The following is an 83,595-nucleotide window of genomic DNA, read 5'->3' as shown; positions in this document are numbered from 1 at the left end:
GGGGATCCGGTGGCGTGGGGGTTGGCTGGCTCGGACCATCCGCTGGTTGGTGCGGTGGTGCATTCACCGGATTCGGGTGGGGTGACTGTGACGGGTCGATTGTCGGTGGATGCGCACCGGTGGCTGGCTGATCATGCGGTGTCGGATGTGGTGTTGGTGCCGGGGACCGGGTTTGTGGAGTTGGTGATGCGTGCCGCGGATGAGGTGGGGTGCGTGGTGCTGCGGGAACTAACCTTGTTGGCTCCGTTGGCGTTGCCTGCCAGCGGTGGTGTGCAGGTGCAGGTTGTGGTTGCCGGGGTGGGTGAGCAGGGTGAACGCGCTGTCGCGGTCTACGCCCGCCCCGAAGCCGAGCGCAGCCATCCGGGTAGCGGTGCGGACTGGACTTTGCACGCCGAGGGCGTGGTTTCGTCAGGTGGGAATGTCTTCGGTGCGGAACTGCCCGCCATGTCCGCTGAGCTGGCGCAGTGGCCGCCGGTGGGTGCGGTGGGTGTGGATTTGGCGGGGCTGTATGACCGGCTGGCGGATGCCGGGTATCGGTATGGGCCGTCGTTCCGGGGTTTGCGGTCGGTGTGGCGGCGGGGTGCGGATCTGTTCGTCGAGGCCGCTCTTCCCGAACCCGGCGCGGAGGTGGCTCGGTACCGGTTGCATCCAGCTCTGCTGGATGCTGTGTTGCACGGCATGGCGGCCGCCGCGGAGACCGAGGTCGACCGCGGGGGCCAGGGGCCGAGATTGCCGTTCGCATGGCAGGACGTGGTCTTGCACGCAGTCGGCGCCACCTATCTGCGAGCCCATATCGCGCCCAGCGCGGGGGATGACTCAGCTTCGGGTGCGGTGCGGATCCACGCGGTGGACGAGTCCGGGCAGCCGGTTGTCACTGCGGGATCATTGACTACCCGGCCGATGCGACCCATCGCCGCGATGACGGATCGACTGCTGGGCGTGCAGTGGAACGGGCAGGCTACTTCGCCACGCGCACAAAGCATTTCGGAATCTGTGTCGTTTATCGGGATCGAGTCCTCTCTCGATCTGGCCGACCCGCCCCGCGATCTGCCGTCCGCAGTTGTGTTCGATATGCGTCGCATCGGAGCGGCCGACGCCGAAGTTGCCGTGGTGGAGCGGGTGCATGCTGTTGCAGCCACCGCCTTGGCGGTGGTGCAGGCGTGGCTGGGTGATTCTCGGTTTGGTGAGGGTCGTTTGGTGGTGTTGACCGCGGGTGCGGTTTCGGTTGCGGGGGAGAGGGTTAGCGATCTGGCGGGTGCGGCGGTGTGGGGGTTGGTGCGTTCGGCGCAGTCGGAGGATCCGGGTCGGATTGTGTTGGCCGACGTTGACGATGCGGGTGATGTGGGTGGTCTGGTTGGCGGGATTTTGGCCAGTGGGGAGCCGCAGGTGGCGGTGCGTGGCGGTCAACTGCATGTTGCACGGTTGACGCGGCTGTCGGTTGCGGCAGGTGTGCCGGTGCCGGTGTTGTCGGGGTCGGTGGTGGTGACCGGTGGTACTGGTGGTTTGGGTGCGATTGTTGCGCGGCATCTTGTTGTGGCTCATGGTGTTACGTCGTTGGTGTTGGGGAGTCGTCGGGGTCTGGACGCTGCGGGTGTGGCGGATCTGGTGGAAGAACTGACGGGGTTGGGTGCCATGGTGCGGGTGGTGGCGTGTGATGTGTCTACCCGTGTAGGGGTCGATACCCTGTTGGGTGCGGTTCCGGTGGAGTTGCCGTTGGTGGGTGTGGTCCATGCCGCGGGTGTGCTCGATGATGGTGTGATTGCGGCGTTGACGCCGCGGCGGTTGGATGCGGTGTTGGCGGCGAAGGCGGATGCGGCGTGGTATTTGCATGAGGCCACTCGTGACGTTGATTTGGCGTTGTTTGTGTTGTATTCCTCGGTTGCTGGTGTGTTGGGTGGTGCGGGGCAAGGTAATTACGCTGCGGCGAATAGTTTCTTGGATGCGCTGGCTGAGTTTCGTCGCGCTGAAGGGCTTGTGGCGGTGTCGATTGCGTGGGGTTTGTGGGATTCGGGTTCGGGGATGGGTGCACGGTTACGTGATGAGGACACTATCCGGCTCTCCCGTGACGGTGTGTCGGGTATGTCGGTCGAGCAGGGTTTGGTGTGGTTCGACGCTGCCCTGATCGCGGACCGGGCGACGGTCACCGCGACCCACCTCGACCTCGCAGCCCTGCGACGGACCACAACAGTCCCGGCAATTCTACGAGAACTCGAGCCACGCAACGCCCGACCCACATCGACGGCCATGGCGAAACGCTCTCTGCCCGAGCAACTGCAGGGTCTCAATACGACGGACCGGGAAAAGCTGGTGGTCGAGTACATCCACCGAGCTGCCGCGAAGGTGCTCGACTATCCGACGGCAGACAGTATCGGGCAAAACCTTGCCAGCGCAGGCTTCGACTCGCTGACTGCCATCGAGATGCGCAACATGCTCAACGCCGTAACCGGGCTTCGCCTACCTGCCATGGTTGTGTTCGATATTCCGGAAACCGCAGAGTTGGCTCGCCATATTCTCGATGCGCTACCTCGAAGCCTTGCCCCGGCTCCGGGAATCACGCCCGAGGCCCACGGACGATCTTCCGAGGCGACAACGCCTTTCGCAGCCGAGGACTCGATTGTCGCCTTGTACAAGCAGGCGATCGGCTCGGGCAAGTTGAGTATCGCCGATGACCTCTTGCGAAGTGCGTCGAGCCTACGACCAGTGTTCGACATCGCGCAGCGTGATTCCGGAGTCCTGAAGGGCGTGACCTGGAGTTCGAACGGGCCCCTTCCCTACCTCGTTTTCATCTGCACGCCGGTGTTCACCGGTGGCGTCCACCAGCACGCGCATATAGCGCGCGCGTTCCGTGGCCGGCGTCCAGTGCTCAGCATTCCATTGTCGGGGTTCGCCGCCGACCAGCCGCTACCGGCGAATGCGGAGATTGCCATCGAGGCGGTATCCGCCGCTGTGCTGGCGGCGGTCGGCGCGGAACCCTTTGTGCTGGCCGGGTACTCCTCGGGCGGAAACCTGGCGTACGCCGCGGCCCAACACCTCCTCGAAAACGGATGCGCAACGGTGCGGGGTGTGGTCCTCCTCGACTCGTTCAAGCTCTCGGGGGAAGGGCAAACGGACCTTCCCGTTGAGCAGCTGCCGCAGCAGATGCTGACCAAGGAATCAAGCTTCGGCGACTTCAGTAGCGCCCGGCTGACTGCGATGTTCAGCTGGTGTGACCTGCTCCCGGAGTTGTACTCGGGCGATCTCGATACCGAAGTGCTGTTCGTGCAATGCGGGAAGCCAGTCCTCTACAACGTCGATCATGAGACCGGGCGCAGGGAGGGAGCCATTGCACAACCCTGGTCGCCCACCCATCGTGTTGTGACGGTATCCGAGGATCATTTCTCGGTGGTTATCGACGGCTCGGTCGGCGTAAGCAATGTCATCGAGGGATGGATGGAGGAAACCCTATGACGCGCTAGTCGTTCCTCCCGTCACACACAGCCGCAGTAGCCGCAAGGAATATGTATGTCATTGAATTTCGTTAGACCGCTGGCGCCAAGCGAGGCAAGATTTGTTACCCCGAGCTTCTTCGTCGGATACTCCGCCCGGGTGCGCGGAAAATTGAACGTCGAGAATGTTAACCGCGCATTCGAGGCTCTCCAGCAAAAGTACCCTGTGCTGGCGGCACACTTGGAACGGAAAGGTGGCGACTTTGTCATCGTCGGCCCGACTGCACCAACGGCAGGTGTTGTCGTTCTGCACGGCGACATCGAAGACCCGATGGCCGGTGCCGAGCTGAACCACGGATCTGCCCTGTCCGCTCTGCGCCTAACCCTGGATGGCGATTCGGCTGCGGTGACTTTCATAGTTCACCACAGCATCGCCGATGCCTACCACGCGCTGGCGGTTTTCGATGACTTCTGGCGTATTTATGCGGACCTGCAGAAGGCGCGCCGGACCGACGTGGTTCCGCACCCATACCCGGAGCCCTTCGAGAAGCTGATGGCCGACCGCGGCGTAGGCGAGTACGCCGAACCTACTTCCGGAACCGCCGAGACTTCCGAGAGTCTCGCCGGTGAGCACCCGAACGGTTTCACGGCTCCCGTGGTCCGATGCACACTCTCAGAAGCGGAAACCAATGCCTTACTCGACTACGGCAGGCGTAACGAAACAACAATCCACGGTCTCGTCTCGGCCGCGATACTTCGCACCGAATCCGATGTGCAGGCCAAGCCCCTGACGTCGATTCCATTTGCGTACTCTGCGGACCTGCGAGGCCGCGTCCAGCCTCCCATCGAGGCGACGGCCGGAACAAATGTGCTGGGCTACACCTTGTTTCTCGGCACCGACGAGTCCGCCAGTGTCACGGAGCTGGCCCGGGAGATCAACGCGACCCTTCGGGCCGGCCTCGAGGACGGTTCCGTCATTCACTCGGGCCTGCATTCCGCGGAGATGGGATCGTTGGACGCTTCCGCCCCGGACTCGGCAGCCGTATCGGCGCCGATGGGGTTCCCTGTGATAGCAACAAACTGGGGGTCAATCCCGTCGTTCGATGTGGCCGAGGAAATCGTTTTCAAAGATTTTGTCGGATATGCGCACGTGGTTTCGGACGCTCCCGCTCCCGCCTTGGCCTCGAATACCTACCTGATCAGCACATTTCGTGGCCGGTTGAGCATCACCATCGGTGTATTCGATTCGGCCAGTGCGGAGAAGCAGGTGTCGGCAATAGGGTCGTATTTGCGCGAGTTGATCTAGCGCTTGGCGGTATTCGTTCGCCGGACATCATCTATCCCGCTATCAGAGAAAGGCCCTATTGCATGAGCGACAGCCCCGTGCGTTCGTACCCGTTCGGAACGCAGCACACCATCGACCTGGAATCAGCCTATTATGCAGTCCCGGTCAGCCGGGTGGAACTTCCGCTCGGCGGTACCGCTTGGCTGGTCACCAGCCATGAGCTGGTCAAACAGGTCCTCGCGGATCCGGTGTTCTCCCGGTCGGCGGCAAATCGGCCCGACATTGCCCGAATGTCGGATGACGTACTGCCGCCGACGTCGATCCTGGCTGCTGACGCACCCTGGCATACCGAGTTGCGTCAACGTATAGCGGGCCTATTCACGCCGCGTCGAGTGGAGGAGTTGCGGCCAGCGGTCGAAAAGACAGCGGGTGAACTGCTCGACGAGTTCATGTCCGGCGGCAACCGCGGTGACCTGACGACGGGCTTTATCGAACCGTTGGCCGTTGCGGTGGTGTGCGAGCTGTTACAGGTGCCGAAGGCCCTGCGTCGCAAGGTATCCGAGCTCAGCGAGCTGCTCGAAAGCAGCGAGGGGACACCCGAGAAGCTGATCGCCGCGGTGGTCGATTTTGCGGAGTTGATTCGCGAGATCGCTGCCGCCGGCACCAACGACCTGGTCGTGAAACTCGACGGGTTGTCGGATCAGGACATCGAGATCATGTTCGTCACGTTGCTCACGGCGGGGCGCAACTCCCCGACGACCTTCTTGTCGAGTGCGATCTTTGCCTTGCTACGCGAGCCCGGCAAGTACGGGCACCTGGTTGACCACCCCGAAACGATCGACAACGCAGTGGAGGAACTGCTGCGCTACACACCGGTGCGAGTCGACGGCGGCTTCAGCCGGGTGGCGTTGCAGGACACGAAGCTGGGCAGCGTGGAGATCCGGGCCGGCGAGGTGGTGGTTCCCGCGATGCATGCCGCCAATCGGGACGCTGCCGTCTTTGCGCGGCCCGAAGAATTGTTGCTTGATCGTACGGTGAGTCAGCATTTCGGGCTGGGGCACGGAGCGCACTACTGCGTAGGCGCGGCGCTGGCCAGGTTGGAGATCGGAATCGCTGTGCACTCCCTGACCCAACGGCTGCCGGCACTGCGGTTGGCGACCCCGGCGGCGGATATTCCGTGGCGGCCCGGACCTTTCCGGGTGCTCGAAAGCCTGGAGGTGATGTGGTGAGAACCCTGCGAATTGCTCCCACCCGCTGCTGGAACGCAGGCGTCTGCCTGAGCATTGCGACCTGCCAGACGCGAACCTACGGCGGCGTTGCCCGCCCGATTCCGGGCACCGAAGTGAGCGAGCAGGGCACACGATCGGCGGCAGCGTGCTGCTCGAACGAAGCCATCACGGTGCTCGAGGGAACCGAGACCGCCCAACACTGAGGCCTCGGAGCGAAGCGTGACGCTCCCGGTCGCGCCGGAAGCGTCACGCAGCCAGGTAATTCAGTGCGCGAGCATGTGCCGTACAGCCAGGTGACTGAACAACACCGAGGCCCCGATCGGGTTGCCGCCTCCTGGGTAGGTGGTGCCGCTTACCGCCGCCATGGTGTTGCCGGCCGCGTACAAACCGGGAATGGGCTCGCCGTCCCTCCTCAGCACCCTGGCCGCACTATCGGTGCGCAATCCACCCTTGGTACCGAGATCGGAGATACCGAATGCGGCCGCGTGGAAGGGGCCCTGCTCGATCGACACCAGCGGGGGCTTTCCGCCGGAGAATGCGCGGTCATATGCCTCGTCGCCGCGGCCGAAATCGGTGTCGACGCCCGCCGCGACCATGGTGTTGAACCGTTCCACCGTGGCGACCAGCCGATCGGCCGGAACTCCGATCTGCTCGGCGAGTTCGGGAAGGGTGTCCGCGGTGTGCCACAGCCCGGCCGCGACATACTTCTCCGACTCGACCATCGACACGTTGGGTGCTTTGACGGGCGGCACCTCGCCCTCTTTGTCGTCGTAGATCATCCAGTAGGGGAGGGTGAGCGATCCCGCGTCCAGTTTGCTGATCACATCGCGGCCGAGCCGGTCATAGGGTGCGGACTCGTTGACGAACCGTTGCCCATTCTGGTCGACAAAAATGCCACCGGTGAACCACAGCGCGAATGCCGAGCGCCCGTCCGGGTGCGTCAGGCCCGGCGACCACCACGCCTGATCCATCAGGTCGGTGTCACCGCCCACGGCGATCGCCGCCTCATGCGCTCGACCCTGGTTCCCCCACGGTCCCATGGTGTCTCGGGCGGCCCCCGGCACACCGTATCGGCGCCGGAGTTCGTCGTTGTGCTCGAAACCGCCCGAAGCGAGCACAACGCCCTTGCGCGCCCGGATGGCAAAGGGCGCACCGTCGCGTTCAGTGATCGCGCCCACCACGGCACCGACTTCGGTAATCAGTTCGACCAGAGGCGTGTTGCGATACAGCCGCACATCGGGGTAGCTCGACAGCGCGAGCAGGAATCGGCCGACGAGCGCCCGTCCGCCGATCAATATTTTCGGTGGTGGTGCGCCGAGGCGTTCGGTGTCGAGGGGTCCGCGCACGTGCTCGCCCAGTTCGCCCAGTTCGGCGGCGGGTAGCGGTGACGGAATGATGTGGCGTTGCCCGTCGAGCCGGGCCTTCGGTGCGTGACCGAAATAGTCCGGCCACGGCAACATTTCGAAGACGAAGCGGTCGTCGGCTTCGAGGTATTCGATGAGATCGGCGCCCCGGCGGACATAGGTATCCTGCAACTCCCACGGCGTTCGTTCACCGACGACGGCATGGTAGTAGGTGAGAGCGTCGTCGATTGTGTCGTCGGTGCCGGCCCGGCGTAACACGGGATTGCAGGGAAACCACATCCCGCCGCCAGCGGAGTACGCGGTCGTACCGCCGAACTTGTCGGTCGCCTCGACGACGGCAACGCTCAGCCCTTCTCGGATCGCGGTATAGGCGCCGGCCAGGCCGCCGCCCGACCCCGCGACCAGCACGTCCACTTCGTCGTTCCAATTCACCACTGTTACCTCCTGTGCTCGGCATCACGCTAGGCCGGGCCGGGTGGCTGGACGCACGGTTGCTCCCGCTCATCGGGAACGCAGCCAGCCTTTGTCATCTCTCGGGTGTATCAGGCGCGACGCCAACTCCGGTAGTCGGGCGGCGAAGCAGTCGTTCGCGGAGATCTCGTCGCTGGAAGGTTCAGTTCCCGATCCGGCGAGGACGACGGAGGAGGCGCCGCATGTCAAAGTCCGACACAGATCAACACCACTGGTTCGTCGTTTCGAACTGTGTTCGGAGGGAACGGCCCTACGCTCACCGCCTTCACCGGCGAAAACTGCTGTTCGTGGGTCGATGTCTCGAAGGAGTGGACGAGGGGCGCTGCTGGATGGCGACATATGAACATATCCATGCGAGTCGAGCTTGGTCGTTGACCTCGCCGGGGCGATGGATTGGCAATCGGCCAATGGAGCTCGTCTGGGTCGCTCGGAGTGTGTGGGGCCTGGATTGAGCTTCGGCTACGAGCCAAATATCGAATTGCCCACTGGTGTGCCGGACGCACGGAAGGCGGATAGGATATGCCGAGATGTGGATCTATGTGTGAGTGGGGACTTCGCCACAGATCGTGAGCATTCCTGTGTAAGGAATGTGCTCATGCGCACTAGAATACGCGGTCCAACGGCGTCGATGTCAAGCGGCTATTCGCAATCCCGATCGGGTGAGGCTTCGAGTATTGCCGCGCGGTTGAAACGGCTGCAGAAGTCGACATGAGTGCTCGCGACTCCGACCCGGTTAGTTATTTGGAAATGTCCAGCTGCCCAGGACGGGGTAATGCGAGTTCCAGGATGTCGTAGCGAAGGGCTTCCTGCGGGATCCGGCGCCCGTCGATGAGTAACGCAGCTGCCCTGTCTCGCGTTTGCTCGGGCAGCCAGGACACTAGTTGGCGTGCGCGGGTTTCGTTGACTGCACGCCCGGGTCGGGAAGCCTGTTTGATCAGAAGGTCCCAAAGATCGGTAGCGGGTCCGGCCGGCACACCGACTCGTTCTGATGTCATACAGGCGGCTTCGGCGATTTCGAGGCCAGCGGGGTCGAGATCACCGATGTAGTCCAGCCTTTCGACTATGAAGGGCATGTCGACGAGGGATTCCAGCGGGGCGGTATTGCGACCCTGTATCCAGGCAACGGCTGTCCACGGTGGGGTGGGGTGGCTGCGGAGAATTCGTAGCAGGGTGCGGAATGTCGCATGATTCTCCACGCAAACGATCGCTCCAGCTTCGGTCACAACTTGAGTTGTGGGCTCCCATGTCAGCGGGGTGGGAGTGCGTTCGCAGCGAAGAAGTTGGAATGTGAGGCGGTCATCCCTCCATAGGGATTTGCCGCCGAGTGGCGGTACGGTGTCGAAGGCTTTTTCGTCGTTTAGTAGTTGGTACGCGCGTTCGGCTGCGGCAACGATCGGTGTATTGCCACCGGTCTGTCTGAGCCAAGCGTTGACAGCGAGCAGCACCCGGCGTTGGGCTGCAAGCAGCGGCAGAGTAGCGGCCCAGGGTGCCAGTTCCGGGCGGAGTGGAACATCGACTGGTCGGCGTTGGTCTGTAGTCACGTCTTTGCGGGTGAGCGTTATTGATTTCGGCAGCGTGATGCGTCCACGGCGAACGGTTGTGGTCCGCGCAGGTGACCAGTAGCCAGCCGTTTCGCCGTGTTGAATGGTTTCCAGAAGGAGGTCAGGGAAGGCCGCCGAATCCAGATTCGGAGTTATTTCGCGCAGCGCTACGGCGACGTCGTCTATGTGTCGACGACCACCGTGTTTAGTGGGATCGAGTGCGGCGACTAGTGCTTCGATATCTACGGTGGTCATTCGCCGAGCACCGCGAGCACGTCGTTTTGCACCAGCATGAGGTCGGTGATCTGTCGTTTGCCATCGTCGATGACGATGACTTTTTCTCCAGAAGACGGGCGTGAGCGCCGGGCGAGGGCGATAATCCGATCGAACATCGAGAGGGCTCCCTTATCCTTCGGCGCGGCAGTGAAGACGAGTTGCAGGCCCAGTTTGTCCGCGGCCAGGCGCATTGTCCGGATGAATTGGTCAGCAGATGCCTGCCCGAAGGGGTTATCGAGCCAGAGCCAGCCGATGGAGCTGGCATCGCCGGCGGCACGAACTCGGGTCATGGTGGCGTACATGAGCACTCCGGCAGTTACTCGTTGTCCACCGGAGAAGTTCTTCAGCTCCGCAACGTCGACCCGATCCAGCGCCAGGTCGATGTGTGGTTTGAGCAGTTTGACACGAAATGGCGCGTCGACGAGCGCACGTGTGGCCGCGAATAGCATGGCCTGGGCGTCGGAGCGTCCGGCCCCCGGAATCAGCAGGGCATGCACGATGCGAGCAACTCGGTCCACCGCGACGGATTCGTCGGTGGGGACTGGATCGTGTTCGATCACGACGAATCGTTGGCCGGACCACTCGCCGAGACCCTCGGGCAGGCGTGACTGGTTTTGGTAATGGCGTAGTTTCTCGATTGCAGTTGCGGCTTGGATGTGGAGCATCTGTGCGCACATCCGTACGCGCCTATCGTGGTCTGCCAGGTCATCGCTCAAGGTCGCGGCACGCTGTTCGAGTTGCATAGCGAGCCGTTCGGCGTCGGCAGGCAACTGTTGGTCGGCGCGTAGGCGGCGGATCAGGTCGCCAATACGAGAATCCTCTCGGTCTTCGACGGCGCGAGCGTCGGAGCTGTTGGCGTGGGCGTGAACGGTGTCAGATGCTGTCCGCTGTATGTTCTCGTCAGCGGAGAGGGAATCTCGTGCCGAGCGAACCTCGTCGGCAATTCGATTGAGGTTATTGACGAGTTCGTCGACATTCTCGGCAGCACGTCCCATGAGGATCGCGCTGGCGAGATGTCGCAGCTGCTTCGCGGAGGTCTCTATGAGCTTGGCTGACGCTTCGGTTTGCTGTGCTGTCAGCTCAGCTTCTTTGGCCAGTCGTTCCTCGGTTCCGCGCGTCTCCAGTAGCTGCTGCGCCAGCTCATCGAGCTGTCGGGCAAAGCGGTCGGCGTCAGTCGAAGTTGCAACCCGTGCGGCCGGGAGGAATCCTTCGACGTCAGCAGCGGATCGATCCGCGCGGTCCTCGACACGCTGCCGATGCACGTTTTGTGCGTTTTCGGCCGCCGCATCGGCCTTCCCGCAGGCTTCCCGAGCTGTTGCTTCTCGTTCTTCAGCGATGCGGACCGATTCGGTGACTGCGACGGGATGACGCGCACCTTCACTGGCCGCGAAACTCTCGGCCAGTTCGCGACGTTCGGCATCCACACCGAGTACGGCTTCCACATCGGACAAGTCCTGACGTGTGCGCCGAATGTCTTCGTACAGCGCGGGATCCACGGCAGCGTCAGCGAGAGCATCCTCGATGCTGGTCAACCGTGCACGAATCGTCTCGTGGTCGCCGACCGGTACTGGACCGTCGGTCACAGGTGAAAGTCCTGCCTCCCGCAGCTGTTCGGTAGCGTTCTCGACGGCCCGACGATGCGTGCCGACAAGATCGTTGGCATCGGAGACCTCGCCGGTCAGTCGAGGCATATCAACTCGGAGTTCCTGTATACGGTCGCCGAGGTCAGCGACCGTGTCGCGCAGGGTCGGCAACAGCCGATATGCGCGGGCCGCGGTGTCAGCGGCCGAAATGACTGGGACGAGAAGCCTGCGGTCTTCGGCTGCGTCGTCGATGATCTGTTGTGCTGCAGTGGCGATCTTGTCCTGTTCTTTGCGAACTTGCTCGAGCTCGACGAGTCGGTTGTCGGCGGATTGTTCGTCGGCTTTCGCGTCTAGGTGTCTCTGCTGCGCGGTCGTGATTGCGTCCTGTAGTCGCGAACGTGGATCCGTGGAGTTGTCAGACCACAGTTGCTGCAAGGCGGCAAGGACGGCTCTAGAGTTCCCACCTTGGCTGGTCGCCTCGGTGAGGTTGCGGTGTGCCTGGGTGCGAGCGTCCGCGGCGGCACCGACCATCCGTTCGGCGGCTTCGCGGTCGTAGACTCCGGCTGGTGGAAGTAGGATCTGCGCCCGCGTGCTGGTGGGTTCTCCCGGTCTTGTCTGAGCGGTATCCGGATCGACGACAGCACCGACCCACAAGGCGACGTCCAGATCAAGGCCGATGATCGCCGAAACCGCCGGGTCGAGGAGATCCGGGTGCGCAATGACTACACCAGAGGCAATCTCGGGGCGTGCTTCGGCAAATTCCGCGGCTTCAGTGGCAGTCATTGTGTCGGCCAGCCATTTCCACCCCGACCATGCTCGAATTTCTTGAGTCGCACAGCGATTGACAGCTTTTTCGACCGTTGCTGACGGTGGCAGCAGTCGATCGGTGCCGACAGAGTCGATCACGCGATTGGCTTCGGTGATCGCCTTACGTGCTGTAGCCGCGTTGGTGTCGGCGTTGCCGGCATACGTATCCAACGCATCTGTCAGCGCTGTGCGTTGGACCCAGAGGTTGACGTCGGTGTTTGCGATAACGTCCTGGAAACGGCTGTCGTTGATGAGTGCGGTGAGCCGATTTACGACGGCAGTGAGGTCTCGTTCATCTCGGTTGGCGTCGTCGAGGGCGACCTGGGCACGTTGTTGCGCGGACTGGGCCTCGCGCCGGGCCTCGCGTTCCTCGTTCGCAATGCGGCCGCACACTTCGTCGGTCCTCGTTCGAGTGCCGCGCGCAGTCGATATCTGATCGGCAAGAACAGCATCACGTTGGGAGGGATCGGCGCCTTCGGCGAGAAGGCCAGAACTGACTGCGTCGGCGATCTTCTGCTCTGAAGCTCGAAGGGCGGCCTCAGACCCCCTCATCTGTTCGGCGGATTGTGCGTGTGCAGCTATGCAGGTTTGCAATTCTTTATCTGCATCGGCCAGTTCCTTCTTGAGGCGGACCAACCGCCGTTCCGCTGCGAGTAGGGCTCCGGCAGCGGTATCCCGATGGTGGGTCAACAGACGCGCCAGGTCGTGGCGGTGCTGCCGCTCAGCTCCGCGCAGCTGCTCGGTTTCCTGCTCGGCAGCTTCTCGCCGCTCTTCCAATCCGGCCAATGTGCTTGTCAACTTCTTGCCGTGCAGCACGTCAGAGACCAGCCGCCACGCCATCAGCGCCCGTACCGCGGTGTCCTTGTCGGCTTGTTTAGCGGCTGCGACACTCTCGGCTTGTTGGACGCGAAGTTCGGCCGCTCGCAACTGCATGCGAAGCCGGTGGGCCTGCGCTCGCCGCGCGGTTGTCCCGGCGTCGCGCCGCGCCTGATCGTGGTGCTCGAATAGCTTTGTCGCGGTCGAGCGTTTGTCACGGAGGATTGTCAGGGTCGCGTCGGCGTCCGCGACAACTGAGGTGGCATCTGCTTCAGCGGTTCCAAGCGTTCGCCGGGCACCGGCAACGCGTTCGTACGCGATCGCCAGTCCCAGCAGCGGATCGATAATCCGTTGCCATAGATTCAGTTCATCTTCCCAGTGCGGCCGTGCGGTCGCGTTCCGTCGCAGCGTATCGATACTGTTGGTGATCTGCTCAACAGTCGAGGTGGGCATTGTCGTGCCGATGAGCCACCGGACGAAGTCGTCGGAGTCTGCGAATCGCATGACTCGGTCGACCCCGCCTTCGGACGCATTCATGACGGCCTGGAAGCGAATCTGATCGAGATCGACACCCGCCGCTGCCAACCATGTGTGCCACTCGCCCTGACGATTCGAAGGCGGATGCGGGGGTGCAGCGCCGCCGTGTGGAAGCAGAGCGCGCACTGCTTCGACAAACTGTGCGCGCGTTGCCCATCGCCCGATCGGGGTACGAAATGGGAGGTCATCTATTGTCGGCCCGTGGTCGTCGGTAAGCCATCCGTAGAACACACGATGCAGCCGGGAGGGGTTGTCGAGGTCTTGAGTTCCGCCGTCCGGCCAGTCGGCGACCATGCCGACCACGATGCGCTGGTGTTCACCGTTGACGAAGCGACTGGCTTGTTCGATCACATGGCAGACATCGCGAGATTGGACCAGCTTGGCTAGCGAGCGGTCGGAATCGCCACGTATGAAGTCCCGAGGATGCGGCAAGTACAACGCATAGCGCAACGCGGTGATCATCGTCTTGCCAGTGCCATTGTCTGCCCACAAGGCCGCATGCGCGGTCGACTCCAGCGGGTCGGACCAGGTGATATCCAACCCTTCGAGACGAGACTCGTCCAGGCCTGCCCCAGTAAGAAAGGTTCGCTCCAACCGCCACTCGGTCTGCATCAGGCGTCATTTCCGTTGTCTTGATCCGCGACGATCTGAGCGGAGATACCGGAATGAGCGATCGTCTGCCACGCGAGAGGTCCACCGCTGGCCGCCACATGGGCGCGGAACCGGTCGGTGGAGCGCCACACCTGTAAGTCGGTGCGAGGTGGGGAAACTGTCTTGTCAACGATTACGAGACCGAACACAGACAACATCACCAGCACGTCCTCGCACATCCGCACCGTGGAGTAACGCTTCAGTTGCCCGCCGTCGGTCAACTCAACTTGTTTGCGACGAGTGCTGTACTCCAGCCAGGCTGGGCCCAGCCCGTCATCGAGGCCTACATCGCCGACTTCGACGGCAGCGGCATGCTCACGGATGAGGCGGTCCACGTCGACGGCAGTGACCCTGCGTGTACCGGGCTCTCGGACCGATCGCGCTGTCGGATAGCACCACGCTGCGACGCCTCCGAGCGCAACCCCATACACCATGCGATCGGCTGATCCTCTGATCTTTAGCCAGCGGCTCGTATCGGTCACCGCCAGGGGTGATTCGGCTTCTGCAGTCAGCACCAGTCCGGTCATTCGATCGGCGGTCAGCACACGAACGCCGAGCCCTGCTGCGGTTTCGTCGAATGCCGACCGCAATTCGGGATCGGTGTGATAGCGATCCAGCAAGTGGCTATAGGTGTCGTGGCGAGACGGGGTGAGCGTGTGGTCGAGCGCGTAGCGCAACAGGAACCCAACGTCTCGGCTGGTATCACGAGTGGACATCAGTGCTTCTCCGATAAACAAACAGGTCGGGAACGTTGAGATCGGGCAGAGCTGCCCGAACGTTGTCGTCCACCGCCCACCAGTCGTTGTGCGGGTCTGGAGTGCCGTCGGGTTGCCACAGCATCATCGCGTCCAGCGCTAGGAGGAGTCGAAGTCGCAGACGTGCGGTCCGTGCTGCGCCCACCAGCGCCGTGAGGGCGGCCACTAGGGGCGCTTCTGTGTGCACGAACAGGCGGTCGACGTCCGAAAGCAGATCCGAAAGCCGCGCTTTCGTGCCGGGAAGGATCCTCCGAACGCGCAGGAGATTGGCTGCGTCGTGAAACTCCTGCGGAAACTGCTCGTACACGCCGTCGGTTTCCAGTAAGGCCTCAACCGTGACCGGTTGGCCGGACACATCGATAACTTGCCTTGGTGGAGCAATCAGACGATTGGTTAAAGCGGTGAAGCTCAACACTTTCGCCGTTGCCGGTGGCGAACTGTCCGAACCGGACGGCAGCGCCCGCCCACTCAACAGAGCCGAAAGCACGTCGGCGCTAGGGTCCAATTCGGTCACCGGCGCGGCCGTAAATGATTGGGCGGCTTGGGCATCACGCCAGCGCGGGGTGGCCCCGACGATTTCGGTATGGAGTTCGGCAAGCGTCTCGACGGCACCGCCGAGGCGAGATATTGCTCGGGTTAGCTGTCGGACTTCTGTGGGGCTCTGCTTCTCCGACGCGTCCGCTCGCATGTTCTCCAGGTGCCGCAACAGAGTCCCATCGACCTGGATCCTCCGCTCTAAATGCCTTGATGCACTGGTCAACTCAGGGCGAAGCGTGTTGATGTAGTCCACACGCGTAACGTCACGCTCGGCCTCAATTATCAAGCGGCGGACGTTCGCTGAGTACGTGCGTGACAAGGTAAAAGCATCCTCGGCCGAGTCGATAGCCGCATCGAGACGACCGCTGTCGGTCTGTGCACGCATGACTGCGATCACCGCTTCGTGCTCGTCCTCCAAGGACCGGTTCGTCGCGATTAGCAGCAGGGTTACGGCACTATGGTCGACGTTCACCTGCACGGTCGATCCGTCGGCAGCGAGTGTTTCGTAGAGGACGCGGACCGGAATGCTCTGCGCCGCCCAACCAGCGTCCGCGTTTGCGTAGTCGACCGTGAAATACGGTGTCGGCTCTCCATGACGCAGCAAGTGATCAAGCACAAACCCTGCGACATGCGCGTGCTCACTTGGCGGGCGCTGGGGAGCCATTCCCGTTGCTGTCCGAGTCATTTCGTCGATGACAACGTCGCGCGGCGCGCCAAGATTGCCGTCTAAGCCCGAGGACAACGCGATGGTATCCACGGTGAGTTGGATCAGGGCGATGAAGTCGTACGAAGTCCACTCGACTTCGGATGGGTTGCGCGCACGGTTGAGGTGCAGATCGAAGATCGGCGACAGATGGGCGAGGGTTCGGCGCCGTCGCGTTGCGCTTCCGGCAAGCGCGGGCATCCCTGACGCGTCGGTCACCGTCGCGACCCCCGGTTGAGGCAACGTATGCGGGGTAGTACTGCCAGGGCCGTAGTCGCCACCGTCAAAACGGTACGCGTCACCACTGACAGCTCCGAGCTATTCAGCACGACCGATGCAGAGATAAGACCAAGAACTCGCTGGTTGTGGAGGCTGTCGACGTGAGAGCTGAATCGTGTCCGAGGAACACGGCCTGTCGCTGCCCGCTGACGGCGGAGTGATCAGGCACGCCGGAGCCGTTGGGCGGTAGGCACATTCGATCGCTACGGCGAGCGTGGCCGCTCGCGCAGCGAGGGGTGATCGGGTAACGCCCGATGTAGCATTCACCGCTACTGCGTCAGTCGGTCGAGGACGGCTTCGTAACGCGGAATCATAGCCAGATTGGTGGGATGACTTCCGTCCCGGGTGAATCGCAGGAATATCAGCCCGTTCAGGTGGCCGCTGGGGAATGCGTTGGCGACCTTCGTTGCCTGGGTGGTGTCATCGAACTGATATACCGAAAACTGGTCTGTGGTGATGAGTTGTACGCAGCCCCAGTTGTTCTTGCGTAGCTGGGCTGTCGTGTCGCGAGGGTTCAGGACAGAGAGCCCTTCGGCTGCGATCGCATCAACGACTGCTCTGGCGGTGAGCGCGACTGCTGTGCCGGTTGTCGGAGCGACCGATGACTTGGTAGCCGAGCTGGCAGTGATCGCCGTGGTTGTCGTAGGCGCAACGGAGGTCGCTGACACAGCGGGTTCAGGCTTGTCGGCCGTTGAACCTCATCCCGCCACCGCGAGTACGGTAGCGACGGCTATGCAGCCAGTGAATGCTCGCATGATTCCCCTGGTCTGCTGGGGCCTTTGTCGCACCCTGTCGCGGGCCGGGGCGCTTACCGCTTGGCTGTGAGTTGCCTTCTATCCCAAAATCTTTCGTGTTGAGTCGATCAGTACGAAATGGATCCATCGTTCGCCGGGCCCACTGCGCTCTACTCGGGAATTTTAGCTCGGTTCGTGTGAGCACTCCGCCGTTGCCAGCGGGTGAGATTCGCCGGTCATCGCGGCGATGGCTTGAGCCAATTCTTGGAGGGTGGGGCGGATATAGGTGATGGTTGCACCGACTCGGGATGAGATGTCTGCGTGGCCGGCGAAGGCGTGGGCGATGGCGAAGCCGAGGTTCCGTTCGAGCCAAGTGAGCGTGGTGTGGCGGAGCCAATGTGCAGTTATCTGCTGACGATTGACCCACGGGAGGTATCGGCCGATGCGATCCCAGATGTGGTCGTAGTGGCGGCCGGTGACTGGTCGGCCGTCGCGATAGCGGAAGACCGGCGCAGTGCCGTTTGCATCGGTCGGTGCTCGCTGTGTGACGAGTTGGGTGAGGCCTCGCATGAGAGTGGGGGAGACGGGCAGCCAGTGAACGGTTTCGCCCTTTTGGCGAAGTCGAACGCAGCAGAGCTCTTCGTCGCGAGGTCTTCGGTTCGTAGTGCGAGAGCTGCGCCGCGGCGGGATGCGGTTTCGATATGGAATCGGAGGAGGAGTGAGTCGAGTTGTGGGTCGTCGCCTGTGGTGGCTGCAACCTCGAGGATCTGGGTTAGTTGGTTATGAGGGATCGCGTGGCGGGGGCTGGATAGTCGGCGCGGTTTGTAGACTCGGGCGGCGGGGTTGTCGGCTGCGGTGATGATCTGGTCGCGTTCGGCGTGTTTGTAGATGCACCGTATGGCGGAGATCATCGTTTCGGCGGCACCGCGGCCGTTGCGGGTGTTTCGACGGATGACTGCCTGCGCGCGGGCGTCCTGGGCGAGCCTGTCGATCTCTAGTGGTGAGGGTTCGGTGAGTGGTCGATCGGACCAACAGCGGAGGATCTTGCGCCAGTAGGGTCTGTAGGCGCGGACGGTTGTTGCAGGGAGCGAACCCCTCAAGCTGCTCAATGTATTCGCGGAAGGTCGGAGGATCCATCACAGTGTCGAGAAGTTGATCAGGAGTTACTCCGAGTTGGGCCAGTAGCCTGTGAGCGGTTCGGATGGATTCCTGGTCGGTCATGGCGCCACCGGCGGTGCGACTACAGGGAGTTCGGCCAGGAGCATTCTGGCGAGTGCTTGGGGGGTGTAGGCGAAGAGTGCGTGGTGTGCCGTCGACGCAGCGAGTAGAACCCGATCACGATCGTGAATGCCGCACCGATGACAAACGGTTGCCGGCAGGTAGACGTGGCCGCCTTGGGTAATGGTGTCTGGTCCATCAGGGGCGGTGCGAACGATGAGGACATCGTCGTTATGAACTTCAACCGAAATTGCTTGTCCTGGAGCCCATCCCAGAATTTGGCTGGGGAGTCGTGAACCGAGCCTGTTGCGGTAGATCGTGGTGACTGTGAATCGGAGATGATCTAAACTGGGCACGTCGAGGGGGTGTAGGGTCGGCACTGGCTTGATCCGCTGGGGGACCGAGAAGTTGGCGTTAGCGGCAGGTAAGGGGGCTTCGTTGGTGCCCCCAGTTCTGACGTAAGTTTCGGATCCGGGGTCTGATGAGGTCCGCATTGCCCGAAGTGCAGTCATTCGCGTTGGGGGTATTCGGAATAGTGGATACATGAGCACCTCCCGGTTATTCGTCGACCCGTCAGTGAATTGGTCGGAGGCAGGATTGGGTGAATTCGGAATCCCCTCGTTGGCGAGTGCGACGGACCGCACGGGCCAGTCATCGGATTAGCAAGTATCTGTTCCGATTTGGAGGAAGGGGCCGAGTTCGGCCTGCAGTTGGCCTCCGTGACGGTAACAATCCGTCGGTTCCGAGTTCTTACTCCGAAACCGGCGTCGGACCATCAGGAAGGCGACGGAACCATCATCGGAAGGGCGACACCGAGCCTCATGGGGATGCCAGCCGCTGTTGACGGTCCTAAGGCCGGTTTTCGGATGTCTGGTCGTTGAAACGGCCACCAGCAAGACGCAAATGATCGAAGACCCGTTGGCTGGCGCTACGTCCGGCTCCGCTGGTGCGGTTACCGGGAAACCCCGACAAATGAGGGTGCTCTAGCAGGGTAAGCCTCGCGCGCCGGTTTGGGCAACTGTCTGGCATCGTCGGTGGGGTAGAGGCCATTGCCTGGCATCAGAATGGCTGCCGATGTGTGCAGCACTCTTAGACAACCGTTCGATCTGCGCCGAGGAGCCGCTGGCCGCACCTGTTGCCACGGCGTGCCCGGCGGCGGACAGCTGGTTGAGACGGACGTGCCGTGTCGCCTGGCCCGTATCTAAGACTTGAGTCCGAGCACTGGCAAGCACAGCGGCGTTGTCTTTCTGGTGCCTACGCCTGGCGGTCGCTGCTCGATCAGGGAACGATCAACGCCGCAGGAAGTGACTTCCCGGTCTCCTCACACCGTCCATTCGACGGCATACACGCCGCTGTGACCCGGACGGACCGCGACGGGCAGCCCGTCGGCGGCTGGCACCACGAGCAGGCGATGACCGTCACTGAAGCGCTGCGCGCATACACCCTCGACGCCGCCTACGCCTCTCATCAGGAACGAATCCTGGGATCCATTGAGCCGGGCAAACAGGCCGACCTCTTGCTGGTCGATCAGGACCCGTTCTCACCGCAGAAGTCCTTGTGGCAGACCGAAGTGCTTCAGACCTGGGTACGCGGCAGATGCATCGGTGAATACGGCCAACTCTGAAAGCTGAAACACGATGGCGTGTTACGAGGGCGGAACGCTACCGCCCGAGAGACATTGCGTCGCAGTGGCTGCACGGGAGGCGGGTGGCGGATCGGTGGTGGGTGTCAGGCGAGCCGGTGGTGTAGTTGTTCGGGGTAGTCGTTGTAGGCGGCGGCGACTTCGTCGAGGTATACCAGTGTCGGGAAGTCGAGGACGGGTTGGTGTTCGACGAGGAAGGCCGCGGTGTGTTGTACGACGCGGTGTTCGTCGGCGGGGGTGAATCCGAGGTCGGCGAGGACGTCGAGGGCAACGATGATCTCGCATTCGGCGGTGTCGCCGTGTTCGTCTGTGATGCGGACACGGTATTCGTGATCGACGATGGGGTCGATGGTGATGGTTGGGGTCATCGCGTTACTCCGTCCGTGAGGCTGCGGCGTCGGTGAGCGGCATGGTGGGGTCGGCGAGTCTTGCGGTGTCGATCGGGGTGCGCTGGCGGATCAGTTGTGTGATCGGGTCGGTGACGTCCCAGACGTTGACGTTCATTGCGGCCAGCACCCGCTGCTCACGCACCCAGAACGCGATGAACCGCAGCTGGTCGGGATTGCCGCGAATGACGACTTGGCTGGTGGCGCCGGGTGGGGAGTAGCCGGTGTACTCCATGCTCAGCTCGAATTGGTCGGTGTAGAAATAGGGCAGCCGGTCGTAGCGGGCGGGGCGGTCGAGGATCGAGGCGGCGGCAGTGGCGGGCTGGTGCAGTGCGTTGGCCCAGTGCTCGACGCGGATACGGGTACCCAGCAGGGGGTGCTCGGCGCGGGCGATGTCACCGACGGCGTAGATGTGCGGGTCGCTGCTACGCAGAGAGGAGTCGGTGAGAACTCCATCGTCGACGGCGAGTCCGGCCTGTTCGGCGAGGCTGGTGTCGGGGACAGCGCCGGCGGCGATGAGGACGGCGTCGGCGTCGACGTGGGTTCCGTCGTCGAGTCGTAGCCCGGACGCGGCGCCATCGCGGGTGGTGATTTCGGTGGCGTTGCGGTGCAGACGCAGATCCACGCCGTGGCTGCGGTGCAGGTCAGCGAAGATCTGCGCGATTTGCGGGCCGAGGATGTGGACCAACGGCAGGGGTGCGCGGACGACGACGCTGGCCTCGACCCCGGCGGCGCGGGCGGCGGCGGCGACCTCGAGCCCGATCCAGCCGCCACCGACAATCGCGATCTGTGCCGCTGTGGACAGGGTGTCGCGAAGCTGGTCGCTGTCATCGACGCTGCGCAGATACCGCACCCCTTGGGCGTCGGCGCCGGGCAGTGGCAGTCGGCGCGGGGTGGCGCCGGTGGCGAGCACGAGCCGGTCATAGGCGATTCGCCCGCCGTCGGCGAGGACGACCTGGTGGGTGGCGCGGTCGATCGCGCTCACGCAGGTGTCGGTGCGCAGGTCGATGTGGTGGCGGGCGTAGTAGCCGGGTTCGTGGACGTCGAGGCTGCCGCGATCGACCTTGCGCTGCAAGTAGTCCTTGGACAGCGGCGGCCGCTCGTAGGGGCGGTGGGCTTCGTTGCCGATGAGCGTGATTTTCCCGTCGAAGCTGTTCTCACGCAACGCTTGTGCGGTTTTGGCGCCGGCCAGACCGGCGCCGACGATCACGATCTCGTTGGGAGTGGTCATTGCTGCTCGCCGTCTTGTTCCTGTGGTGCTGGTGGGGCGGTGAGACTGCGGGCGAGGTCGGTGCCGAGCCGGTCCCAGCTGGCGTCGAACTTGGCGACACCGTCGGTTTCCAGAGTGGTCATGACATCGTCGTAGTCGACGCCGAGCCCGGCCAGCTCGTCGAGAACCTGGCGGGCTTGCCGGTAGCTGCCGTGGATGCTGTCGCGGGGCGCCGGGCCGTGGTCGGCGACGGCGTGCAGGGTGGATTCGGGCATCGTGTTGACCACCCCGGGCGCGACGAGCTCGATAACGTAGCGGGTGTCGTCGTAGGCCGGGTCTTTCACCCCGGTCGAGGCCCACAACGGGCGCTGTGGCCGTGCCCCCGCCCGGGCCAGCACCCGCCACCGGTCGCTGTCGACGAATCGTTCGTAGAGCCGGTAGGCCAGCCTGGTGTTGGCGATCGCCGCGCGGCCGCGTAGCGCGGCGGCCTGTGCGGTGCCGAGCTTGTCCAAGCGCTGATCGACCTCGGTGTCGACCCGGGACACGAACAGTGACGCCACCGAATGGATCGCGCTGATGTCTTTACCGTTCGCCAGGGCCTGTTCCAGCCCGGTGGCGAAGGCGTCGAGCACATCTCGGTAGCGGGCCAGCGAGAAGATCAGCGTGACGTTGATGTCGATACCCTCGGCCAGGCACGCCGTGATCGCCGGTAAGCCCTGCTTGGCAGCGGGGATCTTGACGAAAAGGTTCGGCCGGTCCACCAGCCACCACAGGGCGCGGGCTTCAGCGATAGTGCGATCGGTGTCGTGGGCGATGCGCGGGTCGACCTCGATCGACACCCGACCATCCACACCGGCGGTGCCGTCGTAGACCGGGCGCAGCACATCGCAGGCCCAGCGCACATCGTGGGTGGTCAGCTCCCGCAATGCGGTGGCGACATCGACCTGGCGGCGCGCGAGATCGCGGATCTGCTCGGTATAGCAGTCGCTGCCGGTGATCGCCTTGGCGAAGATCGTAGGATTGGTGGTCACCCCCACCACATGCCGGTCATGGACCAGGCGTTGCAGGCTGCCGTCGGTCAAGCGCGCGCGGCTGAGGTCGTCGAGCCATATCGAGACCCCCGCCTCGGTGAGCGCGGTCAATGAGTCGCTCATATTTCCTCATCTCTGTTCAGTGGGTCGCCCTCTGTTGAACGGCCGGTGTCGTGGTTGCCAGAGCGCGCTGCAGAACGTCGCGGAGCATGGCGCCGGTCAGGGTGCCGGTGGATACGTTGCGCTGGCTGGGGTGGTAGCAGCCGTAGAGGTGCAGCTCGCGTCGAGTTGCCTGGTTGGTGAGCAGGATGTGGCGGCCGTGACCGAAAGTGGGGCGTGGTCTCGGTAGTGCCCAGCCAGCCTCGGCGAGCACCGGAAGCAGGGTGCGCCAGGAGAATCCGCCGAGCGCCACGATCGCGGACAGGGGGGGTTGCAGAAGCTGGAGTTCGCGGGCCAGCCACGGTCGGCAGGTGTCGCGTTCGATGGTGGTGGGCTGGTTGTCGGGCGGGGCACAGTGCACGGGGACGGTAATGCGTACTCCGTGCAGGGTCAGGCCGTCGCCGCGGTGTGTGGCGGTGGGCTGGGACGCGGCCCCGATGGCGTGCAGGGTTGCGTAGAGCAGGTCACCGGAGGGGTCGCCGGTGAAAATACGACCGGTGCGGTTTCCGCCATGTGCCGCGGGCGCGAGGCCGATGATGGCGAGGGTGGCATCGGCGGGCCCGAAGCCGGGTACCGGTTTGGCCCAGTAGTCCCAGTCGCGGAAGGCACTGCGTTTGGTGGCGGCGACGCGTTCGCGCCAGGTGACCAGGCGCGGACAGGCCCGGCACCGGGTCAGCAGGTCGTCCAACTCGGCTGTCGTAGCGGCGCGGGCGGCCTGGCTGCGCGGGAAGTCACGAGCGTTCGGGTTCGCCGCGGATGCCGCAGGGCCAGCGGGTTTCATCGCGCTTTCTTCTCGAGCCAGTGCGCCAGCACCGCCGCCTGGCTGTGGTCGACATCCTTGGTGGCGGTCAACAACGTCACATCTCCGCGAGCAGCGATCTGTTCGAGGCGATCAACGGCCGCGCGGTACCCCGGTTCTTTCAGCTCGGCCAGATACCGGCGGCGGAATTCGGCGAATCGTTCCGGTTCGTGGTTGTACCACCGCCGCAGCTCGGTCGATGGTGCGATATCGCGCAGCCATTCGGTCAGATCGAGGCGGTCTTTGCGCATTCCGCGCGGCCAGACTCGATCGACCAGCACCCGCGCACCATCGGACGGCGAGACCTCGTCGTAAACCCTGTGATAGGTGATGTGGCTACTCATATCTGCTTACCTCCTGACCTGTCATGACAGCAGCGGCTGCGCTGCCATTGCGATGTGCCGGGCTCAGATACCCGGCGGCGGCGAAGGTCGCGGTGTGTCGGGCCGCGTCGCGCGCGGTACGTGTGGGTGGGTTCCGGCCGGGTGGTGGTGTCGGTGAGGACGCGTCGCGGTCGTCGTAGTGATCTGCTGGTGGTTCCACGCACGGTCGAGGTAGTCCAGGACAAGCCCGGCGCTGTCGACCGTGGTGAAATAGCCTCGCTGCCAGGGCTGTTCACTATGGCCAGTGCTGGATTCACATGCCTCACCGGAACTGATCATCGATGACCTCGCGTGGCAGTTGCTGGGGAGTCGGATGTGTGATCAACACGCGAATACCGTCCGGGTCGACACCGTCGACAAATGTGATTCCGTTGCGGGTGTAGGTGTAGGTGGAGGGGTAGTGGATGCGCAGGCGCTGTTCCATCCGACGCAATTCCGTCTCACTGTCGGCCGACCAGACAATTTGCTCGACACCCACGCCACGCATCCCAGATGCAGCATGATGTTGGGCCAGGCACAGATACAACTGGAAACCCGAAGGCGACAAAATCAGCGCGGCGTCCGACTCACGGATCGCCCCGGAACACTCGAATACGTCGCGGTAGAAGCGCATCGAACGATCCAGGTCCGATACACGAAGCACACAAGATGTCACCGTCACCGAAGCCATCCGAAACCACCCTTCACGAACCCGGTTCGATTCCCACGGGGACAATGAGCTCACTGTCGTCGGTCAAGCGCGCGCGGCTGAGGGCGTCGAGCCGAATCGACACCTCCGCCTCGGTGAGTGCGGTCAATGGATCGGGCACAATGAACTCCCTTCTCGTGATGGGCAATCCTCGGCTTCGAGTGTCTTGCACACCGAATCACTGGGTGGGCGGGATCGTAGGGGGGTATGAGAACGGGGTGTTGACGGAAAGGGGTTGCGGTGGAGAAGTTTTCGTTGGAGGCGATCGCGCGTGAGCAGCTCGAGCGGGCACGGTCGGTGTCGGCGCGGCGCAGTGCGACCACGGTCTACGGCGGGCACGAGCATCGGCTGCGCCAGACCGTGATCGCACTGGTCGAGGGTGCGTCGCTGGGTGAGCACGAGAACTCCGACGAGGCGACGCTGCAGGTGCTGCGCGGACGGGTACGCCTGCACGCCGCGCCCACCGTCTGGGAGGGCCGCACCGGTGATCTGATCGTGGTCCCGCCCGTCCGGCACAGTCTCGAGGCCGTCGAGGACAGCGTGGTGCTGCTGACCGTAGCCAAGTGAGCTGGCCCGGCAGGTCGCGGTGACGGGCTCGTGGTTCACCATGGTCCTGCCCACTCCGGGTACCCGGGGCCGGGGATGTGGTTGCACCGACAGGTACCGCGGGGCCGCAACCGCGTCGGTCTTGTTGATCTGGCGCAGCATCGTCACATCACATACCGGCTCGGTCATCCCAGGTCCTGCTGAGGATCGGTTTCGGCACCGGCAGTACTGGGCCCGCTGGCGGCTGGGGCGGCGGCGAGGACCGGTGTGGGGTGGTGGTTGCGCCGCGCTGCACCCCACCCGACGTGGGATTCGGTGCGCATGCGTTCGACCATGTGCGGGTAGTGCAGCTCGAACGCCGGGCGTTCGGAGCGGATGCGGGGCAGTTCGTAGAAGTTGTGCCGCGGCGGCGGGCAGGTGGTCGCCCATTCCAGGGAGTTGCCGTAGCCCCACGGGTCGTCCACGGTGACGACCTCGCCGTAGCGGTAGCTTTTGAACACATTCCACACGAACGTGATCATCGAGAACCCGAGGATGAACGAGCCGATGGTGGCGATGGTGTTGAGCGTGGTGAATCCGTCGCTGGGCAGGTAGTCGGCGTAGCGGCGCGGCATGCCCTCGGCGCCGAGCCAATGCTGCACCAGGAACGTGGCGTGGAAGCCGAGGAACGTGGTCCAGAAGTGGAGTTTGCCGAGGCGTTCGTCGAGGAAGCGGCCGGTGAATTTGGGGAACCAGAAGTAGATGCCGCCGAAGGTGGCGAACACGATCGTGCCGAACAGCACATAGTGGAAATGCGCCACGATGAAATAGCTGTCGGTGATGTGGAAGTCCAGCGGCGGGCTGGCCAGAATCACTCCGGACAGGCCACCGAACAAGAAGGTGATGATGAACCCCAAAGCCCACAGCATGGGTGTTTCGAACGTCAACTGCCCTTTCCACATGGTGCCGATCCAGTTGAAGAACTTCACTCCGGTCGGTACCGCGATCAGAAATGACATGAGGGAGAAGAACGGGAGCAGCACCGCGCCGGTGGCGAACATGTGGTGCGCCCACACCGCAGTCGACAGTGCCGCGATGGCGACCGTCGCATAGACCATATTGGTGTAGCCGAAGACTGGTTTGCGGCTGAACACCGGGATGATCTCGGTGATGATCCCGAAGAACGGTATCGCGACGATGTAGACCTCGGGGTGACCGAAGAACCAGAACAGGTGTTGATACAGGATCGGGCCGCCGTTGGCCGCGTCGTAGATGTGCCCACCCAGGTGTCGGTCCACCTCGAGGCCCATCATCGCGGCGGTCAGGATCGGAAACGCCCCGAGGACAAGCACGCTGGTGATGAAGATATTCCAGGTGAAAATCGGCATCCGGAACAGGGTCATGCCTGGGGCGCGCAGACAGACGACAGTGGTGATCATGTTGACCGCCCCCAGGATGGTGCCCACACCGGAGACCGCGACGCCCATGATCCACAGATCGGCACCGACGCCGGGGGAATGCAGGACATCGCTCAACGGGATGTAGGCCGTCCACCCGAAATCCGCGGCGCCACCGGGAGTGATGAACCCGGCGGTAGCGATGCTGGCACCGAACAGATATAGCCAGTAGCTCAACGCGTTCAACCGTGGGAACGCCACGTCGGGGGCACCGATCTGCAGCGGCAGCACACAATTGGCGAAGCCGAACACGATCGGGGTCGCATAGAACAACAGCATGATCGTGCCGTGCATGGTGAACAGCTGGTTGTACTGCTCGTTGGACAGGAACTGCAGACCGGGGCGCGCGAGTTCGGTGCGCATGAGCAGCGCCATCAGCCCGCCGATCAGGAAGAACGACATCGCGGTGAATACGTACATGACCCCGAGCAGTTTCGGGTCGGTGGTGGTGAGGATCTTCCAGATCGCCGCCCCCTTGGGCCCCATCCGCGCGGGGAACGGGCGCAGCGCCTCGACCCGGGTCACAGCAGGTGCAGCCACAGAATCCTCCTCGACAAACCCATCTCGACGACAAGCACGGCCGGTGCTGGCCAGTCAGGGACGACGTGTCCGGGAACTATCTGGTCGGCCTCCCGAGGCGCGCGGCGGTTGTGCCGGACATCGCTGCGGGGTGCGTCACCGTAGCCCTTAGTTTATCCGAAGATTCGTTGTATAAATAGGGTATGGCGTATGTGATCGGTGAACCGTGTGTGGATGTGATGGACCGCGGTTGTGTCCAGGAGTGCCCGGTGGATTGCATCTATGAGGGCGCCCGGGCCCTCTACATCCACCCCGACGAGTGCGTCGACTGCGGGGCGTGTGTGCCGGTATGCCCGGTCGAGGCGATCTACTACGAAGACGATCTGCCCGCCGAGCTCGAGGCGTACCGCGAGGACAACGCCGCGTTCTTCTTCCAGCCCCTGCCCGCCCACGAGGATCGGATCGGTTCTCCTGGGGGTGCTACGAAACTCGGTCCGCTCGGGGTAGACGCCCCACTGGTGGCCGGGTTGCCGAAACGGAGTATCCGATCATGACCACACCACCGACACCTCCGGAAACCTCGCCTGCTGGGCGCGGCACTGGTCGCCGCGCCGACGTTCTGGCGAGCTTGCGGGCATCGCCGGTGCCGTTGAGCATTCTCGAACTGGCCGCGCAGCTGGATCTGCACCCGAATACGGTGCGCTTCCACCTCGATGCGCTGGTATCGGCCGGGCAGGCCGAACGCGTCCAGTCCGACCGGAGCGGGCCGGGGCGTCCTCCGCAAATGTTTCGCGCCTACCCGGGCATGGACCCAGCCGGGCCGCGCAACTACCGGGTGCTCGCGGAGATCCTCACCGCCCAGCTCGCCACCGAACCTGACCCCGCCGCCCACGCGAGCCGCGCGGGCCGAGGCTGGGGACGCCAGCTGATAAAGCCCGCGCCCTCAGCTGGTGTGGTGCCATCGGCGGCACAAGCGGTCGGGACCCTGGTGGAGGTGCTCGACCACCTGGACTTCGCCCCGCACTTCGACGAGGCCGCCGAACCGACTCGAATCCGGTTGCGGCACTGCCCATTCCTGGACATGACCGGCGGGCCGCCGGGATCGGCCGGGGTGCGCCCCGATCTGGTGTGCGCGGTGCATCTGGGCCTGATGCAGGGCGTGCTGGAGTCCCAGCATGCGCCGGTGACTGTCGATCGGCTCGAGCCGTTCGCCGAACCGGATCTGTGCCTGGCCCACCTGAGGGCCACCGGCGCACGCTCGGCTACCACAACAGCGACAGGAACCACGCCATGAGCACCGCCGGGGCCGTGATCACCGCGGTCGTGTTCGTCTGGCTCGGCATGGTCGTGGCGATCTCGTTTGTGGAAGCGCCGCTGAAATTCCGGGCACCCGGTGTCAGCGTGGCGATCGGGCTCGGTATCGGCCGCCTGGTCTTCCGTGCCCTCAACAGTGTCGAAATCCTGCTCGCGGGCGTCGTGGTGGCCGCTCTGGTCATCGACCCGCCCGCTCGCGCATCTGTTGTCGCGGTCGCGGTGGCCGTGGCGATGCTGCTGGCTCAGCTGGTGTTCGTGCGGCCGCGACTGACCCGGCGCAGCAACGCCGTTCTGGCTGGGGACGACGCGCCTCGCTCCCACGCCCACTACGCCTACGTGGGACTGGAAACCGTGAAGGTCGCCGCGCTGCTCACCGGCGGCATTGTCGTGCTGGCCGGGGCGGTCGGCTGACCCGCTACCCGCCGAACACCCGTATGACGTGACAACACACGGTGAGACCATTGACCACCCCGATAAGGAGAGTGCCCAGATGAACGATCCGGTCTATCCCGTCGCGACGCGCGAACTCGCCGAGCAGCGCCGCCGCTTGGCTCCCGAGATCCATGCCGCGTTCGACGAATTCAGTAATCGCGTGTTCGCACCCGGCGCGCTGCCCACCAAGACCAAGCAGCTCATCGCGGTCGCGGTCGCCCACGCCACCCAGTGTCCGTACTGCATCGCCGGGCACACCACACTGGCCCGACGCCAGGCCGGCGACGACGAGATCATGGAGGCGATCTGGGTCGCAGCCGAGATGCGCGCCGGTGCCGCCTTCGCTCACTCCACCATCGCGCTGCACACCCTCGACACCCATTCCGCGCACTCGCAGCCGACACCCACGCCGGGCACCGACCGCTGACACGACCCACTGCGATGACCGAGCAAATCCAGCCGCGCCGCGGGCAGCGCGAACACACCCGCACCCCGGTGATCGTCGTCGGGTTCGACGCCTCCCTGCCCGCCGAGCACGCCTTGGCCTACGCCGCCGGAGTCGCGTGCCGCCTGCACGCCACGCTGGATGTCACCCACGTCAACCGAGTCGCCACAGGCGCCTCGTTGGCCGGTCTGGCCCCCGGTATCGTCACTGTCACCGAACTCGCCGACGACGACGCTCGCGTCGCCCACGCCGCGGCTGCGGCCGCGGCGATCCTGGATGGACTCGCCGTGTCATGGACGTTCATCAGTCGCACCGGGGATCCCGCCGTCGAGCTGGCTCGCCTGGCCCAGGAGCATGGCGCCGACATCGTGGTCGTCGGCCAGTCGAGCCAGTGGTGGCATCGCCTGGCCGGATCGGTGCCGGTCCGGCTCACCCGCCGGTCGGGCTGCCCCGTCACCGTCGTGCCGTAACAAACCACCTCGCACGCCGCAGGGCCAGCAACATCCACTGCACCTGTGTCAGCGGTCGCCGATCGGATCCAGCACGAGCCCCTGTCGGCGCTGGTGCACCGTGAGATACCGCAACCCGTCCGGTCCTGCGGTGAAGGCCCGTTGCGATCGGCGCGGCAACCACACCAGCACCCCAGGGGCGAGGTCGAGCTCGCCGGTCTCGGTGTTCAGCGTGCCCGAACCGGCCAGCACGTGCACCAGCACATCCGCATCCGGGCCCCGGTGGGTGTCGATCCGACCCTGCGGGGCGAGCCGGATGATGTTGGAGTCCAGATCCCGGTGCCGCATCGGCAGCGTCCATACCGCACCCGTGGTCGCGGGTTGCCCAGGATCGGCGGTAGCGGTGTCGGTGAGGATCCGCGGCAACGGCGTCGAGGCGGTCTTGGCGATCCGCACCCGCCACACCCGTGGCCCGTCCTCGACCACCTCCCACCCATAACCGCCCGGGTACTCGACCTCGAACTCCTCGCGAAGATGCCGCGGATAATGGTTGTTCACCAGCACAAACGACTCTGTGACCGCCAGCGCGTCGAATCGCACGAAGATCGCCGGATGTTTGTCGGGCTTGCGAATCTCGCGCACATCCAACTCCGCAGCCAGCTCCGCCTCGGACATCGTCCACCTCCACGAATAGATAAATACAATCTAGTCTTGTAAAAATAGACTGGAGGGGTCCTCGCGCGCAGCCCTTCCTCCGATGAGATCGGTCACGGCGCGGCACCGCTCGCCTGATGGCACCGCCGGGCCAGCTCGAACGCAGCGAGTCATCTACCTGCGCGCGGTAGCCCCGCGGGTCAGGATTCTGGGCGGTCGATGACGACGCAGCAATGACCGGGGCGGGGGGCAAGATGGGCCATGCTGGGGTCGTGTGCGGCGTCGATCATGCCGGTGATCAGCGACAGATTGAGTCCGCAGACCAGGTCGCGATGCCGACAGGCGAGCCGGTGGAACGGGCAGTTGCGCAGTTCGATGCGAGCGCCGTCGCGGTGGGGCTGATAGCCGCACGAGCGCAAAGCGGCCAGCAGCTGCTCGGCGGTGTCACCGCCACCGGACTCGGCCTCCTGGGCCGCAGTGCGACCGGCTTCGCGGGCCGCACTCGCGAGTGCGGCCCCGACGGCGCCGTCGGGCTCGCTGGAGACCGCGTCGGCCAGTAGCCGCGCGAGCAACTCGTAGTCACGGAGCGGCACGCTGGCGGTGACCTCCTGTTCGGCCCGGCGGTACAGCTTGGCCGGGCGCCCCGCTCCGGGCCCGCCGCGTCCCGCCGGGCGCGCGTAGTCCGCGGCCAGGAGCCCATGCTCGATCAGTTTGTCCAAGTGATAGGCCGCGGTGGCACGCGCGATCCCGGTCGCCTCGCCGACCTGGTCACGCGAGACCGGCACACCGTAGTTGCGCACGAACTCATACAGGCGTCGGCGCAGCGGATCAGCCAGTGCGCCGATCTGGTCCACCGCGTCCATCGGCGATCCAGGGTTGTCGATCATGAACTCGATTCTATCGCAAAACTATCTTGACTAAATCACCGCAGGGTGCGAATCTAAAATCAGGATTTCTTCTCGATACAGGAGGTGGTGACCATGACCGTCGCGTCCCAACACGCACCCGCGGTCGGACAGTTCAGTGAGGCGTTGCACCGGATCCGCACCGACCCGGCCTACGGCGCGTACGCGCTGCTACGCGCGGGTTTCATCGTGTTGCCGGTGTGGTTCGGCATCGACAAGTTCACCGGTGTGCTGACCAACTGGGATCAGTATCTGGCGCCGTGGATCGCGGACCTGAGCCCGCTGACCGTGCACCAGAGCATGTTCGTGGTCGGGGTGATCGAGATCGTCGCGGGGGTCGCGGTGGCGATCAAACCGCGCTACGCCGCCTACATCGTCGCGGCCTGGCTGGCAGGCATCGTGATCAACCTCGTCAGCTACCCCGGCTACTACGACATCGCCCTGCGCGACGTGGGATTGCTGTTCGCCGCACTCACTCTCGCCCGCCTGGCCTCGGTCTACGATCCCCCCTGGCGTCGTCGCCGAACCGGCGTCACCGGCTGATCTCCGTCGACTCCCGCCCATAGGACCTCGGGCCCCGCACTCAGCAGTGCGGGGCCCGTACTGCTGCCGCTGCCGCTGCGGTGGTCGTGGCGGATCTGCATGTGGGGCAACCGATCGCGATGGGCGTCGCCGCTCGAATTCGCACCCCGGCCGAGCACGTCCCGGCTGCCACCGGGCATCCCGGGCACTTGGCACAGCCGGTCGGCCGCTACGTGAAACTCGTTGAAACTGGGCGTCTTCGGTCCGCAAGGTCAACTCCTGGGATGTGACGCTCCTCCTATTCTTACAAGCCATCGTTGTATAAAATAAGTTGTGTGAGGTTCGCCGAGCCGTAGGGGCTGTAGCACGCACCAGCGCAGCGCAGTCCACCGTCTTCGGCCGGAACCAGCCCGGGCGACTCCACAAGCAGGATTCATTATCAGATGACCCCGAGGAGAGCGCGATGACTGCCGCGACCCTGCCCCCGCCCGCCGCCCACCGGCCCGCCGAGAACCGGCCCCCTACGGTCAGCGCGATCACCCGAATCCAGAACGCGGTATGCGCGCTACCCGCTCCGACGCTGCCACACGACAGCGTCGCCGCCACCACCGTGAACGATCTCGCCACCATCGACATCATCGACGCGCACACCCTCGCCGTCGTCGCCCGCCGCGACCGACACATTCAGCCGATCGCGACGATGATCACCCACCACCTGGCCGGGGTCAGCGTCACCGTCATCCACAGCGCCATCACCGTCACCATCGACTGACCGATCCCGCCGCGACCAGCCACCGCCTGGCAGGCCGAAGCCGCCGATCTGATCGGCTTGTCCGCCATGGGGTTTCACCTGTGCCGCTGCCAGCACCGGGGCCGCGAATGCTGGCCGGCTCGACTGGCTGTGCAGCGATCCGTGAGCCACTTACCGGTGAACCCCGACACCGGTTGTCATCGGAAGCTGTTGGTACAGGTAGCTTTTGACATCACCGACGCGGTTGTGGTGCAAGACCTTCGGTACTGTCCACAATCCGGGGACCCACGAGTCGATCGTGCCGCCGCGTTACGCGAAGGTGGAGCTGTCTGCCGCGATCCGGCGCGAGTCGCGGTTTCGAAGCTCTCAGACTTGGATCGACGTTCCTTCGTTGCCGGGTCCTGCCAACGCAGTCGCGCCCGGAAAGGCTTGCCGCCCCTTTTGGTTTGGAGGGTTTCGATATCGGGGGTCAGTTTGATCCCGATGGGGGTTTCGACGGCGCCACTCATCGCGTGGCACCCCCTTCGATGCCAGCCGGGACGTTGCGCGGTCGGAGACTCCTCACGCCACCGGCTTGATGTGGCGCGCCTCCAGGTAGGCCTCCAGATCGCTCTCTGGATACTTGGCCACACGTTCGGAGATCCGAACGAATCCTGGCCCCTCGACCGGTGTTCCGCGTCGCCATCGTCGCAATGTCGACGCGTCCACACCCAGGATCCGAGAAACCTGCCCCGTCGTGTACATCCGCTGCTCGAGCAGTGACAGAGGTTCGTGATCCGACTCGGCCATGGCATACCCCCTCGCATGATCGGGCAGGGCACCGAGAGCCGAAGACACCGATAGTCTTGGGCGAATGTCCACGCCGATCGACGCTGGATACCAGTTCTCCCGCAGACATCCGGCCGCGGACAGATCGGCCGAATGGAATGGGATCGACCACCCTCAGCGAGATCACGAGGTGGTCGGCTGGCGCTGCATCCGCCTCCGCTTCCGCGGTTACCGGGAAGCACCCACAAACAGGGCGCTCTAGCAGGGTATGCCGACGCCGAGAACCCTCGCAACCATCCGGCATCCATCCGGTGTTGCTCGCGGGCGAAGGCGCATCTCGAACGGGACCACAACTTGGTCCAAGACCCCGTGACCGCCCGTTAGACCCGTTGACTACGTCTCTACCTGCAAGGACCGTTGGACCCGGGGCTAGCGCCCTGGTCCAAGATTGGTCCATAGAACCAACGAGGTCAGAGGCGGAAACCGCCTCTGACCTGGTCGGGCTGACAGGATTTGAACCTGCGACCACCTGACCCCCAGTCAGGTGCGCTACCAAGCTGCGCCACAGCCCGTTCCGCGCCCATTGCTGGGCGCTCGAAGAGATTACCTCAGGTGAGCCCAGGGGAGCGAATCGCCTGGTGAGCGGCGTGGCGGAGGGGGCGGCGGGTGGCGTGAAACCTGGTCGGGCGCAGGGGGTGTGACGGGGGTCCGATGGTGGGGGTCGATTGGTGGCGGGCAGTGGGGGCATTCTCGACTGTACGAAAGTGCCGGGCCCTCGGGTGCCGGCGGAACCGAAGGAGACGGCGAGTATGAGTCGGGAGCGGCGACTGGTCGAGGCGTTTGTGCAGCTGGCGGACTCGCTGGTGGAGGACTACGACCCGGTGGACGTGGTGCAGGAGCTGTTGGATCGCGCCGTCGACCTGCTACCCGTCGATACCGCCGCGGTGTTGCTGGCGGGTCAGGATGGTGAGCTGAAGGTGCTGGCGTCGACGAGTGAGGCGACACGCTGGTTGGAGTTGCTGCAGATTCAGGCGCAGGATGGGCCGTGTGTGCAGTCGTATCGCCATGGCGAGCGGGTGATCGTCGAGGATCTCGAGGAGGCGCGCGACCGGTGGCCCGCGTTCGCCAAACAGGCTCTGCTGGACGGTTTTCAGTCGGTGTACGCGCTGCCGCTGCGGCTGCGCATGGACCGAGTCGGCGCGCTGAATCTGTTCAGTGCCGGCGCGGAGCAGCTGACCGAGGATGCTCTGCATATCGGGCAGGCGCTGGCCGATATCGCGAGCATCGCCATCCTGCAGGCGAGGTTGCTCGCCGACCACAAGACGGTCAACGGGCAATTGGAGTTGGCGTTGCAGAGTCGCGTTGTCATCGAGCAGGCCAAGGGCATGCTGGCCGCGCACGGCGATCTCGATCCTGAGGCCGCGTTCGACGCGCTGCGCGGCTACGCCCGCCGTACGCGAGGGCGGTTACCGGATCTTGCTCGTGCCGTGGTAGACCGCACCATCGACGCGAGCAAGATTCTCGACCGTTGAGTTCACATGCGTTCGTGCACGGTCAGTAGCAGGTGGTCGAACCGGGTGCGGAGTTCGACCATCGGCCCGTCCAGCGTGGTGACCTCGGACACGAGTTGGGCGGCCAGCGCGCGCAGCTTGGCGCCGGTCTCCTGGGAGCGCCAGATGAGCACCCGGAACGCCTGCTCGGCCGTGATGCCGTAGATGAGCATCAGCGCGCCTTTGGCCTGCTCGATCTCGGCCCGCGTGGAGTACAGCTCGGGTAGCGCGCCGTCGAGGGTTTGCCTGCGGTCCTCTTCGAGCGCGTTGGTGATGTCGACGTAATACCCTGACGTGCCGATGACGGTACCGTTGTCGTCGGTCATGTCGTCGCCGACGACCAGGACGTGACGCACGCACCCTTTGGTGTCGATGATCCGGTGGCGGCTGCAGAAGGGTTCGCCTGTCTCGACCGTGCGGGCGATGGTGTTCGCCACCTGCTCTCGATCCTCGGGATGCTTGTGTGACAGCAGCAATTCGGTGGACGGCTGGACCGCGCCCGGCTGGTAACCGTGGATGAGCGCGACCTCGTCGGACCATTCCCAGCGCTGATCGGCCAGCCAGAAGCGAAAGGTGCCCGCGCTTTGCACCTGGCCCGCGCCGAGCACCTCCTCGACGGGTCGAGCCGTCTCGGTCCCGATGGCACCGACGAGTAGTGCGTTCGAAGTTTCGCCCCCGTGTGCGACGTCCGGAACATCAGCAGACTGATCCAACGACCTGCCCCTCTCCACCTAAGACCGATGTCGGTATCGAATTCGGTCGGCTGACGGGGTCTGGGGCAGCGCGTTCCGGTCGACAACAGTACCTGGGCGCACCGACAGTTCTTCGGCGAGGCAGGTTGGGGGATAGGAAGGGAGGTGACCTGGCGGAATGTCGGAGTCAGACGTATCAGTGGGCCGTGCGCGCAACGTCGGAAATCGGGCTACCGGGTCCAGGCGGCGGGAGAGCTGTCGGCCCGCTGGGTCGAGCGAGGTTGTCGCACAGCGACTCTCCGGTCACACGCGCCGGGCGACCGTCAGCACGTCCGGCACGAACGGGGCAGGGAGCGGCCTGTGCACCGCACGCTGCTCGGTGATCCGGAATCCGGCCGCCTCGACGAGCGACCGCATCGCATCGGGTGACGGGAAGTGCGCGACATTTTGCAGCGACGTCGGCTGCAACAACTGCGCGAACCGGTGGCGCGGATTGATCAGCACGATCGCGAGTAGTCCACCGGGGGAGAGGATCCGGTGAAACTCCGCCAGCGCCGCCGGATGGTCGAAGAAGTGAAAGGCGTGCGTCGAGACGACGGCATCGACCGCCGCGTCGGGCAGCCCAAGATCCTCGGCCCGGCGGTTGACCCAATTCACCGAACTGGAGCGGGCTTTCGCCTGCCGCAACATGCCGACAGAGGCGTCGCAGCCGTACACCGAGTCGGGCTTCAGGTCTTGTTGAATGCGAGACGCGAGAATCCCTGTGCCGCAACCGACATCGGCAATCCGGCGAATATCATGCTGCCGCAGCTGTCCGATGATCTCGTCCTGCGGTGGCCGGTAGGCGACCCGCTGCATCAGGGGGATGTTGTACACCCTGGCCAGTCGATTCCAACCATGGGTGACGAGGCTGTTGAAGGTGCGGGTCGGTGCGTGCGACATGGCGGCTGACATCGGTGTCCCCTTCGGTGCGACTGACCTCAGACTAAACCGTCTGAGACAATTTAGGCAGCCTCGGCGGCGGTGGCACTCAACGGTTTCGCGATGTCCTCGAGCGAACGACCCTCCGCCTTCACCCCATACGCCAACTCGACCAGTCCGGCGGCGAACATCGCGGCGGCCCCGATGGCGAAGGCCAGCGCGGTCTTGCCCAGGTCGCCGTCGGCGGCCAGTTTCGAGAACACCAGCGGCCCGGTCACGCCACCCGCCACGGTCCCGATGGCATAGAAGAACGCGATGGCCATGGCGCGCGTCTCCATCGGAAAGATCTCGCTTACCGTGAGATACGCCGCGCTGGCGCCACACGAGGCGACGAACAGCACCGCGGTCCAGCACGCGGTGAGCGTCACCGCGGACAACACCCCGGCCGCGAAAAGCCAAGCGGTGCCGAACAAGAGCACCGCGGAGCCGATGTAGCAGCCCGCGATCATCGGCTTGCGCCCTACCGTGTCGAACAGCTTGCCGAGCAGCAGCGGCCCGAGGAAGTTGCCGAAACAGATTACGGCGAAGTAATACCCGACCCGATCGTCGGCCACGTGGAACGACTTCGACAGGATGAGCGCGTAATTGAAGGTGATGGCGTTGTACAGAAACGCCTGCCCGATGAACAGCGAGAGGCCGAGCACGCCGCGCTTCGGATACCGCTTCACCATTACCTCGGCGATCTCGCGGAAGCTGATGGTGCGCCGCTGGTGAATCTCGATCCGCTGATCCGACACATCCTCTAGCTCGCGTCCGGTGTCGGCGCGGACCTGCTTTTCGATGTCGGCGACGGTTTCCTCGGCCCCGTCCTCGCGCTCATGAATGAACATCCACCGCGGACTTTCCGGTACGTGACGACGGACCACCAGAATGATCAGCCCGAACACGGCACCGAGCGCAAAGGTCAAGCGCCAGCCGATGTTCGCCGGGAACAGGTTGGTGTTGAGCGCCACGATCGACAGCAACGAACCGCCGACCGCGCCGAGCCAGAACGTCCCGTTGATGACAATGTCGATGCGCCCCCGATACTTCCGCGGGATGAGCTCATCGATGGCGGAGTTGATCGCCGCGTATTCACCGCCGATGCCGAATCCGGTGAGGAAGCGGAACAGGATGAACCACCACATCGAAAACGACAGTGCCGTCATGGCTGTCGCGAACAGATACACCGCGAGCGTGATGAGGAACAGCTTCTTGCGGCCGAATCTATCGGTGAGCCAACCGAAGAACAGCGCGCCGCAGCCTGCCCCGGCGACATACATCGCCGCGGCGAGCCCGGAAACCTGTGCGGCGGTGATGGCTATGCCGCTACCAGGTTCAGAAAGCCGACTCGCCACGCTGCCGACGACGGTGACCTCGAGGCCGTCGAGGATCCAGACGGATCCGAGCCCGATCACCACCATCCAATGCCAGCGCGACCACGGCAACCGATCCAGCCGCGCCGGAATATCGGTCGATATCGTCTTCACAGCCCACCCACCTTCGGTCAGTGCGCACCGATTACCCGAGGCGTTGGCAAATATTCAGAGCAGCGTGATGCTGCCGTTCGGGCCGTCGAGGGTGGCGATGAGGCCCCCTCGCAGGCCTGGTCGCACGGCGAGATCGGCCGACAACGCGCGCAGGCGGGCAGCGGTCTCCACGGGATCCGGGTGCACGGCCTCGAGGCCACGCAGCGTCACCTGCGGCAGGCTCGCTGACGGATGCGCGGTCGCACCCCAGTCGATAAGGAACGGAACCACGCCCGTGTGGCTACCGTCGCGCGACAGCGTCAGTCGCCAGCGCAGCGACTGCCTGGCGGGGGTGTCGCGGGACATGTCGGAAGCCGTGCCGGGGTCGTATCCGGCCATGCGGGCCGCGGCAATGGCCGCATCGATGTCGGTCACCCGCACCGCCCAGGTGATCAGCCGCGGTTCGGTCAGCTCATCGACCCCGAACGGCCGGGGGAGTGCTGGCGCGGGCTGGTCATCGTCCGGACCGATGATCTCGAGATAGCCGCCGTCGCCGAGGCCGAGCAGAAAATTGCGCGTTCCCCGGCCGTCGTGCCGGCCACCCGCTATTGGCGCCTCCCCGAGCAGCCGGGTAACCGCAGCTACCGTCCCCGGGAGATCAGGCGTTGCGAGCACAAGGTGATCCAAACCACTCACTCCGCAAAGCTACCGTCGATTTCGCGCACTGGGACTTGTGCTCACTCGGAGTGAGCTACGCTGCGCCGAAGTGAAACGTGTTACAGAAAGTGGCCGCGCGATGAAGGTGATGTTCGCACTGTGGGGCATCGGCGACCTGCTCGCCGACGAACTGACCGCCCGCCTGACGGCCGCCGGAACCGTTGCGGTGCAGGCGAATATCTCCGACGCCGCGGTAGCGGACGCGATGTTGCGGCTGACCGCCTTCGACGAACCGGTGGCGGCGGTGATCAGCGTGTGGCTCCCGGGCCGGCGTGAAACCGATGCCGTCGCAGACGTTCTCGCCTCGGTCGCGAAGCGGCTCGCCGGTTGGCACGTCGAGGAGACGCGGCCGATCGAGCCGCCCCTCGTTCCGCTGCGCGAACGGGCATCGGGCCTGGCCAACCTCGCGTTCCTGCGCCGACCCGATACGCTGTCGCACGCCGAATGGCTACATCGCTGGCGCGACCAGCACGCCGAGGTCGCCATCGCCACCCAGGCGACCTTCGGGTACGTCCAGAATCTCGTACTCGAACCCGTCACCGACGCGGCCCCCGACGTGGCGGCCATCGTCGAGGAACTGTTCCCGATCGAGGCTCTCGCCGACCCGCACGCGTTCTACGGCAGCGCGGGCGACAACGCCGAACTGACGCGCCGCATCGAACGACTGATGAAGAGCGTCAACACCTTCGGCGCCGACCGAGACATCGATGTGGTGCCGACCAGCCGCTACTTGCTGCGCTGAGATAACCCCGCGGCCTCGATGGCCGCCACCGAAGTACGCAACGCCGAGCGGGCGGCGAGAACGGCGGGATGGTTCCCGGTACCTCGCCGATACGCCAGTAGGGTCCGCCGCCGCGTCGTCAGCGGCGTCAACGTGACTTCCGCCGGGCATGTCAACGCGCCGAGCTCCGGAACGAGCGCCACCCCCTGCCCGGCCGCGACGAGCGCGAGCACGGTGCCGAAGTCGTCGGCATGATGCCGAATCCGGGGCGTGAATCCCACTGCCTGACAGGCACGCACGGTCATCGTGTGACACAACGTATCGGGAGTGCCTGCGATCCATGAGGTTTCGCGCCACGACGCCAGCGACTCGCCGGAAAGCGCAGCCAGATAGATGGTCTCCTCGAGCAGGGGCTCGGTATCCAATGCCGGGTCCGGCTCGACGGGCACATAGTCGTACTCCTGAATCAGCGCGACGTCCAGGGTTTCCGCGCGCAACGCCGCGGGCGCGGTCGCCGGGTCCAGCTCGGTCACCATCAGCTCGAGGCCGGGATGGTCCCGGCTCAACGCGACGAGCGCGGGGGACAGGATGGTTCGAACCGCGGTCGGGAATGCCCCGATCCGCAGCGTTCCGGTCAGTTCGGCACGGGTGGTGGCGAGCTCGGCGGCCGCCTGTTCGAGCACCGCGAGGATCGTCTCCGCGTGCTCGACGAGCGTGCGGGCGGCCGGGGTCAGCGTGACGCGTCGCCCGGTCCGCTCGAGCAACGGCACGCCTGCCTCCCGTTCCAGCGCGCTGAGCTGCTGGGAGACGGCCGAAGGCGTGTAGGCGAGCGCGTCGGCGACCGCGGCGATGGTCTCGCGATGCGCCAGCTCGCGCAGCAGCCGCAACTTGCGAATATCGAGCATCAGCCGATCTTATGCTCGACCATAGAAACGTGAACTAGACCTGAAGATTCAATCTGGTCAAGCTCATACCTATGACGCTCGCAGGCTTATTTGTCCCCCTTGTCACGCCGTTCACCGCCGACGGCGCGCTAGCCGCCGACGCGCTGGAAGGACTGGCGCACGCGGCCTTGGCCGACGGCGCGACCGGACTCGTCGCGCTCGGCACCACCGCCGAAGCCGCCACCCTGAGCGCCGTGGAGCGCGCACTCGTCGTCGAGATCTGCGCCCGCGTGTGCCGAGAACGTCACGGCCAGTTGATCGTCGGCGCCGGCTCGAACTCCACGGCCGACTCGATCGAGGCGGTCACCGCGCTCAGCCCGCACATCACCGCGGCGCTCACCGTCGTCCCGTACTACACGCGGCCCTCCGAGGCGGGTGTGCTCGCCCACTTCCGGTCGCTCGCCGACACCAGCCCCGTGCCGCTGGTCATCTACAACATTCCGTACCGCACCGGCCGCACGCTCAGCGCCGACACCCTCCGTCAGCTGGCCCAACACCCGAACATCATCGGTGTCAAACACGCCGTCGGCAGTATCGACGACACCACGATCGAGCTGATGCGAACGCGCCCAGCCGATTTCGCTGTTCTCGCGGGCGACGACCTCTACCTCGCGCCGCTGCTCGCTCTCGGCGCGGCAGGCGGCATTCTCGCCTCGTCGATTCTGGTGACCGGGTCGTTCGCCGCCCTCATCGCGGCCTGGCGGGACGGTCGGCTGGACGAGGCCCGCGCCCTCGGCCATCGCCTCGCCGGGCTGTCCACCACCCTGTTCGCCGAACCCAACCCGACCGTCATCAAAGCGGTCCTGGCGGCGCAGGGACGCATCCCCAGTCCGGCGGTTCGGCTGCCACTGCTGCCCGCCAGTGACCTCGCCACAGCCGCCGCTCTGGCCGCGTTCGAAAATTGTGCTGCCGAATTGCCAGAGAAATTGCTGGTGTAGGAGGCGAAGAGGTGCAACGCTGAAGCGGTGACTCAACCTCCGGATAATCAGGCGACGGGGCCTGACCCAACCGCCGACAAACTAGACCCGGCGGTCTTGAAAGTGGCAGGCGTGGTCGTGCTCGGCGCGATCATGTCGATCCTCGACATCACCGTCGTCAATATCGCGCTCCCCACCTTCCAAGCCGAATTCGAGACGAGCTACGCCATCGCGGCGTGGACGATCACCGGCTACACGCTGGCTCTTGCCACCGTCATTCCGCTCACCGGGTGGGCAGCGGACCGGTTCGGCACCAAACGCCTGTACATGGCGGCGTTGACATTCTTCGTACTCGGGTCCGTGCTGTGCGCCACCGCATGGAATATCGAGTCGCTCATCGCATTCCGCGTGATCCAGGGCATCGGCGGCGGCATGCTGATGCCGCTGGGCATGACGATCATGACGCACGCGGCAGGCCCGCAGCGCGTCGGCCGGGTGATGGCGGTGCTCGGCGTGCCGATGCTGCTCGGCCCGATCTGCGGCCCGATCCTCGGCGGTTGGCTGATCGAATTCCACTGGCAGTGGATCTTCCTGATCAATGTGCCGATCGGCATCATCGCGCTGGTGCTGGCCTATGTCGTGTTCCCCGCGGACAAGCCGGAGCCGTCGGAGTCGTTCGACTTCCTCGGCATGCTGCTCGCCTCGCCGGGACTCGCGTTGTTCCTGTTCGGTGTCTCGTCCATTCCGGGCGAGGGCACCGTGGTCGCGACGAAGGTGTTGCTGCCAGCGATTATCGGCGCTGTTCTGATGGTGTTGTTCGTGTTCCACGCGCTGCGCACGGAGCATCCGTTGATCGATCTGCATCTGTTCCGCAACCGTTCGCTGACCTTCGCGGTGCTCACCATGGTGCTGTTCGCCATCGCGTTCTTCGGCGGCGCGCTGCTGCTGCCGACGTATCTGCAGCAGGTCCGTGGTGAATCGGCGCTGCAGGCCGGATTGCTGCTCATCCCGCAGGGTTTGGGCGCGATGGTGACCATGCCGGTCGCCGGAAAGCTGGTCGACAAGATCGGGCCGGGGAAGATCGTGATGGTCGGCATCACGCTGATCGCGGTCAGCACGGTGTTCTTCACCCAGCTCACCGTGGACACGTCGTACCCGCTGATGCTCGCCGCACTGTTCGTGATGGGTCTCGGGATGGGCTGCACGATGATGCCGATCATGACCGCGGCCATCCAGACGCTGAGCCATCAGCAGGTCGCCCGTGGTTCGACGTTGATGAACATCGTCAACCAGACCGCCGGTTCGATCGGCACCGCGACCATCTCGGTGGTGCTGACCAACTTCCTGAACAACAAGGAATTCGCCAAGCCGGCGATCGCGGCCAACGCTAATCCGGAGTTCGCGAGCAAGCTGCCGCCCGGCGTGCTGGAGACCGGATTGAGCCAGGCCGCAACGGCATTCAGCCACACCTACATCGTGGCGCTGGTGTTGATCATCTGCACCCTGATCCCGGCGTTCTTCCTGCCGCGGACCAAGCCGAAGAATCCGGATTTGACCGACGCGGTTGCCGCGGTTCACGTTTAGCGATCATGCGCCGAGATCGCCTGTCCAGCAGGCGATCTCGGCGCATGGTTATCAGCTGGACAGGTCGTCGACGGTGGCCGCTTCGTTCCTGGACAGGTTGATGCCCAGGTTCGCCGCGGCACGGTCGAGATCCTCGTCGTCGCCGTCGCGCAGCTCGATGGCGAGGCCGTCGGACGACAGCACCTCGACATTGAGACAGAGGGACTGGAGTTCCTTGAGGAGCACCTTGAACGACTCCGGAATGCCCGGCTCCGGAATGTTCTCGCCCTTGACGATCGCCTCGTAGACCTTCACCCGGCCCACGATGTCGTCGGACTTGATGGTGAGCAGTTCCTGCAGCGTGTAGGCAGCGCCGTATGCCTGCATGGCCCAGCACTCCATTTCACCGAAGCGCTGACCACCGAACTGTGCCTTACCACCGAGCGGCTGCTGGGTGATCATCGAGTACGGACCGGTCGAACGGGCGTGGATCTTGTCGTCGACCAAGTGGTGCAGCTTCAGGATGTACATGTAGCCGACTGCCACCGGGTACGGGAACGGCTCGCCGGAGCGGCCGTCGAACAGCGTCGCCTTGCCATCCGCGCCGACCATCGCATCGCCGTCGCGATTGGGCAGCGTCGAGCCGAGCAACCCGGTCAACTCCTCGTCGCGGGCGCCGTCGAACACCGGGGTGGCGATATTGCTGTTCGCGGGCGCGGCCAGCATCTCCGCCGGCAGCGTCGCGGCCCAATCGGGTGCACCCTTGACCTCCCAGCCGGTTTTGCCGATCCACCCGAGGTGGGTCTCCAAGATCTGGCCGATGTTCATCCGACGCGGCACACCGTGGGTGTTCAGGATGATGTCGACCGCGGTGCCGTCCGGCATGAACGGCATGTCTTCGGTCGGCAGGATCTTGCCGATAACACCCTTGTTGCCGTGGCGACCGGCGAGCTTGTCGCCGTCCTGGATCTTGCGCTTCTGCGCCACATACACGCGCACCAGCTCATTGACACCGGGAGGCAGGTCATCATCGTCGGCACGCGAAAAGACCCGGATGCCAATGACTTTCCCGGATTGACCGTGCGGCACCTTGAGTGAGGTGTCGCGGACCTCGCGGGCCTTCTCGCCGAAAATCGCACGCAGCAAACGTTCTTCGGGAGTCAGCTCGGTCTCGCCCTTGGGCGTCACCTTGCCGACGAGAATGTCACCGTCGCGGACCTCGGCACCGATCCGGATGATGCCGCGGTCATCGAGATCGGCGAGCACGTCGTCGGAGATGTTCGGAATATCGCGGGTGATCTCCTCCGCGCCCAATTTCGTGTCGCGAGCGTCGACTTCGTGCTCTTCGATGTGGATCGAGGTGAGTACGTCCTCTTCCACGAGGCGCTGCGACAGGATGATCGCGTCCTCGTAGTTGTGGCCTTCCCACGGCATGATCGCGACGAGCAGGTTCTTGCCCAGCGCCATCTCGCCGTTCTCGGTGCATGGACCATCGGCAAGCACCTGTCCCGCTTCGACCCGCGCGCCCTCGTCGACGATCGGTCGTTGGTTGACGCAGTTGCCTTGATTCGACCGAGCGAACTTGCGCAGGCGATAACTCTTGCGGCTGCCGTCATCCGCCATCACGGTGAGGTAGTCGGCCGAAACCTCTTCCACCACACCGGCTTTCTCGTTGACGACGACGTCGCCCGCGTCGATGGCGGCCCGCAGTTCCATGCCGGTGCCAACCAGGGGGGCCTCGGAGCGGATCAGCGGAACGGCCTGACGCTGCATGTTCGCACCCATTAGAGCGCGGTTGGCGTCGTCGTGCTCGAGGAATGGGATCATGGCCGTCGCGACCGACACCATCTGGCGCGGTGAGACATCCATGTAATCGACCTCGACCGGCGCGACGAACTCCACCTCGTCGCCGAAGCGCCGCGCGAGGACCTTGTGCTCCACCAGTCGTCCTTCGGCGTCGACCGGAGAGTTGGCCTGGGCGCGGATATACCGTTCCTCTTCATCGGCGGTCAGATAAACCACCTCGTCGGTCACCTGCCCGTCGACGACCTTGCGGTACGGCGTCTCGATGAAACCGAACGGATTGACCCGGGCGAACACCGAAAGATAGCCGATGAGACCGATGCTCGGGCCTTCCGGCGTTTCGATAGGGCACATCCGCCCGTAGTGGCTGAAGTGGATATCGCGAACCTCGATGCTGGCCCGTTCCCTGGACAGGCCGCCGGGGCCGAGCGCCGACAGCCTGCGTTTGTGGGTGAGGCCCGCGAGCGGGTTGTCCTGCATCATGAACTGCGACAGCTGCGAAGTGCCGAAGAACTCTTTGATCGACGCGCTGACCGGGCGGATGTTGATCAGGGTCTGCGGCGTGATCGCCTCGATGTCCTGCGTCGTCATCCGCTCGCGAACCACCCGCTCCATGCGCGACAAGCCGATTCGGAGCTGGTTCTGGATCAGCTCGCCGACCGTGCGGACGCGTCGGTTGCCGAAGTGGTCGATGTCGTCGACCCCGATCGGCACCTCGACGCCGCCCTCTGCGGTCATGGTCTTGTCGCCCACGCGCAGATGCGCCAGGTACTCGATGATCGCGACGAGGTCTGCCTCGGTCAACGTGGCCGAGTCGATATCGAGACCCAGTTTCTTGTTGATCTTGTAGCGGCCAACGCGCGCCAGGTCGTAGCGCTTCTCCTTGAAGAACAAGTTCTCCAGCAGGGTCTGCGCGGACTCCTTGGTCGGCGGCTCGCCCGGACGCAGCTTGCGGTAGATGTCGAGCAGCGCCTCGTCGGTGCCCGCCGTGTGATCTTTTTCCAGCGTCGACATCATGATCTCGGAAAACCCGAAACGCTCGATGATCTGTTCGGCGGTCCAGCCGAAAGCCTTGAGCAGCACGGTGACCGGCTGGCGACGCTTGCGGTCGATTCGGACTCCGACGGAATCGCGCTTATCGATGTCGAACTCCAGCCATGCCCCACGGGCGGGGATAACCCGCGCACTGTGCAGGTCCTTCTCGGTGGTCTTGTCGACGGAGTGGTCGAAGTAGACACCCGGCGAACGAACCAACTGGGCGACGACGACGCGCTCGGTGCCGTTGACGATGAAGGAGCCCTTGTCGGTCATCATCGGGAAATCTCCCATGAAGACCGTCTGGCTCTTGATCTCACCGGTGTTGTTGTTGATGAATTCCGCGGTGACGAACAACGGCGCCGCGTAGGTCATGTCTTTGTCTTTGCACTCGTCGATGGAGGCCTTGACCTCTTCGAATCGTGGGTCGGACAGCGACAGCGACATGGTGCCCGCGAAGTCTTCGATCGGCGAGAGCTCGGCGAGCGCCTCTTCGAGGCCGCCCGCGGTGCTGTTCTCGCCACGCGCGGCGGCACGCGCCCGCCATTCCGGCGCGCCGATCAACCATTCGAAGGAGTCGGTTTGCACGTCGAGCAAGCCCGGCACATCCAAGGGTTCACGGATTCTGGCGAACGACACCCGTTTCGGGGCGCCGGGGATTGCGGCGACTACCTGGGCTGTAGTGGTGACTTTTTGGGACGAGACTGACACGGTGCGTCCTTCCGCGACCTCACACTGCTGATGAATTGCGTGTGGTCACCTACCCGAACCAAACTCGCACACCGCAAGAAGCGAACACCACGTCAATTGACGGTGATTCACACAATGGGTTGGTGTGGTCGGACAGGAGGCAGCCAGCGCAACGTCCCAAGTTACTCGCAGATTCGGCGCAGCACAATAAGCATTCGATATTTGGGGTCATGTAACAACCACGTCGAATGTTTCCTCTGTAGGAATAGTAACTCTGGGAACGTGCCTGAGTCAAGGCTTTCGGCGGAATCGCCGCTAGTTCGGCAGGGGAGCCGCGGGTTATGGGTGTGCTTCGTCGAGGAAGTCCAGCACGAGCGGGCCCGCGACGGCGCGGAATTCGTCGAAGTAGGCATGCCGGGCGCCCGGGATCAACCGCATCCGCGCGTGCGGGATGCGTTCGGCGAGCAGGGGCGCGTTCGCGGCGGGATTGAACCGGTCGTCGGTGCCGTGCACGATCAGGGTGGGAGTTGTGATGTCCGGCAGGACATCCCAGGCGTCGTGCTTGTTACTGGCCATGAGATGGCGGCGCTTGGCATAGGCGGGCATGGCGGGATCGCCGAGGGTGTTGTATGGACCGGTGTTGTGCGCCAACCACTCCGGGGTGTACATGAGTTCCAGCAGGGCCTGTCGCGCCTCGTCCGGGTCGGGGTGGATGAGCGACTGCCGAATGTCGGGACCGCGTTCGATGCTGTGCTTACCGCCGGGGGAGGTGCAGCCGAGGACCAGGGCGTGCACCCGCCCCGGATGGCGGGCGGCCAGCCATTGTGCGACGCGACCGCCCATGGACGTGCCGTATACCGCCGCCTGCTCGATGCCGAGGTCGTCGAGTACCGCGACCACGTCGTCGGCGAATCCGACTGTGCTGTATGGCTCGTCGGGTTTGTCGCTGTCCCCGGTGCCGCGCCAGTCGAGTGTGACGGTGCGATATCGGGTCTCGAAGTCCGTCCGGATGCCGTCCCACCAGTGGTGATTGTTGGCTTGCCCGGCGAGCAGCAGTAGAGGAGCACCTTCGCCTGCGGTGTGATAGGCGAGGCGAACGCCGTTGGCGGCCTTGGCATATGGCACGGTGCTGTTCCTATCGGGTCGGTTGGTGGGTGGGGCGCAGGCCGTCGAGGACGAGTTCCAGGCATCGACGCCACGCGGGCGAACCGGTCGCCTCGCCGAGCAGCGACAGTGCCCATACCAGATGCACCACGTCGTCATCGCTCGCGTCGGCGCGCACCGCGCCTGCCTGGCGAGCGCGAGCGAGCAGCGTCGACAGGTGTGACATCCCGCGATTGCACGCCTCGGTCAGCTGGGCGGCGGCGGGATGGTCACCGGTGAAAGCCTCTAGCAAGCCGCGGTCGGTGGTCATCTGGCCGAGCAGTGCCTCGATGAACCCGCTGAACGCCGCCCACGCATCAGGCTCGGCCGCGGCCTGGGCGGCGAATTCGTCGATGGCGGCGAGGCGCGGGGGTAGCAGTGCCTCGATGAGCGCGTCGCGGTGTGGGAAGTGGTTGTACAGCGTGCCGATGCTGACCCCGGCGCGCCGTGCGATTTCCTCGAGTGACCCGTCGAGTCCCTGCTCGGTGAACACGCCGGCCGCCTCCCGCAACAGCTTCTCGCGATTGCGGGCCGCGTCGCGGCGCATCGGTTTGGTCATGTGGACCATCTTACAAAAATCGAGGGGCTCCTCGATTTCGTGCTAGGTTTTGAAAATGAGGGTCCCCTCAATGTTTGGAAGGAGATTCATGTCCACCACGCCAACCGCTGTGATCGTCGGCGTCGGACCAGGCCTGGGGATGTCGATGGCCAGGCGTTTCGGCAGCGAAGGATTCCGCGTCGCGCTGATCTCGCGCGGCGGAGCGCGTCACGAGGGCTATCTGAAAGAGCTTGCCGCACAAGGCATCGACGCCGCCGCCTACGCCGCTGACATCACCGACCGGGCTCGCCTGACGTCCGTCCTCGGCGAGATCGCAAGTGGCGGTGACATCGGGCTCGCCTACTACGGGCCGGGCCCCACGCAACAACCTATCCCGCTCACCGAAATGGACGTCAGCACAGCACAATCCGCGTTCGACTGGGTCTGGCCAGCCATCGACATGGTCCATGAGGTCCTCCCTGCCATGCTGACCAGAGGCACTGGCGCGCTACTCTTCGCGGGCGGTCTGTCCAGCGTCCGCCCGATGCCCATGCTCGGCCACCTGGCGCTGCCTTCGGCTGCTCTCCGCAACTACGCCGTCACCCTCAACGCCGCCCTCGCTGACCGCGGCGTCTACGCGGCCACGCTCACCATCGGCGGCCTGATCGAACGCGGCGACATCCACACAATGGTCACCGCCGATCCGGCCCGCTTCGGCTCGATGGTTGGCCACACCCTGAATCCGGACGACCTCGCCGCCACCGCCTGGGACATGTACCGCACCCGCGACCGAGCCGAGGAGGTGTTCGATCTTTTCGGCGGCTGACCAGGGCGGCCTCAGCCGTCGGTGAGGATGCCGGCGGCGGCGTCGAGTCCCTCGGTGGTTCCGACGATCACCAGCAGGTCGCCCGCGGCGAAGGTGAAGTCCGGGCCGGGTGACGGGATCACCGACCCGCCTCGCATGATCGCGACGATGGAAGCCCTTGTCCGGGTGCGCATCTCGGTCTCGCCGAGCGGGCGGTCGTCGTACGGGGAGCCGCCGAGGATGGCGAACTGCCGGGTGTTGACGCCGTCGTACTCGCGATGTTCCGCACGCAGCTGTGCGACCAGCTGGGGTGCGCCGAGCAGGTTGGCCAACGCGGCCGCCTCCGACGCCGATAGCGGAATCTGTTCGGTGGCTTCGGGATTGCCGGACTTGCTGACGATCAGGTAGATCGTGCCGTCCTTGTGATCGATAACGCCGATCCGGCGGCGAACGCCTTTGATCGGAAAGTCTTTGCGCACACCGATGCCCGGCAGGCGCGTCACTTCAACGTTCACTCCCTCAGCGTAACCGCGTCGTTTGCTCGGCGGTGTGATGCTGGTCATTCAATCTAACCGAACGATCGTTCATATTGTAGCCTCGGGGTAGCTGCCAGCTACCGCGAGGAGTCCCACCATGACTGCCACACACACGATTCGGCCCTTGGCGCCGACCGAGGCCGTTTATGTCGGCCTGGGATTGTTCGTCGGATACTCCGTTCACGTGCGTGGCCATCTTGGCATCGTGGCGTTGTCGCAGGCCTTTGCCGCGCTGCGTCGTGCGTACCCCATCCTCGGCGCGTATCTCGTGGCCAATGCGCAGGGAGCGGTGCTGGTCGGCTCGTCGGCGCCGCCGGTGATCAGGGTGTTCGACGGCGAGGTCGCGTCGGTCCGCTATGACACCGACCTGGACGCCGCCCGGGCGGTATGCGAGCTGCATGTGGTCCGTGAAGGTGATCGCGCGAATGTGACGCTGCTGGTTCACCACAGCGTTGCCGATGGTCATCATTCGCTTGCGTTGTTGGCGGAGTTATGGTCCCTGTACACCGATTTCGTCGCGGGGAAGCGCGTCCCGTCAGTGGAACGGCACGCTTACCCGATGTCGCTGGAGGCGTTGTACGCCGAACGCGGCATCGCTCCCGTCGAAGCCGAAGCCGCCGTGCCCGGCGACGCACCGCCCGCGCCGGACGGCGAGCGCCAACTCGTCGCGCTGTCGTCTCTGCGTTGCCGGCTCGACGAGGAGCAGACCGCGGCATTGGTCGACTTCGGCCACCGGCAAGGCGCGACGATCAACAGCTTGGTCTCCGCGGCCATCCTGCTCGCCATCGCGGACGTGCACAATGTGCCGCTGACCGAGATGCCCTACGCCTTCCTCGTGGAGCTGCGGTCGCGCGTCTCGCCGCCGGTGGCCTTCACCGAGGGCACGAACATCTTGGGCTACGGGCGATACGTCACCGAGGGCGATTCCGTCGATCTCGCGGATATCGCACGGGCGATCGGCGCACGGCTCGCCGCGGATCTGGCCGATCAACGGATTCATCATGCCGCGGTGCAGGCTGCCGGTAGCAAATTCGCTGTGCTGCAAGAACTTCAACAGGCTCCGGCTGCGGCACTCGCGACGAACTGGGGCAAAATCCCTACCCTTCGCCACCCGGACACGCTCGAACTGGACGACTTCTGGCCGCTGTTCCATATCGACGCGCCGATACCGGCCGACGCGCCTGAAGCGACGCCATTTTTCGTGATTACCGGATTCGCAGGTCGGCTGAGCGTCGACTTACTCATGCCGGAGCTGACCGACAGCCATCGGGAAATTGTTGCGGCACTGCGTGATCGCCTGTTGTCGGTCCGGTAGACGGATCGGCGATGGCGCAGTGCCGCAGCTTGGGTCAGTCCGAGGGCCCAGCGAGGTGGTAACGCACCGTGGGGCTCCACAGGAAGAAGCCGTTCACGCCGGCATCGTTCGCGGCGTCGATCTGGGCCCTGACCTCACCGGGACCGTAGTTGACGCCGAGGCTGAAGTCCTGCAACCAGGGGACGACCTTGGCGGCGGTGCCCTGCGTCTGGGTGCGGAAGTCGTGCAAGGAGCGGAAAATGATGTCGTAGGGCTGCGAATTCGGGTTGGCGACACCGTATTCGCCGGCGTTCCAATGCGAGGGATACAGCATCGGCGCGAGGTAATCGACGTACTTGGCCATCAAGGGAATGTCCTGGGCGATCTCTTCGGGCCGGGTGGCGGCCACGCCGAACACCGCGGCACTCTGCTCGGCGCCCGCGTCGCGCACGGGATCGCGGCTCTCATGCAGGAATTCGGCGATCGACACGGTGGGCGAGGTGGTCGAGCCGGGGAACTGCATCTGCGACAGCGCGCCGTCCGGGCGCCGGATGTAGTCGTACATGACACCGTCGAAGCCGAGTTCGGCCGCCTCGACCGCGAGATCGATGTTGTATCTGCGTATTTCGGGGCTCGCGAAATTGGTGAAGGCGATCGGGCCGTACCTGCTGGAATACGGCTGACCAGAAGGTGTTTGGACGACCCAGTCCTGATGGCCTGTCTGCCAAGCCCATTCGGCCATCGTCTTGTCCCGGAACGCGACGATCCGGCCAACCACTCGAATGCCCATGTCGTGCAACTGCCGCAATGCCGCCCGAGCGTCGTAGATCGGCGTGACGGCACCCGATTCGCGGGCGAGCGGCACCTGGGAGTCGTAGCCGACCACGCCGTCCTCGTCCTTGATATCGAGCTGCACCGTATTGATGCGCCCATCGCGCGCCATGTTCAGCACGTCCTCGCGGAGTTCGTCATCGGACCATCCGTAGGCGGTCACGTGCACCGCCTTGATCCGTGGCTGCTCGATCGCCGCCGTGATCGGCTGTGCGGCCTCGTTACCCGCCGCGTCCACGGCGACCACCTGGGCGCCGGTTTGCGCGCGCGGCATCATGATCTCGAACGATCCGTCGTCGGCTGGTGTCACCGACTGTGTGCCGATGGACACACGTGCGGCGTCTTTCGCCTTGCCGCGCACGTTAACCGGCTGGCGGTAAGAAGTCACGCCAGTGGGCTGCGTCAGCTCCAGGGCCGGCGCCTCGTTGTCGACGGTGAAGGTCTTCGACACGCCCGGGCCAGTGCGCAGGAAGCCGAGGAAGCTCGGCGGGATCTCGGCGGTGAACTTGTGCTCGCCATCGGACAGCGGCCCCGGCCGGTAGGCGACGGTGCTGCCGTCGACCGTGCCGGTGACCGGCTGGCCGTCGAGTTCGAGTCGCACGGCGCCGGGGTCGTATGCACCCGCGTCTACGCGCAAAGTCATGGTGGACAAGGTGCTTGCGCCGACCAGACTGTTCGGGAGACCGGTGACGGTCAATCCACGGGGTTCGGTGCGCACCCAGCTCAGGGTTACAGAAGCGACAAGAATTGATAAGACTGAGATAACCAGGACTGCCGCTAACCGCCGGTGTCCTGTAACGCCTAGTCTTTCTAGCAACGCGCACACCAACTTTCGTCTGAATATCGCTCAACTATCGCGGGTTCGGCCCGCGCCCGTCGCTACTTTGCCCGAGTTCCTTACGCAACGAAATGGTCGCACTCGCGTACTGTTTGCGCGGTGGCGAAGAACGCGACTATCGGTGTTCGAGTTGTCCTGTCGGTGCTGGTGTGCACGGCCGCCGCGTCCTGCGCCGCGGAGCCTGACCCGGCCACTCCGCCGGCGATGGCGACCCCGCCACCGTCGAGTAGCCCCGCGCCCGATCCGAGGGCGGTCGGTGCCAACGAACTCGGCGTCGTGCCTGTCCTCATGTACCACCAGCTGGCGTCCGCGCCGGACAGCGAATACGACCAGACGCCAGAGAAATTCCGCGCCGAACTCGATCGACTCCTCGCCGAGAACTACCGTCCGGTGACGACGTCGGCCTACATCTCCGGCGCCTTCGACCTGCCCGCGGGCACCCATCCGGTGGTGCTCACCTTCGACGACTCGACCCTCAGCCAGCTCACGGTCAGCGACGACGGCAAGGTCGCGCCCGACACCGCCGTCGGCATCCTCGAACAGTTCCGGATCGAGCATCCGGAGTTCGCGCCCACCGCGACCTTCTACGTCAACAACCAGCCGTTCGGCGACAATCCGCGAGCCCTATCGTGGCTGGCCGCACACGGATACGAGATCGGCGCGCACACCGCGAGCCACGCGAACCTCGCGCAGTTGGACAGCACCGGCGTCCAACGCGAGCTGGCGGACAACGTCCGCGCCATCGTGTCGGCGGCGCCGGGCCAAGTGCGGACGATGGCGTTGCCGCTCGGCATTGCCCCGGCCGACCGCAACCTGGCCACCGCGGGCAGTTGGGACGGCACGAATTACGCGTTCGAGTCGGTGCTGCTGGTCGGTGCCGAGCCGGCGCCTTCGCAATACGGCGAACTCGATTCCACGGCTGTTCCCCGAATCCGTTCGGGGAGAACGGCGGTCGACTTCGACTCCACCTACTGGCTCGACCGGCTCGCGGCGAACCCGGAGCAGCGCTACACCTCCGATGGCAACCCAAAGCAGATCTCCTTCCCTGCACGCTTATCCGGGACGTTGAACCCACGGTGGTCGGGTCAGGCGAAGTCGTACTGATGCAACCGCTTGATCAGGTTCTGCCGGTCGTCGCGTTCACCGCGGCGAACTAGCGGCCAGTTGTTCGAGGACGGCGACCATCCGATCGATCTCCGCGCAGGTGTTGTAGAAGGCGAACGACGGACGCACCGTCGCCTCCAAGCCCAGTCGACGCAGAATCGGCTGGGCACAATGATGTCCGGCGCGAACCGCGATGCCCTTCTCGTTCAACGCCTTTCCGACTTCGATCGGCTCGTAGCCGGCCATGACGAAGGACAGCACGCTCGCTTTGTCGGCGGCGGTGCCCACCAGGCGGATACCGCGTACCGCTGCGACCCGAGGTGTCGCGTACTCGAGCAGTTCGTGCTCGTAGCGCGCGATCGCGTCCATGCCGATGCGCTGGACGTATTCGATGGCCGCGCCGAGGCCGACCGCGTCGGCGATATTGCCGGTGCCCGCCTCGAAACGCCCGGGAGGCGGCTGGAACAGCGAACGCTCCAGGGTCACATCGCTGATCATGTTGCCGCCGCCCTGCCAGGGCGGAACGTCTTGCAGTATCTCGGATTTCCCGTAGACGACGCCGATTCCAGTGGGCCCGAACAGCTTATGGCCGGAGAACACGAAGAAATCGGCGCCGATCGAGCGCACGTCGATGGTGGTGTGCGGGACCGATTGCGCGCCGTCGACGAGGGTGACCGCCCCGGCCCGCTGCGCCTCGGCGACGATCTCGCGCACCGGCGTGATGGTGCCGAGTGCGTTCGAAACATGCGCCACCGAAACGAGTTTCGTTCGATCAGAAAGCAGCTTGGTGTATTCGCCCAGCAGCAGTTCGCCGTTGTCGTCGACCGGAATGACCTTCAACTGCGCGCCGGTCTCGGCGGCCAGCATCTGCCAAGGGACGATATTCGCGTGGTGCTCGAGGTGCGAGATGATGATCTCGTCACCCTCACGAATGTTCTTGCGTCCCCACGTTTGTGCGATCAGGTTGATGCCCTCGGTGGCGCCGCGGACGAAGATGATCTCCTCCGCCGACGACGCGCCGATGAACCGGGCCACGATGTCGCGGGCCTGCTCGTAGGCGTCGGTGGAGCGCGCCGCCAATTCGTGGGCGGCACGGTGGATATTGGAGTTCTCGTGCTCGTAGAAATGGGCGATGCGGTCGATCACCGGACGTGGTTTCTGGGTCGTCGCGGCGTTGTCGAACCACACCAGCGGGTGGCCGTTCACGCGCTCGCGCAGGATCGGGAAGTCGTTGCGCACCGCCTGCACGTCGAAGGGCGGGTGTGCGTCGGGGACGCGGTACGACGCGGCGGGGCCGGTTGACGCGGCATTGCCGGGCGAATTCAGGAAGTAGAAGCTCGGCGCCGCAGACGACTGCTGTGGCGCGGCATCGGGAAAGCGTTGCGGGGAAAGCACTCCGCGCAGCGACGGCAGTGTTGTGAGAAACGGGTCGTTGTGGATTCCAGCGGTACTCGTCGGCTGGTGTGCGGGTGGGCCCGCCGCATCGGCCATCGGCACGTCGCGTCCCCAGCCGGGTACCGACGGCGCGGGAGTACTGCCGCCTGGTGGCGTAGTACCCGAAAATGCTTGTGCGCCTAATGGTGCCGGAGATGAGGTCGTACGGCTATCGGAAGGTGCGGTGCCATTGACGCCGGGGACCGACGGGGTTGGCGTACTGCCGCCGGGGGGCGTGGTACCTGAGGTCGCCGGTGTACTCGCTCCAGGGACTGACGGCTCCGGTGTGCGGCCGCCCGGTGGGGTGGTAGCCGAAACGCCCTGCGCACCCGACGATGCCGCATCCGGCGTACGTCCACCAGGATGTGTCGCACCGGCAAACCCCGGTGCACCGGCCGCCGTCGCCGCAGGCACCGGTGAAGGCACCGGCACATTCGGCGGCGACGTCGGCATATCCGGCTGCGCCACGCTCAGGCCTGCCGGTGCGGCGGGCGGACCCGCCGAACCCGACGGCAGCGCCGAGAAGAACGCTCCGGCAAGGCGATTGAGCGTCGCCTCGTCCGGCAGCGGCCACTCGGCGCCGCCCTCGTCGCCTGGGCGTGCGATGTCAGCTCCGGTAGGTCGGTGCGTAGTCATGGAACTTGCCCACCTCGGCTCCGTCGAGCACTGCCACCGCATCGTCGGTCAGAATCGCCAGCGAGCAGTACAGCGACACCAGATATGACGCGATCGCGCTGCGATCAATACCCATGAACTTCACCGAGAGGCCCGGTCCCTGTTCACCGGCCAGTCCCGGCTGATACAGCCCGACCACGCCCTGACGGGCTTCGCCGGTGCGGATCAGCACGAACTTGGTCTTCCCGCGTTCCACCGGGACCTTGTCCGACGGGATAATGGGAATCCCACGCCAGGTCAGGAACTGCGACCCGAACATGCTCACGGTCGGCGGCGGCACACCGCGCCGGGTGCATTCCCTGCCGAACGCCGCGATGCCCTGCGGGTGGGTGAGGAAGAAGCCCGGCTCTTTCCAGACCTTGGTGATCAAATTGTCGAGGTCGTCCGGTGTCGGCGGGCCGGCGATTGTCGAGAGTCGTTGCTTCTTCGTGGCATTCGCGATGAGACCGTAGTCCGGGCTGTTGATCAGCTCGCCCTCTTGGTGCTCCTTGATTGCCTCGATGGTCAACCGCAACTGTTGAGCAATCTGATCGTGCGGGCTCGAATACAGATCCGAGACGCGGGTGTGCACATCGAGAATGGTGTGCACGGCCTTGAGTCGGTACTCGCGCGGGTCTCGCTCGTAGTCGATAAATGTCTCCGGCAGTGGAGACTCGTCGAAGTTGTCGCACTGAATATCGACGGTTTGTTCATGCGTGACCCGGTTACGCCGGTAGATACCGGCCTCGACGGGCACCCAGTTCAACAGATGAACCAACCACCGTGGGGTGATCGACTCCATCTGCGGAACGGTCTTCGTTGCATTGGCGAGTGTCCGGGCAGCTTCATCGCCCAGCGCCACCGGCCGTGGAACAGCTTTTGTCATCGAACCACCTTGGGATCGGCAAATCCACCGTTACCAGCTCGCCCATGCTAGCCCCTGGCTCCCGACTTGCCCGGATCGCCCCTATTGCCCGCCTTGCCCCGCGCGCCGCGGCGGATTATCGGTGCCGGATCCGGTTACCGAGTGGTGCGTTCTCCGCCATTGACCGCCAGCACCTGACCGGTGACCTGCCGGGCCGCCGGGGAGGCGAGGTAGTGCACGGCGGCGGCGATATCTTCGGGAACACCGGGCCGGCGGGTGTGGGTCGCGGCGATGAGCGATTCGCGGCGCTGGTCGGTCAACTTGTCGCGGAAGAACTCGGTGTCGGAGATGTAGCCGGGGGCAACGACATTCGCGGTGATGCCGCGCGGTCCGAGTTCTGCGGACAGTTGCGTGTTCCATGAGGCGAGCCCGGCCTTGGCCGCGCCGTAGGCGCCCGCGCCCTTGTCCGCGGCGATCGAGCCGATGTTTACCACAGCGCCCGTGCTGGCCAGTCGGTCGCACAGTGCCGTGGTCATCAACACCGCGCTGATCAAATTGGCGTCCAAGTTGGCCCGCCAGGCTTCGGCCAGACTCTTCAGGTCGGCCGGTGCCGCCGAGTCGAAGTCGGTGTTGCCGCCGGCGTTGTTGACCAGCACGTCGATCTCGCGGGGGAGTTGGTCGACCAGTGCTTCGATCTGCGCCGGATCGGTGGCGTCGCAGACGCGTGCCGTGACGCCGAGTTCCGCGGCTGTCGCGTGTAGCGGCTCGGCCCGACGGCCGGTGATCACCACCGAATCGCCCTCGGCCGCGAAAATGCGCGCGATCGCCCGGCCGATTCCGGTGGCTCCGCCGGTCACTACGATGTTCCGTCCCATGTCGGTCTCCCTCATCGAGTACATTTAGACCTAAACATAGACTTCATTTAGGTCTAAACGCAACCGAGGAGTGGCATGGACGACAACGATCCGGTGGACGCTATCGCGCTGGCGTGGCTCCGCGAACGGCCGGGCACTCCGGTCGATGGCATCGGCGTCGTGACGCGAATATGGCATCTGGCCAAGGCCTTTGGCGACGACCGACGGCGGGTGCTCGCCGCCGAGGGCGCCGACGCGGCCACCCTCGACCTACTGAGCGTGCTGCGCCGCAGCGGCTCGCCATACCGATTGACCACCCGCGAACTCAAAGAACGCACCATGCTTACCGCAGGGGCGATCTCCCAGCGGGTTGCCCGCGCCGAAGCGGAGGGCCTGGTCACCAGGACGACCCTCGACGACGGTTCGCGTGGCGTGGTCGTCGCGCTCACTCCGGCCGGGCACGCGGTGGTTGAACGACTGGTCGACCAAGTGCTCGGCCGCGAGCTCGACCTGCTCTCCAGTCTGACCGCCGAGCAGCAGGCCAACCTGACCGACCTGCTCCGCATCCTGCATCAGGACCTGATGTCGCGCCTCGGGCTGGGCAAGATCATCCAGGTCGGTTCGGCAGATACCTGAGTGTTCGAAAGCGCGCGTCAATTTCGATGAAAGTCGACATGCGTTCCGTCGGAGCTGGTGTCGTCGCCGGCGATCGATGTTCCGGTAATCGTCAGTACCCAGGTGTTGTTCGCGCACGATCCGTAGGTGACGGCGGCGTCTACGTAGACGAGAGTCGAATTGCGCTTGGCCTCAGACCAGTTCGCGCCGCAAGCGCGACCAGGGATGTCCATCTTCGCCTTTACCGGCGCATCCTGCGACACCTGAAGAGTTGCCGGATACGTTCGGCCATCGCTCGTCGTCCATGTGCCGGACCATGATCCGCTGATTTCGAGTGCCAAGGTGAACTCGAGGTAGTTATCACCCGTGAATTCCCCGATGATTCCGGTGATATTGGCAAGCAGCTGGCTGGGCAGGGTCGTGAAGAGGGAGACGGCGACGCTCATCCGGTGCAGCACTCGGTGCGCGTCTTGGTTGCCGACGGCGGCCTCGGCGCCGGTGAGCCCGCATTGGGCCAAATCGCCGAGCGCCTTGGTGAATCCGGCGGTGTCGGACTTGTTCGGGGTGGTCCAGCTTTGATACAGCGCGACAAGGCAGTCGTAGCCCGCCTTGCTGGTCTGAAACGCCGCGACCAGCGCGTCGCCGTCGGCGCCGAGCATGTCGAGACCGGCGAGGATCGTTTCCAGTTGCAGCGCAGCGGGATCGACGTCGAGGTGCACCTGTGCCGACGCTGTTCCAGGCGGAAAGAGCAGCGTGCCTGTGCTTTTCGGAGTCAGCAAGCCGGATCGGTGATCGAAGGAGTCGTGCAGGGCAACCGCGAGCTGTTCGGCGCCCGGCAAGGGCTGGGTATTGGTGAACTTCCCGGCCGGAGTGGCGGCAACCCGGTAGTACTGGGCAGAGTTCGAGGTGAGGTCGACGGCTATGCCGGCGCCGGTGTCGCGCAGGCACGCGCCGACCACGCCCGGTTTGCTGGGAACCAAGGTGAGTTTGTTCGTGCCGACGGTGATGTCGCTCTTGCCTTTACACGGCGAATCGAGACTGCCTGCCACCGTCTGCCAGGTTTGCCTGGCGGCCCGATCGAGGGCGGCCCCCACGTCGACGAGCTTGACCTGGAAGTTACTGAGATGATCGGTGGTGGTGGTCAGCGTCTTCGACGCCGTGTCCCAATTCGACAGCAGCAGATCGGGTTTCGACTTGTCGCCACCCTGCTCGACCGCGATCACCGGACGGACCGAATCGGTGAACTTGCTGTAAAGGTCTGGGCTGCCCGACAGATCGAACTTCAAGGTGACCGGTTTGCCCGGCTGCGCGCCGTTGCCGAGCACGAACTCGACCGGTGGTGCCGCACCGACCTCGACGCCGAACGCCTTTGCGGAAGGCGGCGCCGCCGACATGATCAGGTGCGTACCGACATCGGCGACACCGGTCGGCGCGGTGGCGGTGACACCGATCGAGCCGACCTTCCCGCTGACGGTCACACCGGAGGCGTTGACCGATCCGCTCGCCACCTGGGAGGTAGGCGTAGCGGACACCGTCGACGAACGCAGATCAGGTCCACCGCCGCAGCCCGAAGCAGCCAGCGCGACCGCCGCGATCACCAGCACCGGTGTCGAAGGGAAAGACCACCGTTCCTCGGCCATTGCGCATACCTCGATCGCGAACCGACGCGCCTCGAGCACTGGCCATTTGCCCAGCTACCGGCGCATCTCCGTTATTGTCGCGCCCAGCCCTTGCCAGCGCTGTCGGTCGTTCGGGCGACAGTTCCGCAGATGGGTCAGCGCAGGGCCAGAGCGAGGAAGAAGTCGACTCGGTCTTCGAGGCGGGACAGGTCGCGGGCGGTGAGTTCTTCGATGCGCTGGATACGGTACCGCAGGGTGTTGACGTGGACGTGCAGCAGATCGGCGCACTTGGTCCAGGAGCCGGAGACCTCGAGGAAGGTTTCCAGAGTGTGCACCAGATCGGCACGATTGTCCTGGTCGTAGGTGGTGAGCGGATCGAGCAGGCGCAGGCGGAACATGCGGCGGACCTCGTCGGGGACCGAGGCGAGCAGCAGCATGTGGGTGGCGAGTTCGTCGTGGCCGACGACGCTGGCGGGTTGCAGTCGGCCCGCGGCCATCCGGCGGGCGTAGCGGGCTTCTTCAACCGCGCCGCGCAGGCCCTCGCCGTCGACCACACCGCTGACACCGACCGATAGTCGACTGCCGCGCAGTCCAGGTTCCAAAGCGTTTACCGCACGGTTGATTTCGTCGATCACCGGAGTGTCCGGGCCTGCCGGAATCAGCGCGATAGCCTCGCCGTCCACCACGCCGGCGGCAGGCCTTCTGCCGAAAAGGATTTCGCGCAGCAGCACGCGCAACTCGCCGGGGCGCAGGGTGTCATCGGCGGCGGACGCGACGGCAATGTAGGTCTCCGCGGGTCCGAGACCGGTGAGTTCCAACCGCGAGATGATCTCGGTCGGTTTGGCGTCGGACACGATCAACTCGATGAGTTCCTGCGCGAGCCGACCCTCGGCGCTCTGCCGGTCGTCTTGCCGCGCGCGTTCCAGCGAGACGACGGCCGCGAGCTCGCCGGCCAGCGCGCGCCGTTCCTCTGGCCATTCGGTGTAGTCGCCCTCGAAGACGAGGAACCAGTCCGCGGCCCGCGATGTCCGATGCTCATCCACCGCGAACAGGGAAAACCGGCTGCCCTCGTGCAGAAACGCGACCGGCAGCCGACGGGCACTGAGAAACGCGGTGGTCACCTCGACCGGTGGTGGCGTGCCGGGCCCGGCCACCGCCCGTCCGGTCGACGACACCACCCAACATCGCATGCCGAGGTCGCGTTCGATGAGTTCGAGTACCGAACCGAGTCCGGCACCCGAGACGAGCTGACGGTGCCGGTCCAGGATCGCCGTCAGATCCGCCGCACGCCCGGTCGACAGGTTGCGGGTGATCTGCTCGGTGACCTGGGCGAACGCGACATTCTCCGGGACCCGAAACAGCGGAATCCGGTGTTTGCGGCAGGCCTCGACCACATCGGGCGGCGCACCCCCGTACCTGGCGTCACCGGCGGCCATCCCGGCCACCCCCGCCTGAGCCAGCGCTCGGACGAACACCTCGCTGTCGGCGGGGTCATGCCGCCACTGCATGCCGGTAAGCACAAGCTCGCCTCCGGACAGGTAGCGACCAGGATCGAGCATGTCCGTGGTCACCACCCAACGCACGAACCGGTCCAGCTCTTCCTCGCCGGTGACGAGCTCGAGCCCCAGGTCCGCCATGGTCAGCAGTGATCGAAGGCGCACGGTGCGAAGGCTAACAGTCGCACCCCTGGTGAACGCCCTTGGACATTCGCACAAAGAGTTGGGTGTGAACTGTCGCACAGTTCAGATTTCTCGTTTCTAGCTGCGGTGTTCCTCTGCGGGTGTACTTGCGGAACAGATTGGCGAACCCCGACAGGAGGTCAGATGGCAGGCGACATCGGATGGCTCAACGCATTGCCTCCGGACCAGGCCGAGCAGGAACTGCTGAGCTGCTGCGCGTCCAGGCAGTGGGCGCAGAAGGTGGCGGCCTCCCGGCCCTACCCCGATGCCGCGAGCGCCACCGCCGCCGCCGTTGCCGCGGTGTGCGAGCTGAGTTGGCCGGAGGTGGCGGAGGCGCTGTCGGCGCATCCGCGCATCGGCGACCGGGCCAAGGCGGAGCTGTCCGAGCGGGAGGCGGCGTGGTCGCGCGGCGAACAGTCCGGTGCCGCGACCGCCGATGCCGCGGTGCGTGCCGAGCTCGCCGCAGGCAACCTGGCCTACGAGGAACAATTCGGCCACGTCTTCCTGATCCGCGCGACCGGCCGCAGCGCCGAGGAGATGCTCACCGAGCTGCGCAAGCGGCTGGCCAATACGGGGCTCGACGAACGCATCAAGGTACAGAGCGAACTCGCCGACATCACCCGCCTGCGCGTGCGAAAGCTGCTGGGGGACAGGTGAGTCTGTCCACCCACGTGCTGAACGCGGTCACCGGCCGCCCCGCCGCGGGGCTGCGGGTGCAGCTGTCGCGGGCCGACGGCACCGTGCTCGCCGAGCGACACACCGACGACGACGGCCGCATCAAAGACCTGCCCGCGCCCGAATCCGGCACGCACCGGCTGACTTTCGACACCGGCGAGATCAGCCCCTTCTACCCCTCGGTCGCCATCGACTTCACCGTCGCCGACCCGGTCGCGCACTATCACGTGCCGCTGCTGCTCAGTCCGTATTCCTACTCCACCTATCGAGGTAGCTGAACAATGTCGATCAAGCTCGGACCGAACCGATATGGCAAAGCGGAGACCCACGTCGTCAGTGTGACGAAAAACGGTGGCGTGCACGAGATCCGGGACCTCAATGTCGGCGTCGCCCTCTCCGGAGACATGGATGACGTGCACCTCACCGGCGACAACGGCGCGGTGCTGACCACCGACACGCAGAAGAACACCGTCTTCGCGTTTGCCAAGGAGCACGGCATCACCTCGCCCGAGGCGTTCGGTGTGCTGCTGGCCCGGCATTTCGTCGATTCGCAGCCCACCATCCATCACGCGCGGGTGAGCGTCGAGGAATACGCCTGGGAGCGCATCGTGCTCGACGCGAGCACCGACCAGCACTCGTTCGTTCGCTCCGGCCAGGAGGTTCGCACCGCGCGAGTGCACTACGACGGCGAAAACGCTTGTGTTGTTGCGGGTTTGGCGGGCCTGGTGGTGCTGAACTCCACCGGTTCGGAGTTCCACGGCTACCTGAAGGACAAGTACACGACGCTGAAGGAAGCGTACGACCGCGTCCTCGCTACCGAGGTCAACGCGGAGTGGCGCTTCGTCGGCGAGCCGAGCGACTGGGACAAGACCTACCGCGAGGCCAAGCGCGCGCTGCTGGAGGCGTTCGCCGAAACCTACAGTTACTCGCTGCAGCAGACCCTGTACGCGATGGGCGAGCGCGTGCTCAACACCTGCCCGGAGGTCGGTGAGGTCCGGTTGTCGCTGCCCAACAAGCACCATTTCGTCGTCGACCTGTCCGCCTTCGGACTGGAGAACGACAACGAGGTGTTCTACGCCGCCGACCGCCCATACGGCCTGATCGAAGGCACCGTGCTGCGCGAGGACGCGCCCGCCGCCGGGCCTGCGTGGGAGTGACAATGGATTTTCTACGACCCACCTCGTGGGCGGACGCCCTGGAAATCAAGGCAGCCCGCCCGGACGCCACCCCCATTCAGGGCGGCACCGACATGATGGTCGAACTCAACTTCGACAAGGGCCGCCCGAGCGCCCTGCTCGACCTGAACCCGTGCCGAGAGCTGTTCGACTACCAGGAGATCGACGGCAAGATCCGCATCGGCTCCGGCGTGCCGTACGTCCGGATCATCAACCGGCTCGGCGGGCAGCTGCCCGGCCTGGCCCAGGCCTCCCGCACGGTCGGTTCGCCGCAGATCCGTAACCGTGGCACCGTCGGCGGCAACCTCGGGGGTGCCTCCCCGGCGGGCGACGCGCATCCGGCGCTGCTCGCGGGCAACGCGGTGGTCGAGGTCGCGTCGGCGGCCCGCGGCACCAGGATGATTCCGATCGACGATTTCTACATCTGGGTGCGCAAGAACGCACTCGAGGCCGACGAGCTGATCAGCGCGGTCTGGCTGCCGCCTGCCGAAGGTCCGCAGTACTTTTCGAAGGTCGGCACCCGCAACGCCATGGTGATCGCGGTGTGTTCGTTTGCCATCGCGCTGTACCCGAGCAACGGAACGGCGCGCACCGGCATCGGCTCGTCCGGCCCGACGCCACTGCGCGCTCAGCCCGCCGAGGAATTCTTGGCCGCCCAGCTGCCGTGGCACGACCCGGCGCCGCTCACCGATCGGGTGCTGCGCGAATTCGGCGCGCTCGTCTCGGCCGCCGCCAAGCCGATCGATGACGTCCGTGGCACCGCGGATTACCGCAAACACGCCCTGTCGGTGCTGGCGCGCCGCACCCTGGGCTGGGCATGGACGGACTACCTAGCAGAAAGGAAGGCAGCCTGATGCGGGTGACCTTCGACGTGAACGGCTCCACGGAGACCGTCGACGATGTGTGGGAGGGCGAGAGCCTGCTCTACATGCTGCGCGAGCGGATGGGCCTGCCCGGCTCCAAGAACGCCTGCGAGCAAGGTGAATGTGGTTCCTGCACGGTCTATTTGAACGGCACGCCGGTGTGCTCCTGCCTGGTGGCGGCCGGTCAGGCCGAGGGGTGCTCGGTACGGACCGTCGAAGGTCTGGCGCAGGGCACGAAGCTGGATCCGATGCAGCAGGCGTTCGTCGAAGCGGGCGCGGTCCAGTGTGGTTTCTGCACACCGGGTCTCATCGTGCAAGCGCATGACCTGATCGAGCACAACCCCGATCCTTCCGATGTGGAGATCCGCGAGGCGCTGGCCGGAAACCTCTGCCGCTGCACCGGATACGAAAAGATCCTCGACGCCGTGCGGCTCGCGGCCCAGCGGAAGGCGACGGCGCAATGACCAAGACGATCATCGAAAACGCCTACATCGCGCCGGTGGTCGGCCCGGAGATCACCGCAGGCTACCTGGTGATCGCGAACGGCAGGATCGAATCCCTCGGCGCGGGGCCAGCACCTATCGTGCCCGACGCGCAACGCATCGACGGCACCGGTTGCCTGGTCACCCCAGGTCTGGTGAACACCCACCATCATCTCTATCAGTGGGCGAGCCAAGGCCTGTTCCAGGACTCGACGCTGTTCGAATGGCTGACCGGGCTCTACCGGCTCTGGGCGGGCATGGATGCCGACGTCGTATATGGCGCGGCCGCAGCGGGATTGGGCTGGCTCGCACTGACCGGCTGCACCACCAGCAGCGATCATCACTACGTCTTCCCGAAGGGCCGCGGCGACCTGTTCGACGCCGAGGTACGGGCCGCGCACGAGCTCGGCATCCGGTTCCATCCGTGCCGCGGCTCGATGGACCGCGGCCAGTCCGACGGTGGCCTGCCGCCGGACGAGGTGGTCGAGGATCGCGACGAGATCCTGCTGAACACCTCGGAAACCATTGACAAGTACCACGATCCGTCGTTCGACTCGATGCTGCGGGTGGCCGTCGCACCCTGCTCGCCGTTCTCGGTGAGCGAGGGCCTGATGACCGACGCCGCGCTGCTGGCACGCACCAAGAACGTCCGGCTGCACACCCATCTCGCCGAGACGCTCGACGAGGAAGAGCACTGCCGCGAGCAGATGGGTTGCACCCCGGTCGAATACATGGAGAAGCTCGGCTGGCTCGGCGAGGACGTCTGGTTCGCGCACGCTGTGCACCTGCACGACGCCGACATCCGCCGCTTCGCCGAAACCGGCACCGGCTCGGCGCACTGCCCGAGTTCTAACGCTCGCCTCGGTGCCGGAATCGCCCGCGTCTCCGAGCTTTTGCGGGCCGGTGCGCCGGTCGGTCTCGGTGTCGACGGCGCGGCGTCGAGCGAGTTGACCTCCATGGCGGGGGAGATGCGCCAGGCCATGATGTTCCAGCGGGCTGTGCACGGACCCACCGCACTCACCGCCCGTCAGGCGCTGCAGATCGGAACCCTCGGCGGTGCACACAATCTCGGCCGCCAGCAGGAAATCGGCAGCCTGGAGGTCGGCAAGCTCGCGGATATCGCGATGTGGCGGGTGGACGGATTCCGGGCTGCGGTGGAAGACCCGGTGTGCGCGCTGGTTTTCGGGCCGACGCCGCCACTGGCCAGGCTGATTGTCGGCGGTCGCACGGTTGTCGAGAACGACGAACTGCGCACAGTCGCGCACGACGCGGTCGGCCGGGCGGGCGCCGCGGCTCGCTTACGTCTCATGCGGGGGCAGGCATGAGCGCGTCGCGCAGCTGTGCCAACTCCCACCGGCGAGAGGAGAAGTGATGACCACCGCACGCACCACGCGATTTCCGGGTGAGGTCGCCGCACCGGGCAAGGGCGGCATCGGCGAAAGCCCGCTGCGCCCGGACGGCAACCTGAAGGTCAAGGGCGAGTTCGCCTATGCCTCCGACCTGTGGATGGACGGAATGCTGTGGGGCGCTACGCTGCGCAGCCCGCATCCGCGCGCCCGCATTGTCAGCATCGACATCAGCCAGGCGCTCGCGCTGCCCGGCGTGCACGCGGTGCTCACCCACGAGGACGTGCCGGGCCGCAACGTCTTCGGCCTCGACATGACCTGGGACCAGCCGGTCCTGGCCATCGGCGAGGTCCGCCACCACGGTGAGCCGATCGCGCTCGTCGCCGCGGACCACCCCGAGATCGCACGCCGCGCGATCGAGGTGATCGCCATCGAATGGGAGGTGTTGACGCCCATCACCGACCCGCTCGCGGTGATCGCCGACCCCGAAGCCAACAAGGTGCAGGAGCGTGGCGGCATCGCCAGGCACCAACCCGTCCGGGTCGGCGATATCGCGGTCGGCCGTGCACTGTCTGATGCGGTGGTGACCGGCGACTACGAGGTCGGCATCCAGGACCAGGCGTTCCTCGGCCCCGAGGCGGGCCTGGTGGCGCCGGGCGAGGACGGCGGGCTCGACTTCTACGTCGCCACCCAATGGATGCACAACGACCTCGAACAGATCGGACCCTGCCTCGGCCTGTCCGAGGACAAGATCCGGATGACCCTGGCGGGCGTCGGCGGCGCGTTCGGCGGCCGAGAGGACCTGTCGATGCAGATCCACGCGGGCATGCTCGCGCTGTACACCGGCAAGCCGATCAAGATGATCTACAACCGCGAGGAGTCCTTCTTCGGGCACGTGCACCGGCATCCGGCGAAGATGCGCTACGAGTACGGCGTGACCCGGGCCGGGAAGATCGTCTTCGCCGAGGTGCAGATCGTGCTCGACGGCGGCGCCTACACCTCGGCCACGCTCAATGTCACCGGCAACGCGTCGTCACTCGCGGTGGGCCCGTACGAGATTCCGCACATCAAGATCGACGCGTACGGGGTGTACACCAACAACCCGCCCTGCGGTGCGATGCGCGGATTCGGCGCGGTGCAGGCCTGTTTCGCGCACGAGTCGATGATGGACAAGGTCGCCGAGGTGCTCGACCTCGACCCGGTCCACGTCCGTCAGGTCAACGCGGTCTCGCAGGGATCGAAGCTGGCCACCGGACAGATCGTGCACGCGCCGATGCCGATGGCCCAGATGCTCGGTCAGGCCCGCGACATGCCGTTGCCCGCATCGCTGGACGCCACCGACATCCGGAACCTGCCCGGCGGCGTCTCGCAAACCACGCACGGCGAGGGCGTCGTGCGCGGCATCGGCTACGGCGTCGGCATCAAGAACATCTGCTTCTCCGAAGGCTTCGACGACTACTCGACCGCCCGCGTGCGGCTGGAAGTCATCGGCGGCGAACCTGTCGCGCTGGTGCACACCGCCGCGGCCGAGGTCGGCCAGGGACTGGTCACCGTCGAGGCGCAGATCGCGCGCACCGAACTCGGCATCGAGCGGGTCACCATCCACCCGGCAGACAACCAGGTCGGCAGCGCCGGTTCCTCCTCGGCGTCCCGGCAGACCTTCATGACCGGCGGTGCGGTGAAAGCCGCGTGCGAGGCGATACGGATGCGCGTACTCGCCCTCGCCCAAGGACGTATCGGCGCAACCCGCGGCCTCCAACTGGTCGGCGGCAAGGTGGTCTCGCACGACGGCGAGGTCTATGCCGCGATCGTCGACCTGCTCGGTGACGAAATCATTGAGGAGACAAGGGAATACCATCACAAGCCGACCACCGGCATGGATCCGGTGACCGGCCAGGGCAACAGCCACACCCAGCTCGCCCTATGCGTTCATCGGGCCGTGGTGGATGTCGACACCGAACTCGGCCTGGTCAAGGTCGTCTCCCTGGACGCCGTCCAGGACGTAGGAAAGATCATGAACCGCTTGTCGCTGGAGGGCCAGATCCACGGCGGCTCCACCCAGGGTCTCGGCCTCGCGGTCATGGAAGAAATTCAAGTCCGCGACGGAAAGGTGCTCAACCCGTCCTTCACCGACTATCTGATACCCACGATTCTCGATACGCCGCCACAGCGGCTGGAGATTCTCGAAAACGCCGACCCGCACGCCCCATACGGGCTGCGCGGCGCCGGAGAGCCACCCACGCTCTCCTCGACTCCCGCGATCGTCTCGGCCATTCGGGACGCATGCCGATCCGCAGGAGGAACCGTGCACATCAACCGAGTGCCGGTGCGTCCGGAAGACATCATCCGGAGCAGTTGATCAACAGGGGTTGTGCCTCGTGTTCCCACACGTCTCCACGACACAGCACAGACCCCACAACAGCAGAACCGAACCACGCGACCCGGCCACAATGGCCGGTTCGTAGGTCGGCCATGCCCCGAGGAGGGCAACGCCATGACCCAAGTCCAGACCCACTCCTCCGTCCCGGAGCCGGTCACCGGAAGGTCCCCACTCGACCGATATTTCCGGTTGAGTGCACGCAAGACCACCGTCTCCCGCGAAATACGCGGCGGTATCACCACTTTCGTAGCGATGGCCTACGTTATCCTGCTCGTCCCGCTGATCATCGGCGGGGTACAGGATATCGACGGCAACAGCCTGAGCATCGCACAACTCACCACCGCGACCGCGTTCTCGGCCGGGCTCAGCACCATTCTGATGGGTCTCGTCGGCAACGTTCCGCTCGCCCTGGCCGCCGGCCTCGGTGTCGTTCCGGTAGTCGCCTTCCAGGCGGCTCCGCACATGACCTGGCCCCAGACCATGGGCCTGGTGGTGCTGATGGGCGTGATCATCGTGATCCTGGCCGCTACCGGCCTGCGAACGATGATCATCAACGCTATCCCGCTGTCGCTGAAGAATGCCATCGGCGTCGGGATCGGCATGTTCATCGCAATGATCGGCCTGGTGTCCGCAGGGGTGGTCGGCCATGGTTCGCAGACCGGACCACCGGTCACGCTCGGCGTCGCCGGTCACCTTTCCGGTTGGCCCGTAGTGATATTCGCCGTCGGACTGCTGCTCATGCTCGCGCTGTTCATCCGCAAGGTGCCCGGCGCCATCCTGATCAGCATCGCCATCGCGACGGTGCTCGCCATCGCGGTCAACTCGCTGGCGAAGATCGATCCGAAGACGTGGGGGCCGGTGGTTCCGGAGACGCCGAAGGGTTTCTTCGCCGCACCGGACTTCGGGTTGCTGCTGAATATCGACCTGATCGGCGGATTCGCCAGGGCGGGTGGGCTCGTCGCGGGCGTCGTGCTGTTCACCCTGGTGCTCACCGGCTTCTTCGACGCCATGGGCACCGTGTTCGGGGTGTGTGACGAGGCAGGACTGCTCGACGAGCGCGGCACCATGCCCGGTCTCGGCAAGGTGCTGACCATCGACGGTGTCGCACAGGTGATCGGCGGCATCAGCGGCGGCGCGGGCAACACCGTGTACGTCGAATCCGCGACGGGCGTCGGTGAGGGCGCGCGTACCGGACTGGCCAGCATGATGACCGGTGGATTGTTCTGTCTTGCAGTGCTGTTCACCCCGCTCGCCGCCGTGGTGCCGATCCAAGCGGCCGCACCGGCACTCGTGCTGGTCGGTGCGCTGATGATGACCCAGGCCCGCAAGATCGACTGGGCCGACCTGGAAGTCGCGGTTCCCGCCTTCCTCACGATCGTGCTGATGCCGTTCACCTACTCGATAACCAACGGTGTCGGTGCGGGCGTCATCGCTTTCGTGGTGATCAAGGCGGCGCGCGGCAAATTCAGTGAAATCCACTGGCTGATGTGGGTTGTCGGCGTCGTATTCGCCGGCTACTTCGGCATCACGGCGATCGAACTACTGCTCGGCGGATAGAACGGCGGAGAAGAACAGTGCGTGACCTCGCGGCAGAACTCCTGCAATGGCACACGGCGGGCAAGTCTTACGCCGTCGCCACCGTTATCGGCGTCAGCGGCAGCGCGCCGCGGCCACCGGGCGCCGCGCTGGCGGTGGACACCGAAGGCGTTGCCATCGGAAGTATTTCCGGCGGCTGCGTCGAGGGGGCGGTGTACGAGCTCTGTCGCGAGGCACTGCGTACCGGGCAGCCGGTACGCGAAACCTTCGGCTACAGCGACGACGATGCCTTCGCCGTCGGACTGACCTGCGGGGGCAAGATCGCGGTATTCGTCCAGCCGATCAGCCCCGCCGAGCACGACACGATCGAGGCGCTGCTCCGCTCGTCCGAGCCGGTGGCGCTCGTCCGGGATTTGAGCACCGGGGCCGCAATGACTTTGGGGCCGTGGTGGACGCTGGGGGCGACCTTTGATCCCGTCGTGATGGCCGAAGCCAGGGCCATGCTCGAGGTGGCCGCCACCGGCGTGCGGGTGATCGGCTGCGGCGACCGCGAGGTCACAGTTTTCGTGGAATCGTACGTACCGCCGCCACGCATGATCGTGTTCGGCGCAATAGATTTCGCGGCAGCGGTGACGCGAATCGGCCGGTTTCTCGGCTATCACGTCACCGTCTGCGACGCCCGTCCGGTCTTCGCGACCAAGGCGCGATTCCCCGACGCCCACGAGATCGTCGTCGAGTGGCCTGACCGCTACCTGGCCCGCACCGCGGTCGACACGCGAACCGTGCTGTGCGTGCTGACCCACGATGCGAAGTTCGATATCCCCTTATTGGCGAAGGCATTACGTCTGCCGGTCGCCTATGTCGGCGCGATGGGCTCGCGCCGCACCCACGATGAGCGGATGGCCGGCCTGCGCGCCGTTGGTCTCTCGGAACCTGAACTGGCGGTGCTGCGTTCGCCCATCGGGCTCGATCTCGGCGGGCGTACCGCCGAGGAAACCGCAGTCGCCATCGCCGCCGAGATCGTCGCGATGCGCCGCGGCGGCTCGACACAACCACTCACTTCCAGCGACGGACCTATCCATCGGGACTTGGTTCCGACCTGGTGAAGGCATTCGGCTGGAGCATCACACGCTGGAGCATCATACAAAATGCGCTTCGGAACAAACGATCAGCTTTGGGTTGATCTCATCTATCCCGATAATGCGTAAGCCCTGCATACTTGGTGAAATTCGACACAAAAGGACCCGATAATGCCGTTGATTTTTCTGAACGGTTCCGCCATGCGCGGCGGGCCGCTCAACCATCTGTTGAACGGTGCGCCGTTCGCCGGTGAAGCGAAAACCGCTCCGCGCTACCGCTTCTTCTCGGTGGGCGACCGCTTTCCCGGCCTCGACCCGTCGCCGGACGGCGGCTACTCGATCACGGGCGAACTGTTCGACGTACCACTCGATGTGCTTCGCGAACACCTGCTACCTGCGGAACCGCCGGAGCTGGAGCTCGGCGCGATCGAGCTGGACGACGGCAGGTCGGTCCTGTCGATGGTGCTGCGGCGGCCGCCGACGTCGTACCCGGAGCTGATCGACATCACCCGTATCGGCAGCTGGAAGAAATATCGCGAAGGAGCTGAGTGAAGCATTACGCAGAGGAGTCCGGTCTCCCGAAATTCGACGTCAATTGCTCGATACTTTTCACTGACCTGCCCCTTTTGGAACGTCCGGCCGCCGCCAAGGATGCCGGGTTCGACGCGGTCGAATTCTGGTGGCCTTTCGGCGAAGACCCCGCACCGGCGGGTAAAGAGATCGACGCATTTGTTCGTGCGATCGATGATGCCGGTGTGCAGTTGGTCGGCCTGAATTTCGTCGATCTGATTCCGGTGGGACGTGGCCTGGTTTCCGTCCCCGGCGAGATCGCCAGGTTTCGCGACAACATCGAGGTGGCCGTAGGGATCGCCGAACGCACCGGCTGCCGCGTGCTGAATGCTCTCTACGGCAACCGCATCGCCGGTGAAGACCCGGTGAAGCAAGACGAGCTCGCGCTGGAGAACCTCAGGTTGGCTGCCCGGGCTGCCGCTCGGATCGACGCCACCGTTCTGGTCGAAGCGCTGAATGCGCATGAATCGCCGCACTATCCGATTGTCAGCGCCGAGCATGCCGTGCGTGTCATCGAGCGGACCGGCGAGCCGAACGTGCGCTTCCTGTGCGACCTCTACCACCTGGCCCGCATGGACGAGAACCTGATCCAGGTGATCAAGAGCTACGCCCAGCATATCGGCCACGTACAGATCGCCGACGATCCTGGTCGCGGCCGGCCGGGCACCGGCGAACTGGACTTCGCGACGCTCTTCGACACCCTCAGCGCCGCTGGCTACGACGGCTGGATCGGCCTCGAATACAAAGACCCCGAGCTTGATTGGAAGTGGATGCAGTCATGAGTGAGCGCAGCGAACGAATTATGAACACAGCGCCCTTGGGAATGACGGAGCCGAGCGTGAACGAGGTGCAGTCATGAGCAAGATCGGATTTATCGGCCTCGGGATCATGGGTAGCCCGATGGCAGGACATCTTGTGAAGGCCGGACACGAGGTGACCGGTTACGACATCGGTCCCAAGGGGCTGGAAAAGCTCGAGAAAGCAGGCGGTTCCGCCGCCGCCAGCGTCGCCGAGGCAGCCCGGGACAAAGACATCGTCATCACGATGCTGCCGCAGGACGAGCAGATCGAACAGGTCTTCCCCGACATTCTGCAGAACACCGTCCCTGGCACGCTGTACATCGACTTCTCCACGATCACCCCGAAGACTGCCAAATGGACCGCCGAGCAGGGCAAGAAGAACGACCTTCGGGTGCTGGACGCCCCGGTCAGCGGCGGGGAGAACGGCGCGATCAACGCGGCCCTGTCGATCATGGTGGGCGGTTCCGAGGCCGACTTCGACGCCGCGACACCGATCTTCGAGACGGTCGGCAAGACCTTCGCGCTGGTCGGCGGCAGCGGTGCGGGCCAATGCGTCAAGGCCGCGAACCAGCTGGTCGTCGGCGGCACCTACGCACTGGTCGCCGAGGCGATCCTGCTGATGGAGAACCTTGGCGCGGACGCGGCCAAGGGACTCGATGTGCTGGCAGGCGGGCTCGCGGGCAGCAAAATCCTGGAGCTCAAGCGCGAAACCATGCTGGCCCGCAACTTCGTGCCCGGCTTCCGGATAGACCTGCACCACAAGGACATGGGCATCATCCTGCAGGCGGCCCGCGAGGCCGAGGTGGCTATCCCTATGGGTGCGCTCACCGCGCAGCTCATTGCCGCGGCGCGGGCAATGGGCTACGGCTCGCTTGACCACTCCGGCATGCTGCTGGTTGCCGAGGCGCTGTCGGGCCGGGGCGAGGCATGAGGATGCCCGCCGCGACACAGTCGCTCGCGCACCACGAGGTATGTGGCATTCGGCTGCCCGCCGGCTGGGTTCGTAGCGACAAACCTGCCGACCGTGCAATGCCGCACGCGATGCAATCTCGCAGCATGCGTCAGAACAAGGAGCGTTGAGCATGGCACGGATGCGTACTGTCGACGCGGCAGTCTTGATTCTCGAAAAAGAAGGCGCGACACAGGCGTTCGGTTTGCCTGGGGCGGCGATCAATCCGTTCTATAGCGCGATGCGCGCGCATGGTGGGATCAAGCATGTGCTGGCCCGCCATGTCGAGGCTGCCTCGCATATGGCTGAGGGTTATACCCGTGCAGCAGCGGGCAATATCGGCATCTGCATCGGTACCTCGGGTCCTGCGGGCACCGACATGATCACCGGGTTGTATTCGGCCAGCGCGGATTCCATTCCGATCCTGTGTATTACCGGTCAGGCGCCGGTGGCCAAGTTGCACAAGGAAGACTTCCAAGCGGTGGATATTGCCTCGATTGCGGCACCTGTCGCCAAGTGGGCAGTCACCGTCCTTGAACCCGCACAGGTCCCCGGCACGTTCCAGAAGGCGTTTCGGCTGATGCGCGAGGGTCGACCCGGCCCGGTGCTGATCGATCTGCCGATCGATGTGCAGCTCGCGGAAATAGAGTTCGACATCGACACCTACGAGCCGCTGCAGGTGCATCGCCCGGCCGCGACCAAGGCTCAGGCGGTGAAGGCCATCGCGATGCTGAACGCGGCCGAGCGTCCACTGCTGGTCGCCGGTGGCGGAATCGTGAATGCCGACGCAGCTGACCTGCTCGTCGAATTCGCTGAGCTGACCGGGGTTCCCGTGGTGCCGACCCTGATGGGCTGGGGCACGATCCCCGACGACCACAAGCTGCACGCGGGCATGGTGGGCTTGCAGACTTCGCACCGCTATGGCAACGCCACGATGCTCGAATCCGATTTCGTGCTGGGTATCGGCAATAGGTGGGCCAATCGGCATACCGGCGGGGTCGAAACCTATACCAAGGACCGCACTTTCGTGCACGTCGACATCGAGCCGACGCAGATCGGACGTGTCTTCGCGCCAGACTTCGGCATCACCTCCGACGCCGGTGCCGCGCTGCAGGTGTTCCTCGACGTCGCCCGTGAGCTCGCGACGGCAGGTGAACTCCGCGATCGGTCGGATTGGGCTGGGCAGGTCCGGGCGCGAAAGCAACTGGGCCAGCGCAAGACCCACTTCGACAACGTCCCAATCAAACCGCAGCGCGTCTACGAAGAGATGAACAAGGCGTTCGGACCCGACATCCGTTACGTCAGCACCATCGGTCTCTCCCAGATCCAGGCGTCGCAACTGCTGCACGTCTACAAGCCGCGCCACTGGATCAACGCAGGCCAAGCCGGACCGCTCGGCTGGACCCTGCCTGCCGCCTTGGGTGTGGCAACAGCCGTCCCTGACGCCACGGTCGTCGCACTGTCCGGCGACTACGACTTCCAGTTCCTCATCGAAGAATTGGCCGTGGGCGCCCAGTTCAACATCCCCTACATCCACGTCCTCGTGAACAACTCCTACTTGGGCCTGATCCGTCAGGCGCAACGGAACTTCTCGATGGACTACTACGTCCAGCTCGACTTCGACAACATCAATAGTCCCGAGATCGGCGGCTACGGTGTGGACCACGTCAAAGTCGCGGAAGGGCTGGGCTGCAAGGCGATCCGCGTCTTCGAGCCTGAACACATCGGCCACGCACTGGAAGACGCCAAGAAACTGATGGCCGCACACCGCGTGCCGGTGGTCGTGGAGTGCATCCTCGAACGCGTCACGAATGTGTCCATGGGCTTGGAGATCGACAATATTGTCGAATTCGAGGAGCTGGCGCTGTCCGCCGCGGACGCGCCCACCGCCACCGTCGCCATCGAACCGGAGCCGGAACCGGTCGGAGGCGGCAGGTGAGCGGGCCGGACGCTCCGCTCTCGAGAGATATGCGCGGCGGGTGGCGCGATGGACATTGTGTCGTCGCCCCCGACAAGTTCAAGGGGTCGCTGACCGCGCCTCAGGTCGCCGCACATATCGTCACCGGACTCCGCCGGGTACGCCCGGACATCCCCGTCGTCACCATGCCGGTGGCCGACGGGGGTGACGGCACGGTCGACGCCGTCGTGGAGTCGGGCTTCGTCCGCTTCCAGACGAGCGTCGCCGGTCCACTGGGGCTACCGGTGGCCGCCTCGTTCGCGATGAGGGGCGAGGCGGCGGTGATCGAGCTGGCGGAAGCGTCCGGCCTGCGTCGGCTGCCGGTTCGGCCGACTTTCCAAACCGCGATGACCGCAACCAGTTACGGCACCGGCGAGCTGATCCGTGCGGCCGCCACACGCGGAGCGCGCAGTGTGGTGCTTGGTCTCGGGGGCAGCGCGTGCACGGACGGGGGAGTCGGCATGATGTCCGCGCTCGGTGTCCGGTTCCTCGACGAGCACGGTCTCGAGCTGCCACGCGGCGGCGCGGCGCTGACCAGGTTGGCCCGCATTGATGCCAGCGACATGCTGCAGGTGCCGGTGATCGTGGCCTCCGATGTGGACAACCCGCTGCTCGGACCGCGCGGCGCCGCACAGGTTTACGGCCCGCAGAAGGGTGCGCGGGCCGGTGACATCGACGAATTGGAATGGGGCCTGGCACGTTTGGCTTCGATAGTCGAACGTGATCTAGGTGCCGATGTTGCGGATCGGCCCGGCGCCGGTGCCGCGGGCGGGGTCGGCTACGCAGCGCTCGCTTTCCTGGGCGCGACGGTTCGGCCTGGTATCGAGATCATCTTGGAACTGATGTCCTTCGCCGAGCAAATCGATGGGGCGCGGCTGGTGATCACCGGCGAGGGCTCGCTCGACCCGCAGACCCTGCACGGCAAGGCACCTGTCGGCGTCGCCCGGGCCGCGGCGAGCGCCGCCGTGCCGGTCGTCGCGGTGGCCGGGCAGCGTTCGCTCACCGACGAACAGTTGCGTCGCGCCCACATCGAGCAGGCGTATGCGTTGACCGACCTCGAACCCGACCCCGAGGTCTGTATGGCGGAGGCAGGACCCCTGTTGGAACGGCTTGCCGGTGAGATCGCCGGCGCCTGGCTGGGAGCGAGCGCTCATGCATGATCTGGTAATCCGGTCTCGGCGGGTCGCCCTGCCGGAGGGAATCCGTGCGGCCTCGATTGCCGTGCAGGACGGCAAGATCGCCGCGCTGGCGGAGTACGACGCCGTGCTCTCCGCGGCGGCTACCACCGATCTGGCCGACCTCGTCGTGCTGCCCGGGCTGGTGGATTCGCACGTGCACGTCAACGAGCCGGGGCGCACCGAATGGGAGGGTTTCGCCACGGCAACAAAGGCAGCCGCGGCGGGCGGGGTGACGACGATCGTCGATATGCCGCTCAACTCGCTGCCGCCGACGGTCACCGTGCCCTATCTGGAGACGAAGCAGTCGGTAGCGGACGGGCAGTGCCACGTCGATGTCGCCTTTTGGGGTGGCGCGATTCCCGGCAATCTGGCGTCGCTGCGGCCGCTACACGAGGCGGGCGTGGTCGGCTTCAAATGCTTCCTGTCGCCGTCCGGAGTGGATGAATTCCCGCCGCTCGGGCTCGGTGAGGTGGAGCAGGTGATGCGCGAGCTCGCCGGTTTCGACGGACTGCTCGTCGTGCACGCCGAAGATCCGGTGCGCCTGCACGATCCGGTGGACGGGTCGTATCGCGCGTTTCTGGATTCGCGTCCGGGGGAGTCGGAAAGGGCTGCGGTGCAGGAGGTTATCGCGCTCGCCGAACTGACCGGAGTGCGCGCGCACATCCTGCACGTCTCGGCGGCTGCCTGTCTGGAACCGCTCGCCGCGGCGCAGGCGCGTGGTGTGCGGATCACCGCGGAGACCTGCCCGCACTATCTGACTCTCTCGGCTGCCGAGGCGTCGTCCACCGCGTTCAAGTGCTGCCCGCCGATCCGTGACGCGGGCAACCAAGACGCGCTGTGGCAGGGACTTGCCGATGGTGTGCTGTCGTGCGTGGTCTCCGATCATTCGCCGTGTACACCCGACTTGAAAGAGGGCGACTTCGCGACCGCGTGGGGTGGCATCTCGTCCCTGCAGATCGGTTTGCCCGCAGTGTGGACAGCGGCGGCCGAGCGCGGCTTTCGGCTGACCGACGTCGTCCGATGGATGGCCGCCGCGCCCGCCGATCTGGCCGGTCTGTCGCACAAGGGCCGGATCGCCGTCGGTTGCGACGCCGACCTGGTCGCGTTCGACCCGTGGGCGCCGATCACCGTCGATCCCGGCGCGCTGGCGCACAAGAACCCGATCACCCCCTACGGCGGCCGCGAACTGCGCGGCCTCGTCCATGCCACCTGGCTCCGCGGCCGCGTCGTCGGCAACGGGCACCCGCCCGAAGGCAGCCTTATTTCCTTGCAGCACAACCGGATAGGGAACAATGTCTGATTTCATCAACCTGCCGGACCTGGCACTGCGTACCAATCGCGCCGGCGTGATCGCCGCCAGCGACGAGTCGTTCGAGGAACGCGAAAACCTCATCAACCCTTGGCAACCCCGCTTCGCCGAGCACACCTTCGGCCCCAAGGGACAGGAGTACGACGGCTGGGAGACCCGCCGCCATCGCGGCCCCGGTCACGACTGGGCCATAATCCGGCTCGGCATGCCCGGCGTGATCCGCGGCGTCGTCATCGACACCGCTTGGTTCAAGGGCAACTACCCACCCTTCACTTCGATCGAGGCGTGCCGCGCCTCCGGCTATCCGTCACCGTCGGAACTGGATTCGGCCGAATGGGTGGAGATCGTGCCGCGCAGTGCCCTGGGTGGCGACGCGAAACACGAACTGCCGGTCTCCGACGACCGGATCTTCACTCACGTCCGCCTGAACATCTACCCGGACGGCGGTGTCGCCCGTTTGCGCGTGCACGGCGAGGTGGTACCGGACCCGACCTTGCTCACCGGCCTCACCGTCGATCTCGCCGCGCTCGAAAACGGGGCCCGCACCGTGGCCTGCTCCAACATGTTCTACTCGGCCCCCGACAACATGCTCTCGCCAGGCTTAGCTCGCAACCAGGCCGAGGGCTGGGAAACCGCTCGTCGCCGCGACAGCGGAAACGACTGGGCTGTCATCGAACTCGCCGCACAGGGCACCCCTACCCTGATCGAGCTCGACACTACCAACCTGCTGTTCAACGCGCCCGGTGAAACCCGCCTCCTCGGAATCGATCATCAAGGGCCGGAACCCCTGCCACCCACCGACGACCCTGCCTGGTTCGAACTTTTGCCCAGAACAGCGCTCCAACCGGACACCCCGCACCGCTTCCGCCTCGCATCGGTCGGCCGCGCCACCACCCACGTCCGCGTCGACATCTACCCGGACGGCGGTATCGCCCGCCTGCGAATCCTCGGCTCGCTCACTACGGAGGCCGAACAGGAGTTGAACTCGCGCTGGCTGTCGAACAACGGGTGAACGGCCGCTGATCCGCCGCGAGCCTGCGTTTGGTTGGACCCGAAGCGTATTTCAACGTCTGGTCGCCAGGCTCGTGTTCGAGCGTTCGGTCGAGGAGTTCGCGGGGGTGGTGGCGATGGTTGACCCGCGGCGTCGCGGTCGGATCGATGTGAGGTGGGGCGATCCATCCGGTGCGGCCCGGATACGGCGAGTCCGGGCCGAGGGTAGTGGTTTTCCAACCGCCGGGACCGTCGTGGACCATGGCGTGGCAGCGATCGCAGGCGAGGGTTTCGTTGTCGATGTCGGTGGGCCCGCCGCTATTCCACTCGGTCACATGGTGGGTGGCGCACATACTCGCGGGCGCGTCGCAACCCGGACGCGTGCAGCCGCGCAGGGTGGCGATCAACGCCAACCTTTGTGCGGCGGAAGCCAACCGTTTGGCACGCCCCAAATGCAGTGGTAGACCGTCGTGGTCGAATACCGCGAGGAAGGGCTGGGCCTGCTCGGCCAATCGCAACGCTTCGGCCATCGGGACGGTGCCGCCGGAAGCGGTAGTCGCGACCCCGGCGGCCTTCTCGACATCGGCGACGCTCATGGTCAGGATCGTCGAAACCGGCAGCCCTCGGTGTGAACCCAACTTCTCCGGAACGACGCAGTATTCCAGCAACGCCTGCATCGCATCGTGGGTGCGTTGGGCGGCACTGCGCACGTCCCGCGCCGCGGCGGCGGCCAGTTCGTCGGGGTCGACGTATTCACCGTCCCCACGCGGGCTTTCAGCATCATCGGGGTTGTTCATGCCAGGTCGGCCCAGCTTTGCGACGACGGGATCCAGGAGTGCGCGCAGGGTAGGGGTGATGTCCCCGGTGATGGGCGACATCCCATCCGCGCGTTGCCGCCCGATGCGAATACCGCGCATGCGGGCGCGGTCGGTGTCGTCCGACAGTGTGCCGTTGGGGTCGAGGTGGGCCAGGATCGCTTCCCCAACTTTGGGTATGTCGTCGGGGGAGCCGGTTCGTGCGAAATCGGCCAGGACCTGTTCGGCGGCTTCATATTCCGGGTTTGTCATCCCACCGGGAATGCGGTTCATCACCGTGGCCACTCGACGTGCGTGCTCGGGTGAGATTTCCCCTTCCGCCTGTCCTGCCGCGGTGTTCGCCAATTCGGGTGGGCGAGTGGCACCGGTGAGATCGCGGCGCATACCGAGTACCCGGGTGGCGGCGACCCGGCTCGCCGCGTCTGCGTGGGACAGGCGCAAGGTTTGCATCAGCAGCTTCTTGACCGTGCCCGCACCGGTGCGCGACGGCAGTCCGCGCTCCGATGCCTCGCTGATCAGCCGGTGGCCGACCGCGGCGAGGATGCGAGTGGCTTTTTCCACATCACGCATCAACTCGAGCAGCCGATCATCGGACAGCGGCATCAAGTCGGTGTCGAGCAGATCATCGGCAGCCGTGAGCAGCGGGTCGGCGACCCGCTCCGATGGCACCTCACTGCTCGAACTCATGTTCTGGACCCTAGCGAGACAGGCCATGAAAATCTAGAAGAAAATGCATCTGAACTGCACGTTTTCACAAAAGGTGTGTGAACTGAGTCCGTCACCGCCCGACTCGAATAGGCACGATCGGCATGGCGACAAACCAACGCGATCACCGCTGCTCGTCATTGACCGTCTTCCTCGCACTCATCTACTGTCCGACCATGTTGATCAGCATCGCCCGAAGCACCGGCGACCGCGCCGTGGCAGGGTACGGCCAACCCCGACGATGACCGTCTACGACACGACGGGTCAAACGTATTCGCGGACCCGACAGCCAGATCCGCGCATCGCAGACCAGATCGACGCCGCGCTGCACGGCATGGACACCGTGGTCAATATCGGCGCCGGCGCCGGTTCCTACGAGCCGCGCAATACGGTGCTCGCGATAGAGCCCAGCCAGATAATGATCGCCCAGCGCGCGGCAGGCGCGGCGTCCGCAATTCGCGCGACCGCCGAAAACTTGCCCCTGCGCACCGCCTCGGTGGACGCGGCGCTCGCCGTGCTGACCATCCATCACTGGACCGATCTCGAGCGTGGTATCGCCGAAATGGTGCGAGTTGCCCGCCGCCGCATCGCGATTCTCACCTGGAACCACGCGGTATTTCGGCAATTCTGGCTGGTTCGCGACTATCTACCGGCAGCGGCGGAGACTGACGCGAAACTGGCCATCGCGCTGTCCGAACTCACGGCATTGCTGAAAGATCCAGAGATACAGCCGATCCCGGTCCCGCACGATTGCGTGGATGGCTTCGGCGGCGCCTATTGGCGCAGACCCGAAGCCTACCTCGACGAAACAGTCCAAGCGGGCATGTCGATGCTGGCCCTCACCCCGAAACCGCTACTGCAAGAAGGATTATCGCGGTTACGGCAGGATCTGAAGACCGGCGATTGGCACACCCGCTACACCGACCTTCTCGATCAGTCACACCTGGACCTCGGATACCGGCTCGTCACAGCAGACCTGCCGAGCTGACTGGACGAAACGATCTGACGGCCGATCCGTACGAGCAAGTCGGCCGTCAGTGCCGGATCGCGGGCCGTATCCCGATCGGTATAGTCGGTAAGCGCATAAACCTCGGTGAAACCTGTGGAACCCCAACGGTTGCGAGGGATCTCGTTGCAACCTGTGACGGCAACAACGGGAACGAGCGCAGCGCGCCGGGCGACGGCAACGGGCAGCTTGCCATGCGCGCTCTGCGCATCAAGTCTGCCCTCGCCGGTGATCACCAGATCCGCCGTCGCACAATGACGATCGAAGTCGAGCAGGTCGAGGAAGAACTCAGCCCCGGACGTCATCCGCGCGCCGAGCAGCATGGCGGCGAATCCGAGCCCACCCGCACTGCCCGCAGCTGGCGTCGCGGCAAGGACTTCGGCATCGGGAAACCCGTTGCAGGACAACATCTCCACCAGGTGGCGGAGCCCTCGATCAAGTAAGCGTATTTCTGCCGCATCGGCGCCCTTCTGCGGCCCGTACACGGCAGCAGCTCCTTCAGGTCCGACCAACGCGTTGGTGACATCGGAGGCCACGACGAGATCGACCGGCGGCAAGCGCACAGCCGCCGCGGCATCGATGGAAGCGATATCCAGCAACGCCCGACCACTCGGCGGCAAAACCCGCCCGGCGCCATCGATGAACCGAAACCCGAACGCGGCCAGCAGCCCCATACCGCCATCGGTACTCGCGCTGCCACCGAGTGCCAGCACCACGCGGCGCGGCGACCGCAGCAACGCTTGCCGAACAGCCTGTCCCAGACCCAGACTCGACGCATCGAGCGGCCGCAGTCGATTTCCAGGCAGGGTTGCCAACCCGCAGGTGTCAGCGACCTCGACGATAATGGTGTCGCCGCGCACCGCCATCCGCCCGCGCCATGGCGTCCCCATGGCACCGGCGACGGTGCACGAACGACCGGTGTACCCAGCAGCAGCAACGGCCGCTTCGACACTGCCGTCACCACCATCGGCCAGCGGAAGTTGCGTACTGTCGACACCAGACCCGGCAAGCCCCTGCGCAAGCCATCCCGCGACCTCGGCCGCGGTCAGGCTCCCCTTGAACTTGTCGGGCGCGATCAACACCCTCATCCTTCGAGCACCCGGATCAGCGCCGCCGCTGAGATAACCGTGGTCACCCCGCCGATCCGAGTCGAAATCTGCGCGAACGGCATCAGATTCATTCGATTCGACGCCGAAAGTATTGCCACATCACCAGTTCCACCGAGCCCGCTGTGACAAACCGTCACCAACGCGGCGTCGACCGGATACATGCCGATCGCCCGTCCCACCCAGAATCCGGTGGCAGCCATAGCGATAACGACGGCGATACAAGCCGCCACGTATCCCACCGAGATCACCCCCATGATGTTCTTCAACGGCAGATACAGCATGCCGAGCCCGATCATGGTCGGATAGATGAAGTAGCGGGCGATGACCGTGTAGATGCCGCGCACGCTGTCCTCGACGTCGGCGGGAAAGACGCCGAACAACTTGCATACCACCGACATGATGATCACCAGCACCGGTGCGGGCAGATGCACGACCCGTTCCAACAGGGTAGCCAGCACAAACAAGCCACAGATGATCAGAATGCCGAGCGCGTGGTTCCGGCCGGGCGTGGTGATGTCGGGCAGGGGAGTAGCCGAAGTGGTGTCCGGTGCCGCCACCTTCACCAACTGACCCCCGCCGTCGAGCTGCGGCCGGCGGTCACCCAGCCTCCGCAACAGCCCCGCGAGGATGACGGCCACGATATTTCCGATGATCGCCGCCGGAATCAGCTCCGCGACATAACTTCCCGATTCTCCACCCAACGCCGACGCATACGCCGAGGACAGCGGTATGACCCCCTCGCCGATGCCGCCCCCGATGATCGGCACCACGATATAGAACAGCGCCCGATGAAACCCGTACCCGAACGCCATCGCGACACCGATCCCCACCGCCACCGCGGCGGCCGTCCCGACCACCAGCGGCGGAAAGATCCGAATCAGCCCGCCCACCATCACCTTCCGGCTCATCCCGAGGATGCTGCCGACCACCAGCGTGCTGATGACGAAGTAGAGGAAGTTCGCCTCCTTCATCAAGGCGTTCACCGCGGCCAACGTGTTCGCGTTGAACACACCGAAGTACACCAGCACCGATGGCACCATCAGGCAGATCAGTGCGCCGCCACCGATCTTCGAGATGACCGGCAGCCGATTTCCCAACGGCCCGAGCAGCATGCCGAGTCCCACTATCACGGCGAGGCCGCCGATCATGTTCTTCGGTATCGAGTCGAAGACGCCTGCGGCGAGCACCCCCGCGGTGAGGATGATCGGCACGACCAAGGGGATACCGTCGAGCGTCGGCAGCGTGAACGACCGCGCGGTCTTCGCCTGCAGACTCATGATCGGGCCATCGATGTCGCGGACTCGAGCTGCGCCCGCACCAGTCCGCCAACGGTTTCCGTCGTCTCGGCCCCGCCCATGTCCGGCGTGAGCGCCGACTGTCCTTGGGCGAGCACCGTTTCGATGGCCGCCATGACAGCATCGGCGGCAGCCTGCTCACCGAGGTGCTCGAGCATCATGGCACCGCTCCAGATCTGGCCGATCGGATTGGCGATCCCCTTCCCGGCAATATCGGGGGCGGACCCGTGCACCGGCTCGAAAAGACTCGGAAACA

General features: G+C 65.0%; 74 protein-coding genes and 1 tRNA gene (1 of these 75 only partly in view). 37 read left to right on the top strand and 38 right to left on the bottom strand.

The genetic code is table 11. The features are described 5' to 3' along the window. Positions 1-9 precede the first annotated feature (9 nt). From ACIBCN_RS39705 to ACIBCN_RS39695, 3 genes are all read left to right on the top strand, one after another. Positions 10-3,447: an SDR family NAD(P)-dependent oxidoreductase gene (locus ACIBCN_RS39705; protein ID WP_396997401.1), complete on the top strand. Its 3,438-nt coding sequence runs from the start codon at positions 10-12 to the stop codon at positions 3,445-3,447. 54 nt (positions 3,448-3,501) lie between these two features. Next, the gene (locus ACIBCN_RS39700; RefSeq protein WP_396997400.1) at positions 3,502-4,731 is read left to right on the top strand and encodes a hypothetical protein; all 1,230 of its coding nucleotides are present in this window, start codon (positions 3,502-3,504) and stop codon (positions 4,729-4,731) included. 428 nt (positions 4,732-5,159) lie between these two features. After that, positions 5,160-5,939 carry a cytochrome P450 gene (locus ACIBCN_RS39695; protein ID WP_396997399.1) on the top strand — a complete coding sequence of 260 codons (780 nt, stop codon included), beginning with the start codon at positions 5,160-5,162 and terminating at the stop codon, positions 5,937-5,939. 263 nt (positions 5,940-6,202) lie between these two features. On the opposite strand, the gene ACIBCN_RS39690 is transcribed toward ACIBCN_RS39695, so the two are convergent. The 7 genes from ACIBCN_RS39690 to ACIBCN_RS39660 form a co-directional block, all read right to left on the bottom strand. Next, positions 6,203-7,738 (bottom strand): FAD-binding protein, encoded by a 1,536-nt coding sequence (locus ACIBCN_RS39690; protein WP_396997398.1) that lies wholly within the window; start codon positions 7,736-7,738, stop codon positions 6,203-6,205. A gap of 773 nt (positions 7,739-8,511) precedes the next feature. Next, positions 8,512-9,570: a hypothetical protein gene (locus tag ACIBCN_RS39685; RefSeq protein ID WP_396997397.1), complete on the bottom strand. Its 1,059-nt coding sequence runs from the start codon at positions 9,568-9,570 to the stop codon at positions 8,512-8,514. Then, the gene (locus ACIBCN_RS39680) at positions 9,567-13,946 is read right to left on the bottom strand and encodes a hypothetical protein (RefSeq protein ID WP_396997395.1); all 4,380 of its coding nucleotides are present in this window, start codon (positions 13,944-13,946) and stop codon (positions 9,567-9,569) included. Before ACIBCN_RS39680 ends, ACIBCN_RS39685 begins: the two co-directional genes overlap by 4 nt. Continuing rightward, positions 13,946-14,701 (bottom strand): hypothetical protein, encoded by a 756-nt coding sequence (locus tag ACIBCN_RS39675; protein ID WP_396997394.1) that lies wholly within the window; start codon positions 14,699-14,701, stop codon positions 13,946-13,948. The genes ACIBCN_RS39680 and ACIBCN_RS39675 overlap by 1 nt, the downstream gene beginning before the upstream one ends. Continuing rightward, positions 14,688-16,199: a hypothetical protein gene (locus tag ACIBCN_RS39670; RefSeq protein ID WP_396997392.1), complete on the bottom strand. Its 1,512-nt coding sequence runs from the start codon at positions 16,197-16,199 to the stop codon at positions 14,688-14,690. Before ACIBCN_RS39670 ends, ACIBCN_RS39675 begins: the two co-directional genes overlap by 14 nt. Positions 16,200-16,528: 329 nt before the next feature. Then, positions 16,529-16,927 (bottom strand): hypothetical protein, encoded by a 399-nt coding sequence (locus ACIBCN_RS39665; protein WP_396997391.1) that lies wholly within the window; start codon positions 16,925-16,927, stop codon positions 16,529-16,531. Between the two features lie 249 nt (positions 16,928-17,176). Next, the gene (locus ACIBCN_RS39660; protein WP_396997406.1) at positions 17,177-17,683 is read right to left on the bottom strand and encodes a tyrosine-type recombinase/integrase; all 507 of its coding nucleotides are present in this window, start codon (positions 17,681-17,683) and stop codon (positions 17,177-17,179) included. A 1,711-nt stretch (positions 17,684-19,394) separates the two neighbouring features. Between ACIBCN_RS39660 and ACIBCN_RS39655 the strand changes: the two genes are divergently transcribed. After that, complete coding sequence (locus ACIBCN_RS39655) at positions 19,395-19,835, top strand: amidohydrolase family protein (protein WP_396997390.1); 441 nt, start codon at positions 19,395-19,397, stop codon at positions 19,833-19,835. 104 nt (positions 19,836-19,939) lie between these two features. Here the strand turns inward: ACIBCN_RS39655 and ACIBCN_RS39650 are convergent, their stop codons facing one another. From ACIBCN_RS39650 to ACIBCN_RS39620, 7 genes are all read right to left on the bottom strand, one after another. Next, positions 19,940-20,221, bottom strand: a complete 282-nt coding sequence (locus ACIBCN_RS39650) for a hypothetical protein (protein WP_396997389.1) — start codon at positions 20,219-20,221, stop codon at positions 19,940-19,942. 4 nt (positions 20,222-20,225) lie between these two features. Continuing rightward, on the bottom strand, positions 20,226-21,470 hold the full coding sequence (locus ACIBCN_RS39645) for an NAD(P)/FAD-dependent oxidoreductase (RefSeq protein WP_396997387.1): 1,245 nt from the start codon (positions 21,468-21,470) through the stop codon (positions 20,226-20,228). Next, the gene (gene tal / locus ACIBCN_RS39640) at positions 21,467-22,603 is read right to left on the bottom strand and encodes a transaldolase (RefSeq protein WP_396997386.1); all 1,137 of its coding nucleotides are present in this window, start codon (positions 22,601-22,603) and stop codon (positions 21,467-21,469) included. Before tal ends, ACIBCN_RS39645 begins: the two co-directional genes overlap by 4 nt. Before the next feature lie 16 nt (positions 22,604-22,619). Continuing rightward, positions 22,620-23,420 (bottom strand): uracil-DNA glycosylase, encoded by an 801-nt coding sequence (locus ACIBCN_RS39635; protein ID WP_396997384.1) that lies wholly within the window; start codon positions 23,418-23,420, stop codon positions 22,620-22,622. After that, positions 23,417-23,782, bottom strand: coding sequence for a DUF488 domain-containing protein (locus ACIBCN_RS39630; protein WP_396997382.1), 366 nt, complete (start codon positions 23,780-23,782; stop codon positions 23,417-23,419). Before ACIBCN_RS39630 ends, ACIBCN_RS39635 begins: the two co-directional genes overlap by 4 nt. 301 nt (positions 23,783-24,083) lie before the next feature. Then, on the bottom strand, positions 24,084-24,491 hold the full coding sequence (locus tag ACIBCN_RS39625; RefSeq protein ID WP_396997381.1) for a VOC family protein: 408 nt from the start codon (positions 24,489-24,491) through the stop codon (positions 24,084-24,086). A gap of 13 nt (positions 24,492-24,504) precedes the next feature. Beyond that, on the bottom strand, positions 24,505-24,630 hold the full coding sequence (locus ACIBCN_RS39620) for a hypothetical protein (RefSeq protein ID WP_396997379.1): 126 nt from the start codon (positions 24,628-24,630) through the stop codon (positions 24,505-24,507). 119 nt (positions 24,631-24,749) lie between these two features. Here ACIBCN_RS39620 and ACIBCN_RS39615 point away from each other — a divergent pair, with 119 nt between their 5' ends. Beyond that, positions 24,750-25,076, top strand: a complete 327-nt coding sequence (locus ACIBCN_RS39615) for a cupin domain-containing protein (protein WP_396997378.1) — start codon at positions 24,750-24,752, stop codon at positions 25,074-25,076. 164 nt (positions 25,077-25,240) lie between these two features. Here ACIBCN_RS39615 and ctaD read toward each other — a convergent pair whose 3' ends face one another. Further along, positions 25,241-26,977: a cytochrome c oxidase subunit I gene (gene ctaD / locus ACIBCN_RS39610; protein ID WP_396997405.1), complete on the bottom strand. Its 1,737-nt coding sequence runs from the start codon at positions 26,975-26,977 to the stop codon at positions 25,241-25,243. 236 nt (positions 26,978-27,213) lie between these two features. Here ctaD and fdxA point away from each other — a divergent pair, with 236 nt between their 5' ends. From fdxA to ACIBCN_RS39585, 5 genes are all read left to right on the top strand, one after another. Then, positions 27,214-27,564, top strand: coding sequence for a ferredoxin (gene fdxA / locus ACIBCN_RS39605; protein ID WP_396997376.1), 351 nt, complete (start codon positions 27,214-27,216; stop codon positions 27,562-27,564). After that, entirely contained in the window at positions 27,561-28,304 is a 744-nt protein-coding gene (locus ACIBCN_RS39600) for a helix-turn-helix transcriptional regulator (protein WP_396997375.1), read from the top strand. The genes fdxA and ACIBCN_RS39600 overlap by 4 nt, the downstream gene beginning before the upstream one ends. Next, positions 28,301-28,735 carry a hypothetical protein gene (locus ACIBCN_RS39595; RefSeq protein ID WP_396997373.1) on the top strand — a complete coding sequence of 145 codons (435 nt, stop codon included), beginning with the start codon at positions 28,301-28,303 and terminating at the stop codon, positions 28,733-28,735. Before ACIBCN_RS39600 ends, ACIBCN_RS39595 begins: the two co-directional genes overlap by 4 nt. Before the next feature lie 79 nt (positions 28,736-28,814). After that, positions 28,815-29,183 (top strand): carboxymuconolactone decarboxylase family protein, encoded by a 369-nt coding sequence (locus ACIBCN_RS39590; protein WP_396997371.1) that lies wholly within the window; start codon positions 28,815-28,817, stop codon positions 29,181-29,183. A 14-nt stretch (positions 29,184-29,197) separates the two neighbouring features. Further along, positions 29,198-29,671, top strand: coding sequence for a universal stress protein (locus tag ACIBCN_RS39585; RefSeq protein WP_396997370.1), 474 nt, complete (start codon positions 29,198-29,200; stop codon positions 29,669-29,671). A 48-nt stretch (positions 29,672-29,719) separates the two neighbouring features. Here the strand turns inward: ACIBCN_RS39585 and ACIBCN_RS39580 are convergent, their stop codons facing one another. Further along, positions 29,720-30,325 (bottom strand): DUF2249 domain-containing protein, encoded by a 606-nt coding sequence (locus tag ACIBCN_RS39580; RefSeq protein ID WP_396997369.1) that lies wholly within the window; start codon positions 30,323-30,325, stop codon positions 29,720-29,722. A gap of 179 nt (positions 30,326-30,504) precedes the next feature. Then, positions 30,505-31,191 carry a helix-turn-helix transcriptional regulator gene (locus ACIBCN_RS39575; protein ID WP_396997367.1) on the bottom strand — a complete coding sequence of 229 codons (687 nt, stop codon included), beginning with the start codon at positions 31,189-31,191 and terminating at the stop codon, positions 30,505-30,507. 93 nt (positions 31,192-31,284) lie between these two features. Here ACIBCN_RS39575 and ACIBCN_RS39570 point away from each other — a divergent pair, with 93 nt between their 5' ends. Both ACIBCN_RS39570 and ACIBCN_RS39565 read left to right on the top strand, forming a co-directional pair. Then, entirely contained in the window at positions 31,285-31,752 is a 468-nt protein-coding gene (locus tag ACIBCN_RS39570; RefSeq protein WP_396997366.1) for a hypothetical protein, read from the top strand. A gap of 442 nt (positions 31,753-32,194) precedes the next feature. Beyond that, on the top strand, positions 32,195-32,503 hold the full coding sequence (locus ACIBCN_RS39565; RefSeq protein WP_396997364.1) for a hypothetical protein: 309 nt from the start codon (positions 32,195-32,197) through the stop codon (positions 32,501-32,503). 540 nt (positions 32,504-33,043) lie between these two features. On the opposite strand, the gene ACIBCN_RS39560 is transcribed toward ACIBCN_RS39565, so the two are convergent. Further along, the gene (locus ACIBCN_RS39560) at positions 33,044-33,271 is read right to left on the bottom strand and encodes a helix-turn-helix transcriptional regulator (RefSeq protein ID WP_396997362.1); all 228 of its coding nucleotides are present in this window, start codon (positions 33,269-33,271) and stop codon (positions 33,044-33,046) included. A gap of 474 nt (positions 33,272-33,745) precedes the next feature. Next, positions 33,746-33,822, bottom strand: a tRNA-Pro gene (locus ACIBCN_RS39555). A gap of 237 nt (positions 33,823-34,059) precedes the next feature. Between ACIBCN_RS39555 and ACIBCN_RS39550 the strand changes: the two genes are divergently transcribed. Then, positions 34,060-34,782: a GAF and ANTAR domain-containing protein gene (locus ACIBCN_RS39550; protein ID WP_396997360.1), complete on the top strand. Its 723-nt coding sequence runs from the start codon at positions 34,060-34,062 to the stop codon at positions 34,780-34,782. Between the two features lie 2 nt (positions 34,783-34,784). On the opposite strand, the gene ACIBCN_RS39545 is transcribed toward ACIBCN_RS39550, so the two are convergent. The 4 genes from ACIBCN_RS39545 to ACIBCN_RS39530 form a co-directional block, all read right to left on the bottom strand. Continuing rightward, positions 34,785-35,513 (bottom strand): PAS and ANTAR domain-containing protein, encoded by a 729-nt coding sequence (locus ACIBCN_RS39545; RefSeq protein WP_396997359.1) that lies wholly within the window; start codon positions 35,511-35,513, stop codon positions 34,785-34,787. A 282-nt stretch (positions 35,514-35,795) separates the two neighbouring features. Continuing rightward, entirely contained in the window at positions 35,796-36,446 is a 651-nt protein-coding gene (locus ACIBCN_RS39540) for a class I SAM-dependent methyltransferase (RefSeq protein WP_396997358.1), read from the bottom strand. A 50-nt stretch (positions 36,447-36,496) separates the two neighbouring features. Beyond that, complete coding sequence (locus ACIBCN_RS39535) at positions 36,497-37,942, bottom strand: MFS transporter (protein ID WP_396997357.1); 1,446 nt, start codon at positions 37,940-37,942, stop codon at positions 36,497-36,499. Positions 37,943-37,996: 54 nt separating this feature from the next. Beyond that, the gene (locus ACIBCN_RS39530; RefSeq protein WP_396997355.1) at positions 37,997-38,617 is read right to left on the bottom strand and encodes a VOC family protein; all 621 of its coding nucleotides are present in this window, start codon (positions 38,615-38,617) and stop codon (positions 37,997-37,999) included. 70 nt (positions 38,618-38,687) lie between these two features. On the opposite strand from ACIBCN_RS39530, the gene ACIBCN_RS39525 reads away from it, so the two are divergent. Beyond that, positions 38,688-39,380, top strand: coding sequence for an EthD domain-containing protein (locus ACIBCN_RS39525; protein ID WP_396997353.1), 693 nt, complete (start codon positions 38,688-38,690; stop codon positions 39,378-39,380). Here ACIBCN_RS39525 and ACIBCN_RS39520 read toward each other — a convergent pair. Continuing rightward, positions 39,365-40,264 carry a LysR family transcriptional regulator gene (locus tag ACIBCN_RS39520; protein ID WP_396997351.1) on the bottom strand — a complete coding sequence of 300 codons (900 nt, stop codon included), beginning with the start codon at positions 40,262-40,264 and terminating at the stop codon, positions 39,365-39,367. The genes ACIBCN_RS39525 and ACIBCN_RS39520 overlap by 16 nt on opposite strands. A gap of 71 nt (positions 40,265-40,335) precedes the next feature. Here ACIBCN_RS39520 and dapA point away from each other — a divergent pair, with 71 nt between their 5' ends. Further along, positions 40,336-41,241, top strand: a complete 906-nt coding sequence (gene dapA / locus ACIBCN_RS39515) for a 4-hydroxy-tetrahydrodipicolinate synthase (protein ID WP_396997349.1) — start codon at positions 40,336-40,338, stop codon at positions 41,239-41,241. A 27-nt stretch (positions 41,242-41,268) separates the two neighbouring features. Beyond that, positions 41,269-42,804 carry a DHA2 family efflux MFS transporter permease subunit gene (locus ACIBCN_RS39510; protein ID WP_396997348.1) on the top strand — a complete coding sequence of 512 codons (1,536 nt, stop codon included), beginning with the start codon at positions 41,269-41,271 and terminating at the stop codon, positions 42,802-42,804. A gap of 51 nt (positions 42,805-42,855) precedes the next feature. Here the strand turns inward: ACIBCN_RS39510 and ACIBCN_RS39505 are convergent, their stop codons facing one another. The 3 genes from ACIBCN_RS39505 to ACIBCN_RS39495 all read right to left on the bottom strand — a co-directional run bounded on the left by ACIBCN_RS39505 (position 42,856) and on the right by ACIBCN_RS39495 (position 48,013). Beyond that, positions 42,856-46,332, bottom strand: coding sequence for a DNA-directed RNA polymerase subunit beta (locus tag ACIBCN_RS39505; RefSeq protein ID WP_396997345.1), 3,477 nt, complete (start codon positions 46,330-46,332; stop codon positions 42,856-42,858). A gap of 318 nt (positions 46,333-46,650) precedes the next feature. Then, positions 46,651-47,436 carry an alpha/beta fold hydrolase gene (locus tag ACIBCN_RS39500; protein ID WP_396997343.1) on the bottom strand — a complete coding sequence of 262 codons (786 nt, stop codon included), beginning with the start codon at positions 47,434-47,436 and terminating at the stop codon, positions 46,651-46,653. Between the two features lie 10 nt (positions 47,437-47,446). After that, on the bottom strand, positions 47,447-48,013 hold the full coding sequence (locus ACIBCN_RS39495) for a TetR/AcrR family transcriptional regulator (RefSeq protein WP_396997342.1): 567 nt from the start codon (positions 48,011-48,013) through the stop codon (positions 47,447-47,449). An 88-nt stretch (positions 48,014-48,101) separates the two neighbouring features. On the opposite strand from ACIBCN_RS39495, the gene ACIBCN_RS39490 reads away from it, so the two are divergent. After that, positions 48,102-48,818 (top strand): SDR family NAD(P)-dependent oxidoreductase, encoded by a 717-nt coding sequence (locus tag ACIBCN_RS39490; protein ID WP_396997341.1) that lies wholly within the window; start codon positions 48,102-48,104, stop codon positions 48,816-48,818. 11 nt (positions 48,819-48,829) lie between these two features. Here ACIBCN_RS39490 and ACIBCN_RS39485 read toward each other — a convergent pair whose 3' ends face one another. Beyond that, on the bottom strand, positions 48,830-49,312 hold the full coding sequence (locus ACIBCN_RS39485; protein ID WP_396997339.1) for a cation:proton antiporter regulatory subunit: 483 nt from the start codon (positions 49,310-49,312) through the stop codon (positions 48,830-48,832). A 118-nt stretch (positions 49,313-49,430) separates the two neighbouring features. Here ACIBCN_RS39485 and ACIBCN_RS39480 point away from each other — a divergent pair, with 118 nt between their 5' ends. Continuing rightward, on the top strand, positions 49,431-50,648 hold the full coding sequence (locus tag ACIBCN_RS39480) for a hypothetical protein (protein WP_396997337.1): 1,218 nt from the start codon (positions 49,431-49,433) through the stop codon (positions 50,646-50,648). Positions 50,649-50,682: 34 nt separating this feature from the next. Here ACIBCN_RS39480 and ACIBCN_RS39475 read toward each other — a convergent pair whose 3' ends face one another. Next, positions 50,683-52,176 carry a putative glycoside hydrolase gene (locus ACIBCN_RS39475; RefSeq protein ID WP_396997335.1) on the bottom strand — a complete coding sequence of 498 codons (1,494 nt, stop codon included), beginning with the start codon at positions 52,174-52,176 and terminating at the stop codon, positions 50,683-50,685. Positions 52,177-52,395: 219 nt separating this feature from the next. Between ACIBCN_RS39475 and ACIBCN_RS39470 the strand changes: the two genes are divergently transcribed. Further along, complete coding sequence (locus ACIBCN_RS39470) at positions 52,396-53,400, top strand: polysaccharide deacetylase family protein (protein ID WP_396997334.1); 1,005 nt, start codon at positions 52,396-52,398, stop codon at positions 53,398-53,400. Between the two features lie 36 nt (positions 53,401-53,436). Here ACIBCN_RS39470 and ACIBCN_RS39465 read toward each other — a convergent pair whose 3' ends face one another. The 3 genes from ACIBCN_RS39465 to ACIBCN_RS39455 form a co-directional block, all read right to left on the bottom strand. Continuing rightward, entirely contained in the window at positions 53,437-55,470 is a 2,034-nt protein-coding gene (locus ACIBCN_RS39465; protein WP_396997333.1) for a family 2A encapsulin nanocompartment cargo protein cysteine desulfurase, read from the bottom strand. Then, on the bottom strand, positions 55,442-56,374 hold the full coding sequence (locus tag ACIBCN_RS39460; RefSeq protein ID WP_396997331.1) for a family 2A encapsulin nanocompartment shell protein: 933 nt from the start codon (positions 56,372-56,374) through the stop codon (positions 55,442-55,444). The genes ACIBCN_RS39465 and ACIBCN_RS39460 overlap by 29 nt, the downstream gene beginning before the upstream one ends. Before the next feature lie 134 nt (positions 56,375-56,508). Then, positions 56,509-57,228, bottom strand: a complete 720-nt coding sequence (locus tag ACIBCN_RS39455; protein WP_396997330.1) for an SDR family NAD(P)-dependent oxidoreductase — start codon at positions 57,226-57,228, stop codon at positions 56,509-56,511. Positions 57,229-57,303: 75 nt separating this feature from the next. On the opposite strand from ACIBCN_RS39455, the gene ACIBCN_RS39450 reads away from it, so the two are divergent. Beyond that, positions 57,304-57,843, top strand: a complete 540-nt coding sequence (locus ACIBCN_RS39450; protein WP_396997328.1) for a MarR family winged helix-turn-helix transcriptional regulator — start codon at positions 57,304-57,306, stop codon at positions 57,841-57,843. Positions 57,844-57,860: 17 nt separating this feature from the next. On the opposite strand, the gene ACIBCN_RS39445 is transcribed toward ACIBCN_RS39450, so the two are convergent. Continuing rightward, positions 57,861-59,462: a hypothetical protein gene (locus ACIBCN_RS39445; protein ID WP_396997326.1), complete on the bottom strand. Its 1,602-nt coding sequence runs from the start codon at positions 59,460-59,462 to the stop codon at positions 57,861-57,863. A gap of 134 nt (positions 59,463-59,596) precedes the next feature. Beyond that, complete coding sequence (locus ACIBCN_RS39440; RefSeq protein WP_396997324.1) at positions 59,597-61,102, bottom strand: PucR family transcriptional regulator; 1,506 nt, start codon at positions 61,100-61,102, stop codon at positions 59,597-59,599. Positions 61,103-61,264: 162 nt separating this feature from the next. On the opposite strand from ACIBCN_RS39440, the gene uraD reads away from it, so the two are divergent. The 16 genes from uraD to alc all read left to right on the top strand — a co-directional run bounded on the left by uraD (position 61,265) and on the right by alc (position 78,431). Next, positions 61,265-61,777, top strand: coding sequence for a 2-oxo-4-hydroxy-4-carboxy-5-ureidoimidazoline decarboxylase (gene uraD / locus ACIBCN_RS39435; protein ID WP_396997322.1), 513 nt, complete (start codon positions 61,265-61,267; stop codon positions 61,775-61,777). Further along, positions 61,774-62,073 (top strand): hydroxyisourate hydrolase, encoded by a 300-nt coding sequence (uraH, locus tag ACIBCN_RS39430; protein ID WP_396997320.1) that lies wholly within the window; start codon positions 61,774-61,776, stop codon positions 62,071-62,073. Before uraD ends, uraH begins: the two co-directional genes overlap by 4 nt. 3 nt (positions 62,074-62,076) lie before the next feature. After that, positions 62,077-62,952, top strand: coding sequence for a factor-independent urate hydroxylase (gene pucL / locus ACIBCN_RS39425; RefSeq protein ID WP_396997318.1), 876 nt, complete (start codon positions 62,077-62,079; stop codon positions 62,950-62,952). Between the two features lie 2 nt (positions 62,953-62,954). After that, on the top strand, positions 62,955-63,824 hold the full coding sequence (locus ACIBCN_RS39420) for an FAD binding domain-containing protein (RefSeq protein WP_396997316.1): 870 nt from the start codon (positions 62,955-62,957) through the stop codon (positions 63,822-63,824). Further along, on the top strand, positions 63,824-64,297 hold the full coding sequence (locus ACIBCN_RS39415) for a (2Fe-2S)-binding protein (protein ID WP_396997314.1): 474 nt from the start codon (positions 63,824-63,826) through the stop codon (positions 64,295-64,297). Before ACIBCN_RS39420 ends, ACIBCN_RS39415 begins: the two co-directional genes overlap by 1 nt. Then, positions 64,294-65,640, top strand: a complete 1,347-nt coding sequence (locus tag ACIBCN_RS39410) for an 8-oxoguanine deaminase (protein ID WP_396997313.1) — start codon at positions 64,294-64,296, stop codon at positions 65,638-65,640. The genes ACIBCN_RS39415 and ACIBCN_RS39410 overlap by 4 nt, the downstream gene beginning before the upstream one ends. Positions 65,641-65,686: 46 nt before the next feature. Continuing rightward, a complete protein-coding gene (locus ACIBCN_RS39405; protein ID WP_396997311.1) occupies positions 65,687-68,020 on the top strand; it encodes a xanthine dehydrogenase family protein molybdopterin-binding subunit in 2,334 nt (777 codons plus the stop codon). 135 nt (positions 68,021-68,155) lie between these two features. Next, positions 68,156-69,598 carry an NCS2 family permease gene (locus ACIBCN_RS39400; RefSeq protein WP_396997309.1) on the top strand — a complete coding sequence of 481 codons (1,443 nt, stop codon included), beginning with the start codon at positions 68,156-68,158 and terminating at the stop codon, positions 69,596-69,598. A gap of 17 nt (positions 69,599-69,615) precedes the next feature. After that, complete coding sequence (locus ACIBCN_RS39395) at positions 69,616-70,683, top strand: XdhC family protein (protein ID WP_396997307.1); 1,068 nt, start codon at positions 69,616-69,618, stop codon at positions 70,681-70,683. 144 nt (positions 70,684-70,827) lie between these two features. Further along, a complete protein-coding gene (locus ACIBCN_RS39390) occupies positions 70,828-71,208 on the top strand; it encodes a gamma-glutamylcyclotransferase (protein ID WP_357383995.1) in 381 nt (126 codons plus the stop codon). Further along, complete coding sequence (locus tag ACIBCN_RS39385; RefSeq protein ID WP_396997305.1) at positions 71,205-72,008, top strand: hydroxypyruvate isomerase family protein; 804 nt, start codon at positions 71,205-71,207, stop codon at positions 72,006-72,008. Before ACIBCN_RS39390 ends, ACIBCN_RS39385 begins: the two co-directional genes overlap by 4 nt. 73 nt (positions 72,009-72,081) lie before the next feature. Next, on the top strand, positions 72,082-72,957 hold the full coding sequence (locus tag ACIBCN_RS39380) for an NAD(P)-dependent oxidoreductase (protein ID WP_396997304.1): 876 nt from the start codon (positions 72,082-72,084) through the stop codon (positions 72,955-72,957). A gap of 151 nt (positions 72,958-73,108) precedes the next feature. Beyond that, positions 73,109-74,914 carry a glyoxylate carboligase gene (gcl, locus tag ACIBCN_RS39375; RefSeq protein ID WP_396997302.1) on the top strand — a complete coding sequence of 602 codons (1,806 nt, stop codon included), beginning with the start codon at positions 73,109-73,111 and terminating at the stop codon, positions 74,912-74,914. Further along, positions 74,911-76,092 (top strand): glycerate kinase, encoded by a 1,182-nt coding sequence (locus ACIBCN_RS39370; protein ID WP_396997300.1) that lies wholly within the window; start codon positions 74,911-74,913, stop codon positions 76,090-76,092. Before gcl ends, ACIBCN_RS39370 begins: the two co-directional genes overlap by 4 nt. Further along, a complete protein-coding gene (allB, locus tag ACIBCN_RS39365; RefSeq protein WP_396997298.1) occupies positions 76,085-77,410 on the top strand; it encodes an allantoinase AllB in 1,326 nt (441 codons plus the stop codon). The genes ACIBCN_RS39370 and allB overlap by 8 nt, the downstream gene beginning before the upstream one ends. Further along, positions 77,403-78,431, top strand: a complete 1,029-nt coding sequence (gene alc / locus ACIBCN_RS39360; protein WP_396997296.1) for an allantoicase — start codon at positions 77,403-77,405, stop codon at positions 78,429-78,431. Before allB ends, alc begins: the two co-directional genes overlap by 8 nt. Here alc and ACIBCN_RS39355 read toward each other — a convergent pair. Then, positions 78,379-79,911 (bottom strand): DUF222 domain-containing protein, encoded by a 1,533-nt coding sequence (locus ACIBCN_RS39355; RefSeq protein ID WP_396997294.1) that lies wholly within the window; start codon positions 79,909-79,911, stop codon positions 78,379-78,381. The genes alc and ACIBCN_RS39355 overlap by 53 nt on opposite strands. Before the next feature lie 259 nt (positions 79,912-80,170). Here ACIBCN_RS39355 and ACIBCN_RS39350 point away from each other — a divergent pair, with 259 nt between their 5' ends. Beyond that, a complete protein-coding gene (locus ACIBCN_RS39350) occupies positions 80,171-80,917 on the top strand; it encodes a class I SAM-dependent methyltransferase (RefSeq protein WP_396997292.1) in 747 nt (248 codons plus the stop codon). Here the strand turns inward: ACIBCN_RS39350 and ACIBCN_RS39345 are convergent. The 3 genes in view from ACIBCN_RS39345 to ACIBCN_RS39335 are tightly spaced (each overlapping or abutting the next) and all read right to left on the bottom strand, a layout consistent with a single transcriptional unit that may run on beyond the window. After that, complete coding sequence (locus ACIBCN_RS39345) at positions 80,863-82,023, bottom strand: glycerate kinase (RefSeq protein ID WP_396997290.1); 1,161 nt, start codon at positions 82,021-82,023, stop codon at positions 80,863-80,865. The two genes, ACIBCN_RS39350 and ACIBCN_RS39345, sit on opposite strands and share 55 nt — an antisense overlap. After that, the gene (locus ACIBCN_RS39340) at positions 82,020-83,321 is read right to left on the bottom strand and encodes a 2-hydroxycarboxylate transporter family protein (RefSeq protein WP_396997288.1); all 1,302 of its coding nucleotides are present in this window, start codon (positions 83,319-83,321) and stop codon (positions 82,020-82,022) included. The genes ACIBCN_RS39345 and ACIBCN_RS39340 overlap by 4 nt, the downstream gene beginning before the upstream one ends. Beyond that, a protein-coding gene (locus ACIBCN_RS39335) for a tartrate dehydrogenase (protein WP_396997286.1) crosses the window boundary here: on the bottom strand, positions 83,318-83,595 show its end. It continues 820 nt past the right edge of the window; 278 of the gene's 1,098 nt are visible here — the last part of the coding sequence; its start codon lies off the right edge, out of view; the stop codon is at positions 83,318-83,320. The genes ACIBCN_RS39340 and ACIBCN_RS39335 overlap by 4 nt, the downstream gene beginning before the upstream one ends.

The organism is Nocardia sp. NPDC051052 (assembly GCF_044456045.1).
GTDB lineage: Bacteria > Actinomycetota > Actinomycetes > Mycobacteriales > Mycobacteriaceae > Nocardia.
This window is presented reverse-complemented; position numbering and strand designations above follow the sequence as displayed.

Excerpts from the sequence above, each read along its gene's own strand:
- ACIBCN_RS39480 (WP_396997337.1), top strand. The coding sequence starts at position 49,431 with ATGACTGCCACACACACGATTCGGCCCTTGGCGCCGACCGAGGCCGTT.
- ACIBCN_RS39560 (WP_396997362.1), bottom strand. The coding sequence starts at position 33,271 with ATGGCCGAGTCGGATCACGAACCTCTGTCACTGCTCGAGCAGCGGATG.
- ACIBCN_RS39520 (WP_396997351.1), bottom strand. The coding sequence starts at position 40,264 with ATGCTCGATATTCGCAAGTTGCGGCTGCTGCGCGAGCTGGCGCATCGC.
- ACIBCN_RS39450 (WP_396997328.1), top strand. The coding sequence starts at position 57,304 with ATGGACGACAACGATCCGGTGGACGCTATCGCGCTGGCGTGGCTCCGC.
- ACIBCN_RS39580 (WP_396997369.1), bottom strand. The coding sequence starts at position 30,325 with ATGTCCGAGGCGGAGCTGGCTGCGGAGTTGGATGTGCGCGAGATTCGC.
- dapA (WP_396997349.1), top strand. The coding sequence starts at position 40,336 with ATGACGCTCGCAGGCTTATTTGTCCCCCTTGTCACGCCGTTCACCGCC.
- ACIBCN_RS39685 (WP_396997397.1), bottom strand. The coding sequence starts at position 9,570 with ATGACCACCGTAGATATCGAAGCACTAGTCGCCGCACTCGATCCCACT.
- ACIBCN_RS39675 (WP_396997394.1), bottom strand. The coding sequence starts at position 14,701 with ATGTCCACTCGTGATACCAGCCGAGACGTTGGGTTCCTGTTGCGCTAC.
- ACIBCN_RS39445 (WP_396997326.1), bottom strand. The coding sequence starts at position 59,462 with ATGGCCGAGGAACGGTGGTCTTTCCCTTCGACACCGGTGCTGGTGATC.
- ACIBCN_RS39380 (WP_396997304.1), top strand. The coding sequence starts at position 72,082 with ATGAGCAAGATCGGATTTATCGGCCTCGGGATCATGGGTAGCCCGATG.
- ACIBCN_RS39345 (WP_396997290.1), bottom strand. The coding sequence starts at position 82,023 with ATGAGGGTGTTGATCGCGCCCGACAAGTTCAAGGGGAGCCTGACCGCG.
- alc (WP_396997296.1), top strand. The coding sequence starts at position 77,403 with ATGTCTGATTTCATCAACCTGCCGGACCTGGCACTGCGTACCAATCGC.
- ACIBCN_RS39340 (WP_396997288.1), bottom strand. The coding sequence starts at position 83,321 with ATGAGTCTGCAGGCGAAGACCGCGCGGTCGTTCACGCTGCCGACGCTC.
- ACIBCN_RS39415 (WP_396997314.1), top strand. The coding sequence starts at position 63,824 with ATGCGGGTGACCTTCGACGTGAACGGCTCCACGGAGACCGTCGACGAT.
- ACIBCN_RS39590 (WP_396997371.1), top strand. The coding sequence starts at position 28,815 with ATGAACGATCCGGTCTATCCCGTCGCGACGCGCGAACTCGCCGAGCAG.
- ACIBCN_RS39405 (WP_396997311.1), top strand. The coding sequence starts at position 65,687 with ATGACCACCGCACGCACCACGCGATTTCCGGGTGAGGTCGCCGCACCG.
- ACIBCN_RS39585 (WP_396997370.1), top strand. The coding sequence starts at position 29,198 with ATGACCGAGCAAATCCAGCCGCGCCGCGGGCAGCGCGAACACACCCGC.
- ACIBCN_RS39455 (WP_396997330.1), bottom strand. The coding sequence starts at position 57,228 with ATGGGACGGAACATCGTAGTGACCGGCGGAGCCACCGGAATCGGCCGG.
- ACIBCN_RS39630 (WP_396997382.1), bottom strand. The coding sequence starts at position 23,782 with ATGAGTAGCCACATCACCTATCACAGGGTTTACGACGAGGTCTCGCCG.
- fdxA (WP_396997376.1), top strand. The coding sequence starts at position 27,214 with ATGGCGTATGTGATCGGTGAACCGTGTGTGGATGTGATGGACCGCGGT.
- ACIBCN_RS39350 (WP_396997292.1), top strand. The coding sequence starts at position 80,171 with ATGACCGTCTACGACACGACGGGTCAAACGTATTCGCGGACCCGACAG.
- ACIBCN_RS39355 (WP_396997294.1), bottom strand. The coding sequence starts at position 79,911 with ATGAGTTCGAGCAGTGAGGTGCCATCGGAGCGGGTCGCCGACCCGCTG.
- ACIBCN_RS39570 (WP_396997366.1), top strand. The coding sequence starts at position 31,285 with ATGACCGTCGCGTCCCAACACGCACCCGCGGTCGGACAGTTCAGTGAG.
- ACIBCN_RS39645 (WP_396997387.1), bottom strand. The coding sequence starts at position 21,470 with ATGACCACTCCCAACGAGATCGTGATCGTCGGCGCCGGTCTGGCCGGC.
- pucL (WP_396997318.1), top strand. The coding sequence starts at position 62,077 with ATGTCGATCAAGCTCGGACCGAACCGATATGGCAAAGCGGAGACCCAC.
- ACIBCN_RS39550 (WP_396997360.1), top strand. The coding sequence starts at position 34,060 with ATGAGTCGGGAGCGGCGACTGGTCGAGGCGTTTGTGCAGCTGGCGGAC.
- ACIBCN_RS39495 (WP_396997342.1), bottom strand. The coding sequence starts at position 48,013 with ATGACCAAACCGATGCGCCGCGACGCGGCCCGCAATCGCGAGAAGCTG.
- ACIBCN_RS39575 (WP_396997367.1), bottom strand. The coding sequence starts at position 31,191 with ATGATCGACAACCCTGGATCGCCGATGGACGCGGTGGACCAGATCGGC.
- ACIBCN_RS39695 (WP_396997399.1), top strand. The coding sequence starts at position 5,160 with ATGTCCGGCGGCAACCGCGGTGACCTGACGACGGGCTTTATCGAACCG.
- ACIBCN_RS39680 (WP_396997395.1), bottom strand. The coding sequence starts at position 13,946 with ATGCAGACCGAGTGGCGGTTGGAGCGAACCTTTCTTACTGGGGCAGGC.
- ACIBCN_RS39565 (WP_396997364.1), top strand. The coding sequence starts at position 32,195 with ATGACTGCCGCGACCCTGCCCCCGCCCGCCGCCCACCGGCCCGCCGAG.
- ACIBCN_RS39650 (WP_396997389.1), bottom strand. The coding sequence starts at position 20,221 with ATGACCCCAACCATCACCATCGACCCCATCGTCGATCACGAATACCGT.
- allB (WP_396997298.1), top strand. The coding sequence starts at position 76,085 with ATGCATGATCTGGTAATCCGGTCTCGGCGGGTCGCCCTGCCGGAGGGA.
- ACIBCN_RS39700 (WP_396997400.1), top strand. The coding sequence starts at position 3,502 with ATGTCATTGAATTTCGTTAGACCGCTGGCGCCAAGCGAGGCAAGATTT.
- ACIBCN_RS39390 (WP_357383995.1), top strand. The coding sequence starts at position 70,828 with ATGCCGTTGATTTTTCTGAACGGTTCCGCCATGCGCGGCGGGCCGCTC.
- ACIBCN_RS39460 (WP_396997331.1), bottom strand. The coding sequence starts at position 56,374 with ATGACAAAAGCTGTTCCACGGCCGGTGGCGCTGGGCGATGAAGCTGCC.
- ACIBCN_RS39400 (WP_396997309.1), top strand. The coding sequence starts at position 68,156 with ATGACCCAAGTCCAGACCCACTCCTCCGTCCCGGAGCCGGTCACCGGA.
- ACIBCN_RS39635 (WP_396997384.1), bottom strand. The coding sequence starts at position 23,420 with ATGAAACCCGCTGGCCCTGCGGCATCCGCGGCGAACCCGAACGCTCGT.
- ACIBCN_RS39490 (WP_396997341.1), top strand. The coding sequence starts at position 48,102 with ATGTCCACCACGCCAACCGCTGTGATCGTCGGCGTCGGACCAGGCCTG.
- ctaD (WP_396997405.1), bottom strand. The coding sequence starts at position 26,977 with ATGGGGCCCAAGGGGGCGGCGATCTGGAAGATCCTCACCACCACCGAC.
- ACIBCN_RS39625 (WP_396997381.1), bottom strand. The coding sequence starts at position 24,491 with ATGGCTTCGGTGACGGTGACATCTTGTGTGCTTCGTGTATCGGACCTG.
- uraD (WP_396997322.1), top strand. The coding sequence starts at position 61,265 with ATGGCAGGCGACATCGGATGGCTCAACGCATTGCCTCCGGACCAGGCC.
- ACIBCN_RS39595 (WP_396997373.1), top strand. The coding sequence starts at position 28,301 with ATGAGCACCGCCGGGGCCGTGATCACCGCGGTCGTGTTCGTCTGGCTC.
- ACIBCN_RS39410 (WP_396997313.1), top strand. The coding sequence starts at position 64,294 with ATGACCAAGACGATCATCGAAAACGCCTACATCGCGCCGGTGGTCGGC.
- ACIBCN_RS39465 (WP_396997333.1), bottom strand. The coding sequence starts at position 55,470 with ATGACTACGCACCGACCTACCGGAGCTGACATCGCACGCCCAGGCGAC.
- gcl (WP_396997302.1), top strand. The coding sequence starts at position 73,109 with ATGGCACGGATGCGTACTGTCGACGCGGCAGTCTTGATTCTCGAAAAA.
- ACIBCN_RS39540 (WP_396997358.1), bottom strand. The coding sequence starts at position 36,446 with ATGTCAGCCGCCATGTCGCACGCACCGACCCGCACCTTCAACAGCCTC.
- ACIBCN_RS39600 (WP_396997375.1), top strand. The coding sequence starts at position 27,561 with ATGACCACACCACCGACACCTCCGGAAACCTCGCCTGCTGGGCGCGGC.
- ACIBCN_RS39420 (WP_396997316.1), top strand. The coding sequence starts at position 62,955 with ATGGATTTTCTACGACCCACCTCGTGGGCGGACGCCCTGGAAATCAAG.
- tal (WP_396997386.1), bottom strand. The coding sequence starts at position 22,603 with ATGAGCGACTCATTGACCGCGCTCACCGAGGCGGGGGTCTCGATATGG.